This window comes from Streptomyces sp. NPDC041068, assembly GCF_040647455.1.
GTDB lineage: Bacteria > Actinomycetota > Actinomycetes > Streptomycetales > Streptomycetaceae > Streptomyces.
Genome location: NZ_JBEZCG010000001.1, coordinates 115,343 through 230,685, shown reverse-complemented (window position 1 = coordinate 230,685; position 115,343 = coordinate 115,343). Strand labels below are relative to the sequence as shown.

Annotated in this window: 65 protein-coding genes and 2 pseudogenes (2 of these 67 running past the window's edge); 24 read left to right on the top strand and 43 right to left on the bottom strand. The window is 73.0% G+C overall.

Annotated elements, in window-relative coordinates:
• Positions 1 to 811: the final stretch of a hypothetical protein gene (locus AB0B50_RS00755; RefSeq protein WP_362323462.1), read on the top strand. Its footprint begins 1,211 nt before the window's first position; 811 of the gene's 2,022 nt are visible here — the last part of the coding sequence; the start codon falls outside the window, past its left edge; the stop codon is at positions 809 to 811.
• Between the two features lie 65 nt (positions 812 to 876).
• Here AB0B50_RS00755 and AB0B50_RS00750 read toward each other — a convergent pair whose 3' ends face one another.
• Positions 877 to 3,069 carry an alpha-galactosidase gene (locus tag AB0B50_RS00750; RefSeq protein WP_362323459.1) on the bottom strand — a complete coding sequence of 731 codons (2,193 nt, stop codon included), beginning with the start codon at positions 3,067 to 3,069 and terminating at the stop codon, positions 877 to 879.
• Positions 3,070 to 3,219: 150 nt separating this feature from the next.
• Between AB0B50_RS00750 and AB0B50_RS00745 the strand changes: the two genes are divergently transcribed.
• Together AB0B50_RS00745 and AB0B50_RS00740 are read left to right on the top strand one after the other, a co-directional pair.
• Complete coding sequence (locus AB0B50_RS00745) at positions 3,220 to 3,867, top strand: TetR/AcrR family transcriptional regulator (protein ID WP_362323456.1); 648 nt, start codon at positions 3,220 to 3,222, stop codon at positions 3,865 to 3,867.
• 44 nt (positions 3,868 to 3,911) lie between these two features.
• Positions 3,912 to 5,543: an acyl-CoA dehydrogenase family protein gene (locus AB0B50_RS00740; protein WP_362323453.1), complete on the top strand. Its 1,632-nt coding sequence runs from the start codon at positions 3,912 to 3,914 to the stop codon at positions 5,541 to 5,543.
• Between the two features lie 99 nt (positions 5,544 to 5,642).
• Here AB0B50_RS00740 and AB0B50_RS00735 read toward each other — a convergent pair.
• From AB0B50_RS00735 to AB0B50_RS00725, 3 genes and pseudogenes are all read right to left on the bottom strand, one after another.
• A pseudogene (locus AB0B50_RS00735) lies at positions 5,643 to 6,548 on the bottom strand (HAMP domain-containing sensor histidine kinase); the annotation flags it as partial.
• A 377-nt stretch (positions 6,549 to 6,925) separates the two neighbouring features.
• On the bottom strand, positions 6,926 to 7,624 hold the full coding sequence (locus AB0B50_RS00730; protein ID WP_362323450.1) for a response regulator transcription factor: 699 nt from the start codon (positions 7,622 to 7,624) through the stop codon (positions 6,926 to 6,928).
• Positions 7,625 to 7,669: 45 nt separating this feature from the next.
• Positions 7,670 to 9,217: an alpha/beta fold hydrolase gene (locus AB0B50_RS00725; protein WP_362323447.1), complete on the bottom strand. Its 1,548-nt coding sequence runs from the start codon at positions 9,215 to 9,217 to the stop codon at positions 7,670 to 7,672.
• Positions 9,218 to 9,400: 183 nt separating this feature from the next.
• On the opposite strand from AB0B50_RS00725, the gene AB0B50_RS00720 reads away from it, so the two are divergent.
• Complete coding sequence (locus AB0B50_RS00720) at positions 9,401 to 10,024, top strand: TetR/AcrR family transcriptional regulator (protein ID WP_362323444.1); 624 nt, start codon at positions 9,401 to 9,403, stop codon at positions 10,022 to 10,024.
• 78 nt (positions 10,025 to 10,102) lie between these two features.
• Here the strand turns inward: AB0B50_RS00720 and AB0B50_RS00715 are convergent, their stop codons facing one another.
• Entirely contained in the window at positions 10,103 to 13,354 is a 3,252-nt protein-coding gene (locus tag AB0B50_RS00715; protein WP_362323441.1) for a cytochrome P450, read from the bottom strand.
• Between AB0B50_RS00715 and AB0B50_RS00710 the strand changes: the two genes are divergently transcribed.
• A complete protein-coding gene (locus tag AB0B50_RS00710; protein ID WP_362323438.1) occupies positions 13,353 to 14,066 on the top strand; it encodes a phytanoyl-CoA dioxygenase family protein in 714 nt (237 codons plus the stop codon). The two genes, AB0B50_RS00715 and AB0B50_RS00710, sit on opposite strands and share 2 nt — an antisense overlap.
• A gap of 16 nt (positions 14,067 to 14,082) precedes the next feature.
• Here the strand turns inward: AB0B50_RS00710 and AB0B50_RS00705 are convergent, their stop codons facing one another.
• On the bottom strand, positions 14,083 to 15,063 hold the full coding sequence (locus AB0B50_RS00705; RefSeq protein ID WP_362323434.1) for an alpha/beta hydrolase-fold protein: 981 nt from the start codon (positions 15,061 to 15,063) through the stop codon (positions 14,083 to 14,085).
• Positions 15,064 to 15,308: 245 nt separating this feature from the next.
• On the opposite strand from AB0B50_RS00705, the gene AB0B50_RS00700 reads away from it, so the two are divergent.
• Positions 15,309 to 16,142 carry an alpha/beta hydrolase gene (locus tag AB0B50_RS00700; RefSeq protein ID WP_362323431.1) on the top strand — a complete coding sequence of 278 codons (834 nt, stop codon included), beginning with the start codon at positions 15,309 to 15,311 and terminating at the stop codon, positions 16,140 to 16,142.
• A gap of 120 nt (positions 16,143 to 16,262) precedes the next feature.
• Positions 16,263 to 16,475, top strand: a complete 213-nt coding sequence (locus tag AB0B50_RS00695) for a DUF4287 domain-containing protein (protein ID WP_362323428.1) — start codon at positions 16,263 to 16,265, stop codon at positions 16,473 to 16,475.
• A 160-nt stretch (positions 16,476 to 16,635) separates the two neighbouring features.
• On the opposite strand, the gene AB0B50_RS00690 is transcribed toward AB0B50_RS00695, so the two are convergent.
• The 5 genes and pseudogenes from AB0B50_RS00690 to AB0B50_RS00670 all read right to left on the bottom strand — a co-directional run bounded on the left by AB0B50_RS00690 (position 16,636) and on the right by AB0B50_RS00670 (position 21,959).
• Complete coding sequence (locus AB0B50_RS00690; RefSeq protein ID WP_362323425.1) at positions 16,636 to 18,606, bottom strand: tetratricopeptide repeat protein; 1,971 nt, start codon at positions 18,604 to 18,606, stop codon at positions 16,636 to 16,638.
• Positions 18,606 to 19,094 (bottom strand): annotated as a pseudogene (locus AB0B50_RS00685) (NB-ARC domain-containing protein); the annotation flags it as partial. The gene AB0B50_RS00690 and the pseudogene AB0B50_RS00685, both read right to left, overlap by 1 nt.
• 251 nt (positions 19,095 to 19,345) lie before the next feature.
• Positions 19,346 to 19,795: a hypothetical protein gene (locus AB0B50_RS00680; RefSeq protein WP_362323422.1), complete on the bottom strand. Its 450-nt coding sequence runs from the start codon at positions 19,793 to 19,795 to the stop codon at positions 19,346 to 19,348.
• Between the two features lie 76 nt (positions 19,796 to 19,871).
• A complete protein-coding gene (locus AB0B50_RS00675) occupies positions 19,872 to 20,789 on the bottom strand; it encodes a trypsin-like peptidase domain-containing protein (RefSeq protein ID WP_362323419.1) in 918 nt (305 codons plus the stop codon).
• Positions 20,790 to 20,963: 174 nt separating this feature from the next.
• Positions 20,964 to 21,959 (bottom strand): fatty acid desaturase, encoded by a 996-nt coding sequence (locus AB0B50_RS00670; protein ID WP_362323416.1) that lies wholly within the window; start codon positions 21,957 to 21,959, stop codon positions 20,964 to 20,966.
• A gap of 229 nt (positions 21,960 to 22,188) precedes the next feature.
• Between AB0B50_RS00670 and AB0B50_RS00665 the strand changes: the two genes are divergently transcribed.
• Positions 22,189 to 22,581: an ectoine synthase gene (locus AB0B50_RS00665; RefSeq protein ID WP_362323413.1), complete on the top strand. Its 393-nt coding sequence runs from the start codon at positions 22,189 to 22,191 to the stop codon at positions 22,579 to 22,581.
• Between the two features lie 11 nt (positions 22,582 to 22,592).
• Entirely contained in the window at positions 22,593 to 23,942 is a 1,350-nt protein-coding gene (locus AB0B50_RS00660; RefSeq protein ID WP_362323410.1) for a hypothetical protein, read from the top strand.
• Positions 23,943 to 24,082: 140 nt separating this feature from the next.
• Here AB0B50_RS00660 and AB0B50_RS00655 read toward each other — a convergent pair whose 3' ends face one another.
• The 17 genes from AB0B50_RS00655 to AB0B50_RS00575 form a co-directional block, all read right to left on the bottom strand.
• Positions 24,083 to 24,427, bottom strand: a complete 345-nt coding sequence (locus AB0B50_RS00655; protein WP_362323406.1) for an acyl carrier protein — start codon at positions 24,425 to 24,427, stop codon at positions 24,083 to 24,085.
• 88 nt (positions 24,428 to 24,515) lie between these two features.
• A complete protein-coding gene (locus AB0B50_RS00650; RefSeq protein ID WP_362323403.1) occupies positions 24,516 to 25,562 on the bottom strand; it encodes an alcohol dehydrogenase family protein in 1,047 nt (348 codons plus the stop codon).
• Positions 25,559 to 26,974, bottom strand: coding sequence for a condensation domain-containing protein (locus AB0B50_RS00645; protein ID WP_362323400.1), 1,416 nt, complete (start codon positions 26,972 to 26,974; stop codon positions 25,559 to 25,561). The genes AB0B50_RS00650 and AB0B50_RS00645 overlap by 4 nt, the downstream gene beginning before the upstream one ends.
• On the bottom strand, positions 26,971 to 27,777 hold the full coding sequence (locus AB0B50_RS00640) for a class I SAM-dependent methyltransferase (RefSeq protein ID WP_362323397.1): 807 nt from the start codon (positions 27,775 to 27,777) through the stop codon (positions 26,971 to 26,973). The genes AB0B50_RS00645 and AB0B50_RS00640 overlap by 4 nt, the downstream gene beginning before the upstream one ends.
• 6 nt (positions 27,778 to 27,783) lie before the next feature.
• On the bottom strand, positions 27,784 to 28,686 hold the full coding sequence (locus AB0B50_RS00635; RefSeq protein WP_362323394.1) for an amidohydrolase family protein: 903 nt from the start codon (positions 28,684 to 28,686) through the stop codon (positions 27,784 to 27,786).
• Positions 28,683 to 30,614, bottom strand: coding sequence for a cellulase family glycosylhydrolase (locus AB0B50_RS00630; RefSeq protein WP_362323391.1), 1,932 nt, complete (start codon positions 30,612 to 30,614; stop codon positions 28,683 to 28,685). Before AB0B50_RS00630 ends, AB0B50_RS00635 begins: the two co-directional genes overlap by 4 nt.
• Positions 30,611 to 31,762 carry a DegT/DnrJ/EryC1/StrS aminotransferase family protein gene (locus AB0B50_RS00625; protein WP_362323388.1) on the bottom strand — a complete coding sequence of 384 codons (1,152 nt, stop codon included), beginning with the start codon at positions 31,760 to 31,762 and terminating at the stop codon, positions 30,611 to 30,613. Before AB0B50_RS00625 ends, AB0B50_RS00630 begins: the two co-directional genes overlap by 4 nt.
• Entirely contained in the window at positions 31,759 to 32,523 is a 765-nt protein-coding gene (locus AB0B50_RS00620) for a sugar phosphate nucleotidyltransferase (RefSeq protein WP_362323385.1), read from the bottom strand. The genes AB0B50_RS00625 and AB0B50_RS00620 overlap by 4 nt, the downstream gene beginning before the upstream one ends.
• On the bottom strand, positions 32,520 to 33,593 hold the full coding sequence (locus AB0B50_RS00615; protein WP_362323382.1) for a glycosyltransferase family 4 protein: 1,074 nt from the start codon (positions 33,591 to 33,593) through the stop codon (positions 32,520 to 32,522). Before AB0B50_RS00615 ends, AB0B50_RS00620 begins: the two co-directional genes overlap by 4 nt.
• Before the next feature lie 5 nt (positions 33,594 to 33,598).
• Positions 33,599 to 34,582, bottom strand: coding sequence for an NAD-dependent epimerase/dehydratase family protein (locus AB0B50_RS00610; protein WP_362323379.1), 984 nt, complete (start codon positions 34,580 to 34,582; stop codon positions 33,599 to 33,601).
• Positions 34,575 to 35,879 (bottom strand): nucleotide sugar dehydrogenase, encoded by a 1,305-nt coding sequence (locus AB0B50_RS00605; protein WP_362323376.1) that lies wholly within the window; start codon positions 35,877 to 35,879, stop codon positions 34,575 to 34,577. Before AB0B50_RS00605 ends, AB0B50_RS00610 begins: the two co-directional genes overlap by 8 nt.
• A 77-nt stretch (positions 35,880 to 35,956) precedes the next feature.
• Positions 35,957 to 36,742, bottom strand: coding sequence for a creatininase family protein (locus AB0B50_RS00600; RefSeq protein ID WP_362323373.1), 786 nt, complete (start codon positions 36,740 to 36,742; stop codon positions 35,957 to 35,959).
• A gap of 10 nt (positions 36,743 to 36,752) precedes the next feature.
• Positions 36,753 to 37,685 carry a dihydroorotate dehydrogenase gene (locus tag AB0B50_RS00595; RefSeq protein ID WP_362323370.1) on the bottom strand — a complete coding sequence of 311 codons (933 nt, stop codon included), beginning with the start codon at positions 37,683 to 37,685 and terminating at the stop codon, positions 36,753 to 36,755.
• Entirely contained in the window at positions 37,682 to 38,227 is a 546-nt protein-coding gene (locus tag AB0B50_RS00590) for a nucleoside 2-deoxyribosyltransferase (protein ID WP_362323367.1), read from the bottom strand. The genes AB0B50_RS00595 and AB0B50_RS00590 overlap by 4 nt, the downstream gene beginning before the upstream one ends.
• Positions 38,224 to 39,654 carry an aldehyde dehydrogenase family protein gene (locus tag AB0B50_RS00585; RefSeq protein WP_362323364.1) on the bottom strand — a complete coding sequence of 477 codons (1,431 nt, stop codon included), beginning with the start codon at positions 39,652 to 39,654 and terminating at the stop codon, positions 38,224 to 38,226. Before AB0B50_RS00585 ends, AB0B50_RS00590 begins: the two co-directional genes overlap by 4 nt.
• 301 nt (positions 39,655 to 39,955) lie before the next feature.
• On the bottom strand, positions 39,956 to 41,437 hold the full coding sequence (locus AB0B50_RS00580; protein ID WP_362323361.1) for a condensation domain-containing protein: 1,482 nt from the start codon (positions 41,435 to 41,437) through the stop codon (positions 39,956 to 39,958).
• Positions 41,438 to 42,045: 608 nt separating this feature from the next.
• Complete coding sequence (locus tag AB0B50_RS00575) at positions 42,046 to 42,672, bottom strand: response regulator transcription factor (protein ID WP_362323358.1); 627 nt, start codon at positions 42,670 to 42,672, stop codon at positions 42,046 to 42,048.
• A gap of 976 nt (positions 42,673 to 43,648) precedes the next feature.
• Between AB0B50_RS00575 and AB0B50_RS00570 the strand changes: the two genes are divergently transcribed.
• The 14 genes from AB0B50_RS00570 to AB0B50_RS00505 all read left to right on the top strand — a co-directional run bounded on the left by AB0B50_RS00570 (position 43,649) and on the right by AB0B50_RS00505 (position 61,503).
• On the top strand, positions 43,649 to 45,418 hold the full coding sequence (locus tag AB0B50_RS00570) for an ABC transporter ATP-binding protein (protein WP_362323355.1): 1,770 nt from the start codon (positions 43,649 to 43,651) through the stop codon (positions 45,416 to 45,418).
• Positions 45,418 to 47,289: an ABC transporter ATP-binding protein gene (locus tag AB0B50_RS00565; RefSeq protein WP_362323352.1), complete on the top strand. Its 1,872-nt coding sequence runs from the start codon at positions 45,418 to 45,420 to the stop codon at positions 47,287 to 47,289. Before AB0B50_RS00570 ends, AB0B50_RS00565 begins: the two co-directional genes overlap by 1 nt.
• Positions 47,273 to 48,805: a class I adenylate-forming enzyme family protein gene (locus AB0B50_RS00560; protein ID WP_362323349.1), complete on the top strand. Its 1,533-nt coding sequence runs from the start codon at positions 47,273 to 47,275 to the stop codon at positions 48,803 to 48,805. Before AB0B50_RS00565 ends, AB0B50_RS00560 begins: the two co-directional genes overlap by 17 nt.
• 359 nt (positions 48,806 to 49,164) lie before the next feature.
• On the top strand, positions 49,165 to 50,895 hold the full coding sequence (locus tag AB0B50_RS00555) for an AMP-binding protein (protein WP_362323346.1): 1,731 nt from the start codon (positions 49,165 to 49,167) through the stop codon (positions 50,893 to 50,895).
• Positions 50,892 to 52,166, top strand: coding sequence for a pyridoxal phosphate-dependent aminotransferase (locus tag AB0B50_RS00550; protein ID WP_362323343.1), 1,275 nt, complete (start codon positions 50,892 to 50,894; stop codon positions 52,164 to 52,166). The genes AB0B50_RS00555 and AB0B50_RS00550 overlap by 4 nt, the downstream gene beginning before the upstream one ends.
• Positions 52,159 to 53,610 carry a lysine 2,3-aminomutase gene (locus AB0B50_RS00545; protein WP_362323340.1) on the top strand — a complete coding sequence of 484 codons (1,452 nt, stop codon included), beginning with the start codon at positions 52,159 to 52,161 and terminating at the stop codon, positions 53,608 to 53,610. The genes AB0B50_RS00550 and AB0B50_RS00545 overlap by 8 nt, the downstream gene beginning before the upstream one ends.
• On the top strand, positions 53,607 to 54,749 hold the full coding sequence (locus AB0B50_RS00540) for an acyl carrier protein (RefSeq protein WP_362323337.1): 1,143 nt from the start codon (positions 53,607 to 53,609) through the stop codon (positions 54,747 to 54,749). Before AB0B50_RS00545 ends, AB0B50_RS00540 begins: the two co-directional genes overlap by 4 nt.
• 38 nt (positions 54,750 to 54,787) lie before the next feature.
• The gene (locus tag AB0B50_RS00535) at positions 54,788 to 55,033 is read left to right on the top strand and encodes a phosphopantetheine-binding protein (RefSeq protein ID WP_362323335.1); all 246 of its coding nucleotides are present in this window, start codon (positions 54,788 to 54,790) and stop codon (positions 55,031 to 55,033) included.
• The gene (locus AB0B50_RS00530; RefSeq protein ID WP_362323333.1) at positions 55,026 to 56,231 is read left to right on the top strand and encodes an acyl-CoA dehydrogenase family protein; all 1,206 of its coding nucleotides are present in this window, start codon (positions 55,026 to 55,028) and stop codon (positions 56,229 to 56,231) included. The genes AB0B50_RS00535 and AB0B50_RS00530 overlap by 8 nt, the downstream gene beginning before the upstream one ends.
• Complete coding sequence (locus tag AB0B50_RS00525) at positions 56,224 to 57,369, top strand: acyl-CoA dehydrogenase (RefSeq protein ID WP_362323331.1); 1,146 nt, start codon at positions 56,224 to 56,226, stop codon at positions 57,367 to 57,369. The genes AB0B50_RS00530 and AB0B50_RS00525 overlap by 8 nt, the downstream gene beginning before the upstream one ends.
• Positions 57,366 to 58,016: a 4'-phosphopantetheinyl transferase superfamily protein gene (locus AB0B50_RS00520; protein ID WP_362323328.1), complete on the top strand. Its 651-nt coding sequence runs from the start codon at positions 57,366 to 57,368 to the stop codon at positions 58,014 to 58,016. The genes AB0B50_RS00525 and AB0B50_RS00520 overlap by 4 nt, the downstream gene beginning before the upstream one ends.
• Complete coding sequence (locus AB0B50_RS00515) at positions 58,013 to 59,620, top strand: amino acid adenylation domain-containing protein (protein WP_362323325.1); 1,608 nt, start codon at positions 58,013 to 58,015, stop codon at positions 59,618 to 59,620. Before AB0B50_RS00520 ends, AB0B50_RS00515 begins: the two co-directional genes overlap by 4 nt.
• Before the next feature lie 72 nt (positions 59,621 to 59,692).
• Positions 59,693 to 60,664 (top strand): DMT family transporter, encoded by a 972-nt coding sequence (locus tag AB0B50_RS00510; RefSeq protein WP_362323322.1) that lies wholly within the window; start codon positions 59,693 to 59,695, stop codon positions 60,662 to 60,664.
• A 53-nt stretch (positions 60,665 to 60,717) separates the two neighbouring features.
• Positions 60,718 to 61,503, top strand: a complete 786-nt coding sequence (locus AB0B50_RS00505) for an alpha/beta fold hydrolase (protein ID WP_362323319.1) — start codon at positions 60,718 to 60,720, stop codon at positions 61,501 to 61,503.
• Positions 61,504 to 61,517: 14 nt separating this feature from the next.
• On the opposite strand, the gene AB0B50_RS00500 is transcribed toward AB0B50_RS00505, so the two are convergent.
• The 5 genes from AB0B50_RS00500 to AB0B50_RS00480 are packed head-to-tail and all read right to left on the bottom strand — an operon-like array spanning position 61,518 to position 65,649.
• Positions 61,518 to 62,201, bottom strand: a complete 684-nt coding sequence (locus AB0B50_RS00500; protein WP_362323316.1) for a hypothetical protein — start codon at positions 62,199 to 62,201, stop codon at positions 61,518 to 61,520.
• A gap of 29 nt (positions 62,202 to 62,230) precedes the next feature.
• The gene (locus AB0B50_RS00495) at positions 62,231 to 63,259 is read right to left on the bottom strand and encodes an ROK family protein (RefSeq protein ID WP_362323313.1); all 1,029 of its coding nucleotides are present in this window, start codon (positions 63,257 to 63,259) and stop codon (positions 62,231 to 62,233) included.
• An 11-nt stretch (positions 63,260 to 63,270) separates the two neighbouring features.
• Positions 63,271 to 64,323, bottom strand: coding sequence for an ROK family protein (locus AB0B50_RS00490; protein WP_362323310.1), 1,053 nt, complete (start codon positions 64,321 to 64,323; stop codon positions 63,271 to 63,273).
• 41 nt (positions 64,324 to 64,364) lie between these two features.
• Entirely contained in the window at positions 64,365 to 65,102 is a 738-nt protein-coding gene (locus tag AB0B50_RS00485; protein ID WP_362323307.1) for a hypothetical protein, read from the bottom strand.
• Positions 65,086 to 65,649: an RNA polymerase sigma factor gene (locus AB0B50_RS00480; RefSeq protein ID WP_362323304.1), complete on the bottom strand. Its 564-nt coding sequence runs from the start codon at positions 65,647 to 65,649 to the stop codon at positions 65,086 to 65,088. The genes AB0B50_RS00485 and AB0B50_RS00480 overlap by 17 nt, the downstream gene beginning before the upstream one ends.
• A 135-nt stretch (positions 65,650 to 65,784) precedes the next feature.
• Here AB0B50_RS00480 and AB0B50_RS00475 point away from each other — a divergent pair, with 135 nt between their 5' ends.
• Positions 65,785 to 65,994 (top strand): hypothetical protein, encoded by a 210-nt coding sequence (locus tag AB0B50_RS00475; protein ID WP_362323301.1) that lies wholly within the window; start codon positions 65,785 to 65,787, stop codon positions 65,992 to 65,994.
• 16 nt (positions 65,995 to 66,010) lie between these two features.
• Here the strand turns inward: AB0B50_RS00475 and AB0B50_RS00470 are convergent, their stop codons facing one another.
• The 10 genes from AB0B50_RS00470 to AB0B50_RS00425 all read right to left on the bottom strand — a co-directional run.
• The gene (locus AB0B50_RS00470) at positions 66,011 to 66,673 is read right to left on the bottom strand and encodes a class I SAM-dependent methyltransferase (RefSeq protein WP_362323298.1); all 663 of its coding nucleotides are present in this window, start codon (positions 66,671 to 66,673) and stop codon (positions 66,011 to 66,013) included.
• 16 nt (positions 66,674 to 66,689) lie between these two features.
• A complete protein-coding gene (locus AB0B50_RS00465) occupies positions 66,690 to 67,847 on the bottom strand; it encodes an HAD-IIIC family phosphatase (RefSeq protein ID WP_362323295.1) in 1,158 nt (385 codons plus the stop codon).
• 11 nt (positions 67,848 to 67,858) lie between these two features.
• Positions 67,859 to 69,040: an acyl-CoA dehydrogenase family protein gene (locus AB0B50_RS00460; protein WP_362323292.1), complete on the bottom strand. Its 1,182-nt coding sequence runs from the start codon at positions 69,038 to 69,040 to the stop codon at positions 67,859 to 67,861.
• A complete protein-coding gene (locus tag AB0B50_RS00455; RefSeq protein ID WP_362323289.1) occupies positions 69,033 to 69,320 on the bottom strand; it encodes a phosphopantetheine-binding protein in 288 nt (95 codons plus the stop codon). Before AB0B50_RS00455 ends, AB0B50_RS00460 begins: the two co-directional genes overlap by 8 nt.
• Entirely contained in the window at positions 69,320 to 70,204 is an 885-nt protein-coding gene (locus tag AB0B50_RS00450) for a 3-hydroxyacyl-CoA dehydrogenase family protein (protein WP_362323286.1), read from the bottom strand. The genes AB0B50_RS00455 and AB0B50_RS00450 overlap by 1 nt, the downstream gene beginning before the upstream one ends.
• A gap of 43 nt (positions 70,205 to 70,247) precedes the next feature.
• Positions 70,248 to 76,376: a type I polyketide synthase gene (locus AB0B50_RS00445; RefSeq protein ID WP_362323283.1), complete on the bottom strand. Its 6,129-nt coding sequence runs from the start codon at positions 76,374 to 76,376 to the stop codon at positions 70,248 to 70,250.
• A 25-nt stretch (positions 76,377 to 76,401) separates the two neighbouring features.
• Complete coding sequence (locus tag AB0B50_RS00440; protein WP_362323280.1) at positions 76,402 to 87,399, bottom strand: SDR family NAD(P)-dependent oxidoreductase; 10,998 nt, start codon at positions 87,397 to 87,399, stop codon at positions 76,402 to 76,404.
• Positions 87,400 to 87,445: 46 nt separating this feature from the next.
• Complete coding sequence (locus AB0B50_RS00435; protein WP_362323277.1) at positions 87,446 to 99,385, bottom strand: SDR family NAD(P)-dependent oxidoreductase; 11,940 nt, start codon at positions 99,383 to 99,385, stop codon at positions 87,446 to 87,448.
• Positions 99,386 to 99,460: 75 nt separating this feature from the next.
• A complete protein-coding gene (locus AB0B50_RS00430) occupies positions 99,461 to 114,544 on the bottom strand; it encodes a type I polyketide synthase (protein ID WP_362323274.1) in 15,084 nt (5,027 codons plus the stop codon).
• A gap of 16 nt (positions 114,545 to 114,560) precedes the next feature.
• On the bottom strand, positions 114,561 to 115,343 hold the 3' end of the coding sequence (locus AB0B50_RS00425) for a type I polyketide synthase (protein ID WP_362323271.1). 13,671 nt of this gene lie beyond the right edge of the window; only the last 783 of its 14,454 coding nucleotides appear in the window; its start codon lies beyond the right edge, outside the window; it ends in the stop codon at positions 114,561 to 114,563.

Genomic DNA, 115,343 nt, shown 5'->3' with positions numbered 1-115,343 from the left:
CCAGGCCTTCCGGGCGATGTCCGCGCTGGCCGGGAGCAAGGGCGACGCTGCGCTGGCCAAGACGTACTCGAAGAAGGCCGACGAGCTCGAGGAGTACTTCAACTCCACCTGGAGCGGCTCCGGTTCGGGAGCCTCGATGGTCCGCGCGTACACCACCGACGGCAAGCCGCTCACCGGCTGGGGCAAGGAGAACAGCTGGTTCATGCCCATGAAGCAGATCATGACGCCCGGCCCGCGCACGGACGCCTATCTGGACTACGTCGACGAGCAGGCCGGTGGCAGCGGGAAGCCCGCGAACATCGAGGCGATCTCCTACCTCCCCGACACCTTCTTCGCGTACGAGCGCAACGACGCCGCCTGGAAGTGGATGCAGTACGTCTACGACAAGCGCGACGACCAGCACCCCGTCGGCAAGCAGGGCCCCAACGGCGACTACCCCGAGGTCTCCTACACCCTGCTCGGCCAGACGGTCGAAGGCCTCATGGGAGTCGAGCCCGACGCCCCTGCCACGTCCCTCAGCACCCGTTCCCGTATGCCGTCCGGCATGGAGTGGCTGCGGATCGAGGACCTGAGGATCGGCGGCAACACGTTCACGCTGCGCCACGACGGGGCGCGCAGGTCGACCCTCACGAACGACGCAGGCCCCGACCGCTACACGTGGGAGGCGCGCTTCCCGGGCAAGCACTCCACGATCGAGGTCGACGGGAAGGCCCGGCCGGCGAAGACCAAGGAGGTCAACGGGAAGACCTACAGCTATGTGAAGGTCCCCGTCGCCCCCGGCCGGACCGTCACCGCGGCGATCGCGTCCTGACGCACGGCGGGCCCTGACAGGTGGCGGGCCCGACCGGGCGGCGGGCCCAGCGGCTCAACCTCCCCTCAGGAGAGCCTCTCCACGTGCACGAGCACCGAGTGCTCCGGATGCATGCCCGGCACCTGCAGGCCCACCCGCGCAAGGACCGATCCCGGTATGTCGATGCCCTCCTCGCGCCACCAGGCGGGCGGCGAGAAACCGCTCGGCGGGGAGCCCACCACCAGCGGACGCACCCGATAGCGGCGCTCCTCGTCGAGGCCCTTCAGGCGGGCGTGGGGCGGCGCCGCGGGCTCGCACCAGGTGAGGGCGGCGATCTCGTACAGGCCCTGCGAGCGGTCCTTCGCGACGACTCCGTGCGTCTGGATGCCGTGACCGGGGTCGGGGCCGCGCCACATGGTGCCGGTGTGGAGCAGCTCACGGTGTTCCTTGTACAGGGCGATCCACTGGGCCAGTTCGGCGCGTTCCTCGGGCGTGGTGGAGGTGAGGTCCCACTCGACTCCCAGGTGGCCGAAGAGCGCCGTGGCCCCGCGGAAGGAGAGGTCGTGCCGGCGGCCCGTGGTGTGCGAGCGCGGAGAGGCGATGTGGGAGCCCATCAGCTCGGTCGGCAGCAGTTGGCCCGACCAGCGCAGCAGGCGCTGGCGCTCCAGCGGGTCGCTCACGTCGGACACCCAGACGCGGTCGGTGAGTTCGAGGATGCCCAGGTCGACGCGGCCGCCGCCCGCCGCGCAGCTCTCGATCTCCAGCGCCGGGTGGGCGGCCTTGATCTCTTCGAGCATCCGGTACAGGGCCAGGGTCTGCCGGTGCTCGGCGGGGCGGCCGCCGTGCGGCTGGAGGCCCGCCTCCACGTGGTCGCGGTTGTGGTCCCACTTGATCGCACCGACCGGGTACGCGTCGAGGATCGCCAGGATCTGGGAAAGGACGGCCTGGTAGCAGTCGGGCAGGGACAGGTTCAGCACGTGCTGGGCGCGCTGCTCGACGGGGAGTTGGCGGCGCGCCGCCATGATCCACTCGGGGTGCGCGCGGGCCAGGTCGGAGTCGAGGTTGACCATCTCGGGCTCCATCCAGAGGCCGAACTCCATGCCGTGCTTCCGCACGGCGTCCACCAGGGGGTGGAGTCCGTCGGGCCAGGCATCGGCGGAGACCGTCCAGTCCCCCAGCCCCGCACGCTCGTGGCGACGGCCGCCGAACCAGCCGTCGTCGAGGACGAAGCGCTCGACGCCGATCTCGGCCGCCAGGTCGACCAGTTGGAGGAGCCGCTCGTGGTCGTGTGCGAAGTACACGGCCTCCCAGGTGTTGAGGGTGACCGGGCGTCTTGGTGAGACGTGGTGGGGCCGTCCGCGCAGGTGGTCGTGGAACCGGTGCGCGACGCGGTCAAGGCCCTCTCCGTAGGCGGCGTAGAGCCAAGGTCCTTGGTATTCCTCGCCGTTGGCGAGGCGTATCTCCCCGGGAAGCAGGAGTTCACCGCCGCCGAGCAGCCGGATCCCGCTGCTGTCGTGTTCGGCCAGGTGCCGGTGGTTGCCGCTCCACGCCACGTGGACGGCCCACGTCTCGCCTCGCGCGAAGTCGCTGCCGGCCTCCGTGGCATGCAGGACGTACGCGGAGTCGAGTCCGGTGCGGCCGCGCCGGTTCTCCCTGAGGTGGGTGCCGACGGCGAACTCCTGGCGCTGCGCCCGCCGTTCCATGCCCCATCGGCCCGTGAAGTCCACGAGCTCGGTGGCGTACGCGGGTACGGGCAGGCAGAGGGACAGCTGGTCGAGCTCGAACTCGGCCCCCTCGTTGCGGAGTCGGCCGCGCGTCCGTACCAGACCGGACTCCAGCATCTCCAGGGTGAGAAGCAGTCGGATACGGCTCTCGGGGTCGACGGCCGTCGCCTCGACCACCGCCGCGCCCGCCTCGGCGAAGCCCCGGACGTCGCCGCCGTCCAGGGTCACGGCGCTCAGGGTGAACGCGGGGGAGAAGTTCCGGCCCCGCCGGGAGCCGAGCAGGCCGGGGCGCCCCATCCAGCCGGTCCACGGCTCGGGGACGACGGAGGTGGGCCGGGCGTCCAGCTCACCCGACAGACGGCCGATCCCGTCACCGGCCAGACATGCGGCTCGTGCCGCTTCGGCGTCCAGCGGCCCGAGGTCGGCACCCCAGTGCCGGACCATCGGGAGCCGGTCGGGCGTGAACTCGAGGAGGAGCGAACATCCGGCGCGGCGCAGATGCACCACGGCGGGCGCCACGGGGGTCACAGGCGTCGTGGCAGTCACTTCGGTCACGGTTCTCCCTCACGTTGCGGCTCTTGGTCCGTGGTGGATCCTTCGCAGGCTCCGCCCCGCCCAACCCCGGCACGTCCCCCGGATTACTCGTTGACGGAAAGGTCTGAACGACAGTTCACTTCTTGCTCTGAATGGTGGTTCACTTCTTCCATGGCCTACCGCAAGACCCCCACCGAAGTGCGTCGCCTTGCGGCGGCCCGCGAGCGTCTCGTCGACAGCGCGACCGCCGTCGTCGCCGAAGTGGGCTGGACCCAGGCGTCCGTGACCGCCGTCGCCGACTCGGCGGGGATCGCGGCCGGCTCGGTGTACCAGCACTTCCCGTCCAAGGCGGCGCTCGCCGTCGAGGTGTTCCGGCGGGCCGCGGGGCGCGAGGTCGACGTACTCGGCGAGGTGCTGCACCACCCCGACGGATCGCCGGTCGAGCGGCTCGCCCGCGGCGTCGAGGTCTTCGCCCGCCGCGCCCTGGAGAACCGCGGGCTGGCCTACGCCCTGCTCGCCGCACCGGCGGAACCGGCCGTCGGGGCCGAGCGGCTCGACTTCCGCCGCCGCTACCGCGCGCTGTTCACCGACGTGCTCCACGAAGGCATGGCCGCCGGGCTGCTGCCCGCGCAGAACGGCGAGATCACCGCGGCCGCCCTCACCGGCGCCATCGGCGAGGTCCTCGTCGATCCGCTGGGCGCCCACGACGAGAACGACGTCGACGAGCTCCTGGCCGAGCTCGTCGCCATGGCGCTGCGCTGTGCGGGCGCCCCGCCCGAGACGCCGCCGCAGACGCCGCCCGATACCCCGCGCGCATGACCCGGCGCGCCCTTCCCCGACCCGCCCCTTCAGGAGGAGGCTCCATGTCCCCCACCGCGACCCATGAAGTGACCAACCAGGCCCCGCCGTTGACCGGCCACGACATCGCCGACGACCCGGTCCTGCTGGAGGGCGTACGCCGCGAGGGCGCCGACTGGTACCTCGACGACCTGCACCGGATCGGGCGCCGCGCGGGCAGCGAGGAGGTGCAGCGCTGGGCCGACGAGGCCAACCGCCACGAGCCGGAGCTGCGCACCCACGACCGCTACGGCAACCGCGTCGACGAGGTCGACTTCCACCCCGCCTACCACTCCTTGATGGAGATCGCGGTCGGCGAGGGGCTCGCCGGCAGCGCCTGGGCCGACGAGCGGCCGGGCGCCCATGTGGCGCGCGCCGCCGGGTTCATGGTGTGGAGCAGCACCGAGGCCGGGCACGGGTGTCCCGTCTCGATGACGTACGCGGTGGTCCCCGCCCTGCGGCACGCCCCCGACCTCGCCAAGACGTACGAGCCGCTGCTCACCAGCCGGGTCTACGAGCCCGGTCTGCGCACCCCCGCCGGCAAGCGCGGGCTGCTCGCCGGGATGGGGATGACGGAGAAGCAGGGCGGCACCGACGTCCGCGCCAACACCACCGTCGCCACGGAACAGGCCGACGGCACCTGGCGGTTGAGGGGCCACAAGTGGTTCACCAGCGCGCCGATGAACGACCTCTTCCTCGTGCTCGCGCAGGCGCCCGGCGGGCTCTCCTGCTTCCTGGTGCCCCGCGTACTGCCCGACGGGAGCCGCAACACCTTCCGCATCCAGCGCCTCAAGGACAAGCTCGGCAACCGCTCCAACGCCAGCAGCGAGCCCGAGTTCGACGACACCGTGGCCTGGCCGGTGGGCCCCGAGGGCAAGGGCGTACGGACCATCATCGAGATGGTGACCATGACGCGCCTGGACTGCGTGCTCGGCTCCGCGGCGGGCACCCGTGCCGCGCTCGCGCAGGCCGCCCACCACGTGCGGCACCGCGCGGTCTTCGGCGCCAAGCTCATCGACCAGCCGCTGATGCGGAACGTGATCGCCGACCTCGCCGTGGAGTCCGAGGCCGCCACGACGCTCGCCCTGCGCATGGCGGGGGCCGCCGACCGGGCGCAACGGGGCGACGACGGGGAGCGCGCGTTCCTGCGCCTTGCCACGGCCGTCGGCAAGTACTGGGTGTGCAAGCGCCAGCCCGCCGCGGTCGCCGAGGCCCTGGAGTGCCTCGGCGGCAACGGATACGACGAGGCATCAGGCATGCCGCGCCTGTACCGCGAGGCCCCGTTGAACGGCATCTGGGAGGGCTCGGGGAACGTCAACGCCCTCGACATGCTCCGCGCCCTGGCCCGCGAACCCGCTTCCCTCGATGCCTTCCGTACGGAGATCGAGGCGGCGGCCGGGGCCGACCGGCGCCTCGACGACGCATGGCGGGACCTCCAGGGCGAGCTCGTCCTCACCGAGGACGCGCCGCTGCGCGCCCGCCGCGTCATCGAGCGGGCCGCGCTGGTCCTGCAGGGCTCACTGCTCGTGCGGCACGCCCCGGCCGCCGTCGCCGACGCGTTCTGCGCCTCGCGCCTGGCCGGGGACCGCGGCCTCGCCTTCGGCACGCTGTCCGCCGGGACCGACTTCGCGGGGCTTCTGGGGCGGCTGCCCTGCTGAGGTGACGCGACGCAGGAGGGCGGTTGCGCGCTTCGGGCCGCCCGGTCGGTGCGGGCCGCCGGGGCCGTCCCGGCCGTCGGGACCGTCGGGCGGGAGGACGAAGCCGACCTCGGCTCCCCCGCCGTCGGCACCGGTGGCGAACACGGTGCCGCCGTCGGCCGTGACGATGTCGTGCACGATGGCGAGACCGAGGCCGGAGCCCGGGGTGGCCTGGGTGCGCGAGCCCCGGTAGAAGCGGTCGAAGACGGCGTCGCGCTCGCCCGGTTCGATGCCGGGGCCCCGGTCGCGCACGGACAGCCTGCGGCCGTCGACGCGCACGGTGACCGGCGTGCCGTCGGGGCTGAACTTCACCGCGTTGCTCAGCAGGTTGTCGACGCAGCGCTGCACCGCGCGGGGCCGCCCCCGCACGGGAATCGGCTGCTCCGCGGTGACGGAGATCGTGCGGCCGGTCCGGGTGCGGTGGCGGTGCGCGGTGTCCTCGGCGAGGGTCACCAGGTCGACGCGGTCCTGCTCCTCGTCGGTGTAGCGGTCGGTGGCCAGGTCGACGAGTTCGCGTACGAGATCGTCGAGGGCCGCCGTCTCGGTGACCAGGGTGGTGAGGATCTGCTCCTCGTCCTTGGGGTCGAGTCTGCCGCGGGCCCGCTGCAGGAGTTCGGCGCTGCCCCGCACCGAGGTCAGCGGGGTGCGCAGCTCGTGGCTCGCGTCCTGGACGAGTCGCTGCTGCTGTGCGCGCGAGCGGCGCAGCGCCGTGAGCATCGCCTCGAAGCTGCCCGTCAGTCGGCCGATCTCGTCGGATCCCGCGGGCGGCAGCGCGGTGGACAGGTCCCGGGTGGTGGTGATGTGTCCGGTGGCGCGGACCAGCTGACGGACGGGCCGCAGGATCCGCCCGAGGACGAACCAACTCAGGAGGGCGGAGAGGGCGACGGCGGCCGCGGTGGTCCACGAGATGCGCCACAGGAACGCGTCGTCGACGCGCGCGGCGCCCTCGTAGCTCTGCCCGACCATGACCGCTCCCCCGCCGGGCAGCGGCCGGGTCAGGGTGCCGTACTCGGTCCCGGAGACGACGACGTCCGCGCGGCTCTCGCCCTGGCCCGTCCGCGCCACCCGCAGGGCCGTCGCCGACACCGGCAGTTCGGGGCCGCCGGGGGTCAGCCGCCGCACGGCCCCTTCCTCGGAGACGACCTGTTCGGTCATGTCCTTCGTGGGCTGCGGGGTCAGATCGGCGGCGAGCAGGGTGACGACCGTGTCCGTGCGGTCGTCGAGGCCGCGGTCGAGTTCGTCGGCGACCAGGTCACTGACGCCGCGGTAGGACATGGCGGCCGCCAGGGCGATGGCGAGCGCGGCGGCCGCGACGACGACGGCCGTGATCTTCGTACGGAGCATCACGCGGCCCGGACGGTGTAGCCGACGCTGCGCACGGTGTGGATCAGCCGGGTCTCGCCGTTCTGTTCGGTCTTCTGGCGGAGATAGCCGATGTAGACGTCCAGGGACCGGGAGGTGGTGTCGAAGTCGAAGCCCCAGATGCGCTCGTACATCTGGGACCGGGTGAGGACCGTGCCCGGGTGGCACAGGAGCAGTTCGAGGACGTCGAACTCGGTCTTGGTCAGGTCCAGTTCACGGGCGCCACGGAACGCCTGCCGCGCCCCGGGGTCCAGGGCGAGGTCCGCGACGGCCAGGACGCCGCTGTCCTCGGCGGGTTCGGTGCGCCGCAGCAACGCGCGTATGCGGGCGAAGAGTTCCTCGGTCGCGAACGGCTTGGCCAGGTAGTCGTCGGCGCCCGCGTCCAGGCCCGCGACCCGGTCGCCGATCTCGTGGCGTGCCGTCAGGACCAGGATGGGCATGCGGTCGCCGCGCCTGCGCAGCATCCGGCACAGGCCGAGGCCGTCGAGGCCCGGCATGACCACGTCCACCACCGCCAGGTCGGGCCGCTCCTGTTCGAGGAGGCCAAGGGCCTCCAGGCCGTCGGCGGCCGTGAGCACCCGATAGCCCTCGAAGCGCAGCAACTGGTCCAGGGTGCTGCGCACACCCGGATCGTCCTCGACGACCAACACCGTCCTGCGGTGCCCCGTTTCCTCAGTCATGTGATCATTTTCGCCGGTGGTGGACGCGGTCACGGCACCGGCCCGTCAGCTGTGCGCGGCAGCGCGCACGGGCGCCACGGCGATCGGGGGCAGGGCACGCAGGCAGGAGGTGTCGCCCGGGGTGCCGGTGCGCAGGAAGCGGGTGGCGACACCGGTGACGCAGCCGCTCTGCTCCCACTCGGGCACGTGCCCGGTGTTGCGCACCGAGAAGAACCGGCTGTCACGGAACGCCTTGGCCGCCTTCTTCCCGTTGGCGTCGGGCGTGTTGGCGTCGAGGTCACCGGAGAGCACGAGGACCGGCACGTCCGGCAGCTTCAGCTTCGTGGGCTGCGGGTCAGGGGTGTTCTCGCGCGGCCAGCCGATGCAGACGTCACCGCCGTCCGTGGGCCCCTCGTTGAAGCCCTTGGCGCTGAACGCCCCGTGCTCGCCGGGGGCCGCGGACTTCAGCGCGGCGCGGTACTGGCGCCACCGCTCCTTCCGCGGCGCGTCCTTCTTCCAGGCCTTGCGGTAGTCGTTGCAGACGACCGCGACGTACGGCGCCTGGTCCTCCTCGCTGCCCGTGGCGCCGTCTTCCTGGATCAGCGTCCGCAGCGGCGCGGCGTCGCCCTTGACGAAGCGGTTCAGGGCGCGGGGCAGGTCACCGAGGAGGGAGCGCCCGGCCGGGTCCATGCCGACTTCGCGACTTGCGGCCTCGAACAGGAGGTTGGCCAACTTACCCTCGGTGAACCGCACTTGATACGTGCCGTAATCGGTGGTGATCGGCACCGTCATCGGCCGGGCCCGCAGCCCGGCCGCCGTGGTGGCCAGGTCCTTGACGGCCTGCTTCCCGTCGCACGCGGCCTTCGCGGAGCGCTCGCAGACCCGGCGCAGGGACAGCGAGACGGCCTGGGCGCTGGGCCGCACCAGCGGGTCGAAGCCGTGCGGGTAGGCGCCGGACAGCACGATCGACCGCACGCGCTCCGGGTGGCGCGCGGCGTACACCGGCATCAGGTACGTGCCGTACGACAGCCCGTACAGGGAGAGTTGGGGCGCGCCGATCTCGGCCCGGATCGCGTCGATGTCGTCGGCGGTGGCCGCGGTGGTGTACGCGGCGGCCTTCGGCCCGAGGTTCTCGGCGCACCGCTCGACGGCGGCCCGCTGCTGGGCCCGCGTGCCGAAGCGGTACTCGGCGTCGGTGACGCCGCAGGGGATCCGCTCGGAGCGCCCGGTGCCGCGCGGGTCGACGAGGAGCAGGTCGTGGTCCTTCAGAAGGCCGGCCATGGCGTGGGCGAAGACTTCGGCGCGGTCGATCGCGACCTCGCCGGGGCCGCCGGGGTTGACGGCGACCGCGCCTTTGGCGGGCCCCGGCGCGCTGTGCCGTACGACCGCGTAGCTCACCTCGGTCGTGCCGAGCGCCGGCTTCCCTGCGACCAACGGGCGGTCCACCGTGCCGCAGTCGACGCGGTGTCCGGGCACCGTCACCGTCGCGCACCACTCCGGTGCCACGGGGCCGTGGTCGGGCGCGGCCGCTGCCGCCGTCGGCAGTGCCGATGCCAGCAGCGCGATCATGCCCACGGCCAGCCCCGCGCGCTTCGCCGTCCTCTTGTGCGTCATGCCCACTCCTTCGTCTCTCAGGTGCGAGTACGACTTTGGCGGGCGCTTTTCACAAGCTCGGCAGAGCAACGGCAAAGGTACGTAAGAAAGGAAAGAGAAGGAAAGAGGCGGTGGTGCGGCGGCGGGGAAGCGGTGATGCGTTCGGGTGACTTGCTCAAGTGACTAAGTCGCTATGATGCGCGCATGGCTCATGTGACCGCGGCGGAGCGCCGCCCCCAGTTGATCGAAGCGGCCATCGTCCTCATGAGCAGGGAGGGCGTGGCCGCCGGAAGCACCCGCGCCATCGCCGCGGAGCTCGGCGTCGCCCAGGCGACGGTCCACTACACCTTCGGCACGAAGGAGGACCTGTACCGGGCCGTCATGGAGCAGCTGACCCAGGATCTGGTCAGGCAGGTCGAGGAATCGGCACCCATGGAAGCCGGCTTCGAGGAGACGCTGGCCGCCATGACCGTCGCCCTGTGGCGCACGGTGCGCGACCAGCCTGCCTCGCACCAGCTCCTCACCGAGCTGAGCATGCTGGCGCTGCGGACGCCGAAGCTGCGCGAGGTCGCGGACAGCCACTACCGGGAGGTGGTGACGGTGACGGAGCGGCTGGTGAGCGAGGCGGCCGAGCGCACGGGGCACGAGCTCGCCGTGCCCGCGTCGACCGTGGCCTGGTTCTTCCTCGCGTCCTTCGAGGGGCTCACCCTGCAGCACCTGACCCTGCCCGACGACGAAGCCGAACTGCACGGGCTGCGGGCGCTGGTGGCGGGCGTCATGGCCCTGGCGAGCGGCACGTCGAGTCCCGTACCGCTGCCGAAGATCTGATGTCCTGGACCATGCGAAGGCCCCCGCACCTGCTGTGTGCGGGGGCCTTCGCGCTGTATGCGGGGTCCTTCCCGTCGCTCAGCCCGTCCAGACGTCCTCGACGTACGTGCCCGACTCGACGAGGGCGGACATCCAGGCTGCGGCTTCCTCGTCGCCCGCGCCCGTGTGCTCGCGGTAGACGGTCATGAAGGCCCCGCGCACGGCCGGGGCCATGCGGCGGCCGTCGCCGCAGACGCGGATCACTCCGCCTGACTCCAGGACGTCCCAGATCTCCGCGCTCTCGCGGGCGATGCGGTCCTGTACGTAGCGCACGCCGTCCTCGGGAGCCCGGGAGAAGGCGGGGCGCATGCTGACGGCGCCGGCCGCCTCGGCGCGCTCGAACTCCTCGCGGTGGAGGTAGTCGACGTCCGGGTGGTCGCAGCCGAAGTAGCACAGCAGCGTGGTGGTGGAGCCGTTGTGCCGGCGGTCGAGGACGGCTCCGCGGAAGGGCGCGAGGCCGGTGCCCGCGGCGACGAGTACGGCCGGGGTCGCGTGGCCCTCGGGCAGACGGAATGCCTCACCGCACGGCAGGACCCTGGCCTGGACGCTGTCCCCGGCCCGCAGGCCCTGGACGTAGTGCGAGGCGATGCCCTCGAAGGTGCCGGCTCCGGCGCGGCGGGGCGCGGCGAGCAGCGACACCATCAACTCCACCTCGCCGGGCGCCGTCTGCGCGGAGGACGAGATCGAGTAGTGGCGCGGGCGCAGGACCGGCAGCGTCTCCAGGAAGCGCTCGAACGGCAGCGCGCAGGAGCGATGGTCCTCCAGCAGGTCCAGGACACTGCGCCCGGCGACGGTGACCTGCTCGCGGAACGTCTCCGCGTCCGCGGCGGCGAGTGCGGCCAGGGGCTTCTTCTCGGGCGGGCAGGCGGTGTGCTCGGCGAGGAGGGCGACGTGCTCCGGGGCCGCCGGATGCTGGAGTTCCACGAAGTCGGTGAGCAGGCGGCGCAAGGTCAGCGGCCGGTCGACGGGGAGGGCGCCCCGGCTGCGGCGGCGGGCGCGCAGGCGGACCGTGCGGTCGAGGTCCAGGCCGAACCGGTCTGCGGCCCGTCGGACGAGCGCCTCGGGATTGCGCGGCAGGACGGCCAGGTGGTCGCCCGTGCGGTAGGTGACGCCGTCCGGCAGCCGCAGCTTGAGGTAGCGCTTGGAGCGGCCCAACTCGTGCTCCATGTCGACGAGTTCGTACGCGTCGACGACCTCCATGGGCTGTACGCCGTGCCGCGCGGCGAGTTCACCGGTCACGGAGTCGGCGACGTCGCAGAGCTCGTACAGGGCCTGGCCGTCCGGCGCCCGGTCGTTCTGCGGCTCGGGACGCGCGGAGTCCGTGTTCCCTTCGGCGGCCTCGCCGTACCGGTCGATCAGGGCCGTCCACAGGTCGGCGCTCCAGCGGTCCACGGTCCCCGCGAAGTCTCCGGAGGCGTCCGCGGCACCGCGCTCCAGGAGGGGGGTGGCCCCGGCCGCACGGAGCCGGTCGTCGATGAGGGTCGGGACGCGCTGGTAGGTGGCGGCCCAGTTGCGGTCGCCGATGCCGAGTACGGCGTACCGGAGTCCGTCGAGCGAGCCGGGCTCCAGGTCGTCGAGTCCGGTGACGAAGCGGACGGCGTCGTCGGTGGGACGGCCGCTGTAGGAGGCGGCCACGATCACCAGGGGGCCTTCGACGTCGGCGAGCGCGCCTGCCCGTTCGTCGAGGGGGGCGACCGCGGTGGTGAACCCGTGCGTGTCCCCGTCGGCGGCCAGGTCGCGGGCGATGCCCGCGCAGGTGCCCAGGTTGGAGCCGTGCAGGACTGTCAGTGCGGTCGCGGTCACGCTTGCGGTCGCGGCGGCGGTGGCTCGGCGGGCGGCGGGTCCGCCCCGGTCGATGAGCGCGGGCGCATTGCTCATGTCGGCGGGCAGGCGGCGCTCCTCGCACGTGCGACGGGCGAGCTTCAGCGTAAGACCGCCGGGCTTGATGGTGAGCGACTGCTGGATCTTCAGCTGGTAGTCGTCATGGTCGATCAGGCGGTAGCGGTGGACCAGCAGACCGAGGAGCAGGGTGGCCTCGTGCAGCGCGAACTGCCGTCCGATACAGGCGCGTTCACCGCTGCCGAAGGGCTTGAAGAGGTGGACGGGGCGGGCCGCATCGCGCTCGGGCGTGAACCGGTCGGGGTCGAACAGCTCGACGTTGTCGCCCCAGGCGGGGTCGCGGTGCAGGGCCGGTGTGAGCACCATCAGCGTCTCCCCCTTGGAGACCGGATAGGTGCCGCCGATGACGGTGTCCTCGATCGGCTCGACGGCGAAGGCGGGCGCGGTCGGCCACAACCGCAGGCTTTCGTTGAGCACTTGGCGGATGTACGTCAGCTTGCCGATGTCCCCGTAGTCGGGCGCGGGCGCGTCCGTGTCGCCCCACAGCGCGTCGACCTCGGCCTGGGCGCGGGCCAGCACCTCGGGGTGCTTGGTCAGGTAGTACAGCGCGAAGGACAGGGCTCCGCTGGTGGTCTCGTGCCCCGCGATGAGGAACGTGATCACTTGATTTCGGATGTTCACGTCGCCCAGCGGCTCGCCGGTCGCGTCGCGGGTGTGCAGCATGCGGCCCAGCAGGTCGTCGGCGCTGGTGTCGCCGGACGCCCTGCGCCGTCTGATCACCTCGTCGACCAGGTCCGACATGAGTGCGGCGTCCGCGCGGAACTGCTCGGCCTGCTTCCACTTGAAGAGCTCCGTGCCCGGGATCGACTCGCTCTTGGCCTGCGTGAAGGCGAGCGCCCGCCCCATCGCGTCCACGAAGGGGTGCGCCTCGTCGCGCCGGAAGGACTCGAAGTCGTACCCGAATCCGCACAGCCCGATGGTGTCGAAGGTCAGCCGGGTCATGTCCTCGGGTACGTCCACCGGGCCGCCGCCGACGGCCCGGTCCCACTTGGCGATCAGAGACCGGGCGACCGTGAGCATGGTGTCGTGGTAGCCGCGCATCGCGCCCAGCGAGAACGCCGGCATCAAGATGTCGTGCGCCTTCTGCCAGTTGGCCTCGTGGTGGAAGGCGGTGAAGAGGCCGTCCCCCGCGATCTGCCGGATCTCGACCAGGTCCTGGTGCACGTTCTTGCGGAACCGGGTCTCGTCCGCGAGCTCGGCCACCAGGTCGAGGCCGCCCACGACCACGGACTCGGTGCCGAAGACGCGGACCCGGTACACCGGGCCCAACTCCTTGACCTCCTTCATCAGATGGACGAGGCCATCGGCGCCCTTCGGGATGCCCAGGGCGTGCCCGATCAGAGGGAGCGCCGGGCGCTCGGGAATCGCCGTGATCGTGGACGCGTGAGTCATGAGCCCGCCTTTCGTGCTGCACCAGCAGTCGCTTGTCCAGTACGTTATCGCCCGACATTGTCGAGTGACAATGTCGGATGATTGTGTCGATCGACACGGCCATACGACTCAACCCAGCGAGCGTCGGGCGCGTCGCTCACCCCAGTCGAGGAGTTCCGGTCGGTCCGTAGCGGTACGCGCAGGGCGAGCACCCCATGGCGCGTCCGGAACGGGTGGAGAAAGTACAGCGGGTCCCGGTACCCGACCTGCCGGGCGACCTCACCCACCGGCAGCGACGAGAGCCGCAGCAGCCGGCACGCCACGGTGTCTCGCTGTCTGGATCTCCGTCGACGACTGCGACGCCGCGAACGGCGCGCTGTCCGTCGTCCCCGGCTCGCACATCATGGAGGTGGTGTGCCCCGAACAGACCGACGGACAGGCGTCGTTCACCACGGGCCTGGTGCGCCCACCGGCGGGCATGGCAACCGTGCAGACGGTGATGCGTCCGGGCGACGCCTTGTTCTTCCACGGAAGCCTGGTGCACGGCTCGCTCCCCCACACCACGCGGGACCGCTTCCGCAGGTCGCTCATCTTCCACTACGTCCCGCAGACCTCCGTGGAAGTCGCCCAGTGGTACCTCCCGTCGGTCGCGCCGGACGGCTCCGACGTGCGCGTCCCCGCGGCGGCGGGCGGAGGGCCGTGCGGCGAGGGCTGGAGGGAGTCCGCGCACTGAGAGCCCACGGCCCGCTTCAGGGTTCCTGCCGCCATCCGGTGCTGTCGGGGCACGTCGTGGAAGAGCTCCCGTACGCGAAACGGAGGAAGTGCTTCAGCGCGGGCGTAAAGGTGTTGAAGTCGTGCACGCCGGGGCCCGAGCAGTACAGGTGCGGGACGCTCTTCTGCTTGAGGGTCGTATGGAACGCGTTGTTCCAGACGTACGGATCCTCCCCCCGCCCCGCGTAGAGCGCCAACCGGCCGTCATAGGACCGATAGGTGGCAGGGCTGTTCTCGGCGACCTGGGCGGGGTTGAAGGAGGACCAGGTGGACTGCGGACCGAAGACCAGCTCGGTGCGCTGCAACGCGTTGGGATTCCCGGGGCACAGATACTTCCAGTAGTTCCCGGCATCGCTCCCGGAACCGTGCCACCAGAAGCGGGCTCCGTAGGTGGTGGTGCCGTTGTTCACGATCTCCTGATGGTCGGCGCGACGAAGGTCGGCGCCTCCGGAGAATGCGCCGACAGCGCTGAAGAGATCGGGGTGTTGAGCGGCGTACTTCAGCGCCCCGTAGCCCCCCATGGACACGCCGGCCACGGCCCGCTGCCCGGAGGTGGCGAAGTGGGCGTCGACCCACGGCACCAACTGCTTGACGTGGTAGGTCTCCCAGAGCGGGGCGAAGTTGCCGTACGTGTAGCCGTGCCAGTCGGAGTAGAAGCCGACCTTGCCGCCCTCGGGCATCACCACGATGCCCTTGAACCCTGCCTCGGCGACGCTCCGGGTGATGTTGCCCCCGCCGCTCGACCACTGCTCGTAGTCCGCGGCGCCACCGTGCAGCAAGTACAGCACGGGGTAACTGACCGACGGGTCATAGCCCGCGGGTAGAAGGACGCGCACCCGCACCGGTTTCCGCACCGGGTCGATCTGCGGCGCGCCCGGCCCACGCGGCGTGAACAGCGCACCACTGGTGAACTCCGCCTCACAGAGCAGCCCGTCGGGCGAAGCCTTCCAGTACTGCATGTCCAGCCCGTTCGAGTCCCCCGCCCCGATGTCGGGACATCCGACGGCGGCGGAGGCGGAGGCAGCGGGAACGGGAAGGGGAAGGGGAAGGGGAACAGGCAACCCGCCAAGTCCCATCCCCACTCCGAGAGTTGCCGCGACCACCCAAGCCCTGATGGATCCGGACCACTGCATGGCCCCTCCCCCGATTGCTTCGACGGCCTACCGGTATAACACGGGCCTTCTGAGGTTTGTACGGTGAAGCAATGCCGACCGGATCCACCTCTGCTCCCGCCCATCCCGTACGCGCTCACCTCACCACCCCCGACGGCAGGCGACTCTCGTACCTCGACTTCGGGGCCGCCGGAGGGCGTCCCCTGCTCGCTCTGCACGGACACCTCGGGGAAGGTGCCGAGTTCGCCGGGCTCGCCGGTGTGTTGAGTCGTGACGGGTGGCGGGTCGTCGCGCCCGATCAGCGGGGGCACGGGGACTCCGACCGGGCGGTGCGATACGACCGGGACGGATATGTCGGCGATCTCCGGCTGCTGCTCGATCACGTCGGTTTCGGTCAGCGTCCCCTTCCCGTCGTCGGGCACTCCCTCGGTGCCATCAACGGCTACCATCTGGCCGCCGATCGACCCGGCACCGTCAGCGCCCTGGTCAACATCGACGGGCCCGCGTATCTGCCCCTCGTCGCCCCCGCTCCGCTGTCCTTTCTGCTCGGCCTGCCGTACACCGCCCCCACCCGCGAGGAGCTCCTCGCCGCCTGCGGCCCGTTGGCACCCCTCCTGGAGAGTGGCATGCGGCCCCACCGCGACGGCTGGCGGCTCGGTTCGCATCCCGAGGACATGGTCGACTCCGACACCCGGGTGCTCGGCGACCACTGGCCGCAGTGGCTATGCACCGACTGCCCCGCGCTGCTCCTGCACGGCACCGCCAGCACCGTGCTGCCCACCGCCCAGGCCCGCGAGATGGCCTCCCGCCGCCCCGGCACGACGCTGCTCGAACTGGACTCCGACCACTGGGTTCATCTGCGGCGGCCCGAGGAGACGGCTGCGGCGATCCGACGGTTCCTGAGGGCCGGCGCGTGGGGTGAGTGAGCCGTCCCCGCGGGTCGTCGACGACGTCGAACTCGCTGGTCGAGCCACACTTCTTGTCGATCGGCCGGAGCCCACGGATAATCCAAGATCACCACATACGAACAGATGGGACACCGCCGCATGACCGAGCCGACAAAGGGCCCTGCCAGCTACTTCCCTTCGATCGAGAAGAAGTACGGCCGCCCGATCGCGGAGTGGAAGGAGCTGATCCGCTCCTCACCCCTGACGAAGCACATGGAACTCGTCGGCTGGCTGAAGGCGGACCACGGCCTCGGACACGGCCACGCCAACGCCCTGGTGGCACACACCCTTGCCGAGGACAGCGGCAAGTAATCCGGTTGTCGACCTCGGGGTACGGCCATCGGGAAGACGTTGGCCCACAGCCGCTCCGTACCGCGGGGAAGGAGCGCCCAACGGCTCGGGGTCGCCGACGAATTACGGTCCTCCCCCTCCCTGCACGCACAGAACGCGTACGAGTGGCACAGCCAGGCTCTCAACCCGGCTTCTCCGTGGATTCGGCCGTCGATTCGGCCGTCGATTCCGCGGTGGCCGCCCCAATGCGGTCGTAGATCCTCGCCGCCCGTCTCAAGTCGGTCATCGCCGCCTCCAGATCCCCCATGAGGACCTGGCTGCGCGCCGCGCCCTCCAGGGCGGTGGCCTCGTCCAGCGGGCTGCCCGCCCGGCGGGCGAGTTCGAGGGCCCTGCGGTGGGCCGCGAGACCCTCCCCCGCGCTCGCCGCGGCGGTGCGGAGGGTGCCCAGGCTGTTCCAGACCTCGGCCTCGCCCTGGGGATCTCCGACGCTCCGGAAGATCTCCAGGGCCTGTTCGTAGAGGTCAGCCGCGGTCTCGTACTCACCGGCCGCATAGTGGGTGCGACCCAGGTCGTGGAGGGCGTTGCACCGCCCGTGCGGGTATCCGATCTCCTCGAACAGGGCCAGCGCACGCCGGTGGAGCTCCGCGGCGGTTGCGTGGTCGCCCCTCGCGTGGCGGACGCGGCCCAGGTTGTTCAGGCCGTTGGCCCGGCCGTGGCGGTCCCGCAGCTCCTCGAACAGCTCCAGCGCACGCTCGTGCAGCGAGGCCGCCTCGGCGTAGTCACCCATCACGTACCGCACGCGCCCGAGGTTGTTGAGGCCGTTGGCCTGGCCGTGCCGGTCCCCCAGTTCCTCGAAGAGCGCGAGTCCTCGCTGGTGCAGCGACGTGGCCAGGATGTAGTCGCCGGTCACGAAGCGCACACGCCCCAGGCCCTGAAGGGCGTTGGCCTGGCCGTGCCGGTCGCCGAGGTCCTCGAACAGCTCAAGTGCGCATTCGTGGAGGCGTGTTGCCGCCCCGTAGTCGCCCGTCATGTAACGGACGAAGCCGAGGTTCAGGTGGGTGCTGCTCTGCCCGCGCCGATCGCCGAGCGCGTCGAAGAGGGCGAGGGCGCGTTCACTGAAGTCGGCCGACGCGGCGTAGTCCGCCGTCATGAACCGGACGCGGCCGAGCCCGTGGAGGGCGTTGGCCTGGCCGTGCCGGTCGCCGAGGTCCTCGAACAGCTCAAGTGCACGCTCATGGAAAGCAGTTGCCGCCACGTAGTCGTCGGCGACGGCGCGGACGCGGCCCAGGCCGTGCAGGGCCTTGGCCTGCCCTGGGCGGTCGTCGACCTCCTCGAACAGCGCGAGCGCCCGCTCGTGGAAACTGGTCGCCACCGCGAAGTCGCCCGTCACGTACCGGACGAAGCCGAGCTCGTCGAGGGCGTGCGCCTCCCCGAGCAGGTCCCCGTTCAGCCGGGCCGCTTCGACCGCCCGTTCGTGCAGCGCCACCGCCTGCGGCCAAGGGCCCTCGCGGAGCAGGAAGGGAGCCATGGCCGCGGTGAGGCCGACGACCTGCTCGGGGCGGCCGTGGTCCGCCGCGTGGTCGAGGCATGCCAGTACGTTGGCCCGTTCCGTACGCAGCCAGGTGAGCGCCTTGTTCGCACTCGGCAGCTCCGGCGTGCCCGCGCCGCGCGCCGAGATGATCTCCTCGGCGGACTCGACGGTCCGCCGGTAGTACGTGACGAGGCGCGCGACGGCGAGATCCCGGTCGGCGGCGGCGCACTCCGAGGCGCAGCGGCGGGCGGCGAACTCGCGCAGCAGGCCGTGGAGGCTGTACCGACGGGGAGCTGTCTCCTCCAGCAGATGCTCGGTGTAGAGGACTTCGAGGCCGTCGCGCGCCTGGGTGTCGGAGATGCCGTCGAGGGCGGCCGCGGCGCGGGCGTCGATGTCCGGTCCCGGATGCAGGCCGAGTCTGCGGAACAGCCGCCGCCTGGCGGGAGGCAGGTCCCGGTAGGAGAGCGTGAAGGCCGCGTCGACGGCGCGTTTGCCCGCGACCAGGTGAGGCAGCCGGTCCCGGTGGCCGTGAACTCGGCCGCGAGATCGTCCAGGGTCCAGGTGGGGCGGTGGGAGAGCCGCCCGGCGAGCAGCACGATCGCCAGGGGCAGACAGCCGCACAACTCCACGATGTCGTCGACCACTTCGGCCTCGTCGGGGACGTCGGCGGAGCCGGGCACGGTGTGGTGCGCGAGGCGGCTGAACAGCGTCCTGGCCTCGTCGCGGGAGAGCGTCTCGAGGGACCACGGCTTGCCGCCGTCGAGGGCGACCAGCCTGCTCCGGCTGGTCACCAGTGTCAGGCAGCCCGATCCGCCGGGCAGGAGCGGCTCGATCTGGTCGGTGTCCGCGGCGTCGTCCAGGACGAGCAGGACGCGGCGGCCCGCCAGCTGATCCCGCCACAGTCCGCTTCGCCCGTCCAAGGAGGTGGGCAGGCCGCGGGGGTCGATGCCGAGGCCTGCCAGCAGAGTGGCGAGTACGTCCAGCGGGTCGGCGGCGGCCTGCTCCGGTGCGTGGGCGCGGAGGTCGACGAAGAACTGCCCGTCGGGGAACTGGTCGGCGAGGAGGTGCGCCGCCCGTGTGACGAAGGCCGTCTTGCCGACGCCCGCCATTCCGTCGACGGTGTGGATCCTGGCCTCGCCCGACGCGGTGGCGCCGATCAGCTGCCCCAACTCCTCGTCGCGCCCGGTGAAGTAGAGCGCGTCCCTGCGCAGTCCGTGGATGACGGAGGGACGCACCGGCGCCGTCACCTCGTGCACATGCGTGGTCCTGTGGACGTCGCGGCCCGCCTGATTGGTCTCCCCCGCGCCCTCCGTCGTCGCCCGCTGCCGCACACCCGGCGGCAGCGGGTCGCCGGCACCGGTCATCGAGAGTCGGGAGGGGTGTAGTGCGCGTCCCGGCCGGCCTGGATGCTGACGCCGCCCGACACCGTGGCGTTCTGCTCGACGGAGCCCGCTCGGGTGGGGCCGGCCTCGTCCAGCGCGGGGCCGAGGTGGTGATCGAGCAGGTACCGGAGCTCAGCGGTCAACCCGGCGTCCTGGCCGACCAGTTGATGCAGCCGCATGCGCCAGAGCGCGACGAGGGCCGCTTCGATGTCCTCGTCGCCCTGGCTGCGGGCGTCCAGGACCTGTCCCCTGAGCTCGTCGAGTCCCGTGGCGACGGATTCGGCCTGGTCGGGATGCGGGCGGCGCCACAGCGCGACCACCGCGTCGCGGACCCTCCCCCAGGCATCCGTGGCCATCGCCCCCACCAGAGCGGTACCCGCCACCACCGTCACCGGATCCATCTCCCACCCCCAGGGGAGCAGCCTCACTCCCACTGTAGAAGGCCGGAGCGGGGCGGGGGAGGAAGACGGACGGATGGGAGTTCACAACCCGCCGCGTGGCGCGTCAGGCCTGCTGGGCCCGGTCGTACACCTTCTTGGCCGTCGCCTTGAAGATCTCTCCGTACATCTTGGTCGGCTCCAGGGAGTCCAGCGCGCTGTTGACCGAGATGAGTGCGCCCTTGCCGGTGGTGGCGTTGAAGTCCGCCAGCCACGGGCCGCCGCTGGAGCCGCCGCTCATGTCGCAGGGGATGGCCTGGGTGCCGTCCTCCTTCTTCGCCGTGCCGACGCAGCGCAGGAGTTCCTCGCCGAGTTGCGGGCGGGTCGCGGAGTAGCCGAAGGAGGAGACGGTGCCGCCGACGGGGCGGTTGAAGGCGATGTCCTGGCCGCTCACGACGTCGGTGAGCTTCTTGCCGTTCTTGTCGGCGGCGACGGTCAGTGCGGCCATGTCGTTGGTCGAGTCCGTCTCCCAGGTGCGCGGGGTCGCGGCCTGGCGGACGGCGAACGCGCCGTGCGGCGCCTTCCCCTTGTTGTAGGCGGGGACGAAGACCATCGAGATGTTGGTGTTGTACGGGGACGATCCCCGGCGCACGCAGTGGGCCGCGGTCATCACGGTGGAGCGGTTGCCGCTCTTGACGGCGGTGGCCGTGCACCAGGTGTCGGCGCCGCTCGCGTTGACGAAGAAGAGCCGCCCCACGGTCTTCAGCGAGGTGCCCCGCCACGGCTTGGCCTTCGGCCCGGTCGGGCCGAGGTCCACGGACTTCCCCACGGCCTTCATTCGGGCGGGCGTCCAGTAGGCGAGGGCGTCCTTGCGGTCGGCGGCGGTGAACTTCAGGACGGAGACCGGGTCGGCGGCGGCACGGGCCTCGCCGGCCGTGGCCGTCACCGCGGCCGGGGCGGCGAGGGCGAGGGCCATGCCGGCCACGGCGAGTCCCGTGACACGACCGAGCGGACGCCGGGTCGCGGAAGGGGTTGTCTCAGTCATGGTCGATGTCTCCTGGGTAACAGCGCGCAACGGACGGGCTTTCGGGCCCGCCCGACAAGAGAGGGCAACCGCGGGTTCGGTTGGCGCTGTCGACGTTCTGTGACACAAGCGGGCGAGCGCATGACGGAGATCCCGGGGGCGGGGCGTGCTGCGCGCCCAGACGCGACGGGGCCGTCACTCGGCCTTCCGCAGCGGGTAGATGAAGCTCGTCGCCCGCCCCTCCTGCAGGACGAAGGCCTGGTCCTGCTCCTTCGCGCGGCCGCTGATCACGTCGCCCAGCAGCCGGGCGTGAAAGCGGAGGTAGGAGCTTTCGGTGAAGGCGAGGTGCCCGCGTACCCGCTCCGACACCTCGTGCAGGTTCCAGGCCGGAATCCCGGGATAGAGATGGTGCTCGGCGTGGTAGTTCGTGTTCCAGTTGAGGAAGCAGAACCACTTGCTGTCGGTGTAGACCGAGTTGGTGTTGCGCCAGGGGTTGTCCGTCCGCTCCGCGTAGTAGTGCTCGGGCATGATGGAGAAGTTGTTCAGGACCCAGGCGATGCATGCGGGCACGATGTACACGGTGAGCATCACCATGGGCCACAGGACGGTAAGGACGGCCGCGGTCACCATCCACAGGAGAAGGATCCAGGTGTCGCGGCGAATCGCGGACCGGGCCCGGTCGGTCGTGACGAAGTAGGGGTACCGGTGCCGGAGCGAGGCCAGTGAAATTCGCAGGAAACCGATGAAGTAGTCCATGTTGATCATGGCTACGACGTACTCCCGCACCGTGGTGATGATGCCGTCGGGTTCGGGGTCCTCCGCGGTGTGCGTGTTGCGGTGGTGATGCATGTGGAACACCCGGTACGCGGCGCTGTTGACGAGGATGAACGTGCCGGCGACCTGCCCGGCGATCCGGTTCCCGCGGTGGGTGTTCATGAAGGTGCCGTGCGAGGCGCAGTGCAGCAGGTTGTGCAGCGAGGCGAACACCGTGGCGGCCAGCACCCAGCTCAGCCCGATCGCCCACCAGGTGCCGACGGCCAGGCCCCCTGTCACGATGCCGGCGTACAGCAGGCCGTGGACCGAGGACCGGCGCAGCGCCATCCCGCTGGAACGGCGCGTGAGTGCGCGCAGTTCGGCCGAGGAGAAGACGTCGTTTCGGTCGAGGTCGACGTTCTCTTGTGACTGTGTCATTCGTGAACCTCCGAGAGGCGAAAAGAACTCGCACCGACAACGCCGCGCCTGTGGCTCGGCCGCTCTCGCAAGCTACAGATTTCGATGCCGAAACAACACCCCTCTTTGTCGGCGTACGGCCGCTGGGTGACCGATAGGCCTAGCCAGGTGGCCATACCCGTACTTCCCGTGGAATGCGGCCCCTGCCATCCATAGACTCAATGGCCAACGCTGAAGGAAATACCGACCCTTGGGCAGGTGGACCTTGCTGGTGCGCGCGGTTGAAGATGTCGTCGGAAGCGAATGCGACGTGGACTGGGGCAATGGGACGAGCCGACGGCTGCTCGTTCAGTCCGACCAATTGGGATTCAGCCTGACCGAGACCTATGTGCAGCCGGGCAGCGAGTCGTACTTGCGCTACGACAACCACCAAGAGGTCTGCTACTGCGTGTCCGGCTCCGGTTCCGTGGAGTCGGCGGACGGGGTCTTCGACATCAAGCCGGGGATGCTGTACGCCCCGGGCATGGGCGAACCGCACATACTCCGCTCGCAGCACGGCATGACGCTGATGTGCGTCTTCTCACCGGCCTTGAACGGCCCGGAGAAACACCTGCTCACACCTGGTGTGCATTCGAGTTACTAGGGGGCCGAGCCATGCCCGAAACCATTGACCTGGTGATCCCGAACATCGTCGAGTTCAACCTGAAACGCGAACTCCTCGATTTCGACCCGGGTGTGGAGCACGACCTCGTCGAGCACGGCACGGGGTTCACCGATCAGTGCGTCTTCTGGAGCGCCGAGGACCGTGTGCTCGTCCTGCCGGCCGGCTACTCCCCGGAGTGGCTCGCCGACGTCCACGCCGGCCTCGGCGGCTCCGTGCCTCCCGTCGTGTCGCCGGCACCCCGCACCGGGCGCCTGGTCCACGACCTGCTGGGCGACGACCGGGCGCTCGCCGCGCTGCACGCCGCGACCGACGGCGCGCGCGTGGTGCGGTTCCTGTCCTTCGGGGCGTCGCCCGAGCTGTACTCCTTGGCCGCGCTGCTCCGCAGCCGGGGCCTGGAGGTGCGGTTGGACGTCGCCGACCCACAGCACTACTGGTCGTGCGAGTACCTGGAATCGAAGCTGAGTTGTGTCGACCTCGCCTCCCACCTTCCCGGCTTCCGTGTCCCGCGGGGTATCTCGGTGGCCAGTTGGGACCAGCTCAAGGGTGCGGTCACCGCGATCGTGGGCAGCGGCGGCCGGGCCGTGGTCAAGAGCATGTACGGCGTCGGCGGCTACGGCTCCGCCATCGCGCGAAGCGACGCCGACGGAAGCATCCGGCGGTTCTGGCAGACCCTGAGGCGCGAACCGTTCTTCGGTACCTTCCCGCTCACCGTGCAGGACTACGTCGAGCACGCGGCCGACTGTCCGGCCGTGGACGTCCTCGTCGGCGAGGGCGAGGAGCCGCGCATGGAGTTCAGCATGCTCGGCGTCGACGGGTTGCGGTACCAAAGTCTGGCCATCGGTCCCGGAGTCGTCGATCCCGGCCTGGAGGAACGGCTCTCCGCGCTGGGCACAGCCGTCCACGGGTTCGCCGAATCCCTGGGATACCGGGGCTGGTTGACGATCGACTGCCTGCTCGGCCTCGACGGGCAGCTGTACGTCACCGAGATCAACGCCCGGCGCTCCGGCGCCATGCACACGATCACGCTCGCGGAGCGCTGGGCCGATGAGAGCCTCGTCGTCTACACCCATGACGCGCTGCCGCTGCGGCTCACCGGTGTCGCGTCGTACACGGCGCATGTCCGTCCCGTGTTCGAGGAACTGTGGGCACGGGGCGTCCGCGCCTACCCGTCGACCGTCCGGACGCTCTCCGGGCACCGGCCTTCCCTGGGCATCGTCGTGTGCGCCAAGAGCGCGGCGGACGGCGAGCGCATCGCCGGACAGGCGCACCGGGCGGTCAACGCCGCCCTGGCCGGGGCCGCTGCCGCCGTGACGCAGCCGGCAGCGGTCAGCCACTGGTAAACGCGCCGAAAAGGGCGCCTGGCGGGGATCTTCTCCTCAGCCAGGCGCCCTTCTTCGCGTACGTGTGACAGGCGCCCTTCTTCGCGTACGTGTGACAGGCGCCCTTCTTCGCGTACGTGTGAGGGGAGTCGGAAGCGGTCCTACCGCCCGGTCCCGGTCCGGGCGGTTCCGGCCGGGCTGTTGCCCGCGCTCGGGACGCCACAGCCCTTCTCCGCAAGGAACTCGGCCTGGGTCATGGGCGTGGCGTTCTCGAAGAGGCGGTTGAGGAGTTCTCCCTCCCATTCCACCGCCTCGACCTCGTCGACCTCGTACTCCGTCAGGATCCTGCCGATGGCCTGCAGGGCGAGCAGCGAGTAACCGCCCATCTCGAAGAAGTCGCTGCGGTGGACGTCGACGGACTCGGGGTTCACTTCGAGGACTTGGGCCCAGACCCTGCGCACTACGTCCGCCGCGGCTTCCGCGTTGCCGGTCAGGTTGTCCGTCACAGTTCCTCCATGGTTCTCGATGTGTACGTGGGGGCTCGATGTGGACGTGGGGTCTCGATGTGGATGCGGGGTCTCGATGCGCACGTACTCACGGGATGAGCACCACCTTGCTGGCCTCGCCGGAGTCGAAGAGCCGGAACCCCTCCGCGGCCTCGGCCAGGGGCATCCGGTGCGAGATCAGGAAGGTGGGGTCGACACGGCCGCCGCGCACCAGGTTCATCAGCGGCTCGAAGTCGCTGATGGGATCGCCGACGGCGAAGCGCAGCGTGACCTCCTTGGCGAACGCGAGCCGTGTCGGCAAGGGCATGGCCTCGGAGGCATGGGCGCCCACGGCACAGACGACCCCCCGCGGCCGTACGACGTTCAGCGCGGTCAGCAGTGACGCGTCGGTGCCCACGGCCTCCAGGACGGCGTCCGCGCCGCGCCCCTCGGTCAGGTCGGCGATCCGCTCTTCGACGTCGGGTGTGCCGGGCACCGGGCACGCGCCGCGTTCGGCGGCCAGTTTCCGCCGGCTCTCCAGCGGGTCGACGGCCAGCACCCGGGCGGCGCCGAGGACCCAGGCCGCCTCCATGGCCAGCAGGCCCACGGGACCGCAGCCCACCACCGCGACCGTGTCCCCCGGTCGCACCACGGCGCCCTTGGCGCACGCGTAGCCCGTGGCGAGGATGTCGCCGATGAACAGGGCCCGCTCGTCGCCGACGTCGTCGGGGATCGGGAACAGCACCGTGTCGGCGAAGGGCACACGCACGTACTCGGCGTGTCCCCCGGCGTAGGCCCGCGTGCCCACCACGGTCGCGTACCCGAACAGGCCCACCCGGTCGCACTGATAGTGCCAGCCCCGGGAGCAGGACCGGCAGTACCCGCACGCGATGACGTCCGAGGCGACGACCCGGTCGCCGGGCCTCAGACCGCGCGCCTCGGGCCCGACCTCCTCGACGACACCGGTGAACTCGTGGCCGGTGACCGTTCCCGGCTCGAACCGGTCGATCTCACCTCGGTACGGGTGGAGGTCGGTGCCGCAGATCGCGCTGCGGACGACACGGACGACCGCGTCCCGCGGTTCCTCGATACGGGGCATGGCGATGTCGTCCGCGACCGCCGCCCGGCGTGCGCCGTGCCACTGCAGCGCTCTCATGTGTGGTCCTCCTGGGGCGTGCCCTGATGCGATGTGTCCTGATGGGACGTGACCTGACGGGACGTGTCCTGACGGGACGTGACCTGACGGGACGTGTCCTGTTCCAGTTCGTGGCAGGCCTCCTCGAGGACTCGGCGCAGGTCGTCGAGCAGGCGTGCGGCGGCCGTGTCGTCGTACTCGCCGGGGTGATGGACGAGCAGGGCGCTCAGCGCGCCCGCGTCTTCGTAGAAGCCGAGGTCCAAGGGGTACGGCGAGAAGGGATCGTGGTTGATCAGGGTCGTGTCGAGTCCTTCGAGGGCGGGCGGCACCTCCGGTGTGGTCTGGAAGGAGACGCATACGCTGATCGCGGGACGGAACCCGGGGCGCCACAACCCGAGGTCGTGGGTCAGCCGCTCGAACGGCACGTCCCGGTGGGCGTACACCCCGATCAGGTTCCTGCGGACCTGGTGCAGCAGCTCGCGGAAGTCCACGCCCGCGGGCACCCGGGTCCGCACCGGCAGCAGGTTCACGAAGAAGCCGACGGCCTTCTCGAACTCGGCCCTGCGATATCCGCCGCGGGTGGCCACGAGGATGTCGTCGGTGTCGACGTAGCGGCGCAGCACCCGCGTGAAGGCGGCGAGCAGCAGCATGAACAGGGTGACGTGCTCGCGCCGGGCCACCAACCGCAGCCGGTCGTACAGGGGTTGGGGAAAGGTCGACCACCGTGTCCGCGGCGGCTGTTCGGTCCCCGGCGGCGAGGTGGACGCCAGGGCGAGCGGCGGCAGCGGGGTCGCGTTCGCCAACGCCTGTTTCCAATAGGCCAGTTGTCGCGGGTAGGCCGGGCCGGTGAGCCAGTCGTGCTGGCGGCGCACGAAGGCCCGGTACTGGGTGGGCACGGGCGGCAGCGGCGAGGCACGCCCGTGCAGGCGTGCGGCGTAGAGCTGCTCCAGTTCGCGCAGGAGCACCGCCCACCACGACCAGGCGTCGGAGATCATGTGGTGCAGGGTGACGCGCACGATGTGCTCACGCGGCGCGAGCCGGACCAGTGCCGCGCGCACGACGGGCCCGCGGGCCAGGTCGAACGGGCGCCGCAGGTCCTCGGCCAGGAACCGGGCGGCCGCCTCCTCGCGCTCCGCCGCGGGAAGCGCGGTGAGGTCGGTCAGGGGCAGGGGCACCTCGGCCCGCGGCGAGACGCGCTGGACGGGCAGGCCGTCCACGACGGGGAAAAAGGTGCGCAGCGCCTCGTGGCGGGCGACGAGTTCCTCGATGCCCGCCCGCAGAGCCGTCGCGTCCAGCTCGCCGACGAGGCGGAACGTCACGGGATCGGTGTGCCGTGTGTGGCCCGCACGTCGTTCCATGAACCACACGCCCTGTTGGGCGTACGAGAGGGGCGCGTCGCCGCTCGCACGGAACTCCCCCTCTTCCGACGTCACTTGATGCCCCAGGCGAAGAGCCAGCGCCGGGGCACCTCCGTCAGCCCCAGCCTCTCGAAGGTGGTCCGCAGGCCCCGGGTGAGTGCCTCGGAGCCGAGGGCCAGGTCGGTGATGCCGGTGGCCCCCTCCACGAACACCGAGTACGTGCACAGGGCCTCCCAGTCCTGCAGGGTCCATGCGTACACGGCCTCCTCGGACTTGGTCTGGGAGAACCCCGCCCGGACGAACAGCTCTTCGTGGTGGCGCGGCGTGAGCGTCTGCAGGGCCACCGGCTTCTCTCGTGCGAGGACGAGGTCCTTGCCCCCTGCCCGCAGGGCGTCGCGGGTGGCACGCAGCCAATGCGCGTAGAAGGGCCGGGTCTCGGGGAGGACGGCTCCCTCGTAGAACAGGGTGTTCAGGGCGCAGCGCCCGCCCGGTGCGAGCAGTCGGTGGCAGCCCTCGATCACGGAGCCGCGCTCGGCTGCCGGTATCTGGTGCATCACATTGCTCAGGACTGCGACGTCCACGGGTCCGGTCAGGGACTCGACGTCCTGCGCGCGCCCTTGCACGAAACGCACCTTGGGGTCGGTCAACCGCGTTCGCGCGATGGCCAGTTCGTGCTCGGATGGGTCGATGCCGATGATGGATCCCACGTGCGCGGAGCGTTCCAGGAGCAGTTGGGTGGCAAGGCCCGAGCCGCAGCCGACGTCGGCGACGACACCGCCGTCCGGGGCCTCGCAGATGTCGACCAGACGCTGGGTCACGTCGCCGTACAGCGGGCGGCGTGACATCGCGTCGAACTCGTATCCGTGGACGAAGGTCATGACACCTCATCGGGTCGAAGGGGGAGCCGGTGTGGCACGGGGTGCGGCGGGGGCGAGCAGCCCTGCCGCCGTACCGCCCATGAGGGCCTCGTACTCACGTGGCGAGAGCGGGTCGCTGCCGTCCGGCCACAGCCCGGGGTCCCGGGCCAGGTCCGCCATGCGGGTCACGGACCCGGTCATGGAGGCGAAGGGGAAGTCGGTGCCCCACAGGAGCCGGTCCAGAACACCGCTGTCGCGGGCGTGGGCCAGGGCGTCGGCCACCGTCGCGGGCGGCTGGTAGGAGCCGAAGATGGACAGGTCCGCGTACAGGTTGGCGTGCCGGGCGAGCAGGTCGACGCACGGCCGGGTCCAGGGGGTGCCGAGGTGGGCGAGGATCACCTTCAGGTCGGGGAAGTCCCTGGCCACCCGCTCGACGAGGAGCGGGGAGAAGAACCGGGGGTCCGCGTTGCGCGAGGGCGTGTACCCGGTGTGCATCAGTACGGGGATGCCCAGGTCCAGGGCGGTCTCGTACACGTCGTACCACCGGCGGTCGGCGGGTGACATCCGCACGTAGCACGGGGCGGTCTTCAGCCCGCGCAGGCCGCAGCCGGTCACGGCCTCGCGCAGCCGGCCTGCCGCGCCCGGGGTGCCCGCGTCCACGGAGGCGAAGCCGGTCAGCCGGTCGGGGTGGCGGGCGCAGAGCTCGGCGACGAAGTCGTTGGGCACCGAGAACCCTTCGACGCGCCGTACGTCGAAGGCGAGCAGGAAGACGCGGTCGACGCCCGCCGCGTCCATCTCCGCGAGCAGCTTCGCCTCCGGCGCGGAGAGGTCCTCGGGCGCCAGGTCGGTGGTGGCCGTCATCTGCTCGGCGAAGCGGGCCGAGTAGTGGCGGTAGTACTCCCCCGCGTGCACATGAGCGTCGATGATCATTTCTGCCGCCCCTCGGGCCGCTCCCGTGAACGGGATCGCTCCGCCTGGGCGTTGGCGTTGGCGTTGGCGTTGGCGTTGGCGTGCCAGAACTGCAGGTGGACCTCCTTGGGGCCGAGGCGCAGGCTCTCCGTGGTCTCCGGGGCGCCGTCCGCGGGCAGGTGCCGCAGGGCCGTGCGCACCGGTTCGGGGGCGTGGTTGACGACCACACCGCAGCGGTCGTCGCCGCGCCCGAGGACGGTGACCTCCACCGACGGATCGTCCGCGGTCAGCGACACGCGCACGCCCGCCTCCTCGGCGACCGCCTCGTACAGCCGGTGCCAGGCGGCCTCCGCGAGGCGGTAGGGGACGTTGAGCTGTGCCTCCAGGGGGGCGTTGAGGTAGTAGACGCTGCCCTCGCCCAGGCGGTGCCGGGTCAGGGCGGGCGAGCCGTCGGCGAACGCCGCCAGGGTCTCGGCGCCCGCCGCGTCGATCACCGGGATCGGACCAGGTTCCCAGCGCAGCGGGAAGCGGACGCCCGCCCAGGTGAAGCCGGCGTGCGCCGCGTCGTCACGGGTGAAGTCCCGTACGCGGATGCCGAACAGCTCCTCGTCGCCGGCGGCGTCCAGCAGGCTGCCGGTGGAGTACAGCAGCACTCCCCCGGACGCGACGTACCGTGCCAGGCGGCGGCGTTCGGGCAACGGCAGCTGTCGCGCCGAGGGGCAGATCACCAGCGCGTACCGTGCGAGGTCCGTGCCGGGGGTCGTGAACTCGTAGGGCAGATGGGCCTGTTGGAGCAGCAGATGGGCGTAGAAGGCGGCGGGCGCGTCGCTGCCCGCGGGTGTCAGGTATCCGGCCTCCTCCTGCGGCTCCGGCTCGGGGACGAGGACCCCCACCGGGGCGGGCAGCGGTCTGAACCCGGCCAGTTCGCCGGTCACGCGACGGGCGAACGCCCGGTACTCGGCCAGGGCGGCCTTCTCGCGGCCGTCCGCGGCCAGCAGGCCCACGTGCCGCTCGTTGGGCCGCAGCGCGTAGGGCTTGCGCTCGGTGGTGAAGTCCTGCCAGCACCAGACGGCGGTGCCGACCGCGCCCGCCGCGAAGGCGGAGTGGGCCGCCGCCCGCAGATACCGCGCGGCCGTGGCCTCGTCGCAGCCGTAGCTGCCCAACTCGTCGACGTACACGGGCCGGTGGGGGCTGCCGCGCCGCACGAGGTAGGGCAGGAAAGCGGTGGCCTTGCGGGCCGCGACGGACTCGATGTGGAACGGCGTCCACACCGGGAAGCCGTGCAGTCCCACCATGTCGAGGCGCTCGGCGTGCTCCGGGCGGAAGGCGTGGCCACCGAGCACCGCGGACGCCTCGCCTGCCTGGAGGACCAGGGCGTCCGGGTCGGCTTCGCGTATCGCCGACGCGAGCGTTCCCCACCACGCGCGGACCTCGTCGGCGCCGAGGGCGGCGGACGACGCGGAGTCGACGTGGATCACCTCGTCCCCCAGGTCGTAGGCGAGGATGTTCGGCTCGTCGCTCAGCACGCCCGCGACGTGGTGGACGAAGGCCCGTTCGCGCTCGCGCATGTCCGCGTCCCGCCACAGGTCCCGGCCCTCGCGCCACGGCGGGTCGAAGCGCTGGCCGTTCATCCAGATCGTCAGGAGCGAGGGAAGGCAGTACAGACCGTGCAGGGCGGCGGTTCGGGCCAACTCCCTGAGCCGACCCGTCATCGCGGGGTCGTAGACGCCTTCCTTGGGTTCGAAGTCGGCCCAGAAGACAAAGACGCGTACGGTGTTCAGGCCCGCCGCGGCCATCCGGCGGAAGTCGTCGTCGAGCCGGGCGCCGTCCCACTCCCGCCAGTAGTCGCACCCGGTCGGCGAGGGGTGGTAGTTGACGCCGACGCTGACGAAGGCGTGCCCGTCGCGGTACAGGGCACCCTCGGCGAACGTGGCACGGCCACGGCTCACGGCATCTCCTGCCATGCGGCGCTCACCGCCTCGACGACCTGTCGGACCTCGGTCGCACCGATGCCCGGGTGGAGCGGCAGCGAGAGCTGACGTGCCATCACGTCCTCGGTGACCGGTAGCCTGCACGGCTCGCCCCTGTGGCGCTCCCGATAAGCGGTGAACAGATGGGTGGGCGGGTAGTGCACGCCGCTCTGGATCCGCGCCGCGCGCAGTCGGTCCTGCAGCGCCTCCCGGTCGGTGCCCTCGGGCAGCACCACCGCGAACAGGTGGTGGGCGCTCGCCTCCACGGGCCGGTCGGCGAACGGCACGGTGAGCCCGGACAGCGGGGCAAGCCGCTCGCGGTACATCCGGACCGCGTCCTGCCTGCGGGCCTGTGCGGCGGGCAGGGCGTCGAGCTGGACGCGCCCGATGGCACAACCGATCTCCGTGGGGCGGTAGTTGAGGCCCAGAGCGTCGACGTCGTACAGGGAGGGACCGCCGCGGTGGCGCTGCTGGGCGCCGACCGTCAGGGCGTGCGAGCGCAGCCGCCGGATGCGGTCGCCCACGGCGGGGTCGCGGGCGACCACCAGGCCGCCCTCGCCCATGGCCAGGTTCTTGGTGGCGAAGAAGCTGAAACAGCCGATGTCGCCGACCGTGCCGAGCATGCCGTGGACCGAGTCGGTGACGGGGGCGTGGGCACAGTCCTCGATCAGGGCGAGCCCGTGGGCGCGGGCCAGTTCGGCGAGGGCCGTCAGGTCGGCGGCGTGGCCGCCGTAGTGCATGGCGACGATCGCCCGGGTGCGCGGGGTGATTCTGCGGGCGACGTCCACGGGGTCGACGCACAGGTCGTGCGGGCCCGTGACGTCGGCGAACACCGGGGTGGCACCGGACAGCGCGACGGTCGCGGCGGCCGAGACGAAGCTCAGCGAGGGCAGCACGACCTCGTCGCCCGGCCCGAGGCCCAGGGCCAGGACGGCCAGGTGCAGGGCGGCGGTGCCGTTGCTGACGGCGACCGCGGACTGGACGCCGAGCGCGGCGGCGTACTTGCCCTCGAAGTCCTCGGTGACGGGCCCGGCCGAAAGCCATCCGGACCGCAGGACGGCGGTCACCGCGTCGATCTCGGCCTGTCCGGCCTGCGGGCGGTACAGCGCGATGTCGAAGGCCGTCATCCGCCCACCGTCTCTCGGTACGCGCCGCTGCCCGCGCACAGCTCGGCCGCGGCGCGCGGGCCCAGATAGCGGGCCCGGTCCGCGCGGTACGCCGCGGTGGCCAGGTCCAGTTGCTCGGGAGTGCCGATGTCGTGCCAGTCCCCCTCGATGACATGGCCCTCCACGCGCTCGCCCTCGGCACGGGCGCGGTCGAGCAGGGCGGGCATGTCGTGCCGACCACGGGGCGGCAGCAGCCGCAGCAGGGCGGGCTCGAGCACGTAGATGCCGCCGCTGACCAGGTAACTCAGCCGGGGCTTCTCGCGGAAGTCGGTCACCCGGCGCTCCTCGTCGAGTTCCACCACTCCGTGCGCGATGTCGATGTCCTGGCGGCTGAGCGCGACCGTCGCGATGGCCTCGGACTTCTTGTGCCGCCTGACCAGGTCGGCGAAGTCGATGTCGGTGAGCAGGTCCGCGTTCATCACGAGGGTGGAGTCCTCGAAGGGCGGCAGCAGCGAGAGCGGTCCCGCGGTGCCCAGCGGCTCCTCCTCCAGGGAGAAGTCCAGTTCCAGGTCGTGCCAGCGGTCCTCGTCGAAGCTCGCCTTGATCATGTGGGCCTGGTAGCCGAGGGAGAGCGACACATGGGTGAAGCCCGCGCTCTTCAGCTGCGCCAGGATGATGTGCAGGATCGGTGTGCCGTCGATGGGTATGAGGGGTTTGGGGACGGTCAGGGTGGTGGGCCGCAGCCGACGGCCCTCACCTCCGGCCAGGACCACTGCTCTCATCGGGCCTTCTCCGTTTGCTTCCGGGCGGCGATCAGCGTGCGGTAGACGGCGTGGACCCGGTCGGCGACCGCGTCCCAGCCGAGTTCACGGCGCACCTTGTCGTGGCCGTTGCGTCCCATGGCGCTGCGTTCGGACGGGTGGGCGAGGAGCCGGTTGACCGCGTCGGCGACGGGCCCGGCGGTGGGGCGGACGAGCAGACCGTCACGTCCGTGGGCGACGACCTCCTCGCTGCCGAGGAAGGTGGACGCGACGACGGGTTTGCCACAGGCCCACGCCTCCACGTAGACGAGGGGGAACAGGTCGACGGTGGAGGGCACGCAGAGCAGCTCGCAGGCGGCGAGGGCGCTGTGCTTGGCGTCCTCGTCGACCATGCCGAGCTCGATGACGCGGGGGTCGGCGTGGCGGGCGAACTGCTCCGCGCAGTCGTCGTCCCAGCGCGGTCCCATGAACACGAAGGTGGTGTCGGGGTGTTCCGCCCAGATCTGCTCGGTCGCCTCGAGGAGCGTGACGTAGCCCTTGGAGCGCGTCTTGCGTCCGAGGAAGAGCACCACGGGTCCTTCGATGCCGTGATACCGGCGGAACCGGTCGGGGTCGGGGGTACCGGGCAGGTGCGGGCCCTGGCCGACGATGTGGAGTCGGGATCCGTCGACGCCCGCGTCGCGGAGCATGTCGCGCTCGGCTACGGACAGGGCGAAGACGGCGTCCGCCTGCCTGCACCCGTCCAGCACGGTCTCGCGGTCCGGCCACACGTCGGGGGCGGACGCGGGGGTGACCGCGAACGGCGTGTCCCAGGCCCGCGCGAGTTCCAGACCGGCCGCGATGTCCTGCGGGTGGAAGGCGTCGAAGGCGTGGACCAGGTCCGCCCGTTCGGTGTCGTCGGGGGTGGCGGGCAGCGGCTGGATGCTCACGCCCGCACCGCGCATGAACGTCGCGGTGTCCTCGTCGACCGGGTTGGAGTAGATGCCGGACTCCCAGCCGAGGCGGCTCATCGACGCGGCGAGGTACTGCGTCATCAGCTCGGCTCCGGCACGCGCCGGGAAGTAGCCGCGGTGGACGTACCGTACGCGCACGCCGCTCACGCTCCGTTCCCGCGTGCCGCGATGTCCCGGGTGTACCACTCGCAGGTGCGGCGCAGCCCCTCGCTCAGGGGCACCGCGGGGCGGTAGCCGGTCAGTTCGCGCAGCCGGGAGATGTCGGGCAAGCGGCGTGCGGGGGACAGCGGGGGCGCGGGGTGGACGTCGAGCGCCGGGTGCCGCCCGATGGCATCGAAGACGCTGCGGGCCAGGTCCCTGATGAGGATCTCCTCCTGGTCGTTGCCGACGTTGACCAGCAACGGCTCCTTGGTCGGCAGGGCGGTCAGCGCGGTGATGGCCTCGACGGCGTCGTCGACGTGGCAGAACGCGCGGGTCTGGTCGGCGCCGTGGATCTCGAAGGGGTCGGCGCCGCCCAGCAGCCGCTCGATGAACTGCGGGATCACATGGTCGTATCCCATCCGGGGGCCGTAGACGTTGTGGAAGCGCACCATGCGCAGGGCGAAGCCGTGGGTGCGCGCGTAGGTGCGGCACAGGAGCTCGCCGGTGATCTTGCTGAATCCGTACGAGGAGCGGGGCACCGTCAGGTCGGGCACCGTCAGCGGCACGTCCTCGTCGGTGGGGACGGACGCGATGCCGGCCTCGACGCTGCCCGCGTAGGCCTCGCTGGACGAGGCGAAGCAGAGGGTGGCCCCGGTCAGGCCGGAGAACCAGTCGAGGAGGTGGACGGTGGTGAGCAGGTTGGTGCGCAGCACCCGCCGGGGGTTGTCGTTGGACTCGGCGACGCCGACGACGGCGGCCAGGTGGTAGACCTCGGCGAAGTCGTCCGCGAGCAGTCCGTCGGGCACGGGGGTGGTCAGGTCGTGCTCGACGAGCCGCACCGTGCCGAGCAGTTCGGACAGCTCCGCGTCGGAGCGGCCCCTGCTGAAGTCGTCGAGCAGGGTGACCTCGCACGTCTTTGCCAGGCGGCGGGCCAGATGCAGGCCGATGAAGCCCGCTCCTCCGGTGATCAGGATCTTCTTAGGCACGGCCGAGCCTCATCGCCTTCGTCGAGGGCGGGAGGACCCGCCAGGTGTCGTAGACCAGTGCCGGGTCCGCCATGCGCGCCACCAGGCCGGCGGCGTCGATGTCGCCGTAGCCCGGATGGTCGTTCAGGAGGACGGCCGCGTGCACGCCGGTGAAGCCCTCGGTCAGGTCGACCGCCCGGACGCCCAGTGCCTCGATACGGGCGTCCGGCACCACGAAGTCATGGCCGACGATCTCTTTGACACGCCCCTTGAGGAACGGCAGCAGCCGCTCGTAGGGGGCTCCGCGCAGATCGTCGGTCTCGGGGCGGCCCTTGTAGGCGAAGCCCGAGATCAGGATCCTGGCCTCGGCCGGGTCCCTGCCCTGCTCCCACAGCGCGCCCAGGACGCGTTCGCCGACCCGGCGCGGCATGGACTCGTTGAGCGCGCGTGCCGCGGTGATCACCTGGGGCGTGTGGTCGTACGCGGCGACGGAGTGCGCAAGCAGGTACGGGTCCTTGGTCAGGCAACTGCCGCCGACGAAGCCCGGCTTGTGCAGGGTGGGCCGGGGATAGCCGAGGTTGGCGGCGTCGATGACCTCCCGCGCGTCCAGGCCGAGCTTCTCGGTGATGAGAGCGACCTCGTTGCCGAAGCCGTAGATCAGGTCGGTGTGGCAGTTGCAGACCAGCTTGACCAGTTCGGCGCTCTCCAGCGAGGCGACGGGCACCACCTGTTCGGTGAGGGTGCCGAAGAACTCCCCCGCCCGCTTGCCCGCCTCGTCGCTCAGGCCGCCGACGATCTGCGGCAGGGACAGCAGCTCCGCAAGGGCCTGGCCCTGGATGGTGCGCTCCGGGCAGTAGGCGATGAGCGGTTCGGGAATCCTGCGGTCCAGGATGGGCAGCACCAGGCCCCGCGAGGTGCCCACCGGCACCGTGCTGCGCACGATGACCAGCGTGGTCTCGTCGATGCCCGGCGCCAACGCCTCGGTGGCGGCCCGCAGATGGCTCAGATCAGGTGTGGTTCCGCCGGCCTCGATCGGCGTGCCGACACAGATGACGACGACGGGCGGCAGCTTCCGCTCGCCGATGTCGGTGGTGACGGCGAAGGCACCGCTCGCCGCCTTGGCCTTGATCTGCTCCTCGACACCCGGCTCGGCCAAGTCGAGGACGCCCCGGGCGAGTTCGTCCGCCGCCTTGGGGTTGATCTCGTATCCGAGCACGCTTCTGCCCGTGCTCAGCAGCGCGGCGGCGAGTGTGACGCCGACGTAGCCAAGACCCACGACACACACGTCGTAGTCCTCGTACGGCTTGGTCGATGGCATGACATGACTCCCTGGAGGTGGCATGGGAAGGGGGTGTCGCCGGTACGTCGAATTCCTGGGCCGGTGCCTGTGTCCGCTCACGCGTCCCGGGGCGGTTTGCCGAGGAGTTCGACGACGCCGTCGACCAGGTGCCAGAACAGGCGCTCCCCCAGTTCCGCGGAGGCGCCGACGGCGGAGGACAGCACGCCCTGATTCGAGATCTCGTCCACGTCGACGGGGTGCCGGTACACCCCCGCGGGCGGCGGCGAGGAGTGGCTCGGGCGCTCCGCGCGGACGACGTCGGGGCGCAGATACATCATCAGGCTCGTCTCGGTCAGGCCCGCGTGCTCCGCGTGCCATCCCGGGAAGTGCGGGATGTGCTCGCCGAGCCAGGCCTCGGTGACCACGCTCCACCAGCTGAACGCGACCACCTCGGTGTCCGCGAAGAGGGCGTCCTGAGCGCAGCCGTCGATGGCCTCGAGGAGCAGGCCCTCGTTCTCGTAGTGTCCGTTGACCACGACGAGCCTGCCGAGGCCGAGGCGCGAGAGGGACCTCAGACAGTCCCTCACGTAGTCGATGAACGCGGTGCCGCCGATGTGCACGGTCCCCGGGAAGTGCAGCCCGCCCCCGCTCTGCGGCAGCGACCTGGCCGAGAGCGGCTGGCCCGGCAGCAGCAGCCCGCCGGCCTCCGCGACCACCTGCCGGGCCAAGGCGTCCGGGATGTCCATGTCGACCGACAGCGGGAGGTGGGGGCCGTGCTGTTCGAGGCCTCCCACCGGCCAGACCAGAGTGGCCCCGTCCGTGGTCCCGAGCACCTGCGGGCTGGTCAGGTCTCCGTAGAGGGGTACGTTCGTGGTGCGTCGGCGCATCGTGTGTTGGCGCATCGTCCTCACCTCATGACCTCTTGACGCTCCGTCCCACCAGGTCCGCCACCGTGCCGCCGCGCGCGGCCAGCCAGTCGTCGAAACCCCGGCGGATGCCGCGGAGGGTGGCGTGCATGTTCCGGTGCAGAGCCGTGTAGACCTGAACGGCATCGGCGCCCACGCTCAGGTACTCCGCCACGTCCGCGGCGTCCTCGACTCCCCCGCTCGCCATGACCGGCACGGTCAGCCCGTCGCGGCGCAGGCCGAAGATCTCGGCGAGCACGAGCGGTTTGATGCCGGGCCCGGAGTAGCCGAACGCTCCTCCCAGGCGCACCTCGCCGGTGTCGGCGTCGACGGCAAGGCCGACGATCGTGTCGCTCAGGGTGATCGCGTCCGCGCCCGAGGCCATCGCGGCGTCGATGCGCTCGCGCACCCGCTCTCCGATCGCCAGCTTGACGCTGAACGGCACCGAGGTGCGCTGCCGTACCGCCTCGGTGTACGCGGCGACGCGCTCCGGAGTGTCCTCCGGGCCGCCGCCCTCCTCGTTCAGGCACGAGATGCCGAGCTCCAGGGCGCCGCTGCCCGAGGCGGTCACGCGCTCCGCCAGATCGGCGAGTTCGGCCGGGGAGTCCGCGTGCACGGAGGCGATCACCGGCAGTCCGTCGTCGGAGAACCGGCGCAGCATCGCGCACCAGTCATCCACGGAGCGGCGGGAGTACGTGGTGCTGTTGAGCATGCCGGTGGGCAGGCGGAGCAGGCGTTCGTTGCCCGAAGGACCGGGGTTGGGGTGGATGGTCTTGGTGACCACGGCGCCCGCCCCGCCCTCGAACAGCCGACGGATGTTGCGTTCCTGGTCGGTGAGCAGACCGGAGCCCACGACGACGGGGGACGTCAGGCGCAGCCCGAGCACCTGCCCGGCGTCGGCACCCTCGGGAGTGCTTCCTCCCTCCTCGGTGACCGTCACGTCGACACCACGGCCGCCCGGCCCAACTTCTCGACGAGACGGAGCAGTTCGGCGGGGTTGGCGCCCGCCTCGGCCAGGTCGAGGACGGTGACGTCGGCGACGGAGGGCAGCCCGCGCAGCAGGTGGCTGGCGTTGGCCGCCAACGGCACAGGGGTGACGACGACGATGGGCTTGCCCAGGGCGGAGGCCCAGCCGAGCTCGACATGGGTGCCGTCGGTACGCATCAGTTCACCGGCACCGTCCACGGGGAGGACCGGTACGAACACGTCGCAGCGGCGCATCCAGTCGAAGTCGCGCACACTGACCTGGTCGGGCGAGAACAGCGGTGTGTCCACACCGAACTTCTCGACGACATGGGCGGAGAAGACCGTGCCGTGCACGGCCGACGCGGCAGCGATGATGTCGCGGATCGCGTGCCGCAGCGGCTGGTGGAATCCGTCGTCACGGATCGCGTGCTGAATGGGGCCGCCGACGAAGACGCTGACTCCCGTCAGGTCGATGCCCTCCGTGCCGTCGACGCCGGCCACCGTGCTGTCACTCATGACATCTCCCGATCTGCTTGGCGAAGCGCGATGTGGTGCACCTTGAGTTGCGTGTACTCGTCCAGACCCCAGTCGCCGTACTCGACGCCGATCCCGGAGTGCCGGTGACCGCCGAAGGGCACGTCGTGCCGCAGATCGCCGTGGGTGTTGATCCACACGGTTCCGCACTCCGGCCGTCCGGCCAGGGCTCTCGCCCGGTCCTCGTCGCCCCACAGGGAGCAACCGAGGCCGTACGGCGATGCGTTGGCCCGAGCGATCACCTGCTCCGGGTCGTCGTAGGGGATGACGGGGACCACCGGGCCGAACTGCTCCTCCTCTTCGAGGAGGCTGCCGGGCGGCAGGTCGGTGACGACGGTGGGGGGATAGAAGTGGCCCGCCCTGTCGAGGACATGGCCGCCGGCCAGGACCCGGGCCCCGGCGGCCACGGCGCCGTCCACCATGCCCGCGACCCGCTCCAGCTGGGCACGGCTGACGAGCGGACCGTACTCGGTGGCCGGGTCGAGCCCGTCACCCACGACGGCCGATTCCGCCATGTCCGCCATGGCCTCGGCGAGTCGGCGGTGCTCGGCCCGGGGCGCGTAGACGCGCTTGACCGCGGCGCAGAACTGCCCGCTGTTGGTCATGGCCCTGCCGAACAGGTCCCGTGCGACGGCCAGGACGTCCGTGCCGGGCAGTACGACGGCCGGGTCGTTGCCGCCGAGTTCAAGGACGACCCGCTTGAGGTCGGCCGCGGCCTGCCGGGCGATGGTGCGGCCCGCGCCCACCGAGCCGGTGAACGAGACGAGCCGGACCGCGGGGTGGACGGTGAGCCGGGCGCCCAGCTCCGCGCCGCCGGACACGACCGTGAACGTGCCTGCGGGCAGGATCTCGTTCAGGACCCGGCCCATCATCAGGCTGGACATCGGTGTGTCGGGCGAGGGCTTGAGGACCACGGTGTTGCCGGCCAGGAGCGCGGGGGCGATCTTGCAGACGGCCAGCAGAACCGGATAGTTGGAGGGGGCGATCGCGGCGACGACACCGTGGGGCACGCGCTCCAGGCCGACGCGGGCACCGGGCTCGTCGACCAGCCGCTCCGGAGCCAGGTCCAACCGCGCGGTGTGGGCGAACCAGTCGGCCGCGAGCACGACTTCGGCCCGGGCGTGCTTCAGGGGTTTTCCCTGCTCCCTGGTGAGCAGGTCGGCCATCGGGTCCACCACGGCCAACAGGGCCCTGCGGCACGAGAGAAGCCGGTCGCGGCGGTCCTCCAGGGGCGTCGCCGCCCAGCCGGGGAAGGCGCGGGCCGCGTCGTCGAGCAGCCGGTCGAGCTGTTCCGGCGTACACCCCGGAGCCTGGGCGAACACCTCGCCGAGCGCCGGGTTCTCGACCGGCGTCGGTCCATACCGCGCGGCCCCGGGGCCGTGCGCGAGTTGATCAACAAATGCGGACATGTGTTCCCTTGACGAGGGGGTCGCTGAGGGGCGGTTGCCGATTGCTGAAAGTGAGGTTGCTGAAGGGCCTTGCCGAAAGGGCCTTGCCGAAAAGAGGCGGGCCGGTACGGGGCACCGGAAGAGCGCTCCGATCCCGGTACCCACGCCCGGAAGGCGGCGGACCCTGTGGGTCGCTGTCCGGCATCCCGCTGCCGGATCCTGGCGCCTTCCGCCTGACCTACCGTGATCCGGACGGCCCGGAGAACAGTCTTACGGGGACCCCAGTGATCCAACACCCCCACTTTGGGCTAGGGCCATTCGGCTACTCCGAAAGCCCGGTCCGATGCGCATGGCGGGGCCCGGCGGCCTCCGGGGACGATGTACGCGTGGGGTGCGCGGGGCGGCCGTGCCCTTCCGCCCCCGCGGCCCGCGCCCCCGCTTCTTCGGCGTACGCGACGAGCGAGCGCTCCATGTCGTACAGGAACCCGTGGACCTCGGACGGGGTGAGCGCCCGGTGGTCGGCGTTGAGCACCAGCCGGTTCCAGCCCGGTTGCTCGTCGTCGATCACGAGGAAGAAGGTCTCGCCCTCCTCGAAGTCGTCGGGTGCGACGACGGTGTCGGCCATCGCCGCCCGCAGGGCGGCGCCCGACACCTCGACGGGCCCCTCGGCCGCTTCGGGCAGGGCGTGTCCCTCCCGGACGTCGTTGAAGCAGTACGAGAGGTCGACCGGCACATCGGGCCCGTGGGCGGAGGCGATGAGATCCGCCACCTCGTCGGGGTCGTAGAGGCCGTTCGCGTGCGCGGTGGTGCACGTGGCGAAGGCACGGCGTGCGATGTCCTCGATGCGGTCGCCCTCCAGGCCGATGGTCACCGGAACCTCGGAGTGCAGATTGGCGACGGTCCCGCGCAGTTCGGGGTCCGACCGGTTGGCGGTGAGCAGGCGCAGCGCGCACGACGACAACCCGGCCCGACGGCCCAGGAGTTGCGCGATGACGGTCAGCAGGACCACGGAGGTGCTCACCCGCCAGCGCCGGGCGAGGACCGGCACCGCGAGTGCCACCGCCCGGGAGTTCATGCCGGCGCTGTAGCGGACCGGCCCCGTCAGGCCGCCCCCGGCGCCGTTGCACGGCGGGAACAGGGACGCGGGCGCGCTCGCGAGCTGTCGGCACCAGAAGGCGCGCGCCCTCGCCTGCAGGGCCCGGCCGCGCGGGGAGTACTCCAACTGTGCCTGTTCCACGGGCTGTCGGGACGGCACGGCGGGCGGCAGGGGGCGGCCGGCCGCACGCGCGTCGAGCAGCTGGGTCACCTCGTCGGCCAGCAGGCGCACGGACGTCAGGTCCACTGCGAGGTGGGACACGCAGAACGCGGCGAGCACCGGTGCGCCGTCGACGACGGCGACCATGAACCGGATCAGCGGAGCCCGCGCGGAATCGAAGGGGGTGTGCCGCATGCGGCCCTGCCAGGCGTGCAGCACGCCGTCCGGGTCCTCGTCGCGCGTGAGGGCCCACACCTCGGCCTCGAACTTCCCCGCCTCCACGACCTGTTGGACCAGGGAGCCGTCCGCGTCGCGGTGGAATCCGGTGCGCAGCGACTCATGGCGCCCGAGCAGTTCGGCGAAGACGTCGAGCAGGTCCTGTGCGGTTCCGTGGCCGGGCAGGGCCACCCAGTAGCACACGTCGTAGAAGGCCGCGTCGGGTAGTTGACGCTGCATCAGGTTCCAGATGTGCCGCTGCGCACAGGTGGCCGGCGCGGTGACGTTCCGTCGTCCGCCGAAGGGGACACGGTGCCGGACGAATGCGGCCACGGCTCGCTCCTTTCCAGCACGGTGAGGCGTGATGAGGGTGGTGATGATGCGGGGAGGTAGTGATGAGGTGAGGTGGTGACGAGGCGAGGTGAGGTGTGTGCGGCGCGCTGCCCTGCCCGGCCTGCGGGGTGGGCCCGTGGGGCGCGCGGCCGCGCGGCGGTGAGCCGCGTCGGGCCGGGTGCTGAACTCGGGCCTCGTGGTCGAACTCGGGCTTCGCGTTCGGGCTCGGGCCTCGCGTTCAGGCTCGGGCCTCGCGCCCGAGTCCGCGGGGAGCTGTCGCAGCAGGTTGCGCGCCCGGAGTCACCGTAGCGTCGGCTTCGTACCATCGTCACCCGCGCTTTCGGGGCTGCCCGTTCGGGCCAGGCCCGCCCGTTCGGGCCTGGCCGTTCGGGCGCGCCGAACGGGCGCCCGCCGGGGTCTTCCCCCACCGCCCGGACCCAACGACCATCGGGCACATGCGAGTTCGCCGACGCGCCGCACCTCGTGGCGTACGGAGGTGCGCAACAAACGGATCCCGCCCACCCGGCGCGACGAGCGTCACGGCACTGGCGACTCGGACGACCGAGCGGGCAGGGACATCACCGTCCACGGACGAGCGGACCGACCGGTCAGGCGATGAGACCGTTCTGGATGGCGGTGACCACGGCGGCCGTCCGGTTGGGCGCTCCGAGCTTCAGCAGCAGGCTGGCGACGATACGTTTGACGCCATGGCTGGAGATGCCGAGGCGCCGGGCTATCTGCTTGTTGCTCAACCCCTCGGCGAGCAACGGCAGCACCTCGCTCTCACGGCCGGTCAGGGAGCCGAGGCGGCGCCCACGCTGCTGCTCGGGATCCCGGACGCGGTGCAGAAGCGCACGGGTGACCGAGGTGGGCATGGGCACCTCCCCCGCCACGATGCCCTGGAGCGCGTCCTCGACCGCGGTGGCCGTCAACTCGCTCTCGACCAGAAACCCGTCGGGGACCGCGGGCCCCGCGAGGACCTCCTCCGACACATCGGTACTGCTGAGCAACAGCAGCACCTTTGGTCGTCGGCGCCGGGCGTCGAGGAGCGCGCCCCGATCCGGTACGTAGTCCTTCTCGTGCAGAAACAGGACGTCCACCTGGCTGGTACCTAAAGTGTCCTCCACTTCACCCCAGTCACCGCAGTGTCTGACCTCCCTCACCAAGGGGGTCGTCGACAGCGCGGCGCGCAGCCCGAGCTGCAGGAATCCGTTGCGTACGAGAGTGGTCACCACGAGCTGCTCTCCTGGGAACGGGGGGTGGCACAGCGTCTGGCTCACTCGCATTCCTCCTCACTGTCCGCCACGCGCCTCGGCGTGGACGGAGCGGGGAGACGACGCCGCCCCCCGCGCGGCCCACTGACAGGCCGTGGCCAACTCGCCACCGCACACATGCAATTGCGGCTCACTTGAACGCCCGTTTCAGCACTGGACCCTCATCACAGTACCCAGACGATTCAGGCGAGTTCAACCATTCAACTTGGCGGGATCCGATCAAGCCTGGCGGCTCGAAAATGTCGGAGCAGCACCACCTCACCCAACGATTTAATTTTCAACTCAATGGTATTTTCGCTGCTCGGGGGAGGACTTTCGTTTTCGGGTGAAAACAAGTAGCTTCCATGCCTGGGCACGCCAGGGACCGATTGCGTGCCACGGAAATCAGTGATGCCGCAGATACCACGTCCGACCCCACCAAAATAGCTCTGAGCAGGGACGATCCTCATCCGTCCGTGCTCGCCCACGGCCTCGGTCACCCTGCCTCACGGCACGTCGGGTGGTCCGCACACTCGCGCCAGGAGCCACGTGCGGATCCTTAACGCGACCCGTACGCCCGTGGCGTGCCCGCGATGGCACCCACGGGCAACGACCGCTTCCAGTGGCACTCCTCTTCCAGCCGAGCCGAATTTCAGCGGCGGCCGGAAAGCCCTGTGCGCCGTATACCCAGAAATTCGCTAAACGATGGCCGAAAACCATGCGTCGATTTCTTTTCGGACCCCTGCGGGCCCGAGGACGCCACGGCCCCCGACACGGAGAAGGAGCGCCGATGACCGCCGAGACCATTCCTGGCAGGGAGGACCCGGCCGACGCGACAGTCCCGCCCGGTCCCGAGTCCGGCACGGACAGAGGCGCGGGTACAGGCACAGGTACAGGCCCGGGTACAGGCGCGGGTACAGGTACAGGCGCGGGTTCAGGTACAGGCGCCCAGGGCAGCGTGCCCCGCTGGCTGCTCGCGCAGATGCGGCCCTTCAGGCCGTACATCGCTCTGTTCCTGCTGGGCAGCCTGGCCTGGCAGTCACTGACCGCGGCGATCCCCCTGGTCACCGGTCTGGCCTTCGACGCCGTCCTCGACCAGGACGACGGAGCACCCGACTTCGGCACCTTCCACGCCATCGCCGCCGGACTTCTCGCGCTCGTGGTCGTCCGGGCACTGGGCGGCATCATGTCCACCTACTGCCTGGAGTCCTTCGCCAGCGGCCTGGAACGCAACGCGCGCGCCCAGGTCTTCGCCAGCCTGCTCCGCAAGAGCCAGGGCTACTTCAACCGGCGGCGGGTCGGCGATCTGTCCGCCCGCGCCACCGGCGACGCGGAGTCGCTCAACCTGATGGTGTCGCCCGGCTTCGACCTGGCCGTCGACCTCGCGCTGAACATCCTGATGCCGATCGTCTTCATCGCGCTGGTGGACCCGCGGCTGCTGCTGTCCCCCGGCATCTTCGTCCTGCTGTTCGCCCTGGCCCTCGCCGAACACGGGCGGCGCCTGGAACCCGTGTCCGACCTCGCACGGGAGCGCTTCGGCGACATGACGGCCCAGGCCTCGGAGAGCATCGCCGGGATCGAAGTGGTGGGGTCGACCGGCGGGGCCGGCCAGGAACGCACCCGGTTCGCCGCGCTTGCCCGGTCCTACCGGGACGCCTCCGTACGCCAGATCCGCACCCAGGCGCTCGCCCTTCCCCCGCTGCTGCTGACCCTCGCCACCGTCGGCGCACTGGTGCACTCCGTGATCCTGCTGCACACGGGGTCCCTGAGCATCGGCGAACTCGTCGCCGTACTGGGCCTGATGGGAACCCTGCGGGCCCCCACCCAGCTGGCGTCCTTCAGCCTCGGGCTCATCTACCTCGGCATGGCGGGAGCACAGCGCATCAAGGAGGTCGTCGACGACCCCGAGGGCGAGGACGAGCGCGGCGGCCACCACGTCGCGGCCATCACCGGCCACGTCGCCATGGAGAACGTCACGTTCGGCTACGAACCCGGCAAGCCGGTGCTGCGCGACGTGTCGTTCCGCGTGGCCCCCGGCACCACCGTGGCCGTCGTCGGGGCCACGGGCAGCGGCAAGTCCACCCTGCTGCATCTCCTGAACCGCACCTACGCACCGGACGAGGGGCGCGTCCTGATCGACGGCGTCGCCACCACCGACTGGGACATCGGTTCGCTGCGCTCTCGCATCTCGGTCATCGAGCAGGACGTGGTGCTCTTCTCCCGCACCATCGCGGAGAACCTCAGCCTCGGCTCGGACAGCGGCACCGACCGCGCCCGCATCGAGAGCGCGGCCCGCATCGCCCAGGCACACGACTTCATCATGGCGACCGAGAACGGCTACGACACCGTCGTCGGTGAGCGCGGTGTCACGCTCTCCGGCGGACAGCGCCAACGCGTCGCCATCGCCCGCGCGTTGATCGCCGATCCCCGGATCCTCGCCGTGGACGACGCGACCAGCGCCGTCGACAGCGCCACCGAGTACGAGGTGCAGCGCGCCATGCGACAGGCCTCGGACGGGCGCACCACGTTCCTGGTCACCCCCAGGCTGTCCCGCATCCGCGCCGCCGACCACATCCTCGTCCTGGACGCCGGCCGGATCGTCGACCAGGGCAGCCACGAACAACTCCTGCGGGACTGTTCCCTCTACCGCCGGATCTTCGCGCCCTACTTGAGCAAGCCCGCGCCCACCGGTCCGGACACCGCGGGCGCCGAGGAGGAGAGCCGCTGATGGCGCATCTGCTGGAGGGCATCGAGCCGGACGCCTACGACCGCCACTACGGCGACCGTGAGCTGACCCGCCGTATCGCCCCGTACTTCCGCGGCAGGGGCGGGGCGGTGGCCTTCGTGACCATCGCCGTGATCATCGCCGCGACGGCGGGCAGCGCCGTCCCCCTGTTGCTGGCCAGGACCGTGGACTCCGCCCTGGCGGACGACGGCGACGGCAAGCTGGCCCTGCTGGTCACGGCCATCCTCGGCGCGGGCATCGCCGCCTGGCTGCTCACCCTCCTCCAGGAGCGCGCCACCGGAGCGCTGGCCGGTGACGTGGTGCTCAAGCTGAGGGAGCGGGCGTTCGCCGCGGCCATGCGCCAGGACATGGCGTTCCACGACGCCCATCCCACCGGTGTGGTGGTCAGCCGCGTCACCAACGACACGCAGGCGTTCGCGACCCTGATCAGCCTGGTGCTCAGCCTGCTCGGCCAAGTACTGATGATCCTGATCCTGTTGACCGCCCTCTTCGTGATCAATGTGCCGCTGGCCCTGGTGACGGCTGTGGTGGCCGCGGTCATCGTCGCCGTCAGCCTCGCCTTCCGGCGCGCGGCGCGCAGCGCCTCGCTGCGGCAGCAGCAGGCGCTCGCCGAGGTCAACGGATACGTACAGGAGACGCTGCGGGGCATCGCCGTGGCCCGCAACCACAGCCACCAGGAGTCCGCGCTGGCCGGGCTGCACGAGGTCAACCACCGGTGGTTCCGGGCCAGTGTGCGGCTCAACCGCCTGTTCAGCGGCATCTTTCCGCTGCTGATCTCCCTCACCGGCCTCGGCACGGTCGCGGTGGTCCTGGTGGGCGGCCACGGCGTCGACGCGGGCTCCGTGTCGGCGGGCGAGTGGGTGCTGTTCCTCGAGGCCCTTGCCCTGTTCTGGTCACCGCTCACCAGCATCGCGTCCTTCTGGAGCCAGCTCCAGCAGGGCCTGGCCGCGGGAGAGCGGGTCTTCGCCCTCGTCGACCGCGAGTCGACGGTGCGTCAGCGCGACCGGGTCCCCGTGCCCCGCCTGCGCGGCGAAATCGCCCTGCACGGCGTCGACTTCGGCTACGACGCCGAACATCCCGTACTCAAGAACGTGAGCCTCACCATCCCCGCGGGCCACACCGTGGCACTCGTGGGCCACACCGGGGCCGGCAAGTCCAGCGTGGCGCGGCTGATCATGCGCGCGTACGAGTTCCAGAAGGGGAGCATCGAAGTCGACGGGCTCGATGTACGCACCCTGGACCTGGAGCAGTACCGGCGCTGTCTCGGTGTGGTGACGCAGACGCCGTTCCTCTTCTCCGGGACGGTGGCGGACAACATCGCCCGTGGCCGACCGGACGCCGGGCGGGACGAGATCGAGGCCGCCGCGCGCGCGGTCGCGGGCGGCGACTGGCTGGAGCAGCTCGCGCAGGGCCTGGACACCCCCACCGACGAAGGCGGGCGCAATCTGTCCACCGGCCAGCGGCAGATCGTCGCTCTCGCCCGCGTCTTCCTCCAGGACGCCCCCGTCCTCATCCTCGACGAAGCGACCGCCAGCATCGATCCCCTGACGGAGGCTCAGATCCAGGAGGGTCTTGAGGCACTCGCCGCGGACCGCACGACCATCGTCGTCGCCCACCGTCTGCCCACCGTCCGCAAGGCGGACACGATCGTCGTCGTCGACGGCGGCCGGATCATCGAGCAGGGCGACCACGCCACGCTGCTGGCCCGCGGCGGCGCGTACCGCCACCTCTACGACCGCTACTTCCGCCACCAGCAACCCGACGAAGACCCCGCCGACCCCGCCGACGCCCCGGGCGTCCGGTTCGCCGCCCCGGGCGGAGAGGAGAGCGTGATCGATGGCCACCACGCCTGACATCGGAGCGAGCCACCTTCCGGCACATCTCGGGGAGTTGCTCGATGGAGCCGCCCGAGCCCGTCCCCACGCCGTCGCCGTACGCTGCGAGGACGACGTCCTCACCTACGGTGAACTGCACGCGAAGGTACGGGCTACCGCGCGCCGCTTCGGCTCGCTCGGCCTCACCGGGCACGGCGCCACGGGGCTGCTCCTGGAGAACACCCCGGACTCCGTCGTCGCCTTCCTCGCCGCCGCACGCATCGGGTTGCGCCTGGTCCCCCTCGAACCCGGCACGCCCCGCTCCCAACTCACCTCCGCACAGGAGACATTGGGGCCTCTGTCCGTAGTGGGCCATGCGGCGAGGCTCACCGCGCTGCACGGCACCAAGGGCGAGGATCCGCTCGACTGCCCCCTCGTCCCCGTGGAGGACCCGGGCGACGTACCTCCCGGGGGGAACGTCGGCGGCGAGCCGTCGCCCGCCGTGGGCGACGTGGGCGACGTGGGCGACGAGCCCTTCGTCCACCAGTTCACCTCCGGTTCGACCGGAGAGCCCAAGGCGGCCGTCCACACGCAGCGCAACCTCGTCAACGGCGCCGAGATCTACGCCCGCGCCTACGGCATCACCGAGGACGACCGCATCCTGACCGCCGTACCACTGCTGCACTCCTTCGGCATGGTCGCCGGACTGGTCACCGCCCTGCGGGCCGGGGCTCAGCTCGTGCTCCTCGGCCGCTTCACCCCCGCACGGCTGCTGCGGACCCTCGACCAGCACGCCTGCACGGTGCTTGTCGCCGCCCCCATGGTCTACGACCTGACGACGCGTGCGGCCGGCGCGGGCTCGCCTCCCCCTCGTCCGCCGCGCTCCCTGCGGCTGTGCCTCTCCTCGGGGGCCGCCCTGGCACCCGACGTTGCGCAGCGGGCCGAGGAGCGGCTCGGCCTCGACATCCAGCAGGTCTACGGCTGCACGGAGGCCGGAGTCATCGCCGCGCGGCGCCCCGGGGACGGCGCCGGTGCGGACCTCGGCGTGGGCCGCCCCATGCCCGGCGTACGCGTCCGGGTCGTCGACGAGCAGGGAGTCGAGGTACCACGGGGCGAGGAGGGAGCGCTGCTGGTACGGACCCCCGCGATGTTCACGCACTACCTCGGCCGCCCCGATGCCACCCGGCGGGCCTTCCGTGACGGCTGGTACAGGACCGGCGACGTGGCCCGCCTCGGCCCCGAGGGCCATCTGCACCTGATCGGCCGCAAGGACTCCTTCATCAACGTGGGCGGCAAGAAGGTGAACCCCCTCGAAGTGGAGCGGGTCCTGCTGGCCCACCCTTCGGTCGTCGAGGCGATGGTGTGGGGCGAGACGACCGGCGGCACCGGCGAGCGCGTGCGGGCCACCGTCGTCGCGCGGGCCACCCTGCCCGCGACGGAGTTGACGTCCCACTGCCGGGCCCGGCTCCTGCCTCATCAGGTTCCCGCCGCGGTCGACTTCGTCGACTCGCTGCCGAAGAGCTCCATGGGCAAGATCAGGCGCTCCAGGCGATGAAACGGACACGGCCACGTGGGGGTGTGGACGGGCCTTGTCATCCCCGGATTCTGGCCGAGTTTCGGCGTGCCCTTTCCCGCATCTCTCATCACGGCCAAAACCGACACACTCACCCAGAACTGGACGGCCGCAGTGCGGGTGTCTACCTCATCGGCACCAGTTGGCCTCACACCTTTCGGTCCTGGCGGCTCCGCGTCGGTCCGACCGACCGTGCCCGTACGGGCATTCCCGTGGATCCCGGGGGTGGCCGAGACGGACGGCCCGAGGGTGGCGTACGTGCGACGGTGGAGGCAGTCAAGTCCCGGAGAAGACAGGCAAAAATACAGGGCGACAGAGCGACAGGGAGAGAGACAACCGTCATGTCTGCCCAGGCGAACCACGACGCGATTGCCCTCCAACGACGCCCTGCCGAGCGGACCACGGCCGGCACAGCCGCCCCTCCCGCACCGCGCTCCCCCGACTCCGACTCCGGCGCCGACTCCGGCTCCGGAGAATTCCTCCACGAATTCCTGCTCGCCGCCGGTCGGTCGCATCCGCACCGCACCGCGGTGGTCGAGCGTGCGCCGGACGGCGCCCTGAAGTCCCTCTCCTACGAGGATTTGGCGACCCGGACGCAGGCCTGGGCAGGCGAACTGTCCGCGCTCGACGTCGGGGTCGGCGACCGGGTGGTGCTGGAGTCCGACAGCAGTTCCTCGGCGCTCGCCATGCTGATGGCCTGCTCGACGCTCGGCGCGACCTTCGTCCCCTTGAGCCCGCGGACCCCTTCCGCCCGGCGGCTCTCCATCGTCGGGATGACCGACCCCGTGCTGTATCTGTGCTCCGAGGAGGCGAACAGCGGGGACTCGAGCAGCGTTGACAACGTTGGCGGGCTCGCCGCGCTCCCGGCGCGGACCGGCCTCGGCCGGTTCGGCCCCCGCGGGTTGACCATCGAGCGGCCTCCCGCCGAGCGCCCCCGTCACCGTCGTTCCCCCGTCACCACCGACCCCGCGTACATCGTCTTCACCTCCGGCTCCACCGGCACCCCCAAGGGCGTCGTGATGAGCCACCGCGGATACCTCGGCTTCTGTCGAGGAATGCTGCGCTATGGAGTGGTCACCGAGGAGGACCGGGTCGCCAGCACCTCGCCCTTCCAGTTCGACTTCTCGCTGCTGGACGCGGGGCTCGCCCTCGGCACCGGGGCGACGCTGGTGCCGGTGCCGCGCGGCCTGCTGCGCTGGCCGCGCCGGTTCGCGCGCTTTCTGCGCGAGGCCGAGGTCACCCAGGTCAACGGCGTGCCGTCGATCTGGCGACCCCTGCTGCGGCACGAGCCCGAGCGGCTCGGCGAACTCGGCGCGGTGCGCGGCATCCTGTTCTCCGGCGAACGCTTTCCGCTGTCCGATCTGCGGGTGCTGCGGTCGGCGCTGCCCGGGATACGGATCGTCAACTGCTTCGGCAGCACCGAGTCGGTCGCCTGCTGCTTCAGCGACGTACCGGATCCGCTCCCCCGGGACGAGGCGGAGCTGTCCATCGGCCGCCCGCACCCCGGCGCGGAGATCCTGCTGATCGACGGCGAGGGGCACCCGGTGGACTCCCCCGGCACGGTCGGCGAGATCCATCTGCACAGCCCCGCGCTGTTCACCGGCTACTGGGGCGACCCCGAGGGCACCCGGCGCGCCCTCGTGCCCGACCCGCTCGATCCGCGCTCCGGCCAAGTCGTCTACCGGTCGGGGGACTTGGCCTCCTGGGGGCACGACGGCGAGTTGTACTTCCACGGCCGCGCGGACTCCATGGTGAAGATCCGGGGCAACCGCGTGGAGCTGGGCGCGGTGGAACGGCGCCTGTGCGCGGCGGCCTCGGCCGAGGCCGCCGCGGTCGTGGCGGCACCGCGCCACGGGGACGCCACCGATCCGGTGCTCACCGCGTTCGTCGTGCCCGCCCCGGGCGGTGCGCCCCTGGACCCCGGGGAGCTACGGGCCTTCTGCGGCCTGGAGTTGCCCGACTACATGGTCCCCGAGGAGCTGCACGTCGTCGATCAGCTGCCGACCAACCCCCATGGCAAGGTCGACCGGTCCGCGCTCCTCGCGCTGGCCGGGAGGGAGCGGGCCTCGTGACCGGACTGCGGCTGACCGGCTCCCGCGGGATCTCCCCCAACCTGGCCCTCGACGAGCTGGTGCGGGAGCGTCGGCGCAACGGCGAGTCCGTGGTGCACCTCGGGTTCGGCGAATCCCGGCTTCCGGTGTTCCCGCCCCTGGTGGAGCGGCTGACCGCGGGGAGCGGCCGCAACGGCTACGGACCGGTGCGCGGCGACCTCGCGGCCCGCACCGCGGTGGCCGGCTACTTCACGCGGCGCCGCATGGCGACCGAACCGGACCAGGTGGTGCTCGCCCCCGGCAGCAAGCCGCTCCTCGCGGCGTTGCAGATGTGCGTGCACGGCGACACCCTGCTGCCGCGGCCGTGCTGGAACACCTATCCTCCGCAGGCCCTGCTGGCGGGAAAGTCGGTGCTGCAGGTGCCGATCCCCGCCGGCTGCGGCGGTGTCCCCGAGCCCACGGCCCTGGCCAGGACCATTCGCTCGGCACGGGCGGACGGCCGCGATCCCCGCATCCTCGTCCTGGCGCTGCCGGACAACCCGACCGGGACCCTGGCCCCGCCCGAGCTGGTGCGGGAGCTGTGCGAGCTCGCCCGGCAGGAGGATCTGCTGATCGTCTCCGACGAGATCTACCGGGATCTGCTGCACGATCCTGCGCGGCTCGTGCTCAGCCCCGCCGAAGTGGCCCCGGAACGCACGGTGGTGACCACCGGGCTGAGCAAGAACCTGGCCCTGGGAGGCTGGCGGATCGGAGCCGCCCGGTTCCCGTCCGACGCCTGGGGTGCCCGGCTGCGGGACACGGTGGCGTCCTTCGCGAGCGAGGTCTGGTCCACCCTGGCCGGACCGATGCAGGAGGTGGCGGCCTACGCCTTCGCCGAGCCCCCGGAACTGCGCGCGTACCTCGACAGGGCCGCTCGTCTGCACGGCGCGCTGGCCCGGGAGGTGCACCGGGTCGTGACCGACGCGGGCGCCGAATGCCGACCGCCGACCGCCGGCTTCTACGTGTACCCGGACTTCGGACCCCGCCGGGAGACCCTGTCCCGACAGGGCGTCACGGACTCCGCGAGCCTTCAGCAACGGCTGCTCGACGCCCACGGCATCGCCGTGCTCGGCGGCCACCATCACGGCGACGATCCCGGCGCCCTGCGGTTCAGAGCCGCCACCAGCATGTTGTACGGGGACACCGCCGAGGAGCAGCTCGCGGCCCTGCACAGCGCCGATCCGCTCGCCCTCCCTCACACCGCGCAGCTGCTCACCGCGCTACGGAAAGGATTCACCGAGCTCTGTGACTGACCGTTCCTCCTCCTGGCCGCGCCTGCGGCAGGGCAGCCCCCAACCGCCCGAATGGAAGGATGACCGCACGGTGGCCCCGAGCGACACCGCGGTTCCGCGTTCCCTGGACGACCCGCGTTCCCCGGACAGCCCGCGTTCCCTGGACAGTCCGCCCCGATTCCGATCCTTCACCTCACGGCATCTGGACCGTCTCACCGCACGCGCGGGACTGTCGGCCGAGCAGCGGCTCGCCGTCCGCGCCGTGGCGGAGGTCCTGCCGTTCCGGACCAACAGCCATGTCGTGGAAGAGCTCATCGACTGGTCCGCGGCCCCCGACGACCCCATCTACCGCCTGATCTTCCCCCAGGAGGACATGCTCCCCGCCGCGGACGTCGCCCGGATCGCCGACCTGCTGCGCAGCGACGCGCCGCACAAGGAGATACGGACCGTCGCCCACCAGGTGCGGATGCGCCTGAACCCGCATCCGGCCGGGCAGTTGGAGCTGAACCGCCCGGCTCTCGACGGGCGGCGCCTCGACGGGATGCAGCACAAGTACCGCGAGACGCTGCTGTTCTTCCCCCGCCAGGCCCAGACCTGCCACGCCTACTGCAGCTACTGCTTCCGCTGGGCCCAGTTCGTCGGCGAGGAGGAGCTGCGGATCGCCGCCGACGGCGACTCGGAGCTCCTCGTCGACTATCTGCGCGCCCACCCCGAGATCACCAATGTGCTCTTCACCGGCGGCGACCCGATGGTGCTGAGCCCGGCGGTCCTGCGCCGGTACGTGGAGCCGCTGCTCGCCCTCGATCAGATCGAGTCCATCCGGGTCGGCACCAAGGTCCTGGCGTTCTGGCCGCGGAAGTTCGTCTCCGACCCGGGCGCCGACGACCTGCTGCGGCTCCTCGAACAGGTCGTCGCGGCAGGCAAGAACATGGCGCTGATGGCCCACTTCTCCCATCCCCGCGAGCTGGCGCCGCCGGTGGTCGAGCAGGCGGTCGCCCGCATCCGCGACACGGGCGCGGTGATCCGCACCCAGGCGCCGCTGATCCGCACCATCAACGACGACGCCCGGGTGTGGGCCTCGATGTGGCGACGGCAGGTGCGGCTCGGCATGGTCCCGTACTACATGTTCGTGGAGCGCGACACCGGTCCCGTGGACTACTTCGCGGTGCCGCTGGCGCGTGCGTACCGGATCTTCCGCGACGCCTACGCCGACGTCCCCGGCCTCGCCCGCACGGTGCGCGGTCCCTCGATGTCGGCCACGCCCGGCAAGGTCGCCGTGGACGGGGTCGTCGAGCTGCTCGGGCAGAAGGTCTTCGCCCTGCACATGATCCAGGCCCGCGATCCGGCCCTGGTCGGCCGGCCCTTCTACGCCCACTACGACCCCGCGGCCGTCTGGCTGGACGATCTCAAGCCCGCCTTCGACGACCGGTTCCCCTTCGACGAGCCCGCGGAGGCACTGCTGTGAACGGCGAGTTCCTGCAAGGGCGAGCAGGCCTCTTCGACTGTCTCCAGGCCAACCTCGGGGTGCTTGCCGATCGACTGCACGGCGTCGGCACCCATCTGCGTCTGGGCGCGGTCCTGCGGCTGCGCCCGCGCCCCGGGCCCGACGGACTGCCCACCGTCGAGCCGCCGGTCGAGGAGGTCCTCGCGGACGCCGCCGATCTGCTCGGTCTGGCCGTCGCCGAGGAGTGGCCGCGGGCGGACGGCGCGTGGGCCCGCCCGCTGGACGGACCCGTCTGGGTGGTCGCCGACGCCTACCACCTGCCCTGGGTGCCCTATCACCGGCAGCGGCACATCGAGCACAGCTTCCTGGTCGAGCCGGGTGGTGACGGCCCGGCCGTGACCGACGCCTATCTCAACGACACCCCGTGGGGCGCGGCGCGCCCGCAACGGCTCGCGTTCGGCCGGGACGAGCTGGCCGCGGTCCTCGACGCCGATTCCGGCCCGGCCCGTGCCTTCCGGTTCTCCCCCGTCGACCTCGGACCGCTTCCCGAAGAGGCCGAGCCCCTCGACGACACTCTGGTCGACGACTACCTCCACTCCTACGCCGAGCACCCGGACCGGAAGGCGGCGCTCGACCGATTCACCATGGAGACCTGGCTCCTCGCCCGCTCGCGGCGGCTTCGGGCGACGTATCTGGGCGAGCACGCCGGGCAGCGGGTCCCGCAGCCGGTGGAGGAGCATCTGGGCCGGTGGGACGGCCTGGTCGAGCACACCTACCTCGCCTCGCGCAGGGTCGCGCGCGGCCGGGCGGAACCGCCGGGGCTGCTGACCCGGGCGGCCGAGGCGCTGCGCGGCGACGCGGTGCTGCTCTCCGCCAAGGGATGGGAGTCCGACGGCTCCCCGGGCGCCCCGGAGGAGATCACCGCGGCGGTGGAAGGGACCGTCCGGCAGGTGCTCCGGGTCCAGGAACCGCTGGACGCCGACGCCGACCTCAGGGCACTGCCCGCGTTCAACTCCCTGCGCATGCTGGAAATCGTCGACCGGCTCGAGGAGACCTTCGCCATCGAGTTCGGGCCCGGCGAGCTCGTCCCCGAGAAGCTGCACCGCGTCCGCGACCTGTCGCGGCTGGTCCGGCGAACGATCGACGGCGGAACCGGGTGAGTCCGGCCGCGACACCGACGGAGAAGGGTTGCACTGCGATGGACGAGCGCTACACCGACATACTCCGGCCTTTCCTGCCCTATCTGGCGGACCGGCCGATCACCGAGGACACGCCGCTGCGCGAGTCCGGGCTGACCTCCATGCAGTCGATCGAGCTCCTGCTCGCGCTGGAGGACGGCCTCGACGTCGAACTGCCCGACGAGGCACTGGTCGAGGAGACGTTCAGCACGGCCGGCTCCCTGTGGTCGGCGCTCGCCGCGGTGCGGGGAGGCGCGGATGTCTGACCGGCAGGGCCGCCGCCCGGCCGCGACCGGCCGGTTCGCCCAGCAGACCGAGCAGGTTCGCGCGGTGGCCGACAAGTACGCCGAACAGAGCGACGCGGCGGCCGAGTTCCCGGTCGCGGTCCTGCAGGAGCTGCGCAGTGGAGGGCTGCTCGGCCTGCTGGTGCCGACCGAGTACGGGGGCCTCGGCGGCACCCTGGACGATCTGCTGGACGTGAGCATCTCGCTGGGCCGCACCGACCTCTCCGCGGCACTGATCCTCGCCATGCACTGCCAGCAGGTGGCCTGCGTCGTCGACCACGCCGAGGCCCCCCTGGCTCGCGAGGTCCTGCCGGAGATCGCGGCAGGGCGGATGTATCTGGCCTCGGTGACCACCGAGCCGGGCAAGGGCGGTCATCTGCTGACCGCCGGAGCCCGGTTGGAGGCCACGGACGTCGAGCCCGGACTGCTCGGGCTCGACCGGTTCGCGCCCATCGTGACCGGAGGCGCCCACGCCGACGGCTTCCTCATCAGCATGGGCGCCCCCGACGCGCGCTCGCCCGGCGAGGTCTCCCTGGTCTTCGCGCGCCGCTCCCAACTGGAGATCACCGCGTCCGGGGACTGGGATCCGCTCGGCATGCGGGCCAGCCACAGCCTCGCCCTGCGTCTGACCGGCCTGATCCCGGAACACCAAGTCATCGGCGAGCACGGCGCGTTCCGCGCGGTGGTCCTGCGCACCCTCGGCCCGCTGGCGCACCTGGGCTGGGCGGCCTGCTGGCTGGGCACGGCCGCGGGGGCGCTCTCCCGGGTGCTGCGCACGCTGCGGGAGTCGGCCAAGGGCAAGGAGGGGGCGCTGGAATCAGAACTCCTCCTGACCCGCCTCTCCCGGGCCCGGCAGCGCCTCGACACCGTGCACGCGCTGCTGCGTCACACGGCGGACGTGTACACCGCGGCGTCCCAGGGCGGCGGCGATGTGTCGTTGCCCCGGAACCAGCTGCTGATCAACGCGCTGAAGATCACCGCCTCGGAGGAGTGCCTTCGGGCCGTGGAGGACCTGATCGACGCCGTGGGGCTGCGGCACGGCTATCTCAAGGGCTCGCCGACCCGCCTGGAGAAGGCCCTGCGCGATCTGCGGTCCGCCCCGCTGAACTACCACAACGACCGTCTGCACCGGGCGGACGGCGTCCTGGCCCTGCTCGACCACGGGGTGTCCTTTGCCTGACCGTGCCGACCGGGCTGCCGCGCCCCCGGCCGACGCGCGCGAGGTCCTGGCGGACTTCGCGGAGTCCAAGGCCCTGCGGCGGCTCTACCCCCACCCGGCGGCCGACCGCCTCGACCCGTATGTACTCAGGGAGTTGCTCGCCGCCGCCGACGCGCACGGCGAGGTCGGCCCGGTGCTCTCGCTCTGCGTGCACCTGGCCACCGCCGTGCCGCTGCTCGCCGAGGGCGCACGCACCGAGATCACGGCGGAGCACCTGGAGGCGGCGCTGCGCGGAGAGCGTCTCCTCGCCCTGGCCGCCACCGACGAGGGCACGGGGTCCGACCTGGCGGCGCTCGCCACCACGGTCGCCCCCGGCCCGCGAGGACTGGTACTCGACGGCCGCAAGCGCTGGGCGACTTCAGCCACCACGGCCGATGCCGCACTGGTACTGGCCCGGCGCAAACCCGGTCGGCACTTCACCAGCTTCAGCTGGATCCTGGTGCCGCTGGACGCCCCGGGCGTGACGGTCCGCCCCGCCGACACCGAGCTGTTCCGCGGCTCAGGCGTCGGCCACATCGAACTCGACCACGTCGAGCTCTCCGACGGCCACTTGATCGGTCGGCACGGCGCGGGGATGGTGACGTTCGCCAAACACCTCGCGGTGGAGCGTCTCGCCTCCGCGGCCTGGGCGATCGAGCTGTGCCGCAGAACGATCGCGGACACCGACCGGCGGCTGCGCGGTCGGGCGGTCGACGGGGGCGAACTGCGGGAGCTCTCCGCCGTACGGCAGCGCCTGGCGCGGTGCGCGGTACGGGTGAGCGCGCTCGACGCGCTGTGGCGGCAGACCTGCGACCGGATCGCCGCCGACCGGGACGGCACCTGGGCCGCCGTGCTCAAGTCGGCCTCGGGCGACACGGTCGGGCAGGTCCTCGCCGACTGCGCCCGGCTCCAGGGCGCCGACGGCTTCGGGCGGGGCGGGGCCCAGTCGCTTCGCGCCGAGGCCGCCGTCTTCGGCATCGGCGGCGGAACGACCGAGGTCACCCTCGACATCGTCGCCGAGCGGCTCGACTCCGTACTGAACGGGCTGGACGGGCCGGACAGGCCAGACAGGCCGGACGGGCCAGACAGGCCAGACGGGCTGAACGGGCCGGGGTCATGACAGCACTACAGCTGGAGGTCGCCCCGGGCGTATGGGTGGCCCTGCACACCGCGGACCCGCCGCCGGGCCCGCTCACCGCCGCCGATGTGGCCGTCGCCGAGCGGCTGCCGCCGTGGCGGGCCCGTGAACTCCTCGCGGGCCGACGGGTGTTGCGTGCCCTGCTCGCCGCGCGATTCCCGGAGGCGGCCGACGCGCCGATCCGCTACCGGCCGGGCGGCCGACCGGTCCTCGCGGGACGCCCGCGCCTGGGCATCAGCGTCAGCCACGACCGGGACGCGACGGCCGCCTGCGCCGGTCTCGACCGCGCGGTCGGAGTCGACGTCCAGTACGCCCCGGAGCGGGTCCGGCCGTCCCTGCTGCGCCGCTGCGCGCATGACCGCGCCGAGGAGTTGGCCCGGCTGCCCGCCGAGCGCCGGGGCGCCGAGTTCGCCTGGCTGTGGACCGTTCAGGAGGCCTGCGCCAAGGCGGAGGGCAGCGGCCTCGCCGGGCGGCCGTGGCGGATCGCGGTGCCACCGGGACGGCGGGCCGGGTCCTGGGGCCGCTACACCTGGGCCTGCCTGCGCGACCACTCCCCCCTGCCCTGCAGCGTCGCCTACGACACCCCGGCGCCCGCCCCCGTCCCCGCCCAGCACCCGGAGCAGCCATGACCAGCCTGTACCGGTGGTTCGCCGACACGGCGGGCCGCCACCCGACCGCCACCGCCCTGGAGCTCGAAGGACGCGCCTGGAACTACGCCGAACTCCACGACCTGGCCTGCCACATGGCCGACGACTTAGCAGCGGCGGCTCCGGCGCGCGCCCCCGAGCGGGTGGGCCTGCTCGCCTCCCGCACCCTGCACACGTACGCGGGCTATCTGGCCGTCCTGCGGCTCGGCGCGAGCGTGGTGCCGCTCAACCCGGCCTTCCCCGCGGCCCGCAACGCGGCCGTGGCCAAGGCCGCGGGACTCGATCTCGTTCTCGCCCAACCGGACTGCGCGGAACGCGAGTTGGGCGCCCGCACAGTTGTCCCCGCGCCCGGTTCCGCCCCGGCCGACCGCCGACCGCCGGTGCGCGCGTTCCGGGACCCCGGCCCGGAGGACATCGCGTACGTCCTGTTCACCTCCGGGTCCACCGGTGCCCCCAAGGGCGTACCGATCCGGCATCGGAGCATCGACGCCTATCTGCACCATGTGATCGACCGCTACCAACTGGGCGTCGGTGCCCGGCTTTCACAGACCTTCGAGCCGACCTTCGACCTGTCTGTGTTCGACCTCTTCGGCGCCTGGGGATCCGGCGCGACGCTGGTCGTCCCCGGCCCCGACGACCTCCTCGCACCGGCCCGCTTCGTGGCCCGTGAGCGACTGACCCACTGGTTCTCGGTGCCTTCGGTGATCGCCGTCGCGCGGCGGCTGCGCGGCCTCGCCCCCGACAGCATGCCGACCCTGCGCTGGAGCCTGTTCTGCGGCGAGCCGCTCACCGCCGCCCAGGCCCGAGCCTGGCAGCGGGCGGCACCTCACAGCACGCTGGAGAACTTGTACGGCCCCACCGAACTCACCCTGAGCTGTACCGAGTACCGCCTGCCGCGCCGGTGTCCGCAGCCGGACGCCACCGAGACCGGCGGCACCGTCCCGATCGGCTCGCTGTATCCGGGACTGCAGCACCTGGTCCTCGGCGAGGACGGCGGCGAGGCGGACGAGGGCGAGCTGTGCGTGCGCGGCGTCCAGCGCTTCCCCGGCTATCTGGACCCGCAGGACAACGTCGGCCGCTTCGTCCGCCGGGAGCACGGCCGCACGAGCGTCTTCGAGCTGCCCCACCCCCCGCCGGACGAGCTGTGGTACCGCACCGGGGACCTGGTCCGCCGGACCCGGGAGGGCCTCGTCCATCTGGGGCGGCTCGACCACCAGGTGAAGATCCGCGGCTACCGGGTCGAACTCGGCGAGATCGAGGCGGCGTTGCGCGCACTCCCGGGGGTGCAGGAGGCCGTCGCGCTGGCGCTCACCGACGGGCTCGACGCGGCCGACGGAAGGAACGGGCGCGGCGGCGAACCGCAGTTGGTGGCCGCGTGCACCGCGGAGTCGGGTACGCGCCTGGAACCCGACGCCCTGCTGACGGAGCTGCGGGGACAACTCCCGCCGTACATGGTGCCGGTGGCCGTCACCGTCCGCCCGTCCCTTCCCTACAACACCAATGGCAAGGTCGACCGTGCCCTGCTGCGCCGGGACTTGACGGACGGAGAACCGGCCGACGGGGAACCGGTCGGCAGGAAGCCCTGAGGGGGCTCCGGCGAAGACCGGCGACGGCCCCGAACCGCTGCACGCCCGCTCGATGTACTCACCATGCTCAATGTGCTCAATGTGCTCAACATGCTCGATGAGGAGACGCTCTACATGGACACTGATCCCGGCCGGACGACGCGAGAAGCCGCGGTGGCCGAGGCCCCGAGGAGTACCGCCGGTGCCGGGAAGGTGCGGGGTACCGCGCTGGCCCTGGCGGGCGTGGTCGCCTTCTCGCTCACTTTCCCAGCCACCGCGTGGGGTCTCGAGGGGCTGGGTCCATGGACCGTGACCGCCGCGCGGGCCGTGCTCGCCGCGCTGGTCGCGGGCGGCGTCCTGCTCGCGCTGCGGGTGCGCCCGCCGCAACGCAGGCACTGGGCCGGTCTCGCCACAGTGGCAGGCGGCCTGATCGTCGGCTATCCGCTGCTCACCACGCTGGCCCTGCAGACCACCACCTCCTCCCACGCCGCCGTGATCGCCGGACTGCTGCCGCTGACCACCGCCGTCTACGGAACGGCGCGCACCGGGGTGCGGCCCCCGCCCGTCTTCTGGGCCGCGGCCGTGGCCGGTGCGATGGTGGTCGTCGCCTTCGCGCTGCAGCAGGGCGGCGGATCCTTCTCGGGAGCCGACCTCTATCTCTTCGCCGCGCTGCTGGTGGCCGCGGCGGCGTACACCGAGGGCGGACTGCTCGCCAAGGTGATGCCGAGCTGGCAGGTGATCGCCTGGGCCCTGGTGGCCAGTCTGCCGCTCGCGGTCGGCGGCTCGGTGGCGGCGCTGCTGCTCGAGGAGCCGCATGCCACCGCTCGCTCGATCATCGGCCTGGTGTGGCTCGGGGTGGGGGCCCAGTTCCTGGGGCCGCTGGTCTGGTACGGAGGAATCGCCGCCATCGGCATCACCAGGGCCAGCCAGATCCTCCTCTCCCAGCCGCTGCTCACGCTGATCTGGGCGATCCCGATGCTGGGCGAGCGGCCGCCACTGCTTGCGGCGGGCGCCGCACTCGCCGTACTCGTCTGCATCGCCGTCACCCAGCGGGTCGGCCCATGAGTGCGGAGGTCAGGGGGGTGCCGGATGAACGCGGAGGTCAGGGGCGGTGCCGGATGAGCGCGGAGGTGACGGGCGGCGCCGGTGCCGGGCCCGAACTCGGCCGGGCGCAGGACTCGTTCGGCCCGGCGCCCGGCTCGGCCCCCGGGTTGCTGATGTCCCTGAGCCCGCGCCCGGGCCCCTTGGACAGCGTCCTGATCCACCCCGCGGGCGGCGGTCTCGGCCAGTACCTGCGGATCGCGCGCCGCCTCGCCCGCCACGGGCCGGTGCACGGGATCCGAGCCGCCGGCCTGCTGCCCGGCGAGAGCCCGCACGACAGCGTGGCGCGGATGAGCGAGGTCTACCGCGACCTCCTCGACATGCTGCCCCGTCCCCCCGGACTGCTCATCGGCTGGTCCCTGGGCGGGGTCCTCGCCTGGGAGCTTGCCGCGCGAACGGCGCCGGGGCGGGAGCCGCCCGCCGTCGTGATGATCGACAGCCACGCGGAGGTGCCGCCGGGGAGCAGCATGGCCCGCAGCGACCTGCTGACCGGGATCGAACGCTCCGTCAGCGGCCTGACCTCGGGCCTGGATCCCGACCTCCTGCGGGCCACCGCGCGCGCCCACATCACCGCGGCCCACGCCCACCGGGTCGCGCTCCGCTGCGACACCCGCGCGCTCCTGCTGGCCTGCGCCGCACCGGAACGCGCCGAGCAGATCGCGCGCTGGCAGTCGCTGGGCCCACGGCTGACGGTCGGGGAGCTGGACTGCGGCCACTTCGAGGTGTTCGCACCGGCTCAGCAGGGCGCCCTGTTGAGCCACATCGACCGGTTCGTGGAAGGCGTCCTCGCCTCTCCCGGCTAGCGTGGACAGAAGCCTCAACCGAAGAACTTCCGTACGCCGTTCAGCCTTTCCCGCATGCGGCCGGTCGCCGAACGGGCCTCGGTGCCCACCGCGTCGATGGTCCGGTCGACGAGCATGTCGGCTCCCTTCGCGGCCAGCACGCCCCCGGCGATCCCGCCCCCGATGCCGCCGAGGACGGCGCAGACCACGGTTCCCGGGCCCGGTGCCGCCATCGTTCCGAGTGCGGCGCCGGAGAGGAAGGCCGAGTACGCGGAGGCTCCGGCGGCGGCCAGGACGGATCCTCCCGCGGCCCCGAAATACCCGCCGGCGTAGCCTGATCCGCCGACCACGGCGCCTCGGTACACGGAGCGCGCGTGGCGTTCCACCGGGTCGAGGTCGTGCGGCAGTTCGCCGTCCCGTTTCCACTGCTCGACAGCGTGCGCGCAGGCGTTCAGGGCGCCCCCCGCGGCTCCCAGTGCCCTGCTCGCGCCACCGAGCCTGGAGTACACGGCCTCGCTGCCCGGACGCGCGGCGAAGTCGGCCTTGGACCAGTGCATCGTGGCCCAGGTCGGGCCGTTGGCCGTACGCCAGAGGGTCACGGGGACTTCCTGCTGCCCGAATCCCAGCTTCTGGACCGTGCCCAGACCGCGGTCGGCCCAGCCGAGTCCGGTGGTCGCCCGCGCCACGTGCGCGCCGGGGTCGATCGTCTCGTCGGTCATGTGTCTGTCTCCTCTCCGTGGCTGCGTGCTCAGGTGACGGCGGCGCCGCGTCCGCAGAGCGCACCGTGTTCGTTGTCGTCAAGGGCCAGCAGCGCCGCGCCCATCCATCCGGCCTCCGGGCCGAGGCGGGCGGGTTCGATCTCGGGGAGTTCGCGGTGGGAGCGGGCGGTGACGAAGTGTTCGAAGCTTCGGCGGATCGGTTTCAGGAGGGGGTCCCCGGCCCTGGCCACACCGCCGCCGACGACCACCAGCTCGATGTCGAAGAGATTGACCAGCGTGGCGATGCCGATGCCCAGCCATCGGCCCAGGCGCTCCAACTGCGCGCAGGCCACCGGATCTCCGGTGAGCGCCGCCGCGGAGACCGTTTCACCGGTCACCCGGGCCGGGCCGCCGGCGAGGGTGGAGAGGAGCCCGGCGGGATCGGTGGCGGCGGCCGTGCTGCCGTACCGTCCGAGTGCCGGTCCCGATGCGAGGGTCTCGAGGCAGCCGATGTTGCCGCAGCCGCAGCGCTGGGTCCCGTGCGGATCGACGATCATGTGGCCGATCTCCATGCCGATGCCCGTACGGCCGCGGAAGAGGTGGTCGTCCAGGATGAGCCCCCCGCCGACCCCCGTGCCCACGGTGATGAACAGCATGTACGCGGCCCGATGGCCCAGGCGGTACTCCGCCCAGCAGGCGGCGTTGGCGTCGTTGTCGACCACGGTGGGCAGCCCGGTGAAGTCCTCCAGGAGGCGGCGGATCGGCACGTCACGGTAGGCGTTGTTCGGCGCGGTCCTGATGCGGCCCTCGGGCCAGTCGACCAGGCCCGCGGCTCCCACGCCGATCGCGGTGATGCCCGTATGACGGGCCAGCAGTTCCGCGACGAGGCCCGAGACCGTTCTGAGGACGGCTTCCTGGTCGGAGGCGGGACACGGCAGCTCGGGCACCCGTTCCACGACATCGCCCAGCGAGTTCACCACCCCGGCGGCGATCTTGGTGCCGCCGATGTCGAGTCCGATGGACAGCGGCGGACGTTCATGGAGGGGCGGACGTTCGTGGAGGGAGGGATGCAGACCCATGACGCGTACTCCTAGTGGGGTTGAAGCCGGATTCCGAAGCAGCTCTGCAGGGCGATCAGGGCCGCGCCGTGCGCCCCGCGGACGGCGTCCAGCCGCTGGGTCCTGAGTTGGCAGCCCCTGCTGGTGTGCAGGGTGTGCGCGGGGAAGGTGTGGACCGCCCGCAGGAAGGTGTTGGCCGCACGGTGTCCGGGCCCGCCGGTGATGAGGCCTTCGGTCGCGTAGACGATGACGTGGCTGGGGCCGAAGACGGTCAGGACGGTGGCGATGCCGCGGGCGATCGACGTGCCCGCCTTGCGGAACGCGGCGACGGCCTGAGGAGCCTGGGTGGCGTTGCTGTCGGCGAGGGCGATCGCCGCCTCCAGGCCGTCCAGTTCCCGCCCCGTCCGTTCCTTGACCACGGCGGTCAGGGCACGGCTGCCGACCTGGCTCTCGATGCAGCCGCGCATTCCGCAGTCGCATATCCGTCCTCTGGGCCACACCAGGAGGTGCCCGAACTCCGTGGGCGCGTGCAGCCGTTCACGGCGCACCACGAGGCCGGCGCCCACTCCGTCGCGGATGAGGATCACGGCGAACGTCGCGCTCTCCTGGCCGACCCCCAGTTTCTGCTCGTACGCCGCGAAGGCGTGTGCGTCGTTCTCCACCGCGGTCGCGCAGCCGGACGCGGCGGTGAGTCTGGCACCCAGCGGGACGTTCACCCACTCGTACGGGGGCGGTTTGTTCCGGCCGTGGTCGTCACGGCCGTTGATGAGGTGCAGGACGGTACCGGTGTCCGGGTCGACGGGGCCGCCGACCTGAACGCCCAGACAGACCCTGTTCCTGGGGAATCCGCAGCCGAGCGCGTCGGTCACCAGCTTCCCGGCCAGTTCGGTGACGCGCTTGACGACCTCGTCGGGGTCCATGACCGCCAGATGACGGCGAGCGCGGGCCGTGACCATGCCGTCGGTCTCGACCAGGACACCGACGAGCTCATAGGGCAGGATTTCGATGCCTATGGCGTAGAACCCGTTGTCGAGTTCCCTCGAACGCCACAGGATCTGCCGGACTTTGGCGTCGTTCGCGTTCATGTGTCACCTGGCACGTGGGGTGCGCCCGTGGGGCATGCGGATCAGGGCAGCGGCGAGGGGCCTGTGGCCTCGGGATAGCGCCGGACGGCGGTGCGGACGGCGCCGGGGGTGAGCGTGATGATCTCGTCCGTCTCACCGTGCCAGTGCTCCTGGAGTCCCACCCGGCGCAGGGTCTCCGCGTGCTCGGGCGTCACGGCGTCCCCGAGCATCTGGACGAAGTCGACCTCGTCGACTTCCTCGAACTCGTCGAACGGGAGCCTGCTGTTCATGAGTTGACGGCTGCGGTGGGCAAAGGGCAGATGGCGTACGCACTCGGCGAGGAACACCGTCTTCACCTCCATGCCCGCCGCCCGCGGTTCCGGTACGGGGCCCGCCCGCCCGGCCTGGGCACGGAAGCTGTTGACCGCACGCGCCGCGGTCTCCACCGCGACTCCGTCGATGTCGTCACGGCGCAACCGCACACCGATCCTCCCCGGAGTAGCCATGGCCGTGAGCCAGAGCTGTACGACGTGATATCCGTACGCGGCCCATTGGGGGCGCGTGGCGAAGTCGCCCATGCCGGACTCCTCCAACGGCGCGGGAACCGTTTCCCGCGCCCACGGCGCGAGGACGTCCCGCAGCCGGCTCTCGACCGTCTCTTCGGTGAGCCGCTCCTTCACCTCGGCATCGACCGACCGGAGGAACCGCCCGAGTGCCGGGTGCACCTCCCGCGCGACGTCCTCGCGGGTCCTGTGCCCGGTCCTGCGCATGGCGAGACTCTGCTCATCCCTCTCGGGCATGCGGACCTCCTCCTTCACGGAATGCGATTTCTGATATATCGGCGCGGTTCTCCAGCGATGCGCGCACCGTGGTGAGGGCGTGCCGCAGATTGCTGCGCACCGTGCCCGCCTTCACTTCGAGCAGCTCGGCGATCTCCCAGGTGGCGTAGCCGTCCAGGTACAGCGCGAGGACCTGCCCCTGACGGGGCGGGAGAGCGCGCAGGACATGCAGCACCCACGCGTGTTCATCCGGTTCGGTGCGGTCCTGCGGCGCCGGGCACTCCATGCGCGCGTGGAGTGATTCCCGTGCCATGCGTGTGCGGTTGCGGATCGCCTTCTTGCAGTAGGCGCGCCAGGCCGCCTTGCGGACCCAGCCCGTCGGGCTCTTGCAGATCGCCCAGTCGCGCAGCAGCGCCTGCATGGCCTCTTGGGCCGAGTCCTCCGCCTCCTCGTAGGTCGCCCCGGCCCTCATCAGGCCACGGACCACCCGGGGAAACTCCGCCCGGAAGAACTCGGCGAAGCCCTGCAACTCCGCGGGGGCGGCCCCGTGAGTTCCTTGGTAGCTCACGCAGCCACCTCCTCGAGAGTCGGACACCCCTATGGGGCGGCGAGGAGCCCGATCCGTGCAAAGGCCCGTCCGCTTGCACACCGCCGGGGCGTTGTGGGCCCTCATGGGCAGGAACCCAGGAAAGCGAGGAACCCCATGAGGCGCAGGACTGGCAGCCGTCGCACCGAGGAGGCGCGTGCCACGCGTGGGAAGCGTCTGAGCCCCGCCGAGGCCGTGGCGCTCGTCAACGGCATGACGACCGGCCTCGGCGGTCTGTATCTCCTGACTTCTTCGGCCCTGATCACCGCACTCGCCGCCGTGCCGGCCGTGGTCGTGACGGTGTCGTCCCTGCTCTTCGAGAAGTGAGCGGGGCGGGGCGTTCTCAGCGCTTGCGTGCGAGGGTGATGCCGTCCGCCATCGGCAGGAGCGAGAGGTCCACCCGGTCGTCCCGGGAGAGGAACGCGTTGAGTTCACGGATCGCCGTGGTGTCGGCGTCGTCGTCCGCCGGGTCGACCACGCGCCCGAAGTAGAGCGTGTTGTCGATGACGACGAGGCCGCCGGGGCGGGTCAGGGCGAGGGCCTTCTCGTAGTAGGTGCCGTAGTTGGCCTTGTCGGCATCGATGAACGCCAGGTCGAAGCTTCCTGGGCCTCGCTCGGCCAGCAGTCCGTCCATCGTGTCGGCCGCCTCGCCCACACGCAGGTCGATGCGGGCGTCGCTGCCGTCGCGCTTCCAGTACTCGGCGCCGACAGCGGGCCACCGGTCGGTGATGTCGCAGGTCACCACCGTGCCGTCGGCGGGCAGCGCGCGGGCCATGCACAGGGTGCTGTATCCGGTGTACGTGCCGATCTCCAGCACGGTCCGCGCTCCGGCGAGACCGACGAGCAGCGCCAGCAACTGGCCCTCCTCGGCGAGGACTTGGAATGCCGTGCCGCCGGGCAGCTGGGCCGTCTCCTCGCGCAGCCCTCGCAGGATGTCGTCGTCGCGCAGGGAGACGTCCCTGACGTAGGTGAGGAGTTCGGGGGTCGGGACGATCTGGTTCGCCATGGCGGTGGTCTCCTTCTCACGTGCGGGTGGGGTGCAGTGCCACCGCCCGGACGCGTACGGTCGTGGAGGCGGGCCGGGGTCCGGGGCGCAGGTGCAGGCGCTGGAGGCCGGCGCCCGTCGGCCCGGGGAGGTCCGCGGCGCAGGGGCAGGGGGTCTCGTCGAAGCCCGCGAACCGGTAGGCGACCTCCATCATCCGGTTGCGGTCGGTCGGCCTGAAGTCGGCCACCAAGTGGGCTCCCGCGCGGGCCGCTTCGTCGATGAGCCAGTTCAGGATGGTCGCGCCCGCGCCGAAGGACACCACACGGCACGAGGTGGCGAGCAGCTTGAGGTGCCAGACTTCCGGCCGGCGTTCGAGGAGCAGCACACCGACGGCGCCGTGCGGGCCGAAGCGGTCGGTGAGGGTGACCACGAGGACTTCGTGGGCGGGGTCGGTGCGCAGCCGGCGCAGGTCCGCGTCGGAGTAGTGCACGCCGGTGGCGTTCATCTGGCTGGTGCGCAGGGTGAGTTCCTCGACGCGGGACAGTTCCTCGTCGGTGGCGCGGCCGATGCGCATGTCCAGTTCGAGGGAGCGCAGGAAGTCCTCGTCAGGACCCGTCGCTTCGGCACGCGCCGCCTCGCGGCGGAAGCCCGCCTGGTACATCTGGCGGCGCCGCCGGGAATCCACGGTCTGGAGCGGGGGTGTGAACTCCGCGAGGCGCGGCAGCTCCGTCGCGGCCTCGGCGGGGTAGCAGCGGACTTCGGGCAGGTGGTAGGTGACCTCGGCGCGCTCGGCGGGCTGGTCGTCGATGAAGGCGATGGTGGTGAGCGCGAAGTTGAGGGTCTCGGCGATGTGGCGTACGGAGTCGGACTTGGGGCCCCAGCCGATCTGCGGCAGCACGAAGTAGTCGGCGATGCCCAGCTTCTCCAGGCGCGCCCAGGCCGTCTCGTGGTCGTTCTTGCTGGCCACCGACTGCAGGACGCCACGGGAGTCGAGCTCCACGACGACGTCCCGTATCGCGTCCGGCAGGGGCACGTCGCCGTCCTCGAGGAGCGTTCCCTGCCACAGGGTGTTGTCCAGGTCCCAGACCAGGCATTTGACGACGGGGGCGGGATCCTTGGCGGGTTCCTTCGTGCGTTCCTTGGCGGGTTCTTTCGTGCGTTCCTTGGGAGGTCCCTCGGCGGAGGCGTCGGTCACGGCGTTTCCCTTCACTCGGCGCTGTCGACGACGTGCCGGGCCAGCATCAGCTGGCACATTTCGTTGCTGCCTTCGATGAGTTCCATCAGCTTGGCGTCGCGGTAGGCGCGGGCGACCACGTGCCCGTCCCTGGCGCCCGCGGAGGCCAGGACCTGGACGGCGGTGGCCGCACCCCGGGCGGCGTTGCCCGCGCTGACGTGTTTGGCGAGGACCGTCGCGGTGACCTGGTCCGGCGAGCCGTCGTCCCAGCACCGCGAGGCGTGTTCGCAGACCCGGGTCGCGGTCTGCTCGGCGGCGTACAGCTCGGCCAGATGGCGGGCGACGAGCTGGTGTTCCGCCAGCGGGACCCCGAACTGCCGCCGGTGCGTGGCGTGTCGGGCCGCCGCCGTCAGACAGCCGCGCAGCATGCCCACGCATCCCCAGGCCACGGACATGCGTCCGTAGGCGAGGGCGGTGGTGACCAGCAGGGGAAGGGGCAGTGCTGTGCCGCCGAGGACGTTGGCCGCGGGGACCCGTACCCCGTCCAGGGTGATGTCGGCGTGCCCGGCGGCCCGGCAGCCGAGCGGGTCGGCGACGCGCTCGACGCGGACACCGGGCGTGGCGGCGGGGACGACGACCGCGGCCGCCTCTGCCCCGCCGCCTCCCCCGCCCCGGCCTTCGTACGTCCCACCCGCCCCGTCCGACTCATCCGTCCCGCCAGACTCGTCGTAGCGCCCGAACAGCACGAGCAGGTCGGCGTAGTGGGCGGCGGTCACCCAGACCTTGTGGCCGTTCAGGACGACCGAGTCGCCCTCGCGGCGGATCCGGGTCGTCATGGCGGACAGGTCGCTCCCGGCGGCGCGTTCGCTGAAGCCCGCCGCCGCGATGTCGCCGCCGGTGAGCCGCGGCAGGAAGGCGGCGCGCTGGTCGGGGGTGCCGAAGCGCTCGATGGTCCAGGCGGCCATGCCCTGGGACGTCATCACGCTCCGCAGGGAACTGCACGAACTGCCGACGTGCGCGGTGAGTTCGCCGTTGTCGGCGCTGGTCAGCCCCCGGCCTCCGTAGGCGGCGGGGACCTGGGCGCACAGCAGCGCGTCGGCGGCCAACTTGCCCAGCAGGTCCGTGGGCAGCAGGCCCGCGCGGTCCCAGGCGTCGGCGTCGTCCGCGTTCAGGCCGCCCACCCCGGCGACAGCGGACGCGAGCGCGTCACTCACCAGGGCCTCCCGCGGCCGTCCGGAGCCGGTCCACGAGCGCCGTCATCGAGGTGACGGTGCGGAAGTTGTCGAGGCGGAGGTCGCCGCTGCGGATCTCGACGGCGAAGGTCTTCTCCAGGTGCACCACGAGCTCCATCGCGAACAGCGAGGAAACGCCGGAGGCGAAGAGGTCCTGGTCGGTCTCCCAGGAGCGTTTGGTGCGCGCCTCCAGGAAGCGCAGGATCTCCTTCTCCGCCTCCACGGCGCCCGCTTCCTCCGAGGCGTTTCCGGGGGTCTCCATCAGTTCTCCTCCTGGTAGTCGTAGAAGCCGCGGCCGGACTTGCGGCCGAGTTCGCCCCGCTCGACCTTGTCGAGCAGCAGGTCGCAGGGGCGGCAGCCGTCGTCGCCGGTGTGCTGGTGCAGTACGCGCAGCGAGTCGACGAGGTTGTCGATGCCGATGAGGTCCGCGGTGCGCAGAGGACCCGTGGGATGGCCGAGGCATCCCTCCATCAGTGCGTCCACGTCCTCGACCGACGCGGTGCCCTCCTGCACGACGCGGGCCGCGTCGTTGATCATCGGATGCAGGACGCGGCTGGTCACGAAGCCCGGGGCGTCGCGGACGACGACCTGCCGCCGGTCGAGCGCCGTGAGCAGCGAGCCGACCGCGGCCATGGTGTCCTCGCCGGTCCTGACTCCCCGGATGACCTCCACCGTCCGGATGAGGTAGGGCGGGTTCATGAAGTGGGTGCCGACCACCTCCGCGGGGCGTTCGGCGTGGCCCGCGAGTTCGTCGATGGGGATCGACGAGGTGTTGGAGATCAGCGGGGTGCCGGGGCGCACGCGCGCCGACACCTCCGCGAGGGCCTTGGCCTTGAGTTCGGCGATCTCGGTGATCGCCTCGACGACGGCGGTGGCATCGCCCACCGCGTCGGTCGTCGTGGCCGTCTCCAGCCTGCCGGTGGTGACGTCCGCCGGAAGGCTGCCCATGATCTGCGCCATCCGCAGTTCCTGCTCTATGCCGCTCCGGGCCCGGTCGAGCCGCTGCTCATCGACGTCGACGAGCAGGACCGGCAGGCCGTGTCCGAGCGCCAGGACGGTGATGCCGACGCCCATCACCCCGGCGCCGAGGACGGCGATCCGGCGCTCCGTGCGTGGCGGGTCGGCCTTGTGCGGTACGTGTGTCATGCGCCTCTCCCAGGCTGCTGAGGGTTCGTCAGGAGTGCGGATTTCAGGGGGTGCCAGGCCCGTCGAGCACATCAACGAGCCAGTCATCGATGGTCCGGGCCGTGGAGGCGACGTACTGCTCCATGAGCGAGAAGTGGTCGCCCGGCACGTCCACGACGGTGTGCGCGGTCGGCCAGGTCGCACGCCAGTCGGCCGCGCCGGGCTTCGTCTCGCCGAGCGGTTCGCTGGCCCGGACGAGGAGGGCCGGCGCGCGGACCGCGGGCGGCGTCCACTCCTCGAGGAGGCGGAAGTAGCGGCCCATCGCCGTGAGCCGGATGCCGCTCATGGGGGCGGCCCGGTCCTCACGCGCGAACATCCCGCCCATCAGTACGTCGTTGAACTGGGTCATGCCTTCGTTGTCCGACAGGAAGGTGTCGACCAGGACCACCGCGGCCGGGCCCGCGCCGAGCGATTCCAGGCGGGCGGCCACGGCGTGCGCCAGCGTCCCTCCCGACGAGGAGCCGAGCAGGACCAGGGGCCGCCCCTCGCCCAGGGCCGCCCGCAGCGTCCGGGCCTGGAAGTCCACGAGCGCGGGCATGTCCGCGGGCACCGGTTCGCCGGGCGCGAAGCCCGGGGCGGCCAGGGCGCTGACGCCGTAGCGACCGCGGAAGTGGGAGGCGAACCGGGCGTACTGCTGGGCGCCGCCGATGGCGACGACGGAGCCGAAGCAGACCAGTTCCGGGGCGCTGTCGTGCGGGCACAGACGCAGCAGTTCGGGGCGGCTTTCCATGCCGAGGAGCTCGGCGCCGGTGCGGAACTGCGGCCGCAGGGCGGCAGCGCTCTTGAGGAGCGCAATGCCCTCGTCGGTCTTGCCCATCTCGCACGCCTGCCGGAACAGGATCCCGACCGGATCGGCCGCCCCGGAGGGCTCGTCGGCGGACCTGCCCTGCGGGGTTCCGGTCCCCCCGTCCTCCTGCCCTTCTCGAGGACGCTCCTCGGCGGCGAGTTCGGTGCGCAGCAGCTGGGCGAGGCGGGCCGGGGTGCCGCTGTCGAGGACGGCGGTGGGAGGCAGTCGAAGCCCGGTGCGGGCGGCGAGCCGGTTGCGGAGTTCGACCGAGGTCAGCGAGTCGAAGCCGACCGACAGGAAGGCGTCGTCGCCGCTCAGGGCGTCCGCGGCGGTATGGCCGAGCACATCGGCCGCCTGCGTGAGGACGAGCTCCAGCAGGATCGGGCCGTGCTCGTCCGCACCGGCCGCGTCGAGGCGCCGGCGCAGGGCGCCGCTGTCGGCGGCCGGGCGCGGCCGGTCGGGCGCCTGGACCAGCGCGCGCAGCAGGGGCGGTACGGGCGCGTTCCGGTAGGCGGCGAGGTCGAGGTGCACGGGCACGAGGACGGGTTCGTCCAGGGTCAGCGCGGTGTCGAACAGCGCGGCGCCGTCCTCGGCGGTCAGGCCGCGCACCCCGCTGCGGGCCATGCGCCGCAGGTCGGTGCCTGTCAGGTGCTCGGTGAGGCCGCCGCGCTCCTCCCACAGCCCCCATGCCAGCGCGGTGGCGGGCAGCCCGTCGCGGTGACGGGCCGTCATGAGGGCGTCGAGAGAGGCGTTGGCGGCGGCGTAGGCGGACTGGCCGGGGTTGCCGAAGACCCCGGCGGCGGACGAGCAGACGACGAACGCCGACAGGTCCGCGTCACGGGTCAGTTCGTGCAGATGCCAGGCGCCGTCGATCTTGGGCCGCAGGACGGCGCTCAGCCGCTGGGGCGTCTGGTCCTCCAGGAGGCCGTCGTCGAGGACGCCCGCGGTGTGGACGACGGCGCGCAGCGGGTGCCGCGCGGGAATGTCCGCGAGGACCGCGGCGAGGGCCTCCCGGTCGGCGACGTCGCAGGCGACGACGGTGACGTCGGCCCCCAACTCTCGTAGTTCCGCCGTGAGTTCATCCATGCCGGGCGCCGCGGAGCCCCGGCGGCCGAGCAGGACCAGGCTGCGTACGCCGTGGCGCGCGACCAGGTGCCGGGCGAGGGTTCCGGCGATGACACCGCCCCCGCCGGTCAGCAGGACCGTGCCGTCCGGGTCGACCGGGACGTCGGGGCGTGCCGCTCGTGTGTCCGCCCGGGTGAGTCGTGGCGCATACAACACCCCTTCCCTCAGGACGAGTTGGGGTTCTTCGGTGGCGAGGGCGTCGGACAGGACGGCCGGGGTCACGATCGGCTCCTCGGTGTCCAGGAGGACGAAGCGGCCGGGGTGTTCGAGCTGGGCCGAGCGCACCAGACCCCAGACGGCGGCGCCCGCGGGGTCCACGGGCGCGTCGCCGGGCCCCGCCGCACCGCGGGTGAGGACGACCAGCTGGTGCGAACCGTCCGACTCGGGGTCCGCGAGCCAGGTCCGCAGCCGCTCCAGCGCGGCCGCGGCCGCGGCGTGGACGGCCTCGGGGCCCGCGGAGGTCGCGGGCGGGACGGACAGCCGCGCCCACCTTCGGGCGGAGGCCCGGTCCGCGGGCGGCACGGTGACCGGCGCCCACTCCACGCGGTAGAGGGAGCGGTCGAGGGCGCGCAACGACGCGTACGACGCCGTGCGCAGCGCCAACGACCCGACGTCCAGGACGACTCGACCGTCCCGGTCGACCGCGCGCAGCGTCACGGCGTCGGGGCCGTCGGGCCGCAGGACGACGCGCAGGGTGCCGCCCGCGCAGGCGCCCAGCATCACCTGGTGCCAGGAGAACGGAAGCGGCACACCACCGCCCTGCGGGGCTTCCGCTTCAGGGTCGGCACTTCGCGCGCCTGCCGTCTGCATGGCGGCGTCCAACAGCGCCGGGTGGACGGCGAATCCGTCCGGGTGCCCGCCGGGCACCGAGTCGGGCAGGGCCACTTCCGCGAGGATCTCCTCCCCTCGGCGCCAGACCGCGCGCAGACCGCGGAACACCGGTCCGTACGTGATGCCGCGGGCCGCCATGACGTCGTACAGGGAGTCCACGTCGAGGGGTGTGGCCGCGTCGGGCGGCCAGGGCATCCGCTCGGCTTCGGCGGCGTCGGGCCGGGGGGCGAGCAGTCCGGAGGCGTGGCGGGTCCACGGCTGGTCGGGGTCGGCGCCTTCGGGCCGGGAGTGGAAGTCGACGCTGCGCCTGCCCGTCTCGTCGCTCGGACCCACGGTCAGCCGCAGCTGCACGCCGGTGGCCTCCGCCTCGCCCGCGGGGAGGATCAGCGGCGCGGCGAGGGTCAGTTCCTCGATCAGCCCGCTGCCGAGGCGGCCGCCCGCGTGGGCCGCCATCTCCAGGAAGGCCACCCCGGGCAGCAGGACGGCATCGGTCACGGCGTGGTCGGCCAGCCACGGGTGCGTGGCCACGGCGAGGCGTCCGGTGAAGAGCGTGCCGCCCCCGTCGGGCAGTTCGACCGCCGCACCCAGCAGGGGATGCCGGGCCTCGCTCTGCCCGATCGACGCGGGGTCGCCTCCCGGGGCGGGCGCGTCGAGCCAGTACCGCTGCCGCTGGAAGGCGTACGTGGGCAGGTCGACGCGGCGTGCGTCGCTCCCCTCGTACGTCGCCCGCCAGTCGACCGGCAGTCCGCCCACGTACGCCTCGGCGAGCGACATGAGCAGGCGTCGCGGGCCGCCATCGTCGCGACGGAGGGTGGCGAGCGCCACCGCGTCCTCGGCGCCCGCGTCGGCCGCCGTGTCCTCGATGGCGTACGTCAGCGCGGGATGGGGGCTGACTTCGACGAAGGCCCGGTGTCCTTGGTCGAGCAGGCCCCGGACGGCCTCTTCGAAGCGGACGGTCCGGCGCAGGTTGCGGCACCAGTAGCCCGCGTCGAGAGCCGTGGTGTCCAGCCAACCCGCCTCGACCGTCGAACAGAAGGGCACATCGGCCGCCTTGGGGGTGATCCCCTCGATCGCGGACCGCAGACTGTCCTGGACCTCCTCGACGTGCGAGGAGTGGGAGGCGTAGTCGATCGGTACGGCCTTCGCCCGTACGTCCTGAGCGGCCAGCTCGGCCATGACGGCTTCGATGGCCTCGACGTCCCCCGACAGTACGGTGCTGGTGGGACCGTTGACCGCCGCCACCGACAACCGCCCCTCCCACGCGGCCAGTTGAGCCTCCAACTCGGCCACCGGCAGCGCGACCGACACCATGCCGCCGCGCCCCGCCACAGCGGCCAGCGCCCTGCCTCGCAGAGCCGTCACCTTGGCCGCGTCGTCCAGGGTCAGGGCTCCGGCCACGTACGCGGCGGCGATCTCCCCCTGCGAGTGCCCCACCACCGCGTCCGGCTCGATCCCGTACGCACGCCACACCCGCGCCAACGACACCGTCACCGCGAACAGGGCGGGCTGTACGACATCCACCCGCTCCAGCGACGGGGCGCCGTCCGCGCCCCGCAGCACGCCTTCCAACGACCAGTCCACGTACGCCGACAGAGCCCGCTCGCACTCCCCCATCCCCGCCGCGAACACCGGGGAGGAATCCAGCAGTTCCACCGCCATGCCCGCCCACTGAGAGCCGTGTCCCGGAAACACGAACACGGTCTTGCGGCTGCCGCGCGGGGCGGTGCCGGTGGCGCCGTCGCCGGGTGTCTCACCGTTCGCGAGCGCGGCAAGGCCTTCGAGCAGTTCGGCGCGGTCCGCGCCCACGACGACGGCGCGCTCGGCGAACCGGGAACGGCCGGTGGCCAGGGACAGTGCGATGTCGGCCGGGCGTGGTGCCGGGTCCGCGGCCACATGGGCGTGCAGCGCCGCGGCCTGACCGCGCAGGGCCGCCGCGCTCTTGGCCGAGAGCGGCCAGGCGACCGGCCCCTCATGCGCGTCGCCCGGCGCCTGATCGAGTCCCTCCTCCTCGGGCGCGGACTCCAGGACCACGTGGGCGTTGGTTCCGCTGGCCCCGAAGGAGGAGACCCCGGCGCGGCGCGGTCGGCCCGTGTCGGGCCACGGTGTGGCGGCGGTGAGCAGGGAGACGGCGCCCTCGGCCCAGTCGACCTGTGGCGTCGGCCGGTCGACGTGCAGGGTGCGGGGCAGCAGCCCGTGCCGCATCGCGAGGACCGTCTTGATGACGCCGCCGACGCCCGCGGCGGCTTGGGTGTGGGTGAGGTTGGACTTGAGCGACCCCATCAGCACGGGGCTGCCCGCGGGGCGGCCCTGGCCGTAGACGGCGAGGACGGCCTGGGCCTCGATCGGGTCGCCGAGGACGGTGCCGGTGCCGTGCGCCTCGACGAAGTCGACCTCTTCCGGGGCCAGTCGGGCGCGGTCGAGGGCCTGTCGGATGACGCGTTCCTGTGCGGGTCCGTTGGGGGCGGTCAGGCCGTTGCTCGCGCCGTCCTGGTTGACGGCGGAGCCACGGATGACCGCGAGGACCGGGTGGCCGTTGCGGCGCGCGTCGCTCAGCCGCTCCAGGAGCACCATGCCGACGCCTTCGCCGAAGCCCGCGCCGTCGGCCGCGGCGGCGAAGGACTTGCTGCGTCCGTCGGGCGCGAGGCCGCGCTGCCTGCTGAACCCCACGTACAGGCCGGGCGTCGCCATCACGGTCACGCCGCCGGCGAGGGCCAGACCCGCGTCGCCCGCCCGCAGCGCCTGGCAGGCCAGGTGGAGGGCGACGAGCGAGGAGGAGCAGGCGGTGTCGAGCGTGACCGCGGGTCCTTCCAGGCCAAGGGCGTAGGCGACGCGCCCGGAGACGACGCTGGGGATGCTGCCGGTCCCGAGGAAGCCCTCCAACTCGTCGGGGGTGCCAGGCAGTCGGGACGCGTACTCGCTGTTGATGACGCCCGCGTAGACGCCCGTGCGGCTGCCGCGCAACGTGACGGGGTCGATACCGGCCCGTTCGACGGCCTCCCAGGCGGTCTCCAGGAGGAGCCGCTGCTGGGGGTCCATGGCGAGCGCCTCGCGGGGCGAGATGCCGAAGAACGCCGGGTCGAACGCGCAGGCGTCGTGGAGGAATCCGCCCTCGCGGGTGTACGAGGTGCCCGGCCGGTCGGGGTCGGTGTCGTACACGCCGTCGAGGTCCCAGCCGCGGTCGGAGGGGAAGCCCGTGACGGCGTCGCGCTCCTTGACGAGCAGCTCCCAGAGGTCCTCCGGGGAGCGCACGCCGCCGGGGTAGCGGCAGCTCATGGCGACGATCGCCACGGGTTCCCGCGGCTCGTCGGCCAGCCTGCGGTTCTCCCGCCGCAGGCGTCGGTTGTCGAGGAGCGAGGCGCGCAGGGCCTCGGCGACCTGGTCCGTGGACATCTTCTTCCTTTCCCGGTGTGCCGGATCAGGCACGTTCGTCGTCCCCGAGGGCCATCCGTACGAGTCCGTCCAGGTCCATGTCCCTGATCGCGTCGGTGTCGTCGGCGTCCTGGGTGGGGTCGTCCGTGGAGTCGTCCGCCGTCGCCTCGTCGGGGTCGGTGAGGCGCAGCAGCGCGTCGAGGAGCCCGGCGTCGCGCAGTCGCCGTACCGGGATCGACGCGAGTCGCCGCCGCAGCGCTTGGTCGTCGTCCGCGACTGCCGGGACGGGGGCGGGGGGTTCGGTCGCGGGCGCGAGGCGCCCGCTCACGTACGCAGCCACGGCGGCCGGTGTCGGACGGTCGAAGACCAGGGTGGCGGGGAGCCGCAGGCCCGTCGCCGCGTTCAGCCGGTTGCGCAGGTCGACGGCGGTCAGCGAGTCGAACCCGAGGTCCTTGAAGGCCCGTTCGGGGTCGATGGCGTCGGCGCCGTCGTGGCCGAGCACGTCGGCGACGCGGGACCGCACCAGCTCCTCGATCCGCGCCCGCCGCTCCTCGGCGCTCAGTGTCGCCAACTGCCCGCGCAGCGAGGCGACTTCGTCGGCATCAGCTCCGGTGGCCGTCCGCCGACGTGCCGCACCGCGCACGAGGCCGCTCAGCAACGGCGGTACGGAGGCGGTGGCGGCCGCGGCCCGCAGGCGGGCGGTGTCCAGGCGTACGGGAACGAGCAGCGCGTCGTCGAGGCCCAGGGCCGCGTCGAACAGGGCGAGGCCCTCCGTGTCGGAGAGCGCGGCCACGCCGCCGCGGGTCATGCGGCGAAGCCCCGTCGTGTCGAGCTTCCCTGTCATGTCGCCGCGCCGCTCCCACAGGCCCCACGCCAGCGATGTGGCCCGCAGCCCCTGGGCGCGGCGCCGCTGGGCCAGGGCGTCGAGGTGGGCATTGGCCGCCGCGTAGTTCCCCTGGCCCGCGTTGCCGATCACGGCCGAGGCGGAGGAGAAGAGGACGAACGCGGCGAGGTCCATGTCCTCGGTGAGCTCGTGCAGATGGAGGGCCGCGTCCACCTTGGGGCGCAGGACCGGGTCGAGCCGCTCGGGCGTCAGCGAGGTGACGACGGCGTCGTCGAGGACACCGGCGGCGTGCACGACGGCCGTCAGGGGGTGTTGGGCGGGTACGGCCGCGAGGAGCGCCGCCACGGCGGCCCGGTCGGTGACGTCGCACACGGCGAACTCGGCGTGCACCCCCGCCTGTTGGAGGTCGGCGAGCAGCTCCGCGGCTCCGGGCGTCTCCTTGCCGCGACGGCCCGCCAGGAGCAGGTGGCGCACGCCGTGCCGGGCCACCAGATGACGGGCCACGAGCGCGCCGAGCGCGCCGCCCGCACCGGTGACGAGGACGGTGCCGTCCGGATCGAGCGGGGCGGCGGCCGCTTCCGCGGGCACGGGCACCCGGGTCAGCCGAGGGGCGAGCAACCGACCCTCGCGTACGGCGAGTTGGGGCTCACCGAGGCCGAGCCCGGTCGACAGCAGGGCGAGGAGTGCGGCGTGGTCGGCCGCGGCGGCCGCATCGGTCCTGGGGGACGGGCCGGGCACCTCGGTCGTGTCGATCGTGCCGGTCACCACAGAGGCATCGGTCGCGCCGGTCACCACAGACGCGCCGGCCGCGCCAGTCGCGTCGGGCGCGCCAGTCACCACGGACGCATCGATCACGCCGGGCATGTCGATGGCGCCGGACACCACGGCCGCGCCAGTCGCGCCGGTGGCGCCGGGCGTGCCAGTCTCGTCGGTGGCGCCAGTCACCACAGACACATCGGTCGCGCCGATCGCGCCGGTCGCGTCGGCCAGGACGAAGCGGCCGGGGTGCTCGGACTGGGCCGAGCGCACCAGGCCTCGGGCCGCCGCGGCCGCGGGGTCCCGGACGTCCTCGTCCGGGTCCGTCGCCACGGCCCCCCGGGTGAGGAACACCAGGCGGGTGTCGGCCAAGCGGTCGTCGGCGAGCCAGTTCCCGAGCAACTCCAGGGTGGCGCTCACCGCGCCCCGCACCGCCCCGGCGTCGGCTTCGGCCGCCTCGCACGGGACGAGGACCGCTTCGGGCACGGGTGCGCCCCCGTCGAGGGCGGCGGCGAGTCCGGCGAGGTCCGGATAGGTGTGGGGCAGAAGTCGGGTGTCGGGCAGAAGCCCTTCCGAGCCGAGCGCGGCCCAGCGGACCTGTCCGTGCGGTTCGGCGGTCGGCACCGGCACCGGCACCCACTCCACGCGGAACAGCGAGTCGTGCACCGCTGTGGTGGTCGTCCGCAGGGCGTCGACGTCGACCGCCCTGACCACCAGGCCGCCGACGGAGACCACGGGCCGGCCCGACGGATCGGTCGCGGACAGCGACACCGGCCCCTCGGGGTCGTACGTCAGGCGTACGCGCAGATCTGTGGCGCCCGACGCGTGCAGCGTGACGTCGGTCCACGAGAACGGCAGGCGCGCGGTCCCCGGCGCCAGATCCGCTCCGGCTCCGTCCCGCGAACCGAGCCACAGGCCCTGGAGGGCCGCGTCCAGGAGCGCGGGGTGCAGTCCGAAGGCCGCGGCCTGCGGGTGCTGGTCCTCGGACAGCCGTACGTCGGCGAACAGTTCACCGCCCCGCCGCCAGGCCGCGCGCAGGCCTTGGAAGGCCGTTCCGTAGCCGTACCCGGAGGCGGCGAACCGCTCGTACAGGTCGTCGACGTCGACGGGTTCGGCGCCGGCCGGGGGCCAACTCGCGTCGAGCGGGGGCACGGCCGCCCCCGTGGTCCCTTCCGCGCTCCCCTCCGCGACGACGCCCGTGGCATGCGGTGTCCAGGGGCTCTCGGCGGAGTCCTCCGGGCGGGAGAAGACGTCCAGGGTGCGGCGGCCCGTGTCGTCGGGGGCGCCGACCCTCAGCTGGATCCGGACGGCTCCGGTCGCGGGCAGCACGAGGGGTGCCTGAAGGGTCAGTTCCTCGAGGACGGGGCAGCCCGCCTCGTCCCCCGCGCGCACCGCGAGCTCCACGAACGCGGCGCCGGGCAGCAGGACGACGTCCGACACGGCGTGATCGGCCAGCCAGGGGTGGGTGCGCAGCGAGAGGCGGCCGCTGAGCAGCGTCTCGCCGGTGTCGGCGGTCTCCAGGGACGCACCCAGGAAGGGGTGCTCCGGCGTGCCGAGCCCGGCGGCCGTGACGTCGCCGCCGGACGCGGGGCGTGGCACGGCCCAGTAGGGCCGCTGCTGGAAGGCGTACGTGGGCAGGTCGACCCGGGCGGCATGGGTGCCGGTGAACAGCGGAGACCAGTCGACGGGGCTGCCGTGGGCCCACGCCGTGGCGAGGGACAGGAGCATGCGCTCCATGCCGCCTTCGTCGCGCCGCAGGGTGCCGAGGACGACCGTGTCGGCGCCCGCGGACTCCAGGGTCTCTTCGACGGCCGGGGTCAGGACGGGGTGCGGACTCGTCTCGACGAACGTGGTGAAGCCCGCTGCGGCGAGGGCGCGGATCGCGGGCTCGAACCCCACCGTGCGACGGAGGTTGGCGTACCAGTAGCCCGCGTCCATCGTGGCCGTGTCGAGCCAGTCGCCCAGCACGGTGGAGTACAGCGGGATGTCGCCCGCGGTGGGCTCGATGTCCGCGAGGGCCGCCGTCAGTTCGGCTTCGAGGCCTGCCATGTGGGCGGAGTGGGAGGCGTAGTCGACGTCGATCCTGCGTGCGCGTACGCCGTCGTCCTCGCAGGCGGCGCGCAGCTTCTCCAGTGCGTCCGTGTCGCCGGAGACCACGACCGACGTCGGGCCGTTGACCGCCGCCACCGCCAGGCTCTCGCCCCAGGGGGCGATCCGCTCGCGGGCCTCGTCGGCCGGCAGGGCGAGGGACATCATGCCGCCCTGCCCGCTCAGCCGGGCGATGGCCCGGCTGCGCAGCGCCACGACCTTCGCCCCGTCCTCCAGGGAAAGGGCGCCCGCCACGACGGCTGCGGCGATCTCCCCCTGCGAGTGCCCCACCACCGCGTCCGGTTCGATCCCGTACGCACGCCACAGACCGGCCAGCGACACCATGACGGCGAACAGCGCGGGCTGGACGACGTCCACCCGGTCGAGTCCTTCGCCGGACCGCAGGACCTCCGGCAGCGACCAGGAGACGTGGGGCGCCAGGGCGGTCTCGCACTGCCGCACCACCTCCGCGAACTGCGGAGATTCCGCAAGGAGTTGGCTGGCCATGCCCGTCCACTGCGAGCCCTGGCCCGGGAACATGAGTACGGTGCGTCCGCCGCCGCTCTCCGTCTTGTCCACGCCGTGCGCGAGACAGGCGGGGGCGGAGCCCGCGGTCCATTGCTCCAGGGCCGGGAGCAGCCGTTCACCGTCGGCGACCAGGGCGGCGCGGTACTCGAAGGCGGTGCGGCGGGTCAGGGACAGGGCCACGTCCACGGCGGCGTGCCCCTGGCCTCCCTCACCCTGTGCCAGGTGGTCGAGGAGCCGTGCGGCCTGGGCGCGCAGCGCTTCGGGGGTCCTGGCCGAGAGGAGCCAGGGCATGGCCGGGGCCGTGATCCCTGCGGCGTCGGGCGTGGGCGTCTCCAACGGCTCGGATTCGGGGGCCTGTTCCAGGATGACGTGGGCGTTGGTGCCGCTCAGGCCGAAGGAGGAGACGCCCGCGCGGCGCGGCCGGTCCCGGTCCGGCCAGGGCGTCGGGTCGGTGACGAGGGCGACGGCCCCCTGCGTCCAGTCGACATGGGTGGTGGGCCGGTCGACGTGGAGTGTCGCGGGGACCGTGCCACGGCGCAGGGCCAGCACGGTCTTCATCACGCCGGCGACGCCCGAAAGGGCCTGGGTGTGGCCGATGTTGGACTTCAGGGAGCCGATCAGGAGGGGGTGCTCCGCGGGCCTGTCCCTGCCGTAGGTGGCGAGCAGGGCCTGGGCCTCGATGGGGTCGCCGAGCGTGGTGCCCGTACCGTGGGCCTCGACCACGTCGACGTCCGCGGGCGCGAGCCCGGCGTCGGTGAGCGCGGCGCGGATGACGCGCTGCTGGGACGGGCCGTTCGGCGCCGAGAGGCCGTTGCTCGCGCCGTCCTGGTTGACGGCGGAGCCGCGCAGCACGGCCAGGACGGGATGCCCCGCACGCCGCGCGTCCGCCAGCCGTTCGACGAGGAGCACGCCCACTCCCTCCCCCATGCCCATGCCGTCGGCGCTGTCGGCGAACGCCTTGCACCGGCCGTCGGCGGCAAGGCCGCGCTGGCGGGAGAAGCTGACGAGGGCCCCGGGCGTGGACATCACGGCGACGCCTCCGACCAGGGCGAGCGAGCAGTCCCCCGCGCGCAGCGCCCGAGCGGCGAGGTGCAGGGCGACCAGGGAGGAGGAGCAGGCGGTGTCGACGGTGATCGCGGGGCCTTCGAGGCCGAGGGTGTAGGCGACGCGGCCGGAGACCACGCTGGGCGCGCTGCCGGTGAGCAGGTGCCCCTCGCCTTCGGTGGAACGGGCCACGGCCGAGGCGTAGTCGCTGTAGTTGACGCCCGTGAAGACGCCGGTGCGGCTGCCGCGCAGGGCCGCGGGGTCCAGGCCCGCGCGCTCGACGGCTTCCCAGGAGGTCTCCAGGAGCAGCCTCTGCTGCGGGTCCATGGCGAGGGCCTCGCGCGGGGAGATCCCGAAGAAGCCCGCGTCGAAGTCGGCGGCCTCGTGCAGGAATCCGCCGTGCCGGGTGGTGGAGGTGCCGGGGCGGTCCGGGTCGGGGTCGTAGAGGGCGTCGAGGTCCCAGCCGCGGTCGTGGGGGAAGCCGGAGGTCGCGTCGCCGCGGTCGGCGAGCAGTTGCCACAGACCGTCAGGGGTGTCGATGGCGCCGGGGAGGCGGCATCCCATGGAGACGATCGCGATCGGTTCGTCGGTGGCCGAAGGAGCGCCGTGCGGCGCGCTCGCTCCACCGCTCGCCGGCGCCGACCCCTCGTCCTCGCCCAGCAGACCGGTCCTCAGACGCGCGGCGAGAGCGGCGGCCGTGGGGTGGTCGAAGACGAGGGTGGAGGGCAGGCGCAGGCCGGTCGTGGTGTTCAGCCGGTTGCGCAGTTCGACGGCGGTCAGGGACGCGAAGCCGAGTTCCTGGAACGCTTTGTGGGGGCGCACGGCGTCGGCGGAGTCGTGGCCGAGCACGGCGGCCGCCTGGTCGCGGACGAGGTCGAGCAGCAGACGGGACTGTTCGGCGGGCCCCAGGGCGGTCAGGCGTCGGCGCAGGTCCGTCGCGGCCGGTGGCCGGGCGCCGCTCGGTGTCGCGTCAAGAGCTTGCCGGGCTTCGGGGACGCCCTGCAGGAGGGGGCTGGGGCGGCTCGTGGTGAAGACGGGGGCGAACCGTTCCCAGTCGACGTCGGCGACGGTCAGGTGCGTCGTGTCGTCGTCGAGGATCTGCTGGAGCGCGGCGAGGGCGCGGTCGGTGTCGATCCGCGGGATCCCGTGCTCCTCGAGGTTGAACAGGTCCGCGTCCGCGCCGCCGGTCGCGGGGACCCAGGGGTTCTCGGCCCGCCAGATGCCCCAGTCGACGGCGGTGGCGCGCAGACCGCGGTCGCGCCGGTGCCGGGCCAGGGCGTCCAGGTGGGCGTTGGCCGCGGCGTAGGCGCCGTGGTCGCCGCTGCCCCACACGCCCGCGATCGAGGAGAACAGGACGAAGGCGTCCAGGTCGCGGTCGATCAGGGCGTCGAGGTGCCGGGCACCTGCGCTCTTGGCGGCGACGACGCGTGCGTACGCCTCGGTGGGGATCGCGTCCAGGGACGCCAGGGCGATGTCGGCGGCGGCGTGCACGACCGCGGTCGGGGCCCTGCCATCGGCGTCGAGCGCGGCGAGGAGCACCTCGACCTGGGCGCGGTCGGTCAGGTCGCACTCGGGGAAGCTCACGCCGGTGCCGAACTCGGCGAGTTCCGCGGCCAGTTCGGCCGTTCCGGGTGCGTGTGCGCCACGTCGTCCCGGCATGACGAGGTGGTCGGCGCCGCCGCGGGCCAGCCAGCGGGCGAGGTGCGGGCCGAGGGATCCGGTGCCGCCGGTCAGGAGCACCGTGCCGCGCGGCCGCCAGGCACGCGTGGGGCGGCCGCCGCGCGGGGCGCGGGCCAGGCGGCGGACGAACAGGCCGGAGGGGCGTACCGCGAGCTGGTCCTCCGCTCCGCTGCCTTCGGGTCCCCTGCCGTCGGGTCCTGGCCTTGCCGAGAGCGCGGCGCACAGCCGTTCCCCGGCGCGGGCGTCGAGTGCGGCGGGCAGGTCGACGAGGCCGCCCCAGCGGGCGGGGTGTTCGAGGGCGGCGACCATGCCGGTGCCCCACACCATGGCCTGGTGCGGTGCGGTGAGCGGGTCCGCGGGGCCCGTCGACACGGCGCCGCTGGTGGCGCACCACAGCGGGGCGGTGCTGCCGAGGTCGCCGAGCGCCTGCACGAGGGCAAGGGTGAGCGCGGTGCCCGCGGGCAGGGCGGGGTGATGCGGATGGGCCCCCTCGGCGAGGGCGAGCAGGGACAGGACTCCTGCCAGGGGGCGGTCGCTGGGCTCGTCGTCCAGCGGGCGGTTGCCGGACGTGGCATCCAGCGGGCGGTTGCCTGACACGGCATCCAGCGGGCGGCCGCCGGTCGCGGCATCCAGCAGATGGTCGCTGGTCGCGGCATCCAGCGGGCGGTTGCCTGACACGGCATCCAGCGGGCGGCCGCCGGACGCCACGTCCCCAGGCTGGTCACCGGGCACAACGTCCAGCGGCCCATGGCCGGACGTGGCGTCCAAGTGCTGATCGCCAGGCACAGCATCCAGAGGCCGGTCGCCGGGCACCGCGCCCGGAAGGCGATCGCCGGACGCCCCGGCCGGAAGACGGTCGCCGGACGCCCCGGCCGGAAGACGGTCGCCGGACGCCCCAGCCGGAAGGCGCGAGCCGGACGCGGCCGTCAAGGCGGCGGCCAGCCGGGCCCGGTCGATGCCGTTGTCGTCGATCTCGACCGTGCGGACCTCGGCGCCGTGCGCGGTGAGGGCACCAACCACCGCGCGCACGGCCTCACTTGAGGCCAGCGCGGCGGGAATCGGGACCAGCCAGAGCCCGGCGAGGGCGGTGGCGGGCGGTTCGGGTAGGGGCTGCCATGCGACGCGGTAGCGCCAGGCGTCGGTGGCAGAGGTCTCCGCGCGCCGCCGGCGCCAGCCGTCCAGGGCGGGCAGCACCTGCCCGAGCGGCCCGGGGTCGACGGCGAGGACGTCGGCGGCCTCGCTGACGTCACCGCGCTCGACGAGGTCCCAGAACGCGCTGTCGCCCCCGGGGCGCGCCCCGTCGGACACGGCGGGCTCCAGCCAGTGGCGTCGCCCCTGGAAGGGGTAGGTCGGCAGGTCGACCCGGCGCGCCCCTGAACTCTCGTACGCCGTACGCCAGTCGACGGGGACTCCGCGCACCCACAGCTCGGCCGCGGAGGCGAGGAAGCGGCGCGTGCCGCCCTCGTCGCGGCGCAGCGTGCCGGTGACGACGGCGCCCGTGGCACCGGTGTCCTCGACGGTGTCCTGCACGGCCATGGTCAGGACGGGGTGCGGCGAGACCTCGACGAACACGCCGTGGCCGTGCGCGGCCAGGGCGCGCACGGCGGTGTCGAAGCACACGGTGCGGCGCAGGCTCCGGTACCAGTGGTCGGCGTCCATGGTGGTGGTGTCGAGCCGTTCGCCGGTCACCGTGGAGTACAGCGGCACGCGGGCCGGGCGGGGCGTGATGTCGGCGAGGGCGGTCAGCACCTCGTCGCGGACGCGTTCGACGTGCGCCGAGTGGGAGGCGTAGTCGACGGGCACCGTGCGGGCCCGCACACCGCTCTCCTCGCAGGCGGTGACCAGCTCGGCGAGTGCGTCGCGGTCGCCGGAGACCACCACGGCCGCGGGGCCGTTGACGGCGGCGACCGAGATCCGCTCACCCCAGGGAGAGATCTCCTGTTCGGCCCGGGTACGGGACAGGGCGAGGGAGACCATGCCGCCGTCCCCGCCGAGGGCGACGATGGCGCGGCTGCGCAGCGCGACGACCTTCGCCCCGTCCTCCAGGGACAGCGCGCCGGCCACCACCGCGGCGGCGATCTCCCCCTGGCTGTGCCCGACGACGGCGTCGGGTTCGACGCCCCAGGAGCGCCAGAGCGCGGCGAGGGAGACCATCATGGCGAACAGAGCGGGCTGGACCACGTCCACCCGGTCGAGGGAGGGGGCGCCGGGCTCGGCGCGCACGACCTCGCGCAGCGACCAGTCGACCAGACCGGACAGCGCTTCCTCGCACGCCGCCATGGAGCGGGCGAACTCCGGCGACGTGTCGAGCAGTTCGCGTCCCATGCCGGTCCACTGCGCGCCCTGGCCGGGGAAGACCAGGGCGACCCGGCCCGGGAGCGGCTCGGCACAGCCCGTGACGGCGGCCGCGGTCGCGCCTTCGCCTTCGTCGCGGGCGAGCGCGGCGAGGCCGTCGGCCAGTTCCGCGCGGTCCGCCACCGTCACGACGGCGCGGTGCGCGAAGGCGGTGCGGGTGGTGGCCAGCGAGTAGCCGATGTCGGCCGGGCGGGCCTCCGGGTCGTCGGCGAGCCTGGCGCCCAGGCGTACGGCCTGGTCGCGCAGGGCGGCCGCGGTGCGCCCGCTGAGGACGCACGGGACAACGGCCGGGGGCGGCGCGGAAGCCTCCGACGGCGCGGGAGTCTCCGACGGCGCGGGAGTCTCCGACGGCGCGGACTCGGCGGCCTGTCCCCCGGGGGCCCCTTCCTCGGGAGCCTGCTCCAGGATGACGTGGGCGTTGGTGCCGCTCATCCCGAACGAGGAGACGCCCGCCCGCCGCGGCCGGTCCCCGGCGGACCACGGCCTGGCCTCGGTCAGGAGGGAGACGGACCCCGCCGACCAGTCCACGTGCGGGGTCGGTTCGGTGATGTGCAGGGTGCGGGGCAGCAGCCCGGCGCGCAGTGCGAGGACCGTCTTGATGACGCCCGCGACCCCGGCGGCGGCCTGGGTGTGCCCGATGTTGGACTTGACGGAGCCGAGCCACAACGGCCGCTCCGGAGACCGGTGTTGACCGTAGGTGGCGAGCAGGGCGTCGGCCTCGATGGGGTCGCCGAGGGTGGTGCCGGTGCCGTGCGCCTCCACGGCGTCGACGTCGGCGGCGCTCAGGCCCGCGTCGGCGAGCGCCGCCTGGATGACGCGCTGCTGGGAGGGGCCGTTGGGGGCGGTCAGGCCGTTGCTCGCGCCGTCCTGGTTGACGGCGGATCCGGACAGGACGGCGAGCACCGGGTGGCCGTTGCGGCGGGCGTCGCTGAGCCGCTCCAGGAGGAGCACGCCGACGCCCTCGCCCCAGCCGGTGCCGTCGGCCTCGACGGAGAAGGGCTTGCAGCGGCCGTCGGCGGACATGGCGCCCTGGCGGCTGAACTCGGTGAAGACCGAAGGACGTGACATCACCGTCACGCCGCCGGCCAGGGCGAGCCCGCACTCCTCGGCCCGCAGCGCGCGGGCCGCCTGGTGCAGGGCGACCAGCGAGGCCGAGCAGGCGGTGTCCACGGTGACGGCGGGGCCTTCGAGCCCCAGCGCGTAGGCCACGCGGCCCGACATGACGCTCATCGAGTTGCCGGTCATCAGGAAGCCCCGCACGGTCTCGGCGGCGCCGGCGCCCAGTTGGGCGTACCCCTGGTCGATGGCCGCGGCGAACACACCGGTGCGGGTGCCGCGCAGGGAAGCCGGGTCGATGCCTGCGCGTTCGATCGCCTCCCAGGCGGTCTGCAGCAGCAGCCGCTGCTGCGGGTCCATCGCCACCGCCTCGTGGGGGGAGATCGCGAAGAACTCGGCGTCGAAGTCGGCGGCGCCGTCGATGAAGGCGCCCCGGCAGGGCACGCCGCCCGCGTCGAGTCCTTCGGTGTCCCAGCCTCGGTCGCCGGGGATGCCGGTCACCGTGTCGCGGCCCGCGACCAGCAGGTCCCACAGCTCCTCGGGGGTGCGGACGCCGCCGGGGAAGCGACAGCTCATCGAGACGACGGCGATCGGCTCGTGGTTCCTGGCCTCGGCCTGACGCAGCCTGCGGCGGGTGTCACGCAGGTCGACGGTGACGCGGTTGAGGTAGTCACGCAGCTTCTGCTCGCTCACCGGGCTCCTCCGTCCGTCCGCACGAGGGTGCCGTTCTGTACGGGACTCACGAGATGCCCAGCTCCTTGTCGATCAGGTCGAAGATCTCTTCGTTGGTGGCGGACTCGATGGCGTCCGCGGTGTCGGGGCCGCTGTCCCGCTCCCCGGACGCGCCGGACGCCCCGGCCGCGTCGAGGCGGGAGAGAGCGCCGCGCAGCCGTCGGGCGAACTCCGTGCGCAGTTCCGCGCCCGCGCCGCGGGCCAGTTCGGCGACGAGCGCGTCGAGTCGGTCAAGGGCGGCGAACGCGACGGGGTCGGCGTCCGTGTCACCGGCCAGCAGCTTCCCGGCGAGATGGCGGGTCAGGGCTTCGGGGGTGGGGTGGTCGAAGACGAGTGCCGCGGGCAGGCGCTGCCCGGTCGCGGCCGAGAGGCGGTTGCGGAGTTCGACGCCGGTGAGGGAGTCGAAGCCCAGCTCCTTGAACGGGCGTGCCGCGTCGATCAGGTCCGCGGAGGTGTGACCGAGCACGGCCGCCGCGTGACCGCGCACCGCGTCGAGGAGGAAGCGGTGCGCCTCCGCCGTTGCCAGACCCGCGAGTTGACCGGCGAGCGAGGCTCCCGCGGGCGCCCCGGCAGCGATCGTGGCGGCGGCGCGCCGTCGCGGGGCGGGGACCAACGTGCTGAGCAGCGCGGGTACGGGAGTACCGCTCGCCACTGCCGCCCTGAGCGCGGCCGTGTCGATGTCGGCGGCCAGCACGTACGGCTGTGCCGCGCGCAGGGCCGCGTCGAACAGCGCGAGGGCGGTGTCGGTGGACAGGGCGCCGACTCCGCCGCGGGCCATCTTGCGTACGTCCGCGTCCGTCAGATGCGCGGTCAGGGCGCTGCGTTCCTCCCACATGCCCCAGCCCACGGACACGGCGGGCAGCCCTTCGGCGCGGCGCCGTGCGGCCAGGGCGTCCAGGGCCGCGTTGGCGGCGGCGTATCCCGCCTGTCCCGCGCCACCGAGCAGAGCGGCGCCCGAGGAGAAGAGCACGAACGCCGCCAGGTCGCTGTCGCGGGTCGCCTCGTGCAGGGCGAGCGCGGCAGCCGCCTTGGGGCGCATGACGCGGTCGACCTGAGCGGGGGTCAGGGACGTGACCACGCCGTCGTCGAGGACGCCCGCGGCGTGCACCACCCCGGTGAGGGGATGCTGCCGCGGCACACCCGACAACAGGTCCTTGAGGGCGACGGGATCGGTGAGGTCGCAGGCCACCACGCGCGCTTGCGCGCCGGCCTCGGCGAGTTCGTCCACGAGCTGCGCCGCGCCAGGGGCCTCGGGACCCCGGCGCCCGGTCAGGAGCAGGTGGCGTACGCCGTGGGCGGTGGCCAGGTGGCGGGCGACGCGGGAGCCGAGGGTTCCGGTGCCGCCGGTGACCAGGACGGTGCCGTCGGGGTCGAGGGGCGCGGGCAGGGTCAGGACGTTCTTGCCGATGTGCCGGGACTGGCCGAGGTGCCGGAACGCCACGGGGGCCTGGCGGATGTCCCAGCAGGTGACAGGCAGCGGGGTGAGCACACCCTGCTCGAACAGGGCGAGCACCTCGGTGAGCAGGGCGCCGATGCGCTCGGGCCCGGCCTCCATCAGGTCGAAGGCCCGGTAATGGACGCCGGGGTGGTCGCGCGCCACCTCGTCGGCGTCCCGGATGTCGGTCTTGCCCATCTCCACGAAGCGTCCGCCGCGGGGCAGCAGGCTCAGTGACGCGTCGACGAACTCCCGTGCCAGGCAGTCCAGTACGACGTCCACCCCCCGGCCGTCGGTGGCGTCCAGGAAGCGGTCCGCGAAGTCCACCGTGCGAGTGGAGGCGATGTGCGCGGCATCCAGCCCGGCCGCGCGCAGCACGTCCCATTTGGCCAGGCTCGCCGTGCCGTACACCTCGGCTCCGGCGTGCCGGGCGAGCTGCACCGCCGCCATCCCGACGCCGCCCGCGGCCGCGTGCACCAGGACCGACTGGCCGCGCTTCAGGCCGCCCAGGTCGAACAGGCCGTACGCGGCGGTGAGGAAGACGATCGGCACCGACGCGGCCCGCGCGAAGGACCATCCGGCAGGGATCCGCGCGAGGGTGCGCCGGTCGGCGACGGCAAGCGGCCCGAAGGCCCCGCCGAACACGCCCATCACCCGGTCACCGGGCGCGAGGTCCTCGATGCCCGGCCCCACCTCCACGACGGTGCCCGCGCCTTCGCTGCCGAGCACCGGCTGGTCGGGGTCGAGGCCGAGCGAGACCACCACGTCGTGGAAGTTCAGCCCCGCGGCGCGCACGGCGACGCGGACCTGTCCCTCACCGAGCGGCGCCGCGGCCGCGGGTGCGGGCACCACCGTGAGCCCGCCCACCGTGCCGTCCCCGGAGAGTCCGACCTGCCAGGTCTCCCAGTTCTCCTCCTGGGGCGGCACAAGGGCGTCCCGGGACGGTAGGAGGGTGTCATGGGGCGGTACGAGGGTGTCCTTGCCCGGTCCCGCGACGAGGCGCGGCACCAGCACCTCGCCCGACCGCACCGCGAGCTGTTCCTCGCCCGTGGCGAGGGCGGCGGGCACGGCGGACAGCGACTCCGGCGCTTCGTCCAGGTCCACCAGGACGAAGCGGCCGGGGTGTTCGGTCTGCGCGGTGCGCAGCAGACCCCACGCCCCTGACCGCTCCCAGGCCGCCGCCCTGTCACCCGGCCCGGTGCGCACGGCACCGCGGGTCAGGACGGCCAGGGTGGCCTCGGCGCACCGCTCCTCGGACAGCCACTCCTGAACGAGCGCGAGGCACGCGACCGTGGTGGCGCGCAGGGAATCGGCCTGATCGCCGTAGCCGTCGTCGAAACCGGAGGCGGAACCGGCATCGGCGGCGCGCGGGCACTCCGTGACCACCAAGGCGGGGACGGCGGTGTCCCGGTCGGCGCGGAGCGCGGAGAGCGAGGCCCAGTGGACCGCGCCCGGGACGGTGTCACGCGGCAGGTCGCCGAGCAGCCCGCACGTCTCCCGCTCCCCGCCGTCGTCGGCCGGGGCGGGCACCCACTCCAGGCGGTGCAAACCGTCCCGGCCGTCACGCGCCGGGGCGAGCGCGTCGGCCGATACGGGGCGGAGGTCGAGGGAGTCGGCCGTCAGGACCTCCTGGCCCGCGAGGTCGTACACCGTCAGGGTGACGGCGTCCGGCCCCTCGGCACTGAGCCGGGCCCGCAGGCCGGTGGCGCCGGTCGCGTGGGCGGTGACGCCGTTCCAGCTGAAGGGCAGGCGTGCCGCGCCGTCCCGTCCCGGCAGGAGCGCGGCGGTCTGCAGGGCCGCGTCCACGAGCGCCGGGTGCAGGGTGTATCCGGCCGCGTCGGCGTGCTGCCGCTCGTCGAGGACGAGGTCGGCGTAGACCTCCCCGTCCCGCAGCCAGGCGGCGCGGATGCCTTGGAACGTGGGGCCGTAGCGGTATCCGGCGGCGGCGAAGCGTGCGTACAGGTCATCGGCGTCGACGCGTTCGGCGCCCGCGGGCGGCCAGGCGATGAGCGCGGGCCCCGGCTCGCGGCCCGCGGGTGCGACGGCGCCGGTGGCGTGGCAGGTCCAGGGCGCCGCCGCCGCGGCGTCGCGCTCCGTACGGGAGTAGAGGCCGAGCGGGCGGCCGCCGTCCGCGTCGGCGGGACCGAGCCTGACCTGGAGGAGGACGGCGCCTTCGGCGGGCAGGACCAGCGGTGCCTGGAGGGTGAGTTCGTCGACCCCGGCGCATCCGGCCTCGGCCGCGGCGCGCAGCGCGAGCTCCAGGAAGGCGGTGCCGGGCAGCAGGGCGCTGTCCTGGACGGTGTGCTCGGCGAGCCACGGGTGCGTACGCAGGGAGAGCCTGCCGGTGCACAACAGCTCACCGGTGTCGGCGAGTTCGACGGCGGCGCCCAGGAGCGGGTGCCCGGTCGCGCCGAGGCCTGCGGAGGCCACGTCCCAACTGGTGGTCGGCACGTCCAGCCACAGGCGCCGCTCCTGGAAGGGATAGGTGGGCAGGTCGACGCGGACGGCCCCGGTTCCGGAGAAGGCGGGTGAGAAGTCCACCTCGATTCCGTGGGCGTGCGCCTGGCCGAGGGAGAGCAGCAGGCGCTCCATGCCGCCCTCGTCGCGGCGCAGGCTCGCGGTCACCGTGCCCTGCGCGCCCACCGCCTCCAGCGTCTCCTCCACCGCCATGGTCAGTACGGGATGGGGGCTCACCTCGATGAACGCGGTGTGGCCCGCTTCGGCGACGGCTCGGACGGCGTGCTCGAAGCGCACCGTGCGGCGGAGGTTGGTGTACCAGTAGCCGGCGTCCATGGCGGAGGTCTCCAGCCAGTCGCCGGTCACCGTCGAGAACAGCGGAATCCTGCCGTCGGTGGGCTCGATGCCGTCGAGTGCCGCGTGCAGTTCCGCCTCGATGCGCTCCACGTGGGCGGAGTGGGAGGCGTAGTCGACGTCGATCCTTCGGGCGCGGACCCCGTCGGCCTCGCAGGTGGCGAGGAGTTCGTCGAGCGCGGGCCCGTCGCCGGAGACGACCACGGCGGACGGGCCGTTGACGGCCGCGACGGAGAGGCGTTCGCCCCAGGCCGCGATGCGCTGCTCGGCCGTCACCGACGGCACGGCGAGGGACACCATCCCGCCGTCCCCGGCGAGTGCGGTGATCGCCCGGCTGCGCAGGGCGACGACCTTCGCGCCGTCCTGAAGGGACAGCGCCCCTGCCACCACCGCGGCGGCGATCTCGCCCTGACTGTGCCCGAGCACGGCGTCCGGCACCACGCCGAACGCCTCCCACTGCCGGGCGAGCGACACCATCACGGCGAACAGCACGGGCTGCACCACGTCGACCCGGTCGAGATCCTCGCCCCGCAGCACGGCGTCCGTGAGCGACCAGTCGACGTACGGAGCGAGGGCTGCCTCACACCGGCGCATCGAGTCGGCGAACTCCGTTGACTGGACCATGAGTTGGCGCGCCATGCCCGCCCACTGCGATCCCTGCCCGGGGAAGACGAACACCGTGCCGCTGCCGACTCCCGCCTCCGTACCCGTCACGACGGACGCACACGGCTCCCCCGCCGCCAACGCCCGCAGTCCGGAAAGGAGTTGCTCCCTGTCGCCGACCGCCACGGCGCGATACCGGTGCCGGGTCCGTGTGGTGGCGAGGGACAGGGCGACGTCGTCGGCGCGGGTGTCCTCGGCGCACGTGGCGAGCAGGGCTGCGGCCTGGGCGCGCAGGGCCTCGGGGGACTTGGCCGAGAGCAGCCAGGGCATCGGCGCGTCGGCATCGGGGGCCGTGCGGTCCTGCGGCTCGCTCTCGGGTGCCTGCTCCAGGATGACGTGGGCGTTGGTGCCGCTGACACCGAAGGAGGAGACACCGGCGCGGCGCGGCCCGGCCGTGCCGTCCCAGGGGCGCGCCTCGGCGAGCAGCCGCACCGCGCCAGCGGACCAGTCCACTTGGGGCGTGGGCTCGTCGACGTGCAGCGTCTTGGGCAGCAGGCCGTGGCGCATCGCCAGGACCATCTTCATCACGCCGCCGACCCCGGCGGCCGCGGAGGTGTGGCCGATGTTGGACTTCAGGGACCCGAGCCACAACGGCCGCTCGTCCGTGTGCTGTTGGCCGTACGTGGCGATCAGCGCCTGTGCCTCGATGGGATCGCCCAGTGTGGTACCGGTGCCGTGCGCCTCCACGGCGTCGACGTCGGCGGCGCTCAGGCCCGCGTTCGCCAGCGCCTGGCGGATCACGCGCTCCTGCGAGGGGCCGTTGGGCGCGGTCAGGCCGTTGCTCGCGCCGTCCTGGTTGACCGCCGAGCCCCGGACGACCGCGAGCACGGGGTGGCCGTTGCGGCGGGCGTCCGAGAGCCGCTCCAGGAGCAGCACACCGGCACCTTCGCCGAAGGCGGTGCCGTCCGCCGCCGAGGCGAACGACTTGCAGCGCCCGTCGGCCGCGAGGCCGCCCTGCCTGCTGAACTCCACGAAGAGTTCGGGGCTCGACATCACGGTGACCCCGCCCGCCAGGGCCAGTTCGCACTCGCCGCGGCGCAGCGACTGCACCGCCGTGTGCAGGGCGACGAGGGAGGAGGAGCAGGCGGTGTCGATGGTGAGGGCGGGGCCTTCGAGGCCGAAGGTGTAGGCGATGCGGCCGGAGACGATGCTGCCGGAGTTGCCGGTGCCGAGGAAGCCTTCGACGTCCTCGGGGATGTGCGGCAGGAGCCGGACCGCGTAGTCCTGCTGCATGAGGCCGACGAAGACCCCGGTGGCCGTGGAGCGCAGCGCGGACGCGTCGATGCCGGCGCGTTCGAGGGTCTCCCAGGTGATCTCCAGGAGCAGGCGCTGCTGCGGGTCCATCGCGACGGCCTCGCGCGGGGAGATGCCGAAGAAGTCCGGGTCGAAGTCCCCGGCGCCGTCCAGGAATCCGCCCTCGCGCACGTACGAGGTGCCGATGTGCGCCGGGTCGGGATCGTAGAGGGCGTCCAGGTCCCAGCCACGGTCCGTGGGGAAGGCGCCGATGCCGTCGGCGCCGGTGGCGATGAGCCGCCACAGGTCGTCCGGGGTGCGTACGCCGCCGGGGAAGCGGCAGCCCATCGCGACGACGGCGACCGGTTCGTCGGCGGCGGGCACGGGGACGCTCCGCGGCGCGCTCGACGACGTACCGCTGTCGGTGAGCCGGTCGCGCAGGTGAGCGGCGAGCACGGTGGGCGAGGGGTGGTCGAAGACGAGCGTGGCGGGCAGGCGCAGGCCGGTGGCGGCGGTGAGGCGGTTGCGGAGTTCGACGGAGGCCAGCGAGTCGAAGCCGAGGTCGCGGAAGGCGCGTGCCGCCTCGACCGTGTCGCCGGGGGCGTGGCCGAGGACGGAGGCGGCCTGTGCGCACACCAACTGGACGAGGGTGCGCAGGCGTTCGCCGTCGGACAGCGCGGCGAGGCGCTCCGCCAAGGAGGTGTCCCCGGCCTCGGCGGGCCCGGCGGCCGTGGCCCGCCGCACGGGGACGCGGACGAGTCCGCCGAGCAGCGGCGGCACCGGCTCGCCCTCCGCCGCGCGGGCGCGCACGGCCCGGAGGTCCAGACGCAGCGGCACGAGCGCCGGGGCGTCGACGGTGAGCGCAGTGTCGAAGAGCGCGAGGCCCTCGTCCGTGGCCAGCGGCGGCATGCCGGAGCGGGCCAGGCGGCGCACCTCGGCGTCGTCGATGTGTCCGGTGAGGGCGGACCGCTGCTCCCACAGGGTCCAGGCGAGGGAGTGCGCGGGCAGTCCCTCGGCGCGGCGCCGCTGGGCCAGGGCGTCGAGGAAGGCGTTGGCCGCGGCGTAGTTGCCCTGTCCGGGGCCGCCGAAGGTGCCCGCCGCGGAGGAGAAGAGGACGAAGGCCGACAGGTCCAGGTCCCGGGTGAGTTCGTGCAGGTGGAGCGCGGCGTCGGCCTTGGGCCGCAGGACGGCGTCGACGCGGTCGGGCGTGAGGGAGGTGATGACGCCGTCGTCGAGGGCGCCCGCGGCGTGCACGACGGCCGTCAGCGGGTGCTCCGCCGGGACGCTCTCCACCAGGGCGGCGAGCGCGGCGCGGTCCGCGGCGTCGCAGGCGGCGACGGTGACCTGGGCGCCGAGCGCGGTGAGCTCCTCCGCGGCCTCGCAGGCGCCGAGCGCGGCAGGGCCTGTGCGGCTGGTGAGCAGCAGGTGGCGGACGCCGTGCCGGGTCACCAGATGGCGGGCGACGCGGGAGCCGAGCAGTCCGGTGCCGCCGGTGACGAGAACCGTCCCCTCGGGGTCGAGGGCGAGGGGCGCCGGGTCGTCGGCGGCGACCTTGGCGAGGCGGGGCATGCGGACCGTGCCGTCGCGCAAGGCCAGTTGGGGTTCTCCGGAGCCGAGGGCCGCGACGACGGCGGGGCCTTCGGCGCTTTCGTCGCTCCCCGCTCGGGGGTCCAGGTCCAGCAGGACGAAGCGGCCCGGGTGCTCCGCCTGGGCCGAGCGCACCAGGCCCCACACCGCGGCGCGAGCGGGGTCGGTGGGGCTCTCTCCGGGGGCCGTGGACACGGCGCCGCGGGTGACGAGGACGAGGCGGCTGTCGGTGAGGCGCTCGTCGTCGAGCCACGTCTGCAGGCTCTCCAGGGCCTGGTGGACGGCCGTGTGCACCTCTCGTACGTCGTCTCGTACGTCGTCTCGTACGTCGTCCGGGTCGCCGCCGGGTGTCGGCGGAAGGGGCAGCAGGACGATGTCGGGGGCGGGCGTGCCGGAGTCGAGCGCGGCGACGAGGGCCGCGGCGTCGGCGTGGACGGTGGCGGCGGCTCCGCCGGAGTGGCCGGAGTTGAGGGAGTCGGCGAGGCGGTCGATCCTCCCTCCCCCGATGACCGCCCACGCCCCGTCCACCGCCCCCGGCGGGCACACGGCCTCGGTCCAGTCCACCCGGAAGAGCGATTCATGGTGTGCCGCCCGTGTCGACGGGGTCGCCGCGGGCCGCAGCCTCAGGGATGCCACGGAGGCGACCGGGCGGCCCGTCGCGTCGGCGGCTTCGAGTGCGAGGGCGTCCGGTGCCGTGGGGGTGAGGCGTACCCGCAGGGCGCAGGCGCCGGAGGCGTACAACGTGGTGCCGCTCCACGCGAACGGCATGCGGCCGCCGTCGCCCTCCGTCCCCTCGGCGCTCAGGCCGGTGGCGTGCAGGGCAGCGTCCAGCAACGCGGGGTGCAGCGCGAACGCCGGGGCGTCCTGGCGCGGTTCGGCGGGCAGGACGGCTTCGGCGTACAGGTCGTCGCCGAGCCGCCAGGCTGCCGTCAGGCCCTGGAAGGCCGGGCCGTAGGCGAAGCCGCCCTCGGCGTAGCGCTCGTACATGCCGTCGAGGTCGACGGGGGTGGCGCCGGGCGGCGGCCAGACGGTGAGGTCCGCTCCCGTGGACGGCGCCGGGGCCGGGGCGGTGGGAGCGAGGACGCCGGTCGCGTGCCGAGTCCACTCCTCGTCCGTGTCGGGGTCGTCGGACCGGGAGTGCAGGGCGAGGGTGCGGGTGCCCTCGGTGCCGGGGGCTCCGACGGACAGGCGCAGCACGACGCCGCCGTGCGGTGGGAGCACCAGGGGTGCTTGGAGGGCGAGTTCGTCGATGTGCGCGCAGCCGGTGCGGTCCCCGGCGAGGACCGCGAGCTCCAGGAAGGCGGTGCCCGGCAGCAGGGCGCTGCCCCGCACGGCGTGGTCGGCGAGCCAGGGGTGGGTGCGCAGCGAGAGCCGGCCGGTGAACAGCAACCCGTCGTCGGCGGCGAGGGAGACCACGGCGCCCAGCAGCGGGTGCCCGGAGGGGGTGAGCCCGAGGGAGGCCGGGTCGCCGCCGGGGGCGCCGGTCTCCTCCAGCCAGTAGCGCTGCCGTTGGAAGGCGTAGGTGGGCAGGTCGCAGCGGCGGGCGCCGGTGCCCTCGAAGACCGCGGCCCAGTCGACGGCCACGCCCCGCACATGCAGCTCGCCGAGGGAGGTCAGCCACCTCCGCAGGCCGCCTTCGTCGCGGCGCAGGGTGCCGGTGGCCAGCGCGTCGGCGGTGGAGTCCTCGATCGTGTCCTGCAGGGCCGCGGTCAGCACCGGGTGCGGGCTGACTTCGAGGAGGACGCGGTGTCCTTCGGCCAGCAGGGTGCGCGTGGTCCGCTCGAACTCCACGGTGTGGCGCAGGTTCTCGTACCAGTACGCGGCGTCGAGGCCGGTGGTGTCCAGGAGGCCGCCGGTCACGGTCGAGTAGAAGGGCACGTCGGCGGCCCGGGGCACGATGTCCCGCAGGGCCGTGTGCAGATGGTCGCGGATCGCCTCGACCTGCGGGCCGTGCGAGGCGTAGTCGACGGGCACGGTGCGGGCGCGTACGCCGTCGGTGTCCAGTGCGGCGAGCAGCTCGGCGAGCGCCTCGGGCTCGCCGGAGACGACCACGGCCTCGGGCCCGTTCACGGCGGCGACCGCGAGCCGCGTGCCCCAGGGGGCGATGCGTTCGCGTACGCGGTCCACGGGGAGGGAGACCGATGCCATGCCGCCGTGTCCCGCGAGGGCGCGGAGTGCCGTGGCGCGCAGGGCGACGACCTTGGCGGCGTCCCCCAGGGTGAGCGCGCCGGCCACGCACGCGGCGGCGATCTCGCCCTGGCTGTGGCCCGCGACGGCGGCGGGCTCGACGCCGTGGTCACGCCACAGGCCGGCGAGGGAGACCATGACCGCGAAGAGAGCGGGCTGGACGACGTCCACCCGGTCGAGGCCGGGGGCGCCCGGCGCCTCGCGGATGACGTCCTCCAGCGACCAGTCCACGTGCGGGGCGAGGGCCTCGGCGCACTCCCGCATGCGGTCGGCGAACCGCGGTGAGGTGTCGAGGAGTTCGCGGGCCATGCCGGGCCACTGGGAGCCCTGGCCGGGGAAGACGAAGGCGACCGCCTCGCCGGAGCGGGCAGTGCCCCTCGCGCCGACTGGGGTGTCGGTGCCGCGGGCCAGCGCGTCGAGCTGGTCGAGCAGGGCGGGCCGGTCGTCGCCGATCAGGACGGCCCGGTGCTCGTGCGCCGCGCGGCCGGTGGCCAGGGAGTGACCGACGTCCGCCGGGCCGAGGTCGGGGAAGGTCTCCAAGTGGGCGTGGAGCAGGGCGGCCTGGGCCCGCAGGGCGTCCGCGCCGCGGCCGGAGAGCACCCAGGGCAGCGGACCTGTGCGGGGCGCGGACGGCTCGTCGGCAGTCGGCTCGGCCGCCGCTTCGAGGACCACGTGCCCATTGGTGCCGCTGACGCCGAAGGACGAGACCGCCGCGCGGCGCGGGCGCCCCGTCTCCGGCCACGGGGTCGCCTCGGTGGCGAGCCGCACCGTCCCCGGCGACCAGTCGACCTGTGGCGTGGGCTCCTCGGCGTGCAGCGAGGCGGGCACCACGCCGTGCCGCATGGCGAGGACCATCTTGATGACGCCGCCCACCCCGGCGGCGGCCTGCGTGTGCCCGATGTTCGACTTCAACGAGCCGAGCAGCAGCGGCTGTTCGGCGGAGTGCTCACGTCCGTACGTGGCGAGGAGTGCCTGCGCTTCGATGGGGTCGCCGAGCGGGGTGCCGGTGCCGTGCGCCTCGACGACGTCGACGTCGGCGGCGGTGAGGCGGGCGCCCGCGAGGGCCTGGCGGATGACGCGCTGCTGCGAGGGGCCGTTGGGCGCCGTGAGGCGGCTGCTCGCGCCGTCCTGGTTGACGGCGGAGCCGCGTACGAGGGCGAGGACCGGGTGGCCCAGGCGCCGGGCGTCGGACAGGCGCTCCAGGAGGAGCATGCCGACGCCCTCGCCCCAGCCGGTGCCGTCGGCGGTGGCCGCGAAGGACTTGGAACGACCGTCGGAGGCAAGGCCGTTCTGGCGGCTCATCTCGACGAACGGCACCGGGGTCGACATCACCATGGCCCCGCCCGCGAGGGCGAGCGCGCAGTCGCCGTGCCGCAGCGCCTGGCACGCCAGGTGGAGGGCGACGAGCGAGGAGGAGCAGGCGGTGTCGACGGAGACGGCGGGCCCTTCGAGACCGAAGGTGTAGGCGATGCGGCCGGAGGCGACGCTGTCGGAGCTGCCGTTGCCGAGGTAGCCCTGGATGTCGTCGGGCACCTGGCCGAGGCGGGCCGCGTAGTCCTGGTACATCACTCCGGCGAAGACGCCGGTGCGGCTGCCGCGCAGCGTGTGCGGGTCGATGCCGGCCCGCTCGAAGGTCTCCCAGGTGGTCTCCAGAAACAGCCGCTGCTGCGGGTCCATGGCGAGCGCCTCGCGCGGGGAGATCCCGAAGAAGGCGGGGTCGAACTCCGCGACGTCGTCGAGGAATCCGCCCTCGGCGCTGTAGGTAGTGCCGGGGCGCTCCCCCGTCGGGTCGTGGAGTGCGGCGAGGTCCCAGCCGCGGTCGGCGGGGAAGCCGCTGATCGCGTCGGTGCCGGACGCGACGAGCCGCCAGAGGTCTTCGGGGGTGCGTACGCCGCCGGGGTAGCGGCAGGCCATCGCGACGACGGCGATCGGTTCGTGGTCCTTGGACTCGGCCTCGTTCAGGCGTTGCTTGGTGCGGTGCAGGTCGGCCGCCACGCGCTTGAGGTAGTCCCTGAGCTTGTCGTCATTCACCGTGCATCGTCACCTTTGTGTGCGCGGGGTCGGGGGAAGCGTGTGCCGCGTGGGCGAGCGGCCGTCCTTCGGGCCTCAGGGGCTGCCGAGTTCGTTGTCGATGAAGTCGAAGAGCTCGTCGTCGGTGGCGGATCCCATCCGCTCCTCGACCGCGTCGTCCTCCGGGTCCGCGCCCTGCTGCAGGGCCTCCAGGAGGTCACGGAGCCGGTCCGTGACCGCTGTGCGCGCGCTGTCGTCGCCGACGCCGTCCCGCAAGGCGGCCGCCACGCGGTCGAGGTCGGCAAGGACGGCCGGGGCCTGCCCGTCGGCGTCGGGGGTGATCTCCTCGGCCAGGTGCCGGGCGATGGCACCGGCCGTGGGGTGGTCGAACAGGAGGGTGGCGGGCAGGTGCAGGCCGGTGGCGGCGCGCAGCCTGTTGCGCAGCTCCACCGCGGTCAGGGAGTCGAAGCCCAGGTCGAGCAGGGCCTGTTCGGTGCCGACGGCCGTGGGGTCGGCGAAGCCGAGGACGAGGCCCGCGTGGGTGCGGACCACGTCGCGCAGGACCCGCTCGCGCTGCGGTCCGTTCAGGCCCACGAGGCGCTGCCGCAGCGCGTCGGCGCTGTCGGGTCCCGCGCCGTCGCCCGCCGCGGCCCTGCGCGCCGGGGTGCGGACCAGGCCGCGCAGGAAGGCGGGCACTCCGCCCGCTCCGGCCTGTGCGGCGAGTGCGGAGGTGTCCAGGCGCAGCGGCAGGAGCACGGGCGCGTCCAGGCCGGTCGCCGCTTCGAAGAGGGCGACGCCCTCCTCGGGGGAGAAGGCGACGATGCCACCGCGGGCGATGCGGGCGAGGTCGGCCTCGCCCAGGTGCCCTGTCATGCCGCCGCCGGTCGCCCACAGGCCCCAGGCCAGCGAGGTGCCGGGCAGGCCCTGGGCGCGGCGCCGGTGGGCCAGGGCGTCCAGGAAGGCGTTGGCCGCGGCGTAGTTGGCCTGTCCCATGCCGCCGAAGACACCGGCGATGGAGGAGAACGCCACGAACGCGGACAGGTCGGCCGACGCGGTCAGTTCGTGCAGGTTCACGACGGCGTCGACCTTGGGCCGCAGCACCCGCGCCAGCTGCTCGGGCGTCATGTCGGCGACGACGCCGTCGTCGATGACGCCCGCCGCGTGCACGACGCCGGTCAACGGCCGCGGCAGGCTCCGCAGGAGCTTGTGCAGGGCCTCCCGGTCGGCGGCGTCGCAGGCGACGACGTCCGCCTGGGCGCCGAGCGCGGCGAGTTCGGCGCGCAGGGCGTCCGCGCCGTCGGCGGCGGGTCCGCTGCGGCTGGTGAGCAGCAGATGGCGTACGCCGTGTGCGGTCACCAGGTGACGGGCGATCAGGGCGCCGATGGAGCCGGTGCCGCCGGTGATCAGTACGGTGCCCTCGGCGTCCCAGGCGGGCTCGCGCGCGGGCACAGCCGCGGGCACCCGGGCGAGCCTGGCGACGTGCGTCCGCCCTGCGCGCAGGGCGAGTTGGGGTTCGCCCTGCGCGAGGGCGGTGGCTGGTGCGGCGGCGAGGGCGGCCTGCGAGTCCGGGTGGTCGTCGGTGTCGATGAGGACGAACCGGTCGGGGTTCTCGGTCTGCGCGGAGCGGATCAGGCCCCAGACCGCGGCGTGCGCCGGGTCGGGCACGTCGTCGTCCGGGTCGAGGGGCACCGCGCCGCTGGTGACGAGGGCCAGCTTGGCGCCGTCGTACCGCTCGTCGGCGAGCCAGGCTCGCACCAACTCCAGGGCCTGTGCGGTGAGTTCGTGCACGCTCGCGGTCAGGTCCGCGGCGCCCGTCGGGGGCAGGGCGGTCACCACGACGTCGGGTGCGGGTGCGCCCGCGTCGAGCGCGGCACCGAGGGCTGCGAGGTCCGCGTGGGTGGGGGCGAGCCCGGCGGTGACGTCCGCCGTGCCGAGGACGGCCGGTCGGGCGGCCGAGGCGGGCGCGGCCCCCTGCGCCCCCGCGAGGAGGGGCCACTCCAGGCGGAACAGGTCCTCGTGGGTGCCCCTGCGCGCCTCGCGCACACGGTCCTCCGAGACCGGCCTGAGCACGAGGGAGCGGGCGGAGGCGACGGGGCCGCCCGCGGGGTCGGCGATCGTCAGGGCGACGGCGTCGCGTCCCGTGGGCGTCATGCGCAGGCGTACGGCCGGTGCGCCGGTGGCGTGCAGCCGCACCCCGTTCCAGGCGAACGGCAGCCATCCCTGGTCGCTGCCTTCGAGCATCCCGAAGGCCAGGGAGTGCAGCACGCTGTCCAGGAGCGCCGGGTGGAGGCCGTACCGCCCGGCGTCCGCCTCCTGCCCCTCGGGCAGCCGCGCCTCGGCGTAGACGTCGTCGCCCCGGCGCCAGACGGCGCGCAGGCCCTGGAAGGCGGGGCCGTAGGCGAAGCCGCCGTCGGCGAGGCGCTCGTACAGGCCGTCGATGTCGACGGGTTCGGCTCCGGCGGGCGGCCACGCGTCGAGGCGGTCCGGTTCCGCGCGCCCGCCCGCGGTGACCCTGCCGCTGGCGTGCCGGGTCCATGGCTCGTCGACACCGGCGTGCTCGGGCCGCGAGTGGACGGAGAAGGCGTGGGCGCCGTGCGTGTCCGGTGCCTGGAGGGCGAGCTGCAGGGTCACCGCTCCCTGCCGGGGCAGCGTCAGGGGCGCTTCCAGGGTGAGTTCCTCCACCTCGTCGCAGCCCACCTGGTCGCCCGCGTGCACGGCGAGTTCGAGGAAGGCCGTGGCGGGGAAGAGCGCTTCGCCGAGGACCGCGTGGTCGGCGAGCCAGGGGTGGGCGGCGGCCGACAGCCTGCCGGTGAACAGGAATCCGCCGGTGTCGGCGAGCGGGGAGCCCGCGCCGAGCAGGGGGTGCCCGCCCGGGAGCAGACCCGCCGCGGGCAGGTCGCCGGTGGGCGGGGTGGGGGCCAGCCAGTACCGCCGGCGCTGGAAGGGGTAGGTGGGCACGTCCGCGGGGGCGCCGCCGCCGGAACCCGCGAACAGCAGCGCCCAGTCGACCGGGACGCCGTGGACGTGCAGCCCGGCCAGGGCGGCGGTGACGGCGGGGACCTCCGCCGTGTCCTTGCGCAGCAGGGGCAGCGCGGTGGCGCCGTCGGGGTCGGTGAGGCAGTCCTGGCCGAGGGCGGTCAGCGCCGCGTCGGGCCCGAGTTCCAGGAAGGCCGTGACGCCCTCGGCCTCCAGGGTGCGCACGGCGTCCAGGAACCGTACGGTCCCGCGGACGTGGCGGACCCAGTGGCCGGGGTCGCGCAGCTGCTCGGCGGGGGCCACACCCCCGGTCTGATCGCAGACCACGGGGATCTTCGGCTCGTGGTAGGTGATCCGCTCGGCGACCGCGCGGAAGGCGTCGAGCACGCCGTCCATGTGCGGGGAGTGGAAGGCGTGGCTCACGTTGAGGCGCTTGGCCTTGCGACCCTCGGCCCGCCAGTGGGCGGCGATCTCCTCGACGGCTCGTCCGTCGCCGGACAGGACGGTGGCGGCGGGACCGTTGACGGCCGCGACGGCGATCTCGCCCTCCCGACCCGCCAGTTGAGGCAGTACGTCCGCTTCGGGGACGGTGAGCGCGACCATGGCGCCGCCCGCGGGCGCGGCCTGCATCAGCCTGCCGCGCGCGGCCACCAGGGCTGCGGCATCCGGGAGGGTGAGCACCCCGGCGACATGGGCGGCGGCCAGTTGGCCGATGGAATGCCCGGTGACGAGGTCGGGCCGGACCCCGAACGACTCCACCAGGCGGAAGAGGGCCACGCCGAAGGCGAACAGCGCGGGCTGGGTGAAGGCGGTGGTGTCGAGGAGTGCCGCGTCGGGCGACCCGGCGGGCGCGTGCACGACATCGCGCAGCGGACGGTCGAGGAGCGGGTCGAACTCCGCGCACACCGCGTCGAAGGCGTCGGCGAACACGGGGAAGCGCTCGTGGAGTTCGGCTCCCATGCCGGGCCGCTGGCTGCCCTGCCCGGGGAAGAGGAAGGCGGTCCTGCCCGTCGCCGTGGCCGTGCCCGTGACGGCACCGGGCGCCGGCCTGCCCGACGCGAGCGCGGTCAGGGCGGCGACGAGGGCTTCGCGGTCCTCGCCGATGAGCACGGCGCGGTGCTCGAAGGTGCCGCGCCCGCCCGCCAGCGTCGCGGCGACGGCGTCGGCGCGCGGCGCGGGCTCGGCGGTGACGCGGGCCAGAAGACGCTCCGCCTGGGCCCGCAGGGCGTCCTCGCCCCGTGCGGAGAGGAGCCAGGGCAGGCAGTCCGCGGAGGGAGCGGGCGGGTCCGACGGGCTCTCGGTCTCCGGTGCGTCCTCCAGGACCTCCGATACGCGCTCCAGGACCTCCGGTACGTGCTCCAGGATGGTGTGCGCGTTGGTGCCGCTGACTCCGAAGGACGAGACACCTGCGCGCCGCGGGCGGTCGCCGTCCGGCCAGGCGGTGGCCTCGGTCAGCAGGTGGACCGCGCCCGCGGACCAGTCCACGTACGGGGTCGGCTCGTCGATGTGCAGGGTCGGCGGAAGCGTCCCGTGCCGCATGGCCAGGACCATCTTGATGATGCCCGCGACACCGGCGGCGGCCTGACTGTGCCCGATGTTGGACTTCAACGAGCCCAGCAGCAGCGGCCGTTCGGCCTCTCGCTCCTGCCCGTACGTCGCGAGCAGCGCCTGTGCCTCGATGGGGTCGCCCAGTTTGGTGCCGGTGCCGTGGGCCTCCACCGCGTCGACGTCCCCGGCGGCCAGTCCCGCAGCGGCGAGGGCCTGGCGGATGACGCGCTGCTGGGAGGGGCCGTTGGGGGCGGTCAGGCCGTTGCTCGCACCGTCCTGGTTGACGGCGGAGCCGCGTACGAGGGCGAGGACCGGGTGTCCGTTGCGGCGGGCGTCGGAGAGGCGCTCCAGGAGGAGCAGGCCCGCGCCCTCGGCCCAGGCGGTGCCGTCCGCGTCGGCCGCGAAGGGCTTGCACCGGCCGTCGGCGGCGAGACCGCGCTGCCGGCTGAACTCGACGAACGCGCCGGGCGTCGCCATCACGGTCACGCCGCCCGCGAGCGCAAGCGAGCACTCGCCGCCGCGCAACGCCTGGGCCGCCATGTGGACGGCGACGAGCGAGGACGAGCAGGCCGTGTCCACCGTCACGGCCGGACCCTCAAGGCCGAAGGTGTACGCGATGCGTCCGGAGGCGACGCTGCCCGCGCTGCCGATGCCCAGGTAGCCCTCGAACTCCTCGGTGGGTTCGGTGACCCGGGAGCCGTAGTCGCGGTGGCTGGAGCCGACGAAGACGCCGCCGTCGCCGCCCTTCACGGACGTCGGGTCGACCCCCGCCCGCTCGAAGGCCTCCCAGGCGAGCTCCAGGAGGAGGCGCTGCTGCGGGTCGATGGTCAGCGCCTCGCGCGGGGAGATGCCGAAGAAGGCGGGGTCGAAGTGGTCGGCGTCGTAGAGGAATCCGCCTTCACGTGCGTACGTGCGGCCCACGTGTTCGGGGTCCGGGTCGTAGAGGCCCTCCAGGTCCCAGCCGCGGTCCGTGGGGAAGTCGCCGATGGCGTCGGTCCCCTCGGCGAGCAGCCGCCAGAACTCCTCGGGGGTGGTCACGCCGCCCGGGAAGCGGCAGCTCATCGCGACGATCGCGATGGGGTCGTCGTCCTGGACCGCCACGGGTGCGGCGGCCGTCGCGACGGCCGTCCCGAGGGACGGCGCCGCCGTGCCGAGCAGTTCCTCGTGCAGGTGGTCGACCAGCGCGGCGGTGGTCGGGTGGTCGAAGACGAGCGTGACCGGCAGGCGCAGACCGGTGGCCTCGGCGAGCCGGTTGCGCAGCTCCACCGCGGTCAGCGAGTCGAAGCCGATGTCCTTGAACGCGCGCTCGGGGCCGATCGCGGCCGGGTCGGCGTGGCCGAGGACGGCCGCGGCCCGGGTCCGCACCAGGTCGGCGAGGTGCTCCTTGCGCTCGGCCTCGGTCAAGGGGGCGAGTTCGCGGGCGAGGGCGTCCTCCGCCCCGTCCGTGCCGGGCGCGGAGGCCCTGTCGGCGAGGACGCGGCGCACCTCGGGCACGTCCTGGAGCAGAGCGCTGGGCCGCAGGGCGGTGTAGGCGCGGACGAAGCGTTCCCAGGCGAAGTCGGCGACGATCAGGCGGGTTTCGTCGTCGTCCAGTGCCTGCCACAGGGCGTCGACGGCGCGGTCGGGGTTCATGGCGGGCAGGCCGTTGCGTACGAGGCGTTCGCCGACCTCGCCCGCGGCGAGGCTGTCGCCGCCCCACAGGCCCCAGGCCAGGGAGGTGGCGGGCAGGCCGCGGTCGCGGCGCGCCTGGGCGAGGGCGTCGAGGAACGCGTTGGCGGCGGCGTAACTGCCCTGTCCTGTGCCGCCGAGGGTGCCGGCGAGCGAGGAGAACAGCACGAAGGCGGTGAGGTCGCTGTCCCGCGTCAGTTCGTCGAGGAGGAGTGCCGCGTCGGTCTTGGGCCGCAGTACCGCGGCGGCGCGCTCCGGCGTGAGGGAGTCGAGGACTCCGTCGTCCAGGACGCCCGCGGCGTGGAACACCGCGCGCAGCGGGCGCTCGGCGGGGATCTCGCCGAGGAGCCGGACGAGGTCGTCGCGATCGGCCGCGTCGCAGGCCGCGACGGTGACGAGGGCGCCGAGCCCGGTGAGTTCGGCGACGAGCTCTGCGGCGCCGGGGGTGTCCTGACCTCGGCGGCCGACCAGGAGCAGGTGCGCTCCGCCGGCGCGGGCGATCCTGCGGGCGACGTGGGCGCCGATGCCACCGGTGCCGCCGGTGATCAGGACCGTGCCGTCGGGTGTCCACGAGGCGGCGGCGCGATCCGGACGGGCCACGGCGTGCTCCAGGCGCCGGGCGAACAACCCGGAGGAGCGGAGGGCGAGTTGGTCCTCGCCGTCGCGCTGGGCGAGGACTCCCGCGAGCCGGGTCCTGGCCCGTGCGTCGAGCCGTGCGGGCAGGTCGACGAGGCCCGCCCAGCGCTCGGGGTGCTCGACGGCCGCGACGCCGCCGAGGCCCCAGGCGTGGGCCTGGAGCGGCGCGCCGAGCGGGTCGGAGCGGCCCACCGAGACGGCTCCGCGCGTCGCGCACCACAAGGGTGCCTTCACGTCGGCGTCGCCGAGCGCCTGCAGCAGCGCTGCGGTGAGGGCGAGGCCGACGGGCAGCGCGCTCCCTTCGCCGTACGGGTCCTGCGCGAGGGCGAGCAACGAGAGCACGCCTTGCGCCGGGCCCTGCGGGGCGAGGGTGCGCAGGTGGTCGGCGAGGGCCGCGCGGTCGGTGTCGGCGTCGAGTGCGACGACGACGGGCTGCGCGCCGTGCTCGCGCAGCGCCTGTACGCAGCCTTCGACGACCGGGTCCTGAGCGGTCGCGGCAGGGACGGTCACCCACCAGGTGCCGGTGAGAGCGGGGGTCCCGTCGAGAGGCAGAGGTTTCCACGTGACCTGATGGCGCCAGGCGTTGAGGGCGGAGCGGTCGCGACGGGTGCGGCGCCAGGTGGACAGGGCGGGCAGGAGGGCGCCCATCGCGTCCCGCACACCGTCCTCGCCGCGCTCTTCGCCCCCGCCCACGCCCACGCCCTCGGTGTCGAGAATCGCCGCGAGCGCGTCGAGGTCCTGGCCCTCCACGGCGTCCCAGAAGCGCTGGTCGGCCGGGTCCGCGCCGTCGCTCGCGGGAGCCGCGCCAGTGGCGGGCTCCAGCCAGTAGTGGCGCTGCTGGAAGGCGTACGTGGGCAGCTCGCAGCGGCGGGCGCCGGTGCCGTCGAAGACCGCGCCCCAGTCCACCGCGTGGCCGAGGGTGTGCAGTTCGGCGAGCGAGGTGAGGAACCGGCCGCGGCCGCCCTCGCCGCGGTGCAGGGTGCCGACGACTCCCCCGGTGCCGACGACTCCCCCGGCTCCGGCCTCTCCCCCGGCACCGACGACTCCCCCGACCCCCTCCACGGCCTCCAGGCTCTCCTGGAGCCAGACGGTGAGCGCCGGATGCGTGCTGGCCTCGACGAACAGCCGGTGCCCCGCGGCGAGGAGGGAGCTCAACGCCCCGTGGAAGTCCACGGGTTGGCGCAGGTTGCGGTACCAGTACTCGGCGTCGAGCCCGGTGGTGTCCAGCACGGCACCGGTCACCGTCGAGTAGAAGGGGATGCGCGATGCGCGCGGGGTGACGCCTGCGAGCACCTCGCGCAACTCGCCCTGGATCTCCTCGACCTGAGGCGAGTGCCCGGCGAAGTCGACGCCGGGAAGGGGCCAGCACAGCACACCGGCGTCGGCGAGGGCGTCGTGCAGCTCACCGATGGCCTGCGTCTCTCCCGAGACCGTGACCGTGGTGGGCCCGTTGACGGCGGCGATGCCCAGCCGGTCGGACCAGGGGGCGAGCCGCGCCTCGACCTCATCGGGCGCCCGGGGGACGTACAGCATGGCGCCCCGTCCGGTGAGCGCGCGCAGGGCCTTGCTACGCAGGGCGACGATCCGGGCGGCGTCCCGGAGGGTGAGGGCTCCGGCGACGCAGGCGGCGGCGATCTCGCCCTGGGAGTGGCCGACGACGGCGGCGGGTTCGACGCCGTGCGCGCGCCAGACCTCGGCGAGCGAGACCATGACGGCGAACAGGACGGGCTGGACGACGTCGACGCGGTCCAGCGGCGGCGCGCCGGGGACTTCGCGCAGGACGTCGAGCAGGGACCAGTCGGCGTGCGGGTCGAGCTCCTCGGCGCAGGCGGCGATGCGCTCGGCGAACACCCCGGAGGTGTCGAGGAGTTCACGGGCCATGCCGGGCCACTGGGTGCCCTGGCCGGGGAAGACGAACACGGCACGCGGATCCTTGACCGCCGTGCCCCGCACGGCGGTCGGTCCGGTCCGTCCGTCGATCAGGGTGTCGAGTCCGGCCAGGAGCGTGTCCAGGTCGGCGCCGACGACGGCCGCCCGGTGCTCGAAGGGCGTACGCGTGGTGGCCAGGGAGCGGCCGACATCGGCGGGGCGGAGCCCGGTCCTCGCCGTCAGATGCGTACGCAGGCGTACGGCTTGGTCGCGTACGGCGTCGGCGGTCCGTCCGTAGAGCACCCACGGCACCGCGGTGTCGTCCGGTCCCGGCGCGGGATCCGTCAACGGCTCCTCGGCGGGCGGCTGTTCGACGATGACGTGGGCGTTGGTGCCGCTCAGGCCGAAGGAGGAGACACCGGCGCGCCGGGGGTGGCCGTTCTCGGGCCAGGGCGCGGCTTCGGTGAGCAGGGACACCGCGCCCGCCGACCAGTCGACGTTCGGGGAAGGTTCGTCCACGTGCAGGGTCGCGGGGAGCAGTTCGTGGCGCATCGCCAGGACCATCTTGATGATGCCCGCGACACCGGCCGCGGCCTGGCTGTGCCCGATGTTGGACTTCAACGAGCCGAGCAGCAGCGGCCGTTCGGCGGGCCGGTCCTGGCCGTACGTGGCCAGGATGGCCTGTGCCTCGATGGGGTCGCCGAGGGTGGTGCCGGTGCCGTGCGCCTCGACCGCGTCGACGTCGGCGGCGGTCAGCCGGGCGGCGGCGAGGGCCTCGGCGATGACGCGCTGCTGGGCCAGGCCGCTGGGCGCGGTCAGGCCGTTGCTCGCGCCGTCCTGGTTGACGGCGGAGCCGCGCAGGACGGCGAGGACCGGGTGGCCGTTGCGGCGGGCGTCCGAGAGCCGCTCAAGGAGCAGCAGCCCGACCCCTTCGGCCATGCCGAAGCCGTCGGCACCGGCGGCGAAGGACTTGCACCGGCCGTCGGGCGCGAGTCCGCGCTGGCGGCTGAAGCCGGTGAAGGTCAGCGGGGTGCCGATGACCGTCGCTCCGCCCGCCAGGGCCAGCGAGCACTCGCCGCCGCGCAGCGCCTGGGCCGCCATGTGGACGGCGACGAGCGAGGACGAGCAGGCCGTGTCCACCGTGACCGCCGGCCCCTCAAGGCCCAGGGTGTAGGCGACGCGGCCGGTCAGGACGCTGGTGGAGATGCCCGCGACGAAGAGCCCTTCGAGCTCCTCGGGTACGTCCTTCATACTGCCGCCGTAGCCCTGGTGGGCGGCTCCGGCGAAGACGCCGGTGCGGCTGCCGCGCAAAGTGGCGGGGTCGATTCCGGCCCGCTCCAGGGCTTCCCACGACGTCTCCAGGAGGAGGCGCTGCTGCGGGTCCATGGCGCGGGCCTCGCGGGGCGAGATGCCGAAGAAGTCGGCGTCGAAGCGGCCCGCGTCGTAGACGAAGCCGCCCGCCGCCGCGTAGCTCTTGCCCGGCCGGTCGGGGTCGTCGTCGTAGAGGTCGTCGAGGTCCCAGCCGCGGTCGGCGGGGAGCCCGGCGATCGCGTCGCGGCCCTCGGCGACGAGCTGCCACAGCTCGTCGGGGGTGCTGACGCCGCCCGGGTAGCGGCAGCTCATCGACACGATGACGACGGGGTCGTCGTCGGCCGCCGTGTCACGCGGCGACGGCGAAGTCTTACTCGCCGCCGCCAACACACCCTTCACACCCTTGCCACCGAAGAGTTCGGTGCTCAGATGGCGGGCCAGGGCGCCGGGCGAGGAGTAGTCGAAGACGACGGTGACGGGCAGCCTGAGGCCGCTCGCGGTGTTGAGCCGGTTGCGCATCTCCACGGCGGTCAGCGAGTCGAAGCCGAGGTCGCGGAAGGCGCGGTCGGGTGTGATCGCGTCGGCGGAGTCGTGCCCGAGGACGCCTGCGGCCTCGGTGCGCACGAGGTCGGTCAGGAGCCGTTCGCGTTCCGGCGCGGTCAGCTCCCGCAGCCGATCGCGGAGCGAACCCGCCGCCGTGTCCTCGCCGTCCTCCGAAGCGTCACCGCCCGTTTCGAGTGCGGCGCGGGCCTCGGGGACGGAGCCGATCAGCGGGCTGGGCCGACCGGTGGTGAAGACGGGGGCGAAGCGGCTCCAGTCGATGTCGGCGACCAGGATGTGGGTCTCGTCGTGGTCGAGGACCTGCTGGAGGGCGTTGACGCAGGTGGCGGGCGGCATGAAGACGACGCCCTGGGCGCGGAGTTGGTCCTCGACGAGGCCCGCCGCCATGCCGGCGCCGTCCTGAGGGCTCCAGATGCCCCAGACCACTGAGGTGGCGGCGAGGCCTCGCGCGCGGCGGTTCTCGGCGAGGCCGTCCAGGTAGGCGTTGGCGGCGGCGTAGGCGCCGTGGACCGCGCTGCCCCAGACGCCGGAGATGGAGGAGAACAGGACGAAGGCGTCGAGGGAGTCCGTGTCGAAGACGGCGTCCAGGTGCGCGGCGCCGCCCGCCTTGGCGTGCAGGGTGTCGGCGAACTCCGCCAGGTCCGTGTCGGCGAGCGGCACGAGCGAGCCCCCGGCCGCGGCGTGCAGGACGGACCGGATCTCGCAGCCGTCCGCCCGCAGCCCGTCCACGAGCGCGGTCAGGGCGTCCCGGTCGGTGACGTCGCAGGAGGCCACGGTGGTGCGCGCACCCAACTCCCCGAGTTCGTCGGCGAGTTCGGCGGCGCCCGGCGCGTCGGGGCCGCGGCGGCTGACCAAGACGAGATGCTCGGCCCCGTCGCGGGCAAGGCGGCGGGCGATGTACGCGCCGATGCCGCCCGTGCCACCGGTGATCAGGGTGGTGCCGCGCGGGGTCCAGGTGCGACGGGGCCGCGCCCCGTCCAGCGGCGACCTCAGCAGGCGGCGGGCGTGCACGGCGGAGCCGCGTACCGCCACCTGGTCCTCGTCGCCGAGCCCGGCGAGTACGGCGCACAGACGTGCCGCGGCGCGGGCGTCGAGCACCGGGGGCAGATCGACGAGGCCGCCCCAGCGCTGCGGGTACTCCAGGGCGGCGACCCTGCCGAGGCCCCAACCGACGTGCTGGGCAGGGCTCACCGGGGCGTCGGCGCGGCCGACGGAGACCGCGCCGCGCGTGGCCCACCACAGTGGCGCGTCGATCCCGGCGTCGCCGAGTGCCTGCACCAGGGCGAGGCCCAGGGCGGTGCCGACGGGCACGGACGGGTGGCGCGGGTGGGGTCGCGCGTCGGTGCCGAGCAGCGAGAGCACACCGGCGACCGGTGCGGCCGCCCCTGCCAGGGCTTCGGAGAGCCGGACGGCGAGAGGCCCTCGCTCGGTCTCGCCGTCGTCGAGCACGAGGGTGACTGCCGTGGCTCCCGCGTCCTCGACGGCGCGGACGCAGGCAAGGCTCTGCTCGTCCTCGGCGAGCGTGGCGGGCAGCAGGACCAGCCAGGTCCCGGACAAGCGGGTGCCGGACGGTTCGGGCAGCGGCCGCCACGCGAGCCGGTAGCGCCAGGACTCGACGGTGGCCAGCTCCGCGCGCCGCTCCCGCCAGGTGGCGAGGGCGGGCAGGACGGCGCTGAGCGGCTCGTCGGGGGCGACGCCCAACGTCGCGGTCAGCTCCGGGAGATCACCGGTGCGGACGGCCTCCCAGAACCGGTCCTCCACGGGGTCCACCGCCACGGCCGGGGCGCTGCCGGGGGACGGCGCGTGTTCCAGCCAGTAGGGGCGCCGCCGGAAGGCATACGTGGGCAACTCCACGTACGTGGGCAACTCCTGGTACCTGGACAGCTCCGCGTACGTGGACAGCTCCGCGACGGCGTCGCCGTGACCGTCGAAGACCTGGGACCAGTCGGGCGACAGACCACGCGCGTGCGCGTGGCCGAGGGCGCGCAGGAACCGGTCGAGTCCGCCTTCGTCCCTGCGCAGGGTGTCGAGCACCGCGACGGGCTGCTCGCGCGCGTCGTCCTCGGCGGTCTGTGTCACGCCGAGGGTGAGCACGGGGTGGGCGCTGACCTCGACGAAGAAGCCGTACTCCTGGCCGAGCAGGTTCCGCACGGCTTCTTCGAAGCGGACGGTCCGGCGCAGGTTGCGGTACCAGTACCCGGCGTCGAGTGCCGTGGTGTCCAGCCAACCCGCCTCGACCGTCGAGCAGAAGGGCACATCGGCCGCCTTGGGCGTGATCCCCGCCAGGACGACCCGCAGCCGCTCCTCGATCTCCTCGACGTGCGCGGAGTGGGAAGCGTAGTCGACCGGGATGACCTTCGCCTGTACGTCCCGCGCGACCAGCTCGGCGACCACCCCCTCGACGGCATCGACGTCTCCCGACAGCACGGTGGTGGCGGGCCCGTTGACCGCGGCCACCGACAACCGCCCGCCCCACGCGGCCAGTTGAGCCTCCAGCTCGGCCACCGGCAGCGCGACCGACGCCATGCCGCCGCGCCCCGCCAGATCGGCGAGGGCACGGCTGCGGAGCGCGACCACCTTGGCCGCGTCGTCCAGGGACAGGGCTCCGGCCACGTACGCGGCGGCGATCTCCCCCTGCGAGTGCCCCACCACCGCGTCCGGCTCGATCCCGTACGCACGCCACACCCGGGCGAGGGACACCATCACCGCGAACAGGGCGGGCTGTACGACATCCACCCGCTCCAGCGACGGCGCGCCGTCCGCGCCCCGCAGGACCCCCTCCAGCGACCAGTCCACGTACGCCGACAGAGCCCGCTCGCACTCCCCCATCCCCGCCGCGAACACCGGGGAGGAATCCAGCAGTTCCACCGCCATGCCCACCCACTGCGAACCCTGCCCCGGAAAGACGAACACGGTCTTCCCGGTGGGTCCGGTCGTCCCCTGCGCGACGCGCGGGCAGGGTGTCCCCTCGGCCAGCGCGGCCAGGCCTTCGGTGAATCCGGCCCGGTCCTCCGCCACGACGACCGCCCGGTGCTCGAACGCCGCGCGCGTGGCGGCCAGCGAGCGGCCGATCGCGGCGTCCGTCGCCTCCGTGTCGCCGATGTGGGCGAGGAGGCGGGCGGCCTGTGCGCGCAGGGCGTCCTCGCCACGGGCGGAGAGCACCCACGGCAGGGGGCCCTCGACGGGAGCGGGTGCGGGACGGTCGTCGGTCCCGGGCTCCGCCGGGGCGGGGGTGTCCTCTTCGAGGACGAGGTGCGCGTTGGTGCCGCTGACGCCGAACGCGGAGACACCGGCTCGGCGGGGCCGGCCTTCGGCCTCCCAGGGCCGGGACTCGGTCAGGACGCGCACGGCGCCCTCGGTCCAGTCGACGAACGGCGTCGGCTCGTCGATGTGCAGGGTCTTCGGCAGCCGTCCGTGGCGCAGGGCGAGCACCATCTTCATGACGCCGCCGACGCCCGCGGCGCCCGAGGTGTGGCCGATGTTGGACTTCAGGGAGCCCAGCCACAACGGCCGTTCGGCGGGCCGGTTCCGGCCGTAGGTGGCGAGCAGGGCCTGGGCCTCGATGGGGTCGCCGAGGCGGGTTCCTGTGCCGTGGGCCTCCACCGCGTCGATGTCGCCGGGGGTGAGGCGGGCGTCGGCGAGGGCGTCGGCGATGACGCGCTGCTGCGAGGGGCCGTTGGGGGCGGTCAGACCGTTGCTCGCGCCGTCCTGGTTGACGGCGGAGCCACGGATGACGGCGAGCACGCGGTGGCCGTTGCGGCGCGCGTCGGCGAGGCGCTCCAGGACCAGGACGCCGACGCCCTCGGACCACCCGGTGCCGTCCGCGGCGGCCGCGAACGCCTTGCAGCGCGCGTCCGCCGACAGGGCACGCTGCCTGCTGAACGCGACGAACGCGTCGGGGGTCGCCATGACCGCGACGCCGCCCGCGAGGGCGAGCGTGCTCTCGCCGCTGCGCAGCGACCGGACCGCGAGGTGCAGGGCGACCAGGGAGGAGGAGCAGGCTGTGTCGACGGTGATCGCGGGGCCTTCGAGGCCGAGGGTGTAGGCGACGCGGCCGGACACCACGCTGGCGGCGGTGCCCGTGTCCAGCAGCCCCTGGATCTCCGGCAGGTGCCGCGAGGTGCTGCCGTAGTCGTTGCGCATCGCGCCGATGAACACGCCGGTCTTCGTGGCGCGCAGCGCGGTCGGGTCGATGGCCGCCCGCTCCACGGCCTCCCAGGCGGTCTCCAGGACGAGGCGCTGCTGCGGGTCCATGGCGAGCGCCTCGCGCGGGGAGATCCCGAAGAACCCCGCGTCGAAGTCGGCCGCGTCGTGCAGGAATCCGCCGTGCCGGGTGAAGGAGGTGCCCGGGTGGTCCGGGTCGGGGTGGTAGAGCTCCTCGGTGTCCCAGCCGCGGCCGGCGGGCCATTCGGTGATGGCGTCGGTCCCGCTGTCGAGGAGGTCCCACAGCCGTTCGGGAGAGTCGACGCCGCCGGGGTACCGGCAGCTCATGGACACGATCGCGACGGGCTCGTGGCGGGCGTCCTCCGCCTCGCGCAGGCGTCGCCTGGCGTCTCCCAGGTCCGCGGTGGCACGCCTGAGGTACTCGAGGAGCTTCTCGTTCTCCGACATGTGTTTCGGTTCTCCCTCAGGCCCCGTAGTTGTTGTCGAGCAGTTCGAAGAGCTCGTCGGCGGTCGCGGTGTCGACCTCGCTCGCCCCGTCCGGCCCCTCCTTGTCCGGTGGCACGCGCTCGCTCCAGGCCCTCAGCAGGCTCCGCAGCCGGGTGCCGATCTCGTCGGCCCCCGGCGTCCCCGGCCCGGCCTCGGCGAGGGACGCGGCGAGGCGGTCGAGTTGGGCGAGCACAGGTTGGTCCGTCTCCGGCGGCGCGCACAGCCGCTGGTGGAGGTGGTCGGCGAGGGCGGCCGGTGTGGGGTGGTCGAAGACGGCGGTGGGCGGGATGGACAGGCCGGTGGCCTCGCAGAGCCGGTTGCGGAACGTCATCGCGAGCATGGAGTCGAACCCGGCGCCCACGAAGGGCTGTTCGGCCTGTACGGCGGCGGTGCCGGAGTGCCCGAGCACCGCCGCGGCGTGCGCGACGACCAGGTTCAGGACGGCGCGTCGGCGGTCGTTCTCGTCCAAGTCGGCCAGCCGGGCGGCCAGTTGGTCGGCCGGGTCGGTCCGGGGATCGCCCGCGGTGGGCGGCTCGGGCCGGGCCGCGGGCGCGGGCGCCGCGGTGTGGCCGGACCTGCCCGGGGTGGGCAGCCAGTAGCGCTCGTGCTGGAAGGCGTACGTGGGCAGGTCCGGGTGCGCGAGCGCGGGGCGGGGCAGGACCGCGGCCCAGTTCACGAGGGCGCCGTGCGTCCACGCCTCGGCGAGCGCGGTCAGGATGCGGTCCGTGCCGCCGTCGTCGCGGCGGAGCGTGCCCACGGT

Coding starts and splice junctions, on each gene's coding strand:
- AB0B50_RS00745 (WP_362323456.1), top strand. CDS start 3,220: ATGGCCTACCGCAAGACCCCCACCGAAGTGCGTCGCCTTGCGGCGGCC.
- AB0B50_RS00740 (WP_362323453.1), top strand. CDS start 3,912: ATGTCCCCCACCGCGACCCATGAAGTGACCAACCAGGCCCCGCCGTTG.
- AB0B50_RS00730 (WP_362323450.1), bottom strand. CDS start 7,624: ATGACTGAGGAAACGGGGCACCGCAGGACGGTGTTGGTCGTCGAGGAC.
- AB0B50_RS00725 (WP_362323447.1), bottom strand. CDS start 9,217: ATGACGCACAAGAGGACGGCGAAGCGCGCGGGGCTGGCCGTGGGCATG.
- AB0B50_RS00720 (WP_362323444.1), top strand. CDS start 9,401: ATGGCTCATGTGACCGCGGCGGAGCGCCGCCCCCAGTTGATCGAAGCG.
- AB0B50_RS00710 (WP_362323438.1), top strand. CDS start 13,353: ATGAGCCCGCCTTTCGTGCTGCACCAGCAGTCGCTTGTCCAGTACGTT.
- AB0B50_RS00715 (WP_362323441.1), bottom strand. CDS start 13,354: ATGACTCACGCGTCCACGATCACGGCGATTCCCGAGCGCCCGGCGCTC.
- AB0B50_RS00705 (WP_362323434.1), bottom strand. CDS start 15,063: ATGCAGTACTGGAAGGCTTCGCCCGACGGGCTGCTCTGTGAGGCGGAG.
- AB0B50_RS00700 (WP_362323431.1), top strand. CDS start 15,309: ATGCCGACCGGATCCACCTCTGCTCCCGCCCATCCCGTACGCGCTCAC.
- AB0B50_RS00695 (WP_362323428.1), top strand. CDS start 16,263: ATGACCGAGCCGACAAAGGGCCCTGCCAGCTACTTCCCTTCGATCGAG.
- AB0B50_RS00675 (WP_362323419.1), bottom strand. CDS start 20,789: ATGACTGAGACAACCCCTTCCGCGACCCGGCGTCCGCTCGGTCGTGTC.
- AB0B50_RS00670 (WP_362323416.1), bottom strand. CDS start 21,959: ATGACACAGTCACAAGAGAACGTCGACCTCGACCGAAACGACGTCTTC.
- AB0B50_RS00660 (WP_362323410.1), top strand. CDS start 22,593: ATGCCCGAAACCATTGACCTGGTGATCCCGAACATCGTCGAGTTCAAC.
- AB0B50_RS00650 (WP_362323403.1), bottom strand. CDS start 25,562: ATGAGAGCGCTGCAGTGGCACGGCGCACGCCGGGCGGCGGTCGCGGAC.
- AB0B50_RS00640 (WP_362323397.1), bottom strand. CDS start 27,777: ATGACCTTCGTCCACGGATACGAGTTCGACGCGATGTCACGCCGCCCG.
- AB0B50_RS00635 (WP_362323394.1), bottom strand. CDS start 28,686: ATGATCATCGACGCTCATGTGCACGCGGGGGAGTACTACCGCCACTAC.
- AB0B50_RS00625 (WP_362323388.1), bottom strand. CDS start 31,762: ATGACGGCCTTCGACATCGCGCTGTACCGCCCGCAGGCCGGACAGGCC.
- AB0B50_RS00620 (WP_362323385.1), bottom strand. CDS start 32,523: ATGAGAGCAGTGGTCCTGGCCGGAGGTGAGGGCCGTCGGCTGCGGCCC.
- AB0B50_RS00605 (WP_362323376.1), bottom strand. CDS start 35,879: ATGCCATCGACCAAGCCGTACGAGGACTACGACGTGTGTGTCGTGGGT.
- AB0B50_RS00600 (WP_362323373.1), bottom strand. CDS start 36,742: ATGCGCCAACACACGATGCGCCGACGCACCACGAACGTACCCCTCTAC.
- AB0B50_RS00590 (WP_362323367.1), bottom strand. CDS start 38,227: ATGAGTGACAGCACGGTGGCCGGCGTCGACGGCACGGAGGGCATCGAC.
- AB0B50_RS00585 (WP_362323364.1), bottom strand. CDS start 39,654: ATGTCCGCATTTGTTGATCAACTCGCGCACGGCCCCGGGGCCGCGCGG.
- AB0B50_RS00565 (WP_362323352.1), top strand. CDS start 45,418: ATGGCGCATCTGCTGGAGGGCATCGAGCCGGACGCCTACGACCGCCAC.
- AB0B50_RS00560 (WP_362323349.1), top strand. CDS start 47,273: ATGGCCACCACGCCTGACATCGGAGCGAGCCACCTTCCGGCACATCTC.
- AB0B50_RS00555 (WP_362323346.1), top strand. CDS start 49,165: ATGTCTGCCCAGGCGAACCACGACGCGATTGCCCTCCAACGACGCCCT.
- AB0B50_RS00535 (WP_362323335.1), top strand. CDS start 54,788: ATGGACGAGCGCTACACCGACATACTCCGGCCTTTCCTGCCCTATCTG.
- AB0B50_RS00530 (WP_362323333.1), top strand. CDS start 55,026: ATGTCTGACCGGCAGGGCCGCCGCCCGGCCGCGACCGGCCGGTTCGCC.
- AB0B50_RS00520 (WP_362323328.1), top strand. CDS start 57,366: ATGACAGCACTACAGCTGGAGGTCGCCCCGGGCGTATGGGTGGCCCTG.
- AB0B50_RS00515 (WP_362323325.1), top strand. CDS start 58,013: ATGACCAGCCTGTACCGGTGGTTCGCCGACACGGCGGGCCGCCACCCG.
- AB0B50_RS00505 (WP_362323319.1), top strand. CDS start 60,718: ATGAGCGCGGAGGTGACGGGCGGCGCCGGTGCCGGGCCCGAACTCGGC.
- AB0B50_RS00500 (WP_362323316.1), bottom strand. CDS start 62,201: ATGACCGACGAGACGATCGACCCCGGCGCGCACGTGGCGCGGGCGACC.
- AB0B50_RS00495 (WP_362323313.1), bottom strand. CDS start 63,259: ATGGGTCTGCATCCCTCCCTCCACGAACGTCCGCCCCTCCATGAACGT.
- AB0B50_RS00490 (WP_362323310.1), bottom strand. CDS start 64,323: ATGAACGCGAACGACGCCAAAGTCCGGCAGATCCTGTGGCGTTCGAGG.
- AB0B50_RS00485 (WP_362323307.1), bottom strand. CDS start 65,102: ATGCCCGAGAGGGATGAGCAGAGTCTCGCCATGCGCAGGACCGGGCAC.
- AB0B50_RS00475 (WP_362323301.1), top strand. CDS start 65,785: ATGAGGCGCAGGACTGGCAGCCGTCGCACCGAGGAGGCGCGTGCCACG.
- AB0B50_RS00470 (WP_362323298.1), bottom strand. CDS start 66,673: ATGGCGAACCAGATCGTCCCGACCCCCGAACTCCTCACCTACGTCAGG.
- AB0B50_RS00455 (WP_362323289.1), bottom strand. CDS start 69,320: ATGGAGACCCCCGGAAACGCCTCGGAGGAAGCGGGCGCCGTGGAGGCG.
- AB0B50_RS00450 (WP_362323286.1), bottom strand. CDS start 70,204: ATGACACACGTACCGCACAAGGCCGACCCGCCACGCACGGAGCGCCGG.
- AB0B50_RS00445 (WP_362323283.1), bottom strand. CDS start 76,376: ATGTCCACGGACCAGGTCGCCGAGGCCCTGCGCGCCTCGCTCCTCGAC.
- AB0B50_RS00430 (WP_362323274.1), bottom strand. CDS start 114,544: ATGTCGGAGAACGAGAAGCTCCTCGAGTACCTCAGGCGTGCCACCGCG.